The following is a 115,343-nucleotide window of genomic DNA, read 5'->3' as shown; positions in this document are numbered from 1 at the left end:
TAAAACGTATTGAATTAAAAAAAGAAAACAGCAGTAATTTTCCAAGAGAAGACTTTTTGATACAAGCAGCTAAATGAAATGGCAAATCGTCTTGCGAATGCATTTAAAGCATGCGGCTATAAAAATGGGGATATCATAGCTGTATTGATGATTGTCGGATGTACATAGTTCATTTTCGGTAAAAAATAGCTTGAATAGGATTTCAAAAAAATCTTCTATTTAAATTGAAGAAATGGGGATGTATAAATTGAAATGGATTAGGGATATGAAAATCGCGACAAAAATAAGCATGATTGTAATAGCAATCTTACTAGTATTTTCAACGACAATCATGGTTACTATCAACCTTTTTGTAACAGATGTGATTAAAGAGATTGCCATTAAGACGGTTACTAAAGACTTAGAGTTAGGTTACCATACATTAGATAAGAAATATCCCGGTGATTGGGAAATCAAAGAGGGTTTGCTATATAAAGGAGATACACTCGTTAATAATAATTATGCAATAGTAGATGAAATCGCATCCATTACTAAAGGAACGTCAACGATATTTCAAGGAGATACACGGGTTACAACAAACGTCAAACTACCAAACGGTGAACGGGCTGTAAACACCCAAGCTTCTGCCGCCGTTGTTAAGTCTGTACTACAAGATGGTAGAAACTTCTACGGCGAGGCGGATGTTGCAGGTCAATTAACGCAAACTGCCTATCAGCCTATTAAAGCAAATGACGGTACAATCATCGGCATGTGGTATCTCGGTGAATCGACAGCTTTTATTGACGAAACGATTGCTTCTATCCGCAATCTCTTGCTTGCAGTATTAGCAATTGGGATTATTGTATCAGTCCTGATTGTCATCTTATTCACCAATAGAATTAAAAACCAATTAAGTGACATCGGAGCTACATTAGAAAAGGCCGGGGCAGGAGACTTTACAGGTTCGGTACATGTGCGTGGAAGAGATGAAATAGGCTTATTAGCGTCTAATTTTAATAGTATGAGAAAAAACTTGAGAGAATTAATATTTGATGTAACGGAAGTATCAAAAAATTTAGGAAGCCATAGCGATGAACTTGCACGGTCTGCAATTGAAGTCGGTCAAGGGACTGAGCAAGTTTCTGCTACTATGCAGGAATTGGCAAGCGGAGCAGAAACTCAAGCCCATCATACAAGTGAACTTTCTTCTGCCATGAATACATTTATAACGAAGATAGATGGTGCAAACTCCGAAGGACAAGCTATCCAACGATCGACGAAATCCGTTATAGATATGACAAGCGAAGGCTCGCTCTTAATTGAATCTTCTACAAAGCAAATGGGAATAATCGCTGACATTGTTAGTGAAGCAGTACAAAAAGTAGATGGACTTGATCGACAATCCCAAAGAATATCCGAATTGGTTGTCGTAATCAAGGGCATTGCTGAACAGACAAATTTATTAGCGCTAAATGCAGCAATAGAAGCAGCTCGAGCTGGGGAACAAGGTAAAGGTTTTGCTGTAGTTGCAGATGAAGTAAGAAAACTCGCTGAGCAATCTTCTGTGTCTGTAACTACTATTACAGAAATCGTCCAAGGTATTCAAAATGAATCCCGCGCCGTAGCTATGTCGTTAAGAGATAGTTATACAGAGGTACAAGAAGGTACTAGTAAAATCCAAGCTACAGACAAGACCTTCGAAAAAATTAGCAATGCTGTGGAGGGGATGGTAAAAAATATTACGGAAGTGTCAATGACCCTTTCAGAAATAGCAGAAAATAGTTATCGGATGGGTGATTCCATACAGGATATTGCCGCCATCTCTCAACAATCAGCAGCTGGAATCGAAGAGACATCCGCATCTACCGAACAAACAAGTGCATCCATGGAAAATGTCTCTTCAAGTTCTATTGAACTTGCAAAATTAGCAGAACGACTTAATCATTTAGTTCAACAATTCAAGCTTTGAAAACTTGTTTCATTGCTACTTTTATTTTAAAATCATTACCTACAAATACTATAATTGTATAAAAATAATCCGGAATTTAAGTGGAACCGTACCAGTCTGGTTGATCTTTTTTAAAAGCTTTTATGAATTATCGCAATGAAGCAAACACCATCTGTAGCAGAATGTCACTTCTACAGATGGTGTTTGTATTTTATCTCATATTACTCCCACTTAATGTTTGATACCAGGCATCGAAGCAATTCAAAATACTTCTGAGCTGTAAGCTCTATGGGAAGGGAACTCCGCGTGATTATTTTATATGTGCTCCTTGAACTTGGTTGGCGGTTTCATTGTAAGATGAATACGAATGAACTCAGAATAGTGTACCAGCTACCCGTAACTGTAACGTTGGATTTCCCAATTGCCTCTTCGATGTCCGTGTTTCAAATGAGCAGCCCCATATTTGACAGAGTAACGACGCATTTGAAACCTTGTTTAAAGATAGCTTATACGATGAAATTTCTAAGCATGCTGTACTTGGCGATGATGATTAGAGAGGCGTTTGTTGAAGAAGGATATTCATTAAGATATGATCCCAAGACAAATCAACAGTTTCCCATTTTACCGAATGATGTGTTGAGTAAATTGAGCAAGAAATATTCTTTTCCTTTTCTAATGCGCCAAATTTTTATTATTGTGATTTTGTTAGGCTCACAGTTTTATCTGGAACACTAACGTATTTTTGGTGAATAATTCATACTGCACAGATTTTACTAACGATTAAAGTCCAATTACACTGGGAAATTGGGCTTTTTTATATGTACTTATATTGCCGAATAAACAGGTAAATCGATAAATTCATAAATAATATATTGACAACGCTTTCATCGGGGATTAAAGTTAAATTATAATAAAGAACGCCGTTCCGTAATGAGGAACAGTGAGAGGGAGGGATAATATAGTTGGTTCAGTCCGTTGATCGTGCTTTACGCATACTCGAACTGCTAAAGGAACATCCAAATGGCCAGGGAGTGACTGAGGTCGCAAATTTCTTGCAGGTCGCAAAAAGTACTGCCCACCGGCTCCTGCTCTCACTAGAAAGGCACGGATATGTTCAGAAAGTAGGTAGAGAAAGTACTTATCGCTTGGGCTTGAAATTTATTGAAATGAATTATTTTGTTGTGAAGCATTTAAATATTGTTGAGATCGCCAAACCGCTTATTGAAAAACTTAGTAAGGAAACTGGTGAAATTGTTCACTTAGTCATGCTAGATAACCAACAAGTTGTTTATATCGACAAAGTGGACAACCTATCAGCTATTCGAATTTATTCACAAGTTGGCAGAAGGGCGCCACTGTATTGCACGGCAGTTGGTAAATGCATTTTAGCTCACAGAGACGAAGAAGAGCTTTATAGCTATATAAATCAAGTTCAATTCAAAAGGTTTACTGAACACACTCTCGCTAATGGAGAGGAACTAGTTGAGGAGCTTCATGCGATTAGAACAAGAGGGTACTCTTATGATAATGAGGAGCATGAATTAGGAATCCGTTGCGTTGCGGCGCCTATTTTTGACTATAAAGGGGAGGTTCAATACGCAGTCAGCGTTACGGGTCCCCTCTATAGAATGTCTGATGATATATTGAAAAACACAATTCCTAAACTTAGGGAAACTGTTGAAGAGATTTCTACCAAAATAGGATTTTCAAAAAATATGTATAAATAAGGAGGATTTTTCGTGAAGAATTTCAAGATATTTTCCATTTTAACTGTTTTAGTTTTATTATTAGCTGCATGTGGTGGAGGCAATAAAGACGGAGATAAAGGAGCGTCAAATGCTGCTGACTTTCCTAAAAAGAAGTTTGAGTTAATAGTTCCTTACTCAGCAGGTGGCGGTACGGATACAGTTGCCCGTTCTTTTGCGGATTTAGCTAAAGATGAAATTGGCCAACCAATCGGAGTCGTTAACCGTGAAGGCGGTGGTGGTGCCGTTGGTATGCAAAATGGTGCGAATGCAAAGGCTGATGGGTATTCTTTATCAGTTGTAACAGTTGAATTACTTACATTACCCCATACCGGCTTAGCGCAATTTACATATGAAGACTTCAGATTAGTTTCTCTTTTGAACGAGGATCCAGCTGCAATCACAGTTCGTGCAGATGCTCCGTGGAATACAATTGAAGAATTTATTGAAGCCGCAAAAACACAGAAATTAAAAGTTGGTAACTCGGGAACTGGAGCGATCTGGCACCTCGCTGGAGCTGCTTTTGAAAAAGAAACGGGTACTACGTTAAATCACGTGCCATTTGAGGGAGCTGCTCCAGCAGTAACTGCTCTTTTAGGTGGGCATATTGATGCGGTTTCTGTAAGTCCTGCTGAAGTGCTCACACATGTTGAGTCTGGTGATTTTAAGGTTCTTGCTGTAATGGCAGACGAGAGAGTAGAAAAGTTGTCTGACGTTCCAACCCTTAAAGAACAAGGTGTTGATTTATCAATTGGTACATGGAGAGGTATAGCTGTACCGAAAGATACTCCTGACGATGTTGTAAAAGTGTTGGAAGATTCCTTTGCTACAACGATTCAGAGCGAAGAATTCAAGGCTACCCTTGAGAAATTAAACTTAGGCCATCGTTATGAAAACGGAGAAGGTTTCTTGAATTTAGTTAAAGAACAAGATGCATTATTTGCAGAATTAATTCCTGCAATCGGCTTATCCCCACAAAAATAAATAAAAGTTGATAAAAGGCTAACGATGTTTAGCCTTTTACCTCATTTATCGTTAACGTTACATAAATGTTCAATAGATTTCTAATTTACGTGGGATGCTCTCACACCACAAACTTTTTTATTGGAGGTGTCATCATGACTCTGGCGAATCGGATTATTGGTATAGGTTTACTTCTATTTTCCATTTACGTTTGGTTAACTGCAAACGCATTCCCACCGTCAAATTCTATCGGCCCCGGAGCTGACTTTTTCCCAAAGGTAACAGCGACTATTCTTGGCATTCTATCAGTTTTACTAGTTTTTAAAAAAGAAGAGAATGCTGGTGATATTTTCACCTTACAACGCGGGTCCATTCCTCATTTTATTGGTGGGTTCATTTCATTAATCATTTACGTTATTTTAGTTCCTATTATAGGATTTTTTATCTCAACGGTACTTGTATCATTATTCTGGATGCTTTTAATGGGGATCCGTAGATGGGTTGTCTTAGTTTCCGTGTCAATCTTACTTAGTGTAGTCGTTGTGATTCTTTTTGAATATGTCATGAACGTTCCAATTCCACACGGAGTTTTATATTAAGGAGGGATAGAAAATGGATTTACTCCTGAATGGTTTTGCCCAAGTATTTCATCCTAGTATTTTCATCTTAATAATTGCTGGAGTGATCGCGGGTATCGTCATTGGTGCCTTACCCGGTTTGACAGCAACAATGGGTGTAGCCCTCTTCTTACCGATAACATTTGGTATGGATCCGGTCGCTGGTCTATTGCTTTTAGTCGGCGTTTACTTCGGAGGTGTATATGGTGGTTCCATTGCATCGATATTGCTGAACACACCTGGAACACCAGCCTCAGCTGCAACAGCTCTTGACGGATATCCATTTACAAAACAAGGAAAAGCCGGTAAGGCACTCGGAATTGCTGTTATTGCGGCAAGTACTGGTGGATTGTTTAGTGTGTTTATGTTGATCTTTATCTCTCCACAGCTTGCACAAATCGCGTTAGATTTTAGTGCACCTGAAATGTTTGGATTGGCTATATTCGGTTTAAGTATTATCTCCAGTATTTCAGGAGGATCTGTACTAAAAGGGTTAATTTCCGGGGTCTTCGGCCTTGTCATTTGTACAGTCGGTATGGACCCAATGACAAGCTACCCGCGTTTTACATATGATAACATTTCATTATTAAATGGATTGAATTTCATTCCAGTGATGATTGGGCTATTTGCAATTTCAGAAGCACTTGTCATTATGGAAGAGCAGTTAACGGGTGGAAAGGGATTCGGAAAAATCATTGCAAGCTACGCACTTCCAACGTGGAATGAGTTAAAGAAGCTTTGGGGAACGATTCTTCGTTCAAGTGGTATCGGAACGTTCATCGGTATTGTTCCTGGTGCCGGAGCCGATATAGCAGCTTTCGTTGCTTATAATGAAGCAAAGCGCTTTGCGAAAAAAGAAGAAAAAGAGACATTTGGAAAAGGGAATCCGAAAGGGATTGCAGCTCCTGAAGCAGCAGGTAACGCGTTAACAGGTGGTGCATTTGTACCGTTATTAACGCTTGGTATTCCAGGGGATGCCGTTACCGCGATCATGTTAGGAGCTTTAGTTGTACAAGGAATTCAACCAGGACCGCAATTATTCGAAACGAGTAGCGAATTAGTTTATACACTTTTTAGTGGTATGCTAGTAGCCAACGTTTTAATGTTAATCTTTGGATTAGTGGGGATTCGCCTTTTTACAACAATCTTAAAGGTGCCTAAAAATATCATTGCGCCTGTCATCATTGTATTGTCAGTCGTTGGTGCGTTTGCAATTTCCAACAATTACTTTGATGTATTTACTATGCTTGGTGCTGGTATTATCGGTTACTTCATGAAAAAGTTTGGTTTCCCTGCGTCACCAATTGTCCTTGCACTCATCCTTGGTCCAATGGCAGAAAGTGAAATGAGACGGGCACTTGTTATGTCAGAAGGAAGCTTTATGATTTTCTTGGAAAGACCGATTGCTTTAACATTTATTATTCTGGCTATCGTTTCACTAGTAGTACCATTAATTATGGGTCAAATTAAATCTAAAAAAGCAAAAGCAATAAACGAGTAAATATTTGGAGGTCATTCGTCATGTTTCCTGAACTTGTGACAATTGGAGAAACGATGGTTGTATTAGAAGCAGCAGAAGAGGGCCCCTTGAGATATGTTCCTCGGTTTAATAAAAAGCAAGGGGGAGCAGAATCAAATGTTGCGATTGGTGTAGCACGACTCGGTCATACTTCTGGTTGGATTAGTAAAGTAGGAGATGACGAGTTTGGCAAGTACCTAGTTTCTTCTATTCGCGGAGAGGGAGTCGATACCTCTCGGGTTCTGTATGATCAGGAATACCCGACAGGACTTTATATAAAAGAAAGAGTCAATCCCGAAAAAACGCAAGTGTATTACTATCGTAGTAATTCAGCTGCCAGTCAATTGACAAAAGAAGATATCGATTGGAATTATTTAAAGGAAGCTAAAATAATCCATCTCTCAGGAATTACACCTTTCCTAAGTGATAGCTGTCTTAAAGTTACACAAGCAGTAGTAGCTTTCGCTAAAGAAAATAATATTTTTCTTTCATTTGATCCGAATCTCCGTTTCAAATTAATGTCTGATCTAGATAACGCTAAAGAAATCCTATTACAACTGGCCAAGCAATCGGATCTATTTATGCCAGGTATTGATGAGGCAGCATTTCTAATTGGTACAGACAACTATGAAGAAATTGCGGAGTATTTCTTAACCGAAGGCGTTTCCCAAATTATTATTAAAAATGGAGAAAAAGAGACTTATTATGCATCGAAAAGCGGAGAGAGCGGTACTGTTCCCAGCTTCAAAGTAGAGCATGTGGTCGATCCCATTGGTGCAGGGGATGGTTTTGCAGCAGGTGTACTAACAGGTTTACTGGAAAATAAATCATTACGGGAGTCTGTTGAAATCGGCGCAAAGGTCGGGGCAATGGTCGTTACCGTAAAAGGAGATATTGAAGGATTACCTGAAAGAACCGAGCTGGAAAACTTCCAAAAGAAAGAACTAGATGTCCTAAGATAGGAGATGATGATCGTGAAACAAGAGTTGCTTACGAAAACATTGGAATCCGGTGTCGTCGCTGTTGTCCGTAAAATTGAAGAAGAAAAAGTCATCCATGTCATCTCGGCACTTGTGGAAGGCGGTATTACTGGGATCGAGGTTACCATGGATTCCCCGAACGCACTTGAGACAATCAAAGAGGCTAAGCAGTTATTTGGAGACAAAACTGTGATCGGTGCCGGAACAGTATTGGATGGAAATGCAGCCAATATAGCCATTCAACATGGAGCAGATTTTATCTTCGCACCTACGTTAAATCACGATACAATCGCGGTTGCCAACCGTTATGGAAAAATCGCTATCCCAGGAGTATTCACCCCAACAGAAATTTTACAAGCATATGAATGGGGTGCTGACGTTGTAAAAGTATTCCCAGCCAGCGTATTAGGCAGCCAATTCTTTAAAGATGTAAGAGGGCCACTTGGCCATATCCCAATGATGCCAACCGGTGGAATCAATCTTGACAATGTCAGTGAGTATATTAAGGCAGGAGCAGTCGCTGCCGGCGTTGGCGGTTCTCTCCTTAATAAAGACTTCATTGCCAATAATGAATGGGATAAGCTTACTGACTTGGCGCGCCAGTATGTGACGAAAATAGCGGAAACTAGAAACAATTAATTGCTGTGACAGCGGGTTATAGTAATCACGGATAGTTTAATAAAAGTGACTTTGCAGTTTAAGCTGCAATTGGATGACTTCGGTATTGAGCCGGAGTCATTTTTCAAAGTTGGTCTTATATTGTACGATGCACTATTCAAATTGTTAGCTTTATAATCCGAGTCTGGCACCTACTTCTGCATACTCTATATCTTTTCTTTCTGCATTCCAATTACCCCCTGTTTGTCCGTCCCATATCGCTCCTGTTTCAACGAAACCGACAGACGCAAACAACTTCCGGGCGGTATCGTTTACCATCCAATATGATGTAGCAACTGCATCGGCTTTTCCTTGTGGAAACGACTTTATGTAATCAATAACTTTCATCATTGCTTGTTTGCCAAATCCTTTGCCTTGATGCTTTTTATCAATCATAAAGCGATTAAGTCCATAAGTAGATTTATCTCCATATTTTTCACATAAAAATGCACTTTCCGCCAGTTCGAAAAATCCAATATCGACATATCCTATGACTTCATCATTGTTGCATATAGCGAAGATCATAGGAGGTTTTTCGTCGTTGAGTATCTTTACATAGGCTTTAGCCAAACAATATATGCTGGAATCCACATTTCCTTTCTGCTCGTCTGTTATGCTTAACTTCAACACTGCCTCAAAATTATCGTGGGTAATTTTTCTTAATTCAATCATTTTTCTTCCCTACTTCCGAAAATATAAATTCGTCGCATCTGCCCGTAACGCCGTTCCCCGTCCTCCGTGCCTTAACGACACCAGTATAGTATAGAAACCCAGATGTTTCCACATGAATATTCCAAGCCCCTCTGCGGTCTGCTCGCCGCCGCCGAGGAGCTTTTCATATAGAAAGCCAAAAATACAAAGGAGGATGGCAAGTTCTCAGTGCAGGAATTGAAGCACACGGGGGTAAATCCGAATGCGATAAAAGCGATGAAAGAGGCGGGCATCGATATTTCAAATCAAATATCGGATACTATTGATTCGGAAATCCTAAATAATGCAGATTTTGTTGTTACGCTTTGTGGAGATGCAGCTGATAAGTGTCCGACGACACCCTCACATGTTAAACGCGCTCATTGGGGATTTGATGACCCTGCTAAAGCAGAAGAAACGTATGAAGAAAAGTGGGCTTTTTTCCAGAGGGTACGTGATGAAATAGGTGCTCGGATTGAACACTTCGCTAAAACTGGTGAATAACAACGGATGGTTAAATGAGCTTATGGCAATAACGTTGAAAATTTGCCCCCGCAAGCTGTTTTTTATTCAAACATAGTCAAAAACGTAGTTATTTATTATCAACGCAAGATATAAATGCTTACAAGCATTGGTATTATAGCATTTTTATGAGTAGTGGGTTCGACTCCCGCCGTCTCCATAGTAGAAATTATAGAGAACAGTAATGAAAAGAAGCATGAATTCACCGGAAGGGGGATTTGTGCTTCTTTTTTGTTAAATCATATTGGGAAATTACGTTCGCATTTCTGCTCTTGAATGATAGAATAGAGGAAGTAGCTACATGTAGCGAATGTGTGGATGGCATGGTGCTTCCCCTTTAAATGCCTGTAGGATCTACTTGGTGTGGACGAGTGTTATATAGAGACATACGAAAAAGAATATGCCAATCCAATTAGTAAGGGAGTGTGTAGATATTGAGTGAGAATTTAAAGAAAATAGTCTACTTTGACGAGACTTCTGCAGTGGATTTGCTTCAAATTGAGAGAAAAGGTAACTTTAAAAGAACAATTGAACTGGTTAATGAAGTCAGTGGTGGGGCAAATGCTGATGCTAAAGCTTCAGCTGAGGCAGGAAAACAAAGCGCTCTTAAATTACTTGTTGAAAAAGCGACAGGACTAACTGGTAATGTTCAAGCAAGCTTAGGAGCATCTGGAGGATTTCATGGGGAAAGAATCGCTAAAACAATCATAGAAAACACCCTACTGTACGATTTTTTAGACAGCGTTGAATTTAGAAAAAGAAAGCCATTATTGGATATTGTAGATGGATATAAATTATCAGTAGATAAAGAGTCAATGACCTATTACGCTATGATAGCACCGATTACTCAAATGATGGATGGTCATCAACGAATCGATGAGGTCTCCAATATAACAATGACTGTTTCAAAAATGAATGAAGGAATTAGAGGCACCAAAGGTTATTATGAATTAATTGGTGAAAAAACAGATGATACTAGAGTTTTTCGATTTAATATTGATTCGTTTAAAAACAACTATCGTATACAAGATTTAAGGAGAATGAATCTAACACTTTACTCAATCCATGTTGGGGAAACAAAGCTAACAGATTTAAAATTCGAAACTGAATTTGAGCTTAATGCGCAAAAGAATGAAATTGAGTTTAATGGGTTTCGTGGTAAGGAGCCAAAACAAGAGGATTCTGATAAAGTTATACCTGTGTTTGATGTTATCTTAGCAGGGGTGAAATAAATGGAGAAAAATGTTCTTTTTAAAGGGTCAAAGAAAGACTTTAATGATTTACTTTCTAATGAGATGGTTGAAGAATATACACCTTTTATGGAACTCGTAAGACAATATAATGAAAAGATTCGTGCTAATGATTGGGCAGCTACAAAAGAGGTAGGACAATATAATAAGGAAAAGATTGAGAACGTGGTTATTTATGCTGATGATTTCTCTTCTGTAACTAGTCATGTTATCACTAATTTTCCTAACATTATAATATTAGGACATGATATTGAAAATCTTTATATCCAAAATGCCCCGAAAAGAGTAGAGTATTCACTTCGGGTTGAATTTGAACATGTTATTGAAGATAAATCATCTAATTATTATGAGGCTTCAGCAGAGGAAATCGTAAAGCTATATGAAATTTTGAATGCCGGAGAGGTTATAGGACAAGATGATGCTAAAAAACAGACTTGTGTTGGCTTGTATAAATCAATGGTATTGAGGGAGAAGAGACCTCTTGTACTTCTTTACTATGGTCCATCTGGAGTTGGTAAAACGGCACTAGCAAAAAATATTAGTGAGTTTTATCATGGAAAGTTAACACGTATTCAATTTTCTATGATGCAGACTGATGAAGCGTATAAATATATCTTTGGGGATGAACATGGTAAACCATCGTTAGCAAGAGATCTTCTTTCTAGGGAGACTAATATTATTTTAGTGGATGAATTCGATAAGGCTACACCAGCCTTATATAATGTATTTTATCAAATGTTTGATGAGGGAGAATTTGAAGATATCAATTATAAAGTTGATGTTTCGAATTGTGTTTTTATTCTGACGTCAAATTTTATTGATGAAAAACATGTTGCCGGAGTAGTAGGATTTCCTATATTCTCAAGAATTGATACTAAAATTAAATTCACTCAATTAACAAACGATGAACTTAGGCAAGTGATCGAAAAAAACTTTTCTGGTATTTATGAAAAACTAAGTGAAAAGGATAAAATAATTATAGAAAACTCCAAGCTGAAAGAAAAATATCTTGAGTCTGTTGAGATATTTAAAAATATTAGATTACTTGACAAGTTTATTGAAAATGATGTGTTCAATATTTTGTTTGAAAGTAAATTGAGGGAGTTTAGTTAAGAGATTTTTATTTCGTGGGAGGGGCTTGGCTCCGTCAAAAACGGCAGTTAACAATAACTGGAAAAATAAACAAGATTTCATATGGCGTCAAAACCCTTGTATATCAAGGGTTTTTTTCTTTTTGTCTTTATTATCTAGTTTTATTTGTAGTCATTTATCTACATTTCAATATAGTTGGGGAACTTCTATGGTAACAAAACTCTTATTTAGTGAAGCCTTTTAATTATATTATTCTATTCATAAGAATTTAATTTTGGGATAAATGTAAATACTTGTAGTAATATTTAGGTTTATTGATATAATTTTACTGAACACTATTTTAGGCTGGGAGGGCTATGTTTGGAAGCAAAGAGTGTATCGGAATATTTAACTTATATAAATACATTATTTGAAACAGAAAGTATAGAAAAGTTATGGTATAGAGGACAGGGAAAATTAAATGTTCGTTATAAATTACTACCATCAATTTATAGGAGTTCAACGACTAATAATGTAGAGTATGATTTATTTCAAAGATTTAAAGCCAAGGCAGTTCCATTTTTAAAATACAAGCCGGCAACTGAGTGGGATTGGTTATTTTTAATGCAACATTATGGGGTACCAACACGCTTACTTGATTGGACTGAAGATGCTTTAATTGCTTTAGCTTTTGCTGTAGAAAAACGTAAAACCGAAGACGCGAATGAGGAGGATGCATGTGTCTGGATTTTGAATCCATTTAAATTAAATCAACAGTTTAATGCATTTGAAGATTATCAATTTATACCAAATATTGAAGAACAATTGATAGTCGATAATTTTAAAATGTTACCTGCAAGGGAGATGACTATTGGAAGGCCGATGCATAGATTAGAACATCCTATAGCTGTTATAGGTTCAATGAATAGCGATAGAATAATAGCTCAAAAGGGTGTTTTTACTTTATTTCCTCAGCCTTTTAACAATGTAACATCACTTGAAGAAAGTAAGAATAACGAAGAATTTTTATATAAGATTGTTATAAAAAAAGAACATATAGATATTATAAAGCAAGAACTAATTAGATTTGGAATTACTGAAAATAGTCTTTATCCAAGTATGGATTCAATAGCTTTAGAAATTAATCGAGATTTGGGATAAGGAGGGGTTGTTAATGTTTTACACAAAAAAAGTAAGTACATCTATTTACGAATGGTATGTAAAGGATAAACAGCAACAGATAGATTTTAACCCGTCATATCAAAGAGTAAGTGGTCTCTGGTCAGAACAAAGTAAACAACTCTTGATTGATAGTATTTTTAATATGTATGACCTTCCTAAATTCTATATTGCTTATTTTTTCTCTAAAGGTAATGTGCTTAACAATAAAGAATACTTATACGCAATAATTGATGGAAAACAAAGGTTTCATGCTATATTTGAATTTTTAGATGATGCTTTTCCAACGAGTAAGGAGTTTGTTTTATACGATTATCCAGATTTCAACGTAAGTAATAAAAAATATTCTCAAATAACTTTCGAATATCCTGAACTTAAAAGTTTTTTTGAGAATTATATGCTAGATATCGTCTTAGTAGAAACAGATGAGAAAGATAGAATAGAAGAACTTTTTTTACGTTTAAACGAAGGAAAGCATCTAACTAACGCAGAAAAAAGATATGCTATTAATGGATTTTTGAATAACGAAATTAAACAAATTATAGGGAAAAATGAGTTTTTCGACAAACTTGAATTTAGGGATAAGAGGTTTGATTATTATGATTTAGCTCTTAAATTATTTCTAATATTCGAAAATAAATTCGAGCCGATTGCTTTGAATAAAAGTAATTTGGATAATTTAGTGAATGATTTTAAAGAGCAGACGAGTGACCTAGCGAATTTAGTTGAATTGTATGATTTAAAATTGAAAGAGTTCAGTAATTTACTTGAAGGTACAAAAGGACTTCTAAATACAAAGACAAATATACCAATTTATTATCTTTTTTTCTTCAATAATACAAATGTTTCCTTAGGGAAAGCAAAAGATTTTTTGTATAAATTTGAAGAATTGCGAAAGATAAATCGGATTGAGAAAGAAGATTCTGCGAAAAATGAAGTTCTGCTTGAGTATGATAGACTCAATCAACAAGGAACTACAAGCAAAGAATCTTTAGAAAATAGGTTAAAAATTATTGAAGCGAGCTATCTGTTATATTTAAACGATGAATTAGATTCGGATTTGAATTTTAAATTAGAATTAAATATTGATATTGACTAGAACAATATATTGGTTGCTTTAGAATCAGCAATTATAACTAAACCAGTTGTAGAAGTGATTAGAAAGAACCATCCCTTAATTATTCATTGTCCAATGACGGGATGGGGCATCCGCTGTTCGGGAAGCTGAATAAACGCGACGTTCCGATAAATGCGCTACTTGTTACTCTCGGATTTGCACTTCTTTCCTTGCTTACTAGTTTCATTGCGGAGACCACACTCTTTGTCGTTCTTCTATCAGTCAGTGGAATCGGGGGGACGATCACGTAGATGGCTATCGCGATCTCCCAATATCGTTTCCGGAAGCAGTATGTGTAAGATGGAGGAAAGCCTGAAGATCTGAAGTTCCGGGTTCGTCTGTTTCCATTCGTACCGATCCTTTGTATCGCCATTTGTGCATCGTTATTCGTTATCGCCGCAGTCGATCCGACGCAGCGGGTGTCACTGGCTTTAGGGTTCGGTTTTATCGGGTTGTGTTATTTGTATTATTATTTGAGGTATACGCGAAAGAGGAATACTGTTCTTTCTCAGTAAGAAGGAAAGGGATATTCGAATGGGACAGTTTCAGAATTAAATCTAATAAATGCTTCTCCAAAACGCTCCGGCATTGGGAATACCTCCCTTAGCGCCGGAGCGAGTTCAAATTAATACACTATATCAGAAAGAAATAAGTGCTACTTTATTATTTTCAAGACTTTTTTAAATTCCTTCGCATCAGCCGTTTCCAACAATTCATATATCGCCATTTCAACGCTTGTGCCTAGAATGCCAAGTCCTTTCATCTTCTCAAATCCAAGTTGTTTATTTGCCAGCGTGCGGGAAGATACGGCGTCTTCAACAACTTGCACCTCAAAGTTCGATTCTTTTAGATCGGCAGCCGTTTGGTAGACGCATATATGCGTTTCGATGCCCGCAATTAGGATTTGCTGTCTTTGTGTTGATCGGAGCGCGTTCATGAATGCCTCTGTTTTACATGCGCTAAATGTCATTTTAGGTATCGGCGCAAGTCCTTCTAATTGATCCGCAACTTCTTCTACAGTCGGTCCCAATCCTTCTGGATACTGTTCGAGCCAAATAATCGGAACATCCAAAATCCGCAAGCAGCTGATCAGCTTCCTCAAATTATCGATTAACCCCTCACTGTCATGTACAATCCTAGCCAGTTTCCCTTGAACATCCACTAATACAAAAACCGTTTGATCTTTTGTGAACATCTGAAATTCCAGCCCCCTTTATTAATTTAAGTATAATTGTTTGATTGTTCTCTATTTAATCATATCATGTTTCATCATTATATTCTTTAGCCCAAGCGATTCTTGTACGTTAAGGACAATAAAACCCTTCCACTGGCAGCATGAAAATGTCCTTGAAATACATCTAATCAACCAGCTTGTCCAACACTCCCTTGTAGTACCCTGGTAAATTACGAACGACCTTCTTCTTTGTTGCCATAACTGTGATCATCAATGCGCGATACGCAAACTCCTCAAACTCATGATGATCTTCTTTCTTGATACGATATTTACTTCATCCAAGTTGTGTTTTATATCAAATTATGTAGAATATTAAGTAATGTAAGGGATTACATTTTTTCTGTTCAAATGATAGACTAGCATTATGCCATTTTTATTTTTTAAATCATAGGAGGAATAACATGAAGAAAAAACTAACATTGGTCTCAGGTATTGCTCTTGCCTTGATGCTTGCAGCATGTAATTCGGATGGGAAAACTGAGACATCAAAAGAAACAGACGCTACAGGATTGGATACAAACATTGTCACAATTGCAACTGGGGGCGCAAGTGGTCCTTATAATATCATTGCAACGACGCTCGCAGACAAATATACAAGTTTGTATGATGTCAATTCAAGAACCCAAACAACAGGTGCTTCTGTTGAAAACATTAACTTAATGGAACAAGGTAAAGTTGAAATGGCTTTTGTGATGAGTGATGCTTTGTCACAAGCGATTAATGGAGAAGTGAGCTTCTCTGCACCTGCCAAAAATGTATCTCAAATAGCGACTTTGTATCCGAACGTTGTACAGATCATTGCAAAGAAAGGTTCAGGCATTGAAACGATCGAGGATTTGAAAGGTAAACGCGTTGCTGTCGGGGACCAAAACTCAGGTGTTGAAATCAATGCACGAAACCTCCTGAATGGTCATGGCATTACATATGATGACTTGAAGGTGGATTACTTAGGGTATGCAGAAGCCTCGGACGGACTTTCAGCAGGAACGATTGATGCAGCGTTTCTAACAAGTGGTCTTCCAAACGCTTCTGTACTGGAATTATCTGAAACAGTTGGCGTTGACCTTGTTACAATTACCCCTGAAAATGTAGAAGAAATTGCTAAAGATCATCCGTACTTTATTTCATATGAAATTCCAGCAGGAACATACGGAAACGAAGAAGCTCTCATGACAGCTGCTGTGCCAAATGCACTCATTGTACGTACGGATATGAGTGACGATGACGTCTATAACTTAACGAAAGCATTCTTTGAAAATCTGCCTACTTTGCAAAACTCTCATCAGGCTGCGAAAGAAATTACCTTGGAATTGGCACAAGAAAGTCTAATTGCGCCGCTTCATCCGGGTGCAAAACGTTACTATGATGAGCAAAAGAAATAAGAGAATAATAATGGGGGGAGGGGGAGTCCTCGCCCTCCTTTTCTTATCAACTTTAGTCCGTTTTTCAGTTATTTCTTTTGATATGAATGGAGATTTATATTGGACATTTGAGGATGAATTTCAATTGAAGTGGATTCACTCAGTTGAAAAAGAAGAGTGGATAGAAAACTATGAAATAAAAGAAGGTAATCTTCTTCTTTCCACAACGTATTTCAAAACATTTGGAGCAGGTGTTCCAAGCTCAGGTAAACTTGTGGAACATAAAAACGGATATGTTGGGATGGAGATTGACATGGTTTATCCAATTCTTCATTTAGCTGTTTCTGAAAATGTGAAAAGTACGCTCGTCTTGAATGATCGAAGTATTCCGCTTTATGAGCTTGTGGATGATTATGAGACAGTCATCATATCAATTGAACCATATTCCGTCTGGGAATTACTAACAAAGGGGGAACACCTATGACAGAAAAACAAAAAAAACCTCTAGTTGTAGAGGAGATATCTGAACAAGAAATTCAAGCTGTTTTAGAAAAATATGATACAGATTCAACCGTTCGAAAACCAAAAGCAAAAAAATTGGTGATCATGATTGCGGTTTTAGGAATCATGTATTCGTTATTCCATTTATACACAACCTTCAATCCGCTCCCGACGCTCCTGCAACGTTCGGTTCACTTGCTCTTTGCAATGGGTTTTGTGTTTCTTCTGTATCCGGCGTATAAAAAACAAAAAAGAGACCGGATTCCGTTTTATGACTGGATTTTATTTTTCTTATGTATCGTTTCATGTGGATATTTATTCGTGGAATACCAAGCCCTAATGACCGAAAGAGGCGGAATTCCGAATACGATGGATATCTTTATGTCGATTCTAACTGTTTTATTAGTTCTAGAAACAGCAAGACGTGTAACAGGATGGATTTTGCCGTTATTGGCACTTGTTTTCTTATCTTATCCATTCTTTAGTCACCAAAGTTGGCTTCCGAGAATTATGATGACACGCCAGTTTGATTTGGGCGATATTTTTGGACAAATGTACTTAAAAACGGAAGGTCTTTTCTCAACTGCTATCGGAGCGTCTGTTCAATTTATTTTCTTATTTATTTTGTTCGGAGCATTCTTATCAAAGTCAGGTATGGGACAATTCTTTAATGATTTAGCATTAGCGCTTGCAGGACATAAACAGGGTGGACCCGCAAAAGTAGCCGTTATCTCCAGTGCATTTATGGGAAGTATTAATGGTTCAGCAGTTGCAAACGTGGTTGGAACAGGTGCATTTACCATTCCGCTCATGAAAAGAATTGGCTATGATAAAAACTTTGCTGGAGCCGTTGAAGCGAGTTCTTCTATCGGTGGACAAATTCTGCCTCCAGTCATGGGAGCTGCTGCCTTCATTATGGCTGAGACAACGGGGATCAGTTATACAACGATTGCGATTGCTGCAGCCATTCCAGCTCTTTTATTCTTCTTAGGCGTATTAATGCAAGTTCATTTTAGAGCAGGTCGTTCTAATTTGAAAGGAATTCCAAAACCAGACCTTCCGCGTGTGAAAGAAGTGTTAAAAGAAGGCGGGCACTTGATGATTCCGCTTGTAGGCCTTGTTTACTTGCTTGGTTCAGGGATGCCTGTTGCACATGCTGCGTTTTGGACCATTGTCATGACGGTTGTCGTTGCAGGTCTTCGAAAAAACACACGCATGTCGATTAAAGACATTTTGTTTGCACTTGAAGACGGTACAAGACAATCCATCTCAACAGTTATCGCTTGTGGACTCGTCGGGATCATCATTGGCGTTGTAAACTTAACAAGTTTCGGTTCAACGCTTACATCTGCTATTATGACATTGGGTGCAGGAAGTTTGGCATTAACACTTATACTAACGATGTTTGCGTCCATTGTGCTTGGAATGGGTTTACCGTCCATCCCTGCTTACATCATCACAGCAACAATGGTTGCACCAGCTTTGGCTGAGTTTGGAATTCATATTTTGATTGCACATATGTTTGTCTTCTATTTTGGTATTTTTGCAAACATTACGCCGCCTGTGGCACTTGCTTCTTTTGCCGCGTCAGGACTTTCAGGCGGAAGTCCGATGGTAACATCGATGATGTCGGTAAGACTTGCTTTAGCAGGGTTCATTGTACCGTTTATATTCGTCTATGAACCAGCATTGATGATGATTGACCCTAGTGGACTTCCAATGAATGCCACAAGCTTCCCATTTGCATCGGTAGGAGCCATTTTAGCAGTTGCCTTCTCTTCAACCCTCGGAGTGATTGGGCTTGGTGCTGCTGTTGAAGGGTACTTCTCATCAGAGCTTAATATCCTTACTCGAATTGTTTTAGGAATTGGAGCGATTTTGCTTATTATTCCTGAGCCGATTACTGATATCACGGGGACGATAATTGTTCTCGGTATCTTCGGAGTTAACTACTGGCAAGCAAAAAAGAAATCAATAGCCATTGTTTAAAAAAGACGCCAAGTGGCGTCTTTTTTTATTTTAGATTTCTAGGTGAAAAATACAAAACCGTTTCCAATCATTAAAGCAAGATGATTGGAGACGGCTTTTTCTTGAACTGGAAGTAGAAGTACATGCATCATGTACGGGCAGTTACGTTTCTGTTTAATCCCGTTTGGTATGATAAATTAGTTGAACAACACCTGAAGAGAAAGATCTTGTGGCAATCAATTCTAAATCAAGCTGTTTTTTAATGTCAGTAAACAATGCCTTTCCTTCTCCTAAAACAACTGAACTTCACCTGCCGTCGGTTATAAAACCTATCAAGCAACCCGAACATCGTCGTCTATCCACGGCCACTCGGTCCCGCAAAAGCGACCATTAAACCAGGTTGCGCTTCATGATTGTATTGGCCGTTCATGCGTCGCTCTTCAAGCAGAAAAGGTTAGAAAAGCCACAGAAGTACATGTCCTTTCTAACCTTTTTCACATTCGTTATTTAGCGTCTACAATACCTTTTAGTGTGCTTAATTGCTCAACTGCTTTTTGAAGTGCTTCCGCATTTTGGATAAGTGCCAATCGGACATAACCTGCACCTTCAGAACCGAAGATACTCCCTGGCACCATGACGACACCGCATTGATCGATTGCTTTGAAGACAAATTCCTTATCATCCATGTCAAACGGATATTTTGCCCAAACGAACATGCCGCCCTTTGAAGGCGTTGCAGTCCAACCAATCTCGGCTAAACCATTCATTAACACATGATGGCGTTCCGAAAAAACGTTCCGCAGACGATCCGTAATCTCCTCTGCATGATCGAGCGCTGTTGCAGCCGCTTCTTGTATCGGTCCAAACGTCCCATAATCCAAATTCGATTTTAACTCTTTAAAGATACGAATAATCTCGGCGTTACCGACTAGATAAGCAATTCGTGCACCTGCAAGGCTGAAACTTTTGGATAGGGAATTGATTTCCACTCCGACTTCCATTGCCCCTGGCGTCGACAGGAAACTTGTCGGAGAATCGCCAGTGAAATAATACTCCGAATACGCCGCGTCATGGAGAACAATAACATTATATTTCTTGGCAAACGCAACAACTTTATCAAAAAACTGTACGTCTGGCAAAGCTGGAACCGGATTTCCCGGCAAATTCAAAATGATCATCTTTGCCTGTTGTGCAACATCTTCTGGAATTTCATCCAAATTGGGCAAGAAGCCGTTTTCTGCACGCAATGGCATTTCGTACGGCACCGCACCCGCCAGTTTGATGCCCGCTTCGTATGCGACATAGGCGGGATTCGTTGTCAGCACGATATCCCCTTCATTGCAAAAGGCTAACGGAAGATGAACGAGTCCTTCCTGGGAACCCATTGTTTGTAGGACTTCCGTTACCGGATCTAGCTTGATGCCGGAGCGTCTTTTATAATAATTGGCGACAGCTTCATGGAACCGTTTTGTGCCGCCAAGTGTATAGCCGTATGTATTTGCTTGAGCGCTTTGTTCCGATAGTACACGTCTCACTTTTTCGTCCGGCGGAAGATCCGGGCTCCCAAGACTTAAATCGATCAGTTCAGTGCCAGTCGCTTTTTTAGCCGCGGCTGCTGCTTTCAAGTCTGCAAAAATAGCGGGTTCAAAAATGGACATTTTTAACGAAGGTTCGATCTTCAATGGAAAGCACTCCTTGTTTGTGGAAAATTAATTTTAAAGAGTATTTTATCACAAACTAAGTATCACTTGCAAAGAGGCGTTTGTTGAAAAAAGTATTCATTAAGATATGATTCCAAAACAAATCAACGGTTACCCATTTTACCGAATGATGTGTTGAGTAAATTGAGCAAGAACTATTCTTTTTCCTTTTGGGAAAAAGTTGATGATACGCAAAGTGTAGTGAGATTTTGTACGAGCTGGGCTACAAAAAAGGAACATGTTGAAAAACTGATTGAGGATATTAGGAATATATAAAAGTTAAAAAGTTGGAGATTAGGTCAGATTCGATCTGCCTAAAGCTCCAACTTTTTTTATTTTTATCACATATGATGAATTGTCAATATTCCCTGCACACAGGTATTTTTATAATCAATCAAAAGTTAATGTACTATTGATCGCAACTTCTTCATTTCTACAACACCTTTATCAACAGACGTCTCTATGTATCCGACGATTTGATCAAAGGTAAAAACAAGAAGTTTCTCGTTTAAAACGTGGTCTTCATCATACTCCATATCCCCAATGACAGAAGGTAGGAATTCCATTACTTCCTTGGAGGATACTTCTTCTAAATCTGTGACGGTTGGAATATGGGAAAGACTATTTTTCAGCTCGTCCTTAAGCTCATAGTACTCCAGCAATTTTCCGTTAAGCAGCTGAAAGTCATTATGATAGCGTTTGAATAAGTCATGATCAGCCTCCATTCTGTTCTTAAGCCATGGAAGGTAAAAGCCCTTAAGCCAAATGTTATCTGCTATTAAATGTGTAAAGTAGCCTAATACATAAAGATTTTCAGCTTCCTCTTGGTATTTCTCCCAGAAAGCCATATAATCAACGTATCTTGAATAGTCTTGCAAGTCTCCCGCAAAGAAGTGGGATGTATCCTTGGATGAAACGGCGTCAGGAGCTACACCACCAATCAGAAAGGGAACCTTATCTTCTATCGACAGCTTCTCCGCTATTTTATGTGCAATGATTACATGCATAATTCTTGAACCCATAGTGATCCTCCTATTATCGTGAATTTTTCGAATTAATGCTAAATGTCCTGGCAATTTCTATCGTAAACTACTAATATGAATCTGTAAAATTGATGTATTGCCCATACGCGAATTTTACTTCCATAGGGCAATACATCTAAACCAATGCCTCAATTAGGAGTGATCAGCATTGTCCGAATCAAATAAAGGGGAAAGTAAATTTCCTGTAAGTATCATTGTTGCATTGGTTACTGCTATAAGTCTTTTAGGAGATTCAATGCTATATATTGCATTGCCTTTATATTGGAAAGAGGCAGGTCTTGACTCCATTTGGCAGGTTGGTGTGCTTCTATCAATTAACCGTTTTATCCGATTGCCTTTTAACCCGCTTGTCGGATGGCTTTATAATAAGATTTCCCTTAAGACTGGGTTAGTGATCGCAATCATATTAGGTAGTCTCACGACATTAGGATACGGATTGTTGAACGGGTTTATTGCCTGGATCATTTTACGCAGTGCTTGGGGAATTGCTTGGTCGTTTTTCAGAATCGGAGGTCTATCCATTGTGGCCTTTGATACAGAAAAGGCCAATAGGGGCAAAGCAATTGGTCTTTACAATGGATTATATCGATTAGGCAGCTTAGTTGGTATGTTAGTAGGTGGACTGCTCGTCCCAATTATAGGATTAAGTACCGTTTCGATTATTTTTGGTTGTCTTACTCTGTTAGGACTACCTATAATTTTATTGTATGTTAATACAAATTCCTTGATGGATAAGGAGCAGGATAACAAGGCTCTTATTGTCAAAGAACGATTTGTTAGCAGACTTAAACAGGGCAGAGGAATGATCATTTTTACTGGTTTCTGTATCGCTCTGCTTATTCAAGGGGTTTTCACCTCAACACTAAGTTCTTTAATTGAGCATAACCATGGAGAAAGTGTCGTATTATTTGGGGCTGTGATGAGTGTTACTTTCCTTACTGGAATTATTTTATCGGCACGATGGATATGGGAACCGTTTTTAGGAGCACGTTTTGGGATTTGGTCTGATGGAGCCAAAGGAAGAGTGCCTCTACTAGTTCTATCATTACTATTTGCAGGGTTGACGTTTGGAATAATTTCTAATGAACTTCCACTCGTTGTTATGATTTTCATTACTTTCTTAGTGATGGTTGCAGCTACATCACTTACAACCATTGTTGATGCAATTGCTTTGGACGTTTCCAAAAACACAAATGTCGTTTCATTCCTTACCACTTATACAATAGCGCAAGATCTTGGTGCATCTATAGGTCCTTTTATTAGTTTCATGATTTTTGGTTTAGCAAACGGATTCAACTACGTTTACTGGGGTGGAGCAAGTATATTTTTGTTCCTAGCAATCCTTTGGTCAATCAGCTATAGAAGAGAAAGAAGATTAATTTTACATACATTATAAAGAAATTTCTATAAGATTATAAATTCGTAAATTAAATGCACTGTTGGCTATTATTTGATAATATTGTAGGTATTGAAGGAAAATTAATATAAAACACATTAGACATTTTGTTTATGCTCTATATAGGTAGATTGCCATCTATTTTTACAGCAATTCTATTTTTAATCTTTGGCCATTCAAAATAGGGAGTGAAAGTATTGAAAGCTATTCACGTAGAATATTCACCGAACATTAACGGTGTTGTACAAATTCCAGGCTCCAAAAATAGCTCATTGGCTCTACTTGCGGCGGCTTGTCTTTCCGATGAAACAGTAACCTTTCAAGGAATACCAAATATAGCAGATTTCCGCGTTATTTGTGAAATGGGCGAAGAAGTTGGTTTGAAGATTAGACGTCAACTATCTGGGGATGTTTTCATTGATCCGAGAATGATATCCTCTACCGATTTCGATCCTAAGAAGTCTTCTTCTTTTAGGACTGCTTATTACTTTATAGGTGCACTACTTGCGAAATATGGAAAAGTATCAGTAGGGTATCCTGGTGGCGATGATTTTGTCAGTCGGCCAATGGATCAGCACATTAAGGCGTTAGAAATGATGGGTGCTACATTTACATATCATAAAGATTACTATGAGGTAGAGACAAAAGGATTACATGGTTCAACTATTTATTTTGATACGATCACTTCTGGTGCAACGATAAATGCAATGTTAGCAGCAGTAAGGGCTAAGGGTAAGACGGTTCTGCTGAATGCTGCGCGTGACCCTGAGGTTATCGATACAGCAATTTTTCTAAAAACAATTGGTGCAAACATAAGTGGTGCTGGAACAGACACGATTCGTATTACAGGAGTAGATCAGTTAAGTGGAGGAACGCATCGTGTAATTCCAGATCGGTTGATAGCTGGTTCATTCTTAATTGCAGCTGGTGTAGCCGGGGGGAGTGTAACGGTGACAGATGTGATCCCGGAGCATCTAGGATCCTGTATTGCGAAGCTCGAAGAAATTGGAGTGGAGATAGATGTACAGGATAACTCGATTACTGCAAGTTCAACAGGAAAGCTTGCTGCCTCCCGTATTCGAACAGGCATGTATCCAGGCTTTGCAACAGACTTACAGCAACCGATGACCACCTTATTTACTCAAGCTTCAGGGAAAAGTATTGTAGCGGAAAAGATTTATCCGAATCGTTTTCAACATGTCGGTCAACTGAGAAAAATGGGAGCGGACATTCGCGTACGGTCGGGAGTTGCCTTTGTTAAAGGAAAAAGCAATTTAATGGGTACGATCGTTTCTGCTTCAGATATTCGTGCTGGTATTTCATTGATTCTTGCAGGCATGGCTGCAGAAGGCACTACTTCCATTACAGGCGTTGAACATATTGAACGTGGTTACGAAGATGTCGTAAAAGCTTTTCGATCCTTAGGAGTTCGGATTAGAAAAGAAGATATAAACAATAGATTTGATAACCAGTTTTATGAAATTCAAAAGCGATGCGTAAAGTAATGGATAAAGTCTTGTAAACAAAATTCAATTCACAATAGAAAACGATAAAAACCGGTTCCAATCATTAAGGAAGATGATTAGAGCCGGTTTTTATGCTCGAACCTCGGGGTAAATGAGTGGCCGATTGGAGAGGTAAACCTGCGAATCCAATTACTCTGGAACAGCCCGACTATAAGCGATAAATTAGAATGGGAGGACTTACAATGATGAAATACGAAATTCCTAAGCTTTTAAAAGAACATGAAAACCTAATTAAAGGCACTTTTAGGTATAGTAATGAGATCAGTTTTAAGCGTGAAGAAACAAAACCTTGGGATAGTAAATTAGGGGGATGTCCATATTTGGAAGACAGTAAGGATTATCCAACCGATGAAGATGGAAAACCTATGTTGTTTTTAGCGCAAATTAATCTGGCAGACCTTGAAAATATAGTTGAATTACCGGAAAAGGGATTACTGCAATTTTTTGTTGCAAACGATGATCTGTATGGATTGGAAGACCCTGTTCTAGTAAGATACATTGAAATTTATGAAGAAAATGAAGAACGTTTAGTAAAGAAACATCCTTATGAAAATGAAGAATATAGCATGAATCTTCCTTTTTCACACAGCGGAAAAATGTATTTTACATCAAGGGAGATGCCTATGTCTTCTTCATTAGATCTATTTCGAGAAACTTTTGCGAATAAGCTATCAGAAGTAGAATATGAGAAACTGAGCGATGATTGCTATAGTTGTGATAGCAGAATTGGCGGTTATCCCTATTTTGTTCAGAATGACGATATCGGTTTTGGTGATGACGAATTTCTTCTATTGCAACTGGATATCGATGAGAAATGCGGCATTATGTTTGGGGATTCGGGGAATTGTGTTTTCTCTATTCCAAAAGACGCTTTGAAAAATAGGGATTTTTCAAAAGTAGTGTATGATTGGCAATGTTGCTAGTGAGATACCAGTTGGATTATACAGTTTGTCGATCCAGGTGGGGAGGTCATTAAGATTCGAGCCGACGGAATCTGTCTTGGATGTCTAGGCAGAAATTGAACGTATCTTGCCCCTTCCAACTTTAGCTTGATTAGTAAATATGGATACTAGAAAAGCCAATCATGTACGTGTTTGATTGGCTTCTTGTTGTTTGGAGAATTTACCTAAAGTGTTGCTGAAACCTGTCCATCCGTCTTATACCTTTCTTTTAGAGTACACAAGTAAACCTACTAGAAGTACGGTTTGTCCAAAGAAAGCGATGGCATCCCAAAAAGCAGATGAGGTCGTAGGCGAGAGTAAATTACTAAAAACTTGTGAATACGCATAATAAGCTTGCGGTAGAAAGTAAAAGATAAAGAGACTAAGCGTTACTAAAATCCCAACGATATAAAATATGCTGTACATACGAATAATTCTTTGCTCACCATCAAACGTTTCCGCCTCACTGATATCACTTCTTAAAAACGGCAGCCATTTACTTAAATACTGCTTCCCACTTTCCATCAAGTTATAGGCTCCTGTACTATTTTCAATGAAATAATAGATATCTGTTTTCATGAAAAAACAGCATTGGTATAACGTTTTTATGAAAATATCAAAAACGACTATGCCTAAAATGCCTATTAAAATGGCATTCGCTTCTGGAAGTAGGAGCAGAATCGTAAGTGCGATGACCACAATTGCTTGTTCAAAGGACATTCCCGCAAAATAGAGGATATTCCTTTGCCGCTGCGCCAATTTCCAAGCTGACGTTAAGTCCGTTTCAAAAACGACAAATATCAGCCTGTTCCCAATCCCTAATTTGGCCGGTAAATCATAAGATCTAATCGCCAAAATATGCCCGAACTCATGAATGATGATAAGTACAAGGGAAATTAGCATGTAAGTGATGATATTGAGCATCATCGAATCGAATAAAAATATATCTTGGTAATGGGGGAATAATCCAGGATTCATTACGAAAATTGATATATTGATCAATAATAAAATAAGATAAATCTTATTCGTAACCCGATTGAAAAAGAAACGTCCGACAGAAGAGGGGATCCATGTAAAACTACCGGAACCTTGACTCTCCTTTTTTTGAGGCAGTTTTTCTCCATCTACCTCTTGAACTAGCCCTAATTCGATAAGTTGTCCGCCAAATTCAATTATATCTACGTTTTCATTCGGATATTTTTCCCGCAGCTCTATTTCAATTTCACCTAATGTTTGGCCGTTATTTATCCTTTCAATCGCATCTATACAAATCACGGGCATCTCAAAAAAATCACCAGAGACAGGTTCTTCTACGATATAATTCTTCTTATCTTTTTGTATGGATAAAGGATAAAGTGTGAATTGTGATTGTAATGTTACTTTCAAATCCTGCCACCGCCCTTTAAAAGTGAAAATAGGATGCTATCGTGATAGCATCCCATTTTTTGCATTCCTTAACCTTTTGGAACTAAGAAACACCACCAGCATGTTACTTTAACTTTTTTAAGTTTACGGATTTTCATGTTTGTGCACCTCCCTTGGTGTATGATCTTTTGCGTATTGCTTAGAGATTGTAATCCAATCTGGATACACTTGTTTAAAAACCTCCACCAACTCAGGGTCGAACTGGGAGCCTTTTCCTTCTAGTATTCGTTTATATGCTTCTTCAAAAGGAAGCGCGGGTCGATAGGACCTTGTGGAAGTCATCGCATCGAAAGCATCTGCAACAGCTGTAATTCTAGCAACAAGGGGTGTTTCTTCACCTGCAAGTCCATCTGGATAGCCCTTGCCATCCCATCTTTCATGGTGATGATAAACGACGGCAAGATTATCAGCAATTTCTTCTACATCTTCAATTGCTTTTGCTCCTACAACAGGATGGGTTTTAATAACTTCATATTCTTCATCTGTTAGTTTACCGTGTTTCGCCAAAATCGAATCAGGGATATTTACTTTACCGATGTCATGCAATAGACATGCATAATAAAAAGAATTTAATTCGGATTCTTTTACCTTTCCCGTTGCTTTCGCAAGACTCATCGCGTATTCCGCCACACGCTCACTATGTCCGCGCGTATAGGGGTCCTTTAACTCTAATGTGGCAATAACTCCTTTAACCATTCCGGCTAATTGCTCGTCATAGGAAATTGTTAATGCCTTCACGTAACTTAGGATTCGATGTAAGAGAATATAAGAAATACCTCCGAATATGATGACAATAATAATTGGAAAAAATATGACAGGATCTTGTATGAATACTCCTACCAATATGTATTTTAGGAGTAATCCCCATGCAACTAGATAGAAAAATCGTTTATTAATAAAAATCGGCGCAAACAATATAATAACTACCTCTACGAGGTTACCACTTGAATACGAATCTGCACTTCCAAAGTAATAATAAATATCAGTGACAAGGTTCGTAACTAAATAAGTAATGACGATAATATATTTTACCTTTTCAGGATTTCCCTTTTTAAAGAAATAGATGGTTACAGGGATAAGACAGATGATGATCAAATGTTTAATGAAACTTAAAAAATACCATATTGTATCTGGTAAAGCTTCCGCTATCCATGGGAATAAAGGAAATATCTTATAATAAAAAATGTCGTATAAAAAAAATACAATATAAAATAACCACATAAATAAAACAGTAGCTCTTTTTTCTTCTCGTAATAAAGATGTATTCTTCATTTTTCTACCACACTTGTGATGAATGGGATGTCTATATGTAAATGTTTCATAGATTACTAGCTTCCTTCGCAATAGATTTTTACTTCTACATTCTTTTATCGACAAATAATATTAAAACTAAAGCGTTTTGCCCATCTTCAGTAGAGGAAATAGCCGATAGATACTATTATAGCAGGTTTCACAGGCTCAATCTTAACATAAATGACATTTCTTTTACCATTTGCTTCTGATACTATTATTCTAGTAAAAAGGTGACTAGCTGACTGCACAGGGGGAGACATCATGTTAAAAAAGATAGTTGCGAGTTTCTTGATTTTATCTTTATTTCTTATTAATTTTAGTAGTATCACAATGGCACAATCAAAGTATTATATCAGTACGCCGAAACAGCAATATACATATGAGAAGATGACAAAGGATATCCAACAGCTAGCAAAGGATTACCCGGAGCTGGTGGAATATAAATCTCTTGGCAAGACTGCGTACGGCAGAGATATTTGGGCTATGAAAATGGGTAAAGGTGATTCGACCCTATTAGTTACAAACTCTCACCATGCTAGAGAGTGGATATCTACGATTTTGACAATGCATATGGTGTACAAATACGCAGCGTCTTATCAAAACAATCAATCCATACAAGGATACAATGTGAAGGAAGTTCTAGATCATACGACGATTTGGTTCATTCCGATGGTGCATCCGGACGGTGTTACGTTGCAGCAAAAAGGGTTAAACGCTTTTCCGAAAGAAGCCCATAAGCAATTAATTAAAATGAACAATGGCAGCAAGGATTTTAAGCGTTGGAAAGCAAATGCCCAAGGGGTCGACCCGAACCGAAATTATGATGTCGATTGGGGTAGGATCCATAACAATTCCGTAAATCCATCTTGGCGAAATCATAAAGGTTCCAAACCTGGCCAAATTGCTGAAGTAAAAGCGGTTATGAAATTAGTGGATGAAGTAAATCCGGAGATGCTCTTGGACTACCATTCGTCAGGCGAAGTTTTGTATTGGGATTATAAGATCGATTACAAAACGAAACAGCGTGATCGAGTGATCGCAAATAAAATTGCGAGCATGACAGGATACACATTGATGTTTGCTCAAAATAAAGCGACTGGCGCATCAACAGATTGGTTTATACATAAGTTTGGAAAGCCTGCACTGACACCAGAGCTCGGTAAGTTCGCAGGACAGACAAACGTTCCTTTAAGTGCATTTGATCGAATTTGGAAGCAAAATGAAGCCGTGCCAATGTACGCCGCATCGGAAAGCTATCAACTATGGCTAAATAAGCAAAAGCTTGTTTATTTAAGTGATGTACGAGTTGATTTATTACAAAAGACTCCTTTATATACCAAACCCCTCAAATCAGCAAATCAAACATTGAATCCACAAAGAGTTTCGGTCGTTGGAGAAAAGGCTGATTGGTACCTCATTAAAACGGCCGCAGGAAATATGTGGATTAAAAAAGACAATACGAAGGAATATACGGTCCAAGGCTTTGTCGATTACAAAGAAGGGGAATACTGGTCAAAACCTATTTTATGGTCAGTAGATAGAGGGTTGATGTCAGGGGATGTCGTCAATAACCGAAGATATTTAAAACCTCGGGATACTTTAACGGAAGCGCATTTATTGGCGATGTTATTCCCATATGCAAAACCGGATGAACTAGCGAATACGACCCCACAATCGAATCATTGGGCTTCTGTCCCTTATCAATTAGCAGCAAAATATGATTTTCCTGTAGAAGGAAGTCTTGAAAATATGAAAAAGGCGAATCAACCGATCACAAGGGGAAAAATGGCGCAACTATTAGCTTCCTTCCATTTTAATGATCCAACGATTAGCTTAGAAGAATCTGTGCAATTCATGTATGACGCAAATATCTCGAATGGATATGATGCTTCGAATAAGACGTTTGAAAACTTCGGCGTGGACGAGCTTTTAAAACGTAGTCATATTTCAACATTCTTCATGAAGTATGATGAGTTTTTACAAAATGAAGCTCTTCTTGACAGATCGAATGATACCGAAGATTCCAGTGGTGAATAATAAGTAAAAGAATCTAGAAGTGAAAAGCTTGGCTGCATTAAAAACTGGGAGTTGAGAGTTGCAAATGAGAGAGGACCATTCCAAATTAGGGAGGTCCTCCTTTTTCACCTAACTTTTTGTTTTCTCATCTATTGCATTACTACCCACTTTCTGGTTACCATGAGTCGATACAAACTGTTTAATGAAATTGTTCACCGCCACGGACGCCTTTGTAGGAAGCTGATGTTTGACGTCTCCTATGAGGATGTACTCGTTTACCGGGAGCTTTTCGTGTAATAAATTGGCATAGTGATGAAACGCCTTATTTTTTTCTCCATACATCAACAAAACAGGAAATTTAATTTGATCTAATCGATCTGTACAGTTATAGTGCAAACTGTATCGATAGTATTGCTCTATATTTTGGGCTTTTCCTTTTTTTGCGTTGATATATAAGTCTTTAAACAATTGTCCAGTATTGGAGTTAGTAAAGGAAACAGATAAAGCAAGAGCTTTATGTGCCTTCCATTTGGCTAGCTTTACCCCTAAAATAATTCTATTTTTTAGTGATGGATCATTTACTTCTGACATAGCTCCTATAAGAATGCCTCCTAAAGAGCGCTTAGGGTAGGTCAGCAAAAACTCAAGGGCAATGGAACCTCCTGTTGAGTAGCCGCATATGAAAGCTTTATCTATTTCTAAATGATCCAATAGTTGTTTGATATCATGTGAAATTAGGGAATAAGTCAATGCCATTTCTGAAAAAGAGCTGTTTCCATGGCCCCGAATGTCAAAGACAATAGTTTTGAAGTGTCTTGATAATTCATTCACTTGGTAAATAAAATTCTTGCTTGTGAGTAAGGGAGGATGGATAAACACGATAGGTATCCCTTTACCTTGTACGTGATAATATATGTCTACCCCTTCTAAATTTACAATTGGCAACGTATTACACCACCGATAGTAGAGAGTTATTTTTTGCGATTTTTTTTGTCCCAGATTCTCCTTACGTAAAATTGATCCTGTTTTACCTTCACTTCGTAGACATCCGGGTAAGATAATCCTGTCCATTCTTTAAGTCCTTTTAGGCCATCAAGTTGCACCAATAATAGCCCCATCGTATTGCGATGAGTAACCAGTACGGTGCCGTCGCTTGCTTGTTCAAGCACTTCCATTCCTCTTTTAGCTACTTCACGGCTAGATTCTCCCCCTACCATGTTCAGATCCTTGTCCCGAACAGATTGCAGCTTTGCAATGCCTGACTAGATATACAGTTTTATACATTAGTTTCTCTCCTAATTTCCTTTATTCCAACGTTATTATTTTTTTATTGCTCGTATGTTTTTACGGGGAAATCCCCAAGTTCAGACCACTGTGCATGTGAATTTGTCAGCCTATCATAGCCGATTTTTGATGTGACTAAGCCATTAATGGTTCCTTTGGTAATCTCTCCTTAGTCAATTAAATCTATACCTATTCCCTCTGTGCTTGATGATTAGCATTTCTCCAAGTTCGAACGGATTATTATCGATTAAGCAATGTCATTTCGATGCTACCTAACATATGATATAGCACGGGTGTGAAAAGGCGTAATTTTGCATGCGTTCTGAAGAATGGGAAGACAACTCCGAAGCTCTCCTAGCTCTAGTTAGATTTTCTATAAGAAAGTTTTGGGAAATATTTGTTTCTTGGATGCCATCGCAAAAAAGCAATTTCGAGCTTTCTTGACCAGGTGGATTTTTTTATTTGTTTATGAGAAAGGAAATAATATCTATTTTGTGTAAATTCTATTCTTCATGCAACCGAAGGAGGAATTGAATTTAGTTAAAGAGGTCTCTTATAGATTGACTGTTGAACAGGAGAATACTCAATAAGTTATGTCCAGAGGAAGTCCGAAATCGTTTAGGGAACAAATTGCGTGAGTTTGCATGAAGGAATCAAGACTATAAAGTTTTATCGTCTAGATTTATTGAATGGGAGAGGAGATTATACAATGAAAGAAAGAACCATACCATATGCTTTGCCTTTAATAGGAGATGAGGAAATTAAAGAAGTCATAGATACAATTAAGTCGAACTGGTTGAGTAAAGGCCCGAAAACAGTACAGTTTGAGGAAGAATTTGCTCGTTATGTTGGTGCGAATTATGCAGTAGGGGTGAACTCATGTACAGCGGGGCTTCATCTTGCTCAGTTAGCCGTTGGAATAGGTCAAGGTGATGAGGTCATTACGACACCATACACGTTCGCGGCTACTGTAAATACAATCTTACATACAGGAGCAACACCTGTTTTGGTGGATATTGATTATGAAACCATGAATATAGATCCAACTAAGATAGAAGAAAAGATTACAACAAAGACAAAAGCAATCATTCCGGTCCATTTTGCTGGTTATCCTTGTGATATGAAAGGGATAAAGGAAATTGCAGATAAGTATAATCTCTACGTTATAGAAGACGCAGCCCATGCAGTATATACGAAATATCATGAAACCATGATTGGTAACGTCGGCGATATTACATGCTTTAGCTTCTATGCTACAAAGAACCTTGTCACGGGTGAGGGGGGTATGATAACGACCAATGATCGTGAAATTGCGGAACGTATCCGAATGATGAGCCTTCATGGCATGAGTAAAAATGCATGGAATCGTTACAGCGATAAAGGATCTTGGTATTACGAAATAGAAGACGCTGGGTATAAGTACAATATGACTGATATTCAAGCAGCCTTCGGTATTGTTCAGTTGAATAAGTTACAAGAATTTCAAGAGAAAAGGGCAGAGTATGCTCATATTTATAACCAAGCATTTAGAGGAATAGAGGGTATTACTATTCCGTATTCTGATGAGATACATCGACATGCCTGGCATTTGTATGTAATACGAATTGATCAGGATAAGTTTACAATCGACAGAGCGCAATTTATCGAAGAACTAGGTAAACGTGGCGTTGGGGTAAGTGTGCATTTTATACCGATTCCAGTACACCCCTATTATAAAAAACTAGGCTATGATATAAAACATTTTCCGCAATCTGAAAAAGCTTATAATGGAGCTATTTCTCTCCCACTATATCCTCGCATGTCTAACGAAGATGTCCAATACGTTGTTGAAGTTGTGAAAGATGTCTCCAACAAATTTAGACGTTAAGAATTTTGTCGAAAAGCCATTTAACGATTTGTTAAAGAGAATGTTCGATTTTCTAGTTTCGTTTATTTTTATAATTATTCTGTTTCCGCTCTTTGTTATCATAGCGGTATTAATCAAGAAGGACTCAGATGGCCCTATTCTATTTAAACAGGTCAGAGTTGGAAAAAATGATACCCTGTTTGAAATCTACAAATTCAGAACGATGGTTGTTGATGCTGAAAAAATTGGAAAACAAATTACTGTTGGAAAGGATAGTCGGATAACAAGAAGCGGTGACTTCTTGAGGAGATATAAGTTAGACGAACTACCTCAGTTATTCAATGTGTTAAAAGGAGAAATGAGTTTTGTGGGTCCGCGCCCAGAAGTCCCGAAATATACAAGGCTTTACAATGAAGAACAAAGGAATGTCTTAAAAGTTAGGCCAGGAATCACAGATTATGCATCAATTAAATATAGAAGAGAAAACGAACTATTGGCCCGAAGTGATAATCCTGAAGAAACTTATATAAAGGAAGTTATGCAAGATAAGTTACAGATTAACTTAGAATATATCAATAAACGATCCATTTTCGAAGATATAAGGATAATGTTTCTAACGATAATAAAAATCTTGAATTGACATGAATTTATTTTTAATAGATGTATAAGGACTATGAAAATGTATCCCCCATCAGTATAGATGGGGGAGTAAGCCTGAAAAAATTGATTTGTGGAGATTATAAAAGTGACTGATAAACCGAAAATATTGCAAGTTTGTGCAGTGGACTTTTCAGTTAGAACTTTATTGATTCCATTGATAAAAAAGTCCATGGAGAATAATTATGAAGTTCATACAGTCTGTACAGATACCGGAGGATTTAAGGAATTAGAATCACAGGGGTTCACAATGTTTGATATTAATATTGATAGAAAAATCAAACTGACGTCTAATGTAAAGTCCATCATTCAGCTGTACAAGCTAATGCGAAAAGAAAAATATGACATTGTGCATGTGCATACGCCTATAGCTTCTCTATTAGCGAGGATAGCTGCAAAACTAGCACGTGTACCTACTATTATATATACAGCACATGGGTTTTATTTTCATGAGGAGATGCCACAAAAGAAATACAGATTTTATTATACAATCGAAAAAAATGCTGCTAAATTTTTGACAGATTACTTATTACTTCAAAGTAAAGAAGACTATAACTTGGCAGTCGCTAATAACTTCTTAAGAAATGATAGGATCATTCATTTAAGCAACGGTGTAGAGATTTGGAAGAAATTTAATCCTCAATTGATTAGTGAAGAACAGTCTTTGCGTCTTAAAAAAGAATTAAACCTGCTTGATAATAGCTTTGTTTTTACCTTTGTTGGAAGGTTAGTTGAGGAAAAAGGTATATTTGAACTGATGACTGCTTTTACTGATATTAAAGAGAAATATCCTGAAGCCGAATTAGTTATAATCGGTGAAACAATTGAGAGTGAAAGGGATCAAGAAGCAAAAATTAGACTAATTGAAATGCTGAAATATCCCGGTGTAAAGCACTTGGGTTTCAGAACTGACATTCCAGAATTACTCCATATTTCTAATGTATTTGTATTGCCTTCACATCGGGAGGGGTTACCAAGATCCATTATCGAAGCAATGGCAATGGAGAAAGCAATAATCGCAACCAATATAAGAGGTTGTCGTGAAGAAGTTTTCCCTGGAGAGAATGGGATTTTAGTGGAAAAAGCCAACGTGGAAGACCTCTGCATGGCCATGGAAAAGTTGGTTTCTAATAGACATCTTGCAAAGTCATATGGAGTAAAAAGCAGACAGTTGGTTGAAGAATTATTCGATGAAGAAAAAGTATTAAATAAACAAATTGATTTATTTGATTTTATTACTATGAAAAAGCTTAATTAATGCTAGTGATGAAGGATATCTCAAATTGCATAGAATAAAGAGGACCATCCCTTGGGGGAGGTCCTCTTTTTTACCTAACTCTTTGTTTCCTCATCCACTGCGTTGCGACCCACTTTTCACCAGCAATAACAGGTGCTCCGCCATGTAATGTTAAATCGTTTAAAGCTTGATCGTTATAGAAGTACTCGAAGTAAACGGCCATTCCTTTTTTAGGTGATACTGATAAATTCAATTCAGGGAAATACGTTTCTCCGCCTTCTTCGACATCATTTAAGTACATAACGAGCGTACTAATTCGATTATTGTCTGCTACTTTAAAGAAATCATGATGCGCTTTGTACTGTTGACCCGGTGTATACTGAAGGATTTGCAGACCTTCTCCGTGTTCAATCGGTATATTCATAATCGTGGAAACTCTCTTTTCAACTCTCGCAACAATTTCGTTTTCACTGTCTTCAATAAACGTACTACTACTTGTTCTCAGTTCATGTACTTCGCGTGTCGTTCCAATTTTTGAACGTTTTAATCTGTCCTTAGACAATCTAATCAGCTCATCGCACTCTTCGTTACTTAACACATTTCCTAAAACGACGATTAAGGGCTCCTCGAATCTGGCAACTATGTCAATCTCTCGATCTGTCAAAATTTTATTTCCGACATGATTGAATATCGTTTGCTCTATATTTTCCGTTATCAACTTCAAACACCTCTTAAACTATTTAGATTTTAAAACAATCCGTTTTTGCGTCATGAGTTTACGTGTTTTAACGGTCTTCTTATACTTGAGGGAGTTCTTGCCCACTTTCTTTTGGAATTAAATTCAATTTATTTTATCATATTATTTTATATATCTCAATTATGGGAATCTTAACAAAGGTATTCTTATGAAAATATCGTTGCTGAACGAGGACGATAGGCGAGGAATCATTCAGGGGTGTTTTATACAATTTTTAAAGGGGAAGCATACAGAATGAAGGAAATTGGAGGTGAGTCCATGAATACAAAATACACAGAAACCCTTAAGGTGATTTTAGAATGTCTCGAGGCATGTAATACTTGCTTCGATGCATGCTTGAAAGAAGAAGACGTTAAGATGATGGCTGAATGTATACGATTGGACCGTGAATGTGCAGACAGTTGTGCATTTGCTGTACAGGCGATCACTCGTAACAGCCCATTCACTAATCAGATTTTAGAACTTTGTGCAGCTGTTTGTGAAAGATGTGCGGAAGAGTGTGCGAAACATGAGGCGGATCATTGCCAACGCTGTGCGGAATCTTGCAGAAAATGTGCCGAAGTATGCCGTTAAGCGGTTGCTTAACAAAAGGGGAGCCAATCATATTACTTCGATTGGCTCCCCGTTTTATTGATCCTTCCTTAATCCAATTCCTTCTCCATAACTTCCTTCACCAATCGGCGCACTTCATCCGTCGTTTTCGTATTCATCAATTCGTTTCTTAATTCAGCGGCGCCTCTGAATCCGCGAATATAGATTTTGAAAAAGCGGAGAAGTGGTTTGAATGGACGTGGTTCCTCTTCTGTTGAATATTTATCATGTAGATCCAATTGCAACAGTAATAAATCGAGATACTCTTTCACGCTATGCTCTCTCGATTCTTTCTCAAAAGCGAACGGGTTAGAGAAAACACCGCGGCCAATCATGACGCCATCAACGCCGTATTGTTCCACTAATTTCATTCCCGTTGTGCGGTCAGGAATATCGCCGTTAATCGTTAACAACGTGTTTGGAGCAATTTCATCCCGCAGTTTTTTGATTTCGGGGATCAGTTCCCAATGGGCAGCTACTTTGCTCATTTCTTTTCTTGTACGAAGATGAATGGACAGGTTGGCAATGTCTTGCTCCAAGACATATCGTAACCAATCGCGCCACTCGTCCACTTCGACGTAGCCTAGTCTCGTTTTAACACTGACTGGCAATCCACCGGCTTTTGCGGCTTGGATGATTTCAGCTGCGACTTCAGGGCGCCGTATTAATCCCGCACCTTTTCCGTTGGCCGCCACGTTTTGGACCGGGCATCCCATGTTTAGATCGATGCCTTTAAACCCGAGTTTTTTCATATCGATGCTCATTTGTTTAAAATACTCAGGTTTATCGCCCCAAATATGCGCAACAATTGGTTGCTCATCTTCTGTGAACATTAAACGGCCGCGCACACTTTCTCTTCCGTTAGGATGGCAATAACTTTCCGTATTTGTAAATTCCGTAAAGAATACGTCGGGTCTTGCTGCTTCACTGATGACGTGACGAAATACAACGTCAGTGACGTCTTCCATTGGTGCTAATATAAAAAACGGCTTCGGTAGATCCAGCCAAAAATTATGTTCGTTACTCATTTGATGTCCTCCTCATGCAATAGAACGACAATTCCCATTGCAAAATCCTTAACTCGTCCTATAGGTATTTCCCCAATATAGGACCCGTAAGCAATTTTACTCCATTTGGAATGTGAATGCACGGTCTTCCGTAAATTCTCCGTCCCGATACGTCCGTTCTACGAAAGTGATGTTGTTTTCTTGATCGATAAGCAGGACGGTCGAGGAGCGGGTGCCGTACCCTTCTGATTTAATGAAGAGAGAAGAGAGTACCCGTTCCAATTGTTCGCCCACTCCTGTATTCGGTAGTTGTTCGTCCGGAAACGGTTCGACGTTTAGCAGTACATTGAATAGTTCGTCAGGCTGGATGACACGGTTTTGTTCAACGAGTTTTCGGACATCCGCTTTCCCTTTTTCGACTTTCGGCCATGGTGTATCGAGAAAATGGTTGGACAGCCCATGTGTCCCCGTTGAAATTTTCTTCACTTCATTTTCGACATTCGAGTAGTAGAACAACTCATCCGCGGTACCGGCGATTACATTGAAACCGGCATAATCCGAACGTTTTTGTTGTAACAATGTCAGAAATTCTACGGCTGTCATTTCGGACTCAAGGAAATCGGTCACGATTTCACCACGTGATCGCGCGTCTTTTTTCTGTTCGGTAGCATCTCGGTAATTGGTCAGTGCGGCAAAACGACCGTTTTTCGTAATACCGAGCCATGTCCCTTTTTGGGATAAATCCCTGCCTGCCAACAGACCGGGTTTATCCTCCCAAAAGTGAGCCGGGGCAGTTGGGCGCTCATAAAACTCGTCCCGATTTGCTGCCACGATCAATCGGTAAATTGGATGGTCTTGAAAATGAAAATTGATCAAACACATGACAACATCACTTCTCCTTTCCCAAAGTATACATCGTTATTTAGGTTTCGGACTACAGTCAATGAATGGATACTTCATTCCGCAGGGATAAAAGGTCTGTTCGGGCTAAATATATTAGCCTTTTTTTCAATAAAATCTATTAAAAGTAATTCAATTAACCAAGCACTTCCTTCGAAACTGCATACTTTACAGTATTACGTTTAAAGGAGGTGACTATAGTGGTTCGGATACTTGATTACCAAGCTGTACAACCCATTCGTAGGTTTACTCCAAGTAGACCCATTACGATTCCTCGTTCGCCATTAAGGGTTTCATTGGCAACTATTCGTGTAAGGATTCCCAGTGGTGCACCTAGAAATCGTGTAGAATTAATCGCGACAGTAGGAGTGCGTGGTGTTACAGGCGTCTCCCAAATTTTGTTTAGGATCTTCCGCGACGGTAGAGAAATTTTCAATACCCAAGTAGGAATAGAATCTGATCCTGAATCAGAAGTAAATTATGTAGAGACATTCCAAGCAATAGATTTTAATGTTGGACAAGGTACCCATGTATATCAAGTAACTGCTCAAAATTTAACTAGTGGGACAGAAGCCGCTGTTGTAGGCCCTGTATCCTTTAGTGGCTTAGCAATTGCTGAATCATAATGGGTGATTGAGAATTGCTATGGAGTGCTTGGCCATATAAGTAGGCCAAGCACTCTTTTCTATTTTTTGAAGAGAGTTGAAGTCAATCCACTAAAAAAGCACCTTCATTATTTGATACAAGTATCCCCCGTGTTCAAAGTGAATAGCCCTGCGCTCAAAGCGAGTCATCCCACGCTCAAAGCGAGTCGTCTCGCGCTCAAAGTGAGTTATCCAGCGCTGAAAGCAATCCGCCCCTCGACCAAATCGAGTCATACAAAGAGGTGGTGCATGTTTTATTATACATTGGCGATGTGGGCTCACCCATATGTAAATAATAGTTACAACGCTACTCCATGTCTTTGAAATTATAATATGGTATACTCCTTATTAGATATTTACTAATTTTCAATTATATCGGTCTGGAACAAACGGTATGTTTGAATAAACACTGGTTTGAATCGCAAAGGAGGGCCAAATGGAAAAGTATTATTGGGATACGAAGATTGAATACCTAAAAAGAACGAGGGACTTATATTACAATGATGATTATATTGAATTTTTGGTTAAATATGTTTGGAAACTATCAAAACCTGTTCATATAATTGACTTTGGTTGCGGATATGGATATTTAGGACTGAAATTATTACCTCTTTTGCCGGCAGGTTCTAAATATACTGGTGTTGATAAAGGAAGACAATTGATTAGTGAGGCGAAAGAGCTTTATCATAACACTCCATATGAAACGGAATTCATCTTGACTGACACTGATACGAATGAAATTGAGTTAGAGAGAAAATATGATATAGCTGTTAGCCACGCCTTTCTTTTACATGTGTCCGATCCCAAAAGAATGCTTCAAAAAATGGTTACCTCAGTTATCGACGGAGGAAAAATAATTTGCTTTGAACCACATTGGATTTCAGGTATGTCATCATACTACATTGATGGGTACGACCAATCACAACTTGTTCAACTTGGTAGTCTTCAAAAATTATATGAAGAAGGTGCAAAGCGGACTGGGAAAGATGGAAATATTGGTGTTAAAATACCTCAGTATCTTTCCGAGTTAGGTGTGAAGAACATTGAGTGCAGAGGCAGCGACAAAGTAAACTTTCTAAATCCCTACGTCAACATAGAGGATAACGAAAGACTGTATAATTCATTAAAAGAAGAGGGGGTAGGTGAAGAACCTGCAAGAAAAGAATCGTATATAAAAGATTTGATAATACGTGGGCTTACATTGGAAGAAGCACAAAAACAGTATGAGTCTGTATTTCTATTCTCACAAGTGTTTAACATAAATTCCTCTTTAGCCTGGGCACCTAGTATGAAGATTACTTTTGGAGATGTAAAAAAATAGTATTACCCATGGAAAATCAAAAGCCTAATTCCTCACTGATAAGAATGAGGAATTAGGCTTTCTTTTAGAATAACGAAATACAATTATTGACATCGTTAGTAGAACAATGATGTTATACTAGTTATACAAACTTTACTAATTTTCAGGTAGAAGGAATTAAAACTCAAAAGGAGTTATGGAATTGAAAAATTGGTTGTATAGGACTGGTAAAGTAAAGGTAAAAACATACGATAGATTCTTTAAAGCCTTTTCAATTCCTGTTCAGTAATTATTATACGGCTCCTAGATAAATTTGTTTATGATATGCCAACCGTTGTCGGTGGGATAGCTGCTGGATGCCTGGTTGTAATGCTTTTTAGAGTGATTGATAAGATGCAATTTCTTGAAAAAGAACTTAGTAATAAAACAAGTTCCATTTTAGACTTACTGGCGTTATTTAGTATTGTTTTAGCCTTTTATTTATTTGAGATATAAACATTGGCCAAAATAAAAAAAATGGAGGGTTGAAATGAGAGTAGAATGTAAAAGTAAACACTTTGAACTTCAACGTCTCGAAGACGGTATTTATGCGGCTATTGCAAAGGACGGCGGCGGTGCTGTAGGGAACGCGGGTTTCATAGATTTAGGAGATCAGACTATTATATTTGATACGTTTAATACTCAACAGGCTGCTGCGGATTTAAAAAAGTGTGCAGAAGAGTTAACTGGCCATGAAGTGAGCTGGGCAATAAACAGTCACTATCACGGTGACCATATTAGGGGCAATCAAGTATTTGCCTCGTGCCAGATTCTTTCCAGTGATACTACTTATTCGAATATAAAAGAATTGCAGCCTACACGGATTGAGAGTCAGAAAGACGATATGAAAGGATTAGCAAAGTATATCAGCACACTAGAAACAACCCTCCAAGAAACAAATGATAAAAAACTTGAAGTTCAAATCAGTTTCTTAAAGGAAATTGAAAGTTCATTACCTACTCTTAGCTTAACTTTACCAACAGTTACATTTCAGGATATGTACACATTTAAGGGATCGAAGCGTTCGGCAGTGTTATTTACAAAAGGTGGGGGACATACACCGTGTGATGCTTTTCTTTACATGCCGGATGATCAAGTGATTTTCATGGGGGATTTGCTTTTTGTTAATACCCATCCCTCCATCTTTGAAGACTCTGATGTGGACAACTGGATAAATATCCTTCAAGAGTTGCTAACGTGGGATATTAATGTTGCTATTCCTGGACACGGTCCAGTAGGAACAAAAAATGATCTGCTTACTATTATTCGGTACATGAATAATTTGAAACAAACAATTGCTCAAGGTGGGGATCATGATCAAATTAAAATACCTGAGCCATATCAAGGGTGGGCACTTCCTGAATTATTTCAAAGAAATCTTAAACAATTACAGCAATCCTAATAGGATTCAAACGGGCCACTTAGAAAAGTTTTAGGAGAAGGGGAAAATGAGAATGAAAAGCTGGTCAGGTTCAGCGGGTGTTTGTATCAATGAAAAAAATGAAATTTTAATGGTTAAAGGTTTTGAGTCAGAGGGATGGGCAGTACCTTCAGGTGGTATTGAAGAAGGCGAAAGTCCAAAGGAATGTTGCGTTAGGGAATTTAAAGAAGAAACCGGATATGACGTGAAAGTCATCGAACAATTAAGAGTAAAAGAAACAACCATTAAAGGGATTCAGGTAAAAACATATTATTTTAGGGTAGAAAAAATTGGCGAAAGTAGCGGTATCAATGATCCTGATGAAATCATTACCGAAGCTGATTGGAAGTCTTTATCTGAAGTAATAACCATTACCCATGCCTATCCTGAGGATTTATGTTTTTTACTGGAGCAACTTGAACTGTTGAGATATCAATGATTGCAATAACTTCTGCCCTATAGGGAGGAAAGAGAGGGGCGTTTATGACATTAAACTATAAAGAGACATTTGACCGTGTTTCTATCTATTTTTTAGCAATGCTAATTTCTCCCGTACTCTTTGGAGTTTTCATGGCACTATATTCGATTATTTTTTTTTAAGACTCCCGGAGTATTGGGCCAACGGTCTTGGTAGTCGGTCTTTACTCGTTTCCCTTCTTTGCATTCGGAGCATTTCCTGTATCATTGTACATCGATTTTTCTATCCGAACTAAAAACTCACCGAATTGGGCAAAGGTACTTATTTATGCGGGTTCCGGCAGCTTAGCGGGACTTATTGGGAGCATTGTTTTATATGATCTTTTTTCAATTATCTTTATGATGATGTTTGATATGTTCGGTGGACTCATTCATTTTTCAGTGGTTGTACTATTGAAAAAAGTGATTAAGTAGTCGTGTTACTGCAACTTATCGGGACACATGACAGGTTTTAATTAAAATAAGGAATGGAGTAAAAATGGAGAGGGGGAATAATAAATGGAAGTAAAGCTTGAACAATATATTATAGCATTACTCGTCATATCTTTCGTATTTTTCATTCTTGTGGCATCATGGCTAAAGACAGATGAGGCTTATCGAGATTTGCTTTTTACTATTGCAATGGTTCACTTTGTTATGTCAAAACTAATAACTATTAAAAAAGAAATAGAAATAGAAAAAGAAGTAGAATAGCTTCAACACTTCTAACCATGGTTGTATATTCTTTAGTAAGGTTTTTTAAATTTTTATTTGTTAGGTGGTGCAATGATTGGGAACTCTACTTGAACTTTTAGGCTCACTAGGTACAATCCTTTTTTCATTTACAAAGGATGTAACAGAAGAAGAAATAGAGAAAAATATAAAATCGCTTAAAGAATACGAGTGGTTTCAAAATTACTTTATTGATGATAAATATGAACAACTAATTAAGGAAGATAAAGATGTTCGTTATGTCATAGGAAAATTAAACGTTGAAAAAATGAAAAATAACGCTGGATATCATAAAAAATATCAAAAGAAAATACATAAAGTGTTACTTGGAAATTCATTATGACTCTTACAGATGTCGTATAATCTATCGATTGGTGAGCAGTAAGTCTTAAGCATTTTACTGTAAAAAGTATTTTCGAAGGGGAATCCCGCTATGAACAAATGGCTTTTTGGCTTTTTAGTCGTATTGACGACATCTTTAATGGGATCTGCTTTTGCAGTCGGAAAGATTGGATTGGCTTACGCTACACCGATCATGCTTGTAGCACTCCGATTTCTCATCGCAGGGGTTATTATGGCGATACTTGTAAAATGTTTAAGATTCGCACATCCAAAACAGATGGCGGACTGGCTGAAAATAGCGCTGATTGGTTTTTTTCAAACGGCAGCTGTCATGGGATGTATCTTCGTCAGTTTACGCACGATTACTGCGGGACAATCGTCTATTTTAACGTTTATGAACCCGCTTTTGGTTGTTATCTTTGGAACAGTTTTCATGAAAATGACGTATAGTTGGCGGCAATGGGTCGGTGTTATTTTAGGTTTTGTCGGCGTAATTGTTACGCTTGGTGCACAGATGGACTTACAAATTGGAACACTTTTTGGTTTCCTGTCAGCCATTTCGTGGGCTGTCGGAACACTACTCATTAAAAAGTGGGGCGCTCAAATCAATACTTGGGTATTAACGGCTTATCAGATGTTGTTTGGTGGTCTGATTCTGTTCGTTGGAAGTTTTCTATTGGAAAATCCCTCGTTTCAAATGAACAAACAATCGATCACAATTTTATTATGGTTAGCCCTAATGGCTTCCATTGTGCAATTTGCAGTCTGGTTTTACCTTTTACAAAAAGGCGAGCCCGGCAAAACAAGCGCATTCTTGTTTCTAGCTCCATTTTTCGGTGTTCTGTCTGGTTGGTTACTCTTGGATGAAATGATCGTGTGGAATGTAACACTTGGTGGTGTTTGTATATTCATTGGCATATTCATGGTAAATTGGACGGCTAAAATAACGTAGATTAACCTATCTGAGATTGCCTCTATAGTGCTCGTCGGACTTGTCTATATATTAAAACGTAAAAGCAGACTTCTAAAATAGGAGGATAGGGCAATGGTTAAAACAGTAACTTTTTCATTCAGCAGTGCCGAGTATGAAGGGACTGAGGCGACAGAAACATTTACTTTTGAAAAGTTAGGAATTGATGAGAATATGGATGAAAAAGCATTGCGAAAAGAAATGGAACGACTTTTCGAGGTTTGGGTTTGGCATAAACTTAATATTTCCTACAGTGTAGTATGGGATGGTTAGGATACCTTCTAGTAAAGGAGAGGTGCTGTTATGTATATTAGTCTATCGGTTGAAAAATTTCAAAACGCTAAAAGATATTTAATGAATTATGGAAGGGATTTGGAGCAGGAATTGTTTCGCTATTATTTCGAAGGTGGAGATGCTCAACCCGTCATTGATTTATTAGAAAAATACCAAGGGGATAATGGAGGCTTTTGCAACATGGGTGAGGGACATGCTGTTATTCCAAACGGCATGGATACTTGTATGGCATTTCAATATCTTAGTGAAGTGGGGGCTTCAGCAAACAATGAAATCGTTCAACAAGGAATTACATACATAATCGACTCTTATGATTGGGAACTAAAATGTTGGCATGGTAGACCTCATCAAAAAAGTACGGGGTGGAGAGATAATCCTTGTTCTGAACTATTAGGATACTTATATGAGTATCGTGAATTGGTTCCCGATGATTTCTTACATATCGTTACGGAACATGCCACATCTTCTTTCAGTACCATTCACACAACGGAAGAATCACGCCAATTTTACTTTTTAGAAGCACTTTGTTTACTCCGTCTAGCAAATCGAATTGATGAGCCGTTTAAGTCTTCTATTCTACAACAATTATATAGGGATATTGAAGAAATCATTGAGACTGATTCTACTAAATGGTCAACCATCTATTGTGCTAAACCTTATTTTTTTGCTCCATCACCAGACAGTCTAATGTGCGTTCCCATTAAAAATCACGTGTTACGAAGTTTAGAAAATGAAATAAAAACGCAATCGGAAGATGGACATTTTATTTTAAACTGGAATTGCGAAGATGATGGGGCAAAAGTTTGGAAAAGCATTTGGACAATGGATGTACTAAAAACCCTGCATCATCATGGAATGATTGAAAGAGCAGCTATATAAATAGTTGCTCTACGGGCAGCGTATGAGGGGGAGTCAGGATGAAGTTTTTTAAACAATATGGTTTGTTATTGGGGGGTCTGGGCTTTTCCAATTTAGGAAATTGGATTTATCTAATCGCATTGAACTTAGCAGTTTGGCATTTAACGCATTCACCTGCAGCCGTGGCGGGAATTTATATTGCAGGTCCGATTGCTCGTATAATTAGTAACTTTTTTGCCGGTTCTATCATTGATCGCTATGATAAAAAACGGCTGATGGTGTATAGCGATATTGTTCGGGGAGTCATTGTTTGCATCATGCCTTTTTTAACATCGATATGGCTCATCTATAGTTTCATCTTCCTTACAAATGTTGCAAGGAGCTTCTTCGGTCCGAGTAGCACATATGTCATTACAAAGCTCGTAAAAGACGAAGATAAACTAAGATTTAATGCATTGAACAGTACGTTAAGCTCTGGTTCTTTTATGATTGGCCCGGCACTTGCCGGAGGAATTATTGCAATAAGTAATACAAGTGTTGCGATGTGGGTGAACGGATTGACGTTCTTTGTCTGTGCATGGGCGATTGCCTCATTACCGAAAATCGAGAATGAAGTAACGGAAAAAAGTAGTCGTTTGACATTCCGTGTTATCCGTGATGATTTTTCACAAGTATGGTCCTATATACGAAAAAAGCCGAAATTACTCACTTTTTTTGTTGTGTATATGATTGCTTTGATGGTCGCCTTTGCACTTGATTCTCAAGAGATGACCTTTTTAAAAAGTGTGTTACATACAACTGATACGACATATGGAATCGTTGTAAGCGTTGCTGGACTTGGTGCAATTGTAGGTGGATTATGTGCGACAGCAATGGTTAATAAACTATCGATACAAACGTATATTGGAGCAGGCTTTTCTTTGACCATGCTAAGCTATTTACTCTTTTATGCCTCGAGTGTTTTATGGTTTGCCATTATAAGCTTTATAACACTCGGGTTTTTTATGGCATTTAGTAATACGGGATACGCAACGATGTACCAACAAACGATCCCTCCTAGTCTGATGGGACGCTTTGGTAGCTCGCTAGATCTTCTGCAAAGCGTAGCACAAATCACTTTGACATTCGTCTTGGGCACCCTTGCCGAGTGGTTTTCATTACAATTGGTTGCAGGCATTTTTTCATTGTTTGCTCTACTGTTAGCTATATATTTATATATCTATTTAGTGCCCCATACTAAACAGTTTTCTATGGAGGTAGTAAATGAAAACTAATGGAACTTCCGTACCTCCAAGGAATAGAGCAAGATTTTCATCATTTCAGGTCAAGGAACTGGGCCTATTTAGTAATAGGCAAGTTAGCTGAAAAATGGATTTTATTTTTAATTAGAAGAATACAAAAGAAGAGGTTTGTTTGTGTAAATGATTCTTCATTCATTAAAAAAAGGAGTAATACACTACATGAAATCTGAAAATTGTAAATTTAGTGTTGTGAAAGCGGATAAAGTGGATTTTGACGTGAGGAAACAAATGTCTGAGATTTTTTCGGAAGGATTCTCACAATGGCTCGTTTTTTTCTCAAAGGATAAAAATAAAATAGCAAAAGCTTTTGCTCATATGTTTGTTTTGAATCAATTTTATGTAGCAATAGTTAACAATAAAATTGCTGGAATGACAGCATGTACAGATGGTGTCGATAGATCGGTTCGATTAAATAAAAAGGAATTAAGGAAGCATCTAGGATTTTTTAAGGGAAGCATGGCATGGATCTTTCTAAAGAAGGAATTTGAGGCACCCTTTGAAGAATTCCCTCCAAATACAGGGTCGATTGAGTTTGTTGGAACGGCTTTAGAGTTTAGAGGACAGGGTGCTGCATCTCAAATCATAAAGCATATCATTGAAAACACTCCGTACAGCGATTATATCATTGAAGAGGTTGCGGATACGAATACTTCGGCAATGAATTTATATAACAAATTGGGATTTGAAGAGTACAAAAGAAAGCCTGTTTCAGAAATCAGTGCCAAGAAAATTGGAATCAATAATTTTTTGTCTTTAAAATTAGTGAAAAAATAACAATAGAAGATTATCAAGTGAAAAAATAATATATTCGTTTCTAGATACTTACCATCGGGCGTATTTTTACGTAATCGTAATATATCTTAATTTGTTCATTAACTGGTGGTAATTGATAACAAATGCTATTCCTGAATTGGACCAAATTATGGAATAAAACGTATGTCAAAACACATAAGGAGTGCTATTTTATGATTAGAAAATTTGACACTGTGTGTTTGAAGGTTAGCGATGCCGAAAAAACAAGTAAATGGTACAAAGAGATAATTACGAATCAAAACTATCCGTGGAAGGGATTCGTTTCAAAAATATTTTTTTTGAAAAAACCGAAAAATGACTTGAGGTTGGAGTCAACTTCAATGGTATGTTAAGTTCATGGAAAAACTTTATTCTATACAAGAGGTTTCGCAGTTCCTTGGAATGACGAAGGATACGCTTCGTTATTATGACCGAATAGGGATCGTCTCTCCGTCCCGAGAAGACAATCAGTATCGCAGGTATTCGAAAGACGACCTCATCGATTTGATGAATATTCAAATCATGCGGTATGCAGACTTTTCTCTTGACGAAATCAGGGGGAAGTTTAGATTCCACAAGATGGAAGGTATTGACCCTGATTACTGCGAAGAGGTTGCAGCGTTTCTCGATGCCAAGAACGCAGAAACACGCAAAAAGATTGCTCATCTGGAAAAGGTCAGTCGGCTACTCGATGTCGCGGTCGAAACGCTAAGGGACTTTACTAACGAAAGTGACCAACGTCTGACAGAGATTGCCCGCGAGATTTACATGGATCTCCAAAAGAAGGAAACAGAAATTTCGAAGGAAGGTTGTGGTGAACATCAAGGTTAGGAATTATTATTATCTGATTGCAGGCGTTCTTGCGTTACTGTTTGCCGTCACGCACGCTTGGAACGGGCAAACCGTTGTGTTGCCGATGCTCGACATTGAGGAGATGTCCGTAAGTACCCGGACAGTCTTCACTTATGTCTGGCACATCATCACGGTGGAAAATCTGGTCTTCGGCATTGCTTTCATTTTAATGTCAGTCCAAACCGAGCGATCAAAGACTAGGTTTGCGGCATGGTTGATTGCCGCAATTCTAATCGTCCGACTGATGATTATTCTTGGTATAACGGCATTTGTTGACATATCAGGCCTTATGGATACGCTTATAGATTCAATTGCCATCGTAATCTATGTTGCCCTCATCATACTTGGCACAAGAATGAAAGGTAAACCAGAAATTGTAAAGGAAAAGCTAGTGAGCATGTAATTGTCTAGTGAGAAGTGATTTAAAAAAACTCAGAATAATATCTGAGTCAACAGTAAAAATTAATATTTCCCAAGTAGTGCCTTGAAACCTTTATAGATAAGGAACAAGGAGAAAATTAAGATAGCTACAACAGCGATTATGTCAGTGATTGGCTCTAAAACATATAAAAAAGTAAGTGACAAGGGAACCTTTAGTAATGCAAATCCAGCTACTATACCAGCCAACATGATAAGAATCAATCGATCCATTCAGTTATCCCTCCTTTCCTTCAGTATATGAACAAGTTTCAAGCGAAGCAGGGTTGGCGTTTAGTTCATTCAACAAAAAAAATAAGATAATGCAACGAAAAACAGAATTAAAAAGGAGATTGCCATGGACACATTAACGATTCGTGAACTCCACTCCCAAAACGAAATTCTTGAAGCTTTCCCAGTTATGCAACAGTTACGTACCCATCTTGACGAGAAAGCTTATCTCGAGTTGGTGACGGAGGCGAAAGAGAAGGACATGTATCGATTATTCGCTTTGTATGATCAAGGTGAAATCGTTGCCGTGACTGGATTTAAACCAATGATAACGCTGTACTATGGGCGTTTTGTTTGGGTATGTGATTTAGTCACGGATCAAAACAAGCGATCAAACGGATATGGGGAAAAGCTTCTTTCATACGTGCATGAGTGGGCCAAGGAAAATGGCTATGACAGTGTCGCCTTATCATCGGGATTACAGCGAACGGATGCTCATCGATTTTATGAGGATAAAATGGAATATGACAAAGTAAGTTATGTATTTAAAAAAATAATATGAATTCGTTACTGACTAAAAGGCAATTTGGGAAATGAAAATCGGAGGAGCAAATTGAAACTTTCCAAAGACAGATGATTGTCTGTCTTTTTTTTGTGTTCAATTTTTAAACGGAACTGTGCATACCTGTTCCTTTAACTATGACATAAGTCTCTAACACTTACTTTTTTACTGTATAGTTAAGAGATATTATCGTGTTTTGAAATAAAAATAACCGTTTGTCACTCTAGATTGACCGAATGTCTAACATCTATTTACTGTCTGGAAAAAGCATTTTACAGTAAAGAAAGGAGAGAGCAATGAAAATAGAAGTCAAAATTGATGCGGCCTATAAAGAACCTAAAGTCATCATTATTACCGATAAAATAACCGATGAAGTAAAAAGCATGATGAAAAGGATATCAGAAAATCAAAAACTAACCGTGTTTTCCGAGGGAGAAGCAGCCATTGTTGGAGTGGATGATATTATTCGAATTTATTCGGAAAGTAAAAAGGTCTATGTGCAAACGAATCATGACACGTATTCCATCCGAATGCGACTCTATGAGTTGGAAGAGAAATTATCATCGAACCAATTTATTCGGATTTCTCAATCGGAAATTATTAACCGTGATTACATTGTTAGTATGGATATAAACCTCGCTGGAACAATCGGTGTTTTGCTGAAGGGCAATATTAAAACATTCGTATCGCGTCGGTTTGTAACAAAAATTAAAAAACAGTTGGGAATTTGAGGTGGTAATTATGCTGAAAAGGGTTTTAGGTCGAATGGGTACAGGATTTATTATTGGTGTCTTTTTAGGACAAGTCACACAGCTGATCATTTCTTTCTTTTTAGGAAACGGTGAGTTTATGCCAGTATCAGATCAATTCGGTGAGTTATTTGAAACGAAGTTGGCAGCTGTACTAACGCAATTCTTTTTAACAGGGTTGATTGGTCTTGTACTAGCCCTAGGCTCCTTCATTTTTGAAATAGGGCGTTGGGGATTGTTGAAACAGTATATGACCCACTTTTTCACAACAGGCGCAGTGTGGCTAACTGTCGTTTTATTGTGCTGGATGCCAGTTACCTCTATGGGCCTCTTCATTTTACTAGCTAATTTCGTAGGAGCTTACGGTCTAACGTACTGGATTCAACTATTAATCTCGAGAAAGGATATTGAACAAATTAATGCAGTCCTACAAACAAAGGAGACAGGAGGTAGTTAAAATGACAATTGAAGTAAGGAATCTCACAAAAGCATACAAAGATAAGGTGGTTGTGGACGATTTATCGTTGCAAATACAAAATGGTGAATTCTTTGCTTTACTCGGTTCCAATGGGGCGGGAAAAACAACGACTATCAAAATGTTTTCATGCTTGTCAGCCCCGACTCGTGGAGATGCATTTTTATCGGAAGATAGTATTGTATCGGCAAGGGAAGCGGTCAAGCAAAAGATTAATGTGTCACCCCAGGAAACCGCAGTAGCGCCGAACTTAACTGTGCAGGAAAACCTAGAATTCATTGCTAGGATTTATGGAAGTGGAAAAGAACAGGCGAGAAATATGGCGCTTGAGATAATGGCGGAATTTAGTTTATTGGATAAGGCCAAAACCAAGGCAAAGACATTGTCAGGTGGCTGGCAGCGCAGATTAAGCATTGCCATGGCGCTCATTTCAAACCCAGAAATTTTATTCTTAGATGAGCCAACACTGGGGTTAGACGTTCGTGCACGCCGTAGTCTGTGGAAAGTGTTAGAGGATTTGAAAGGGAAGGTTACTGTTGTGTTGACAACCCACTACTTGGATGAGGCAGAAGCTTTAGCGGATCGCATCGGTATTATGCACCAAGGGAGATTGCAAGCAATAGGGACTGTTAATGAATTAAAGGAACAATATGATATGGAAAGTCTTGAAGATATTTTCTTAGCATTAACAGAGGAGGGAGTCCAATGAGATTTGTAGCATTTGCCTCAAGAAACCAGAAGGAAATAGTACGTGACCCATTAACCATCATGTTTGGGGTTGGGCTGCCTGTTGTCATTATGTGGTTATTCACGATGATGCAAAAAAATATGCCAATGGAGCTTTATAAAATTGAAAATCTTACACCTGGCGTCATTGTGTTTAGTTTTGCATTTTTAACCCTATTTTCAGGGATGCTAATTGGAAAAGATAAGGGAAGTTCATTTTTAATGCGTATATTTGTTTCCCCGTTAAAACCGTCCGATTACATAATTGGTTATACGATTCCACTGATCTTCATTGCGATTATGCAAATTGTGGTTTGTTTTATTGCGGCTTATTTTCTTGAATTAAAACTTGATTGGAATGTGATTGTAGCAATAGGTGTACTTTTAGTGAATGCACTTCTGTACATCGGATTCGGATTAATGCTCGGAACATTTTTTACCGACAAACAGGTAGGCGGCATATTTGCCTTGTTCGTTAATATCGCAACCTGGTTAAGTGGAACCTGGTTTACAGTAGACATGATTGGTGGAGTTTTTGAGAAAGTTGCGAGTGTACTTCCATTTGTCCATGCTGTGGATGCAACAAGATTCGCGCTACAGGGGGAATACAGTGAGATTTGGGTTCCCTTACTATGGGTAGTTGGATATACGATTGTTTTATATTTGATTGCAATTGTTGGGTTTAGGAAGAAAATGAGTGACTGAACCTCAATAAGTGGGCTGTAATCTATTGCTCTTTCTTTTATCTTATCGTCTTCAGCGAACCCCCAAGACTTCCAACGAGACTTCTTATAGCTATACAGTGATCTCCTGAGTGTCCGAATATGTAATTAGTTGACTTCTTCACTATATCCCTCAAAAGGGATTTTTTTATTGAAGAAATTGTAATGTTAGTACTTGCCAATTGCTATAAAAACGAATAATATATAAAAGTAATCAAAAAATGTTCGTATTTTGGGGAGGATATCTCTGTGTTTAAATTAAAAGAAAACAATACAACTGTAAAAACGGAAGTCCTTGCAGGGTTCACGACGTTTTTTACAATGGTCTATATTGTCATTGTCAATCCAATCATTTTAAAAGACGCAGGTGTGCCGTTCGATCAGGTGTTTACGGCTACGATCATTGCAACTGTGCTTGGAACGTTATGGATGGCACTTGCCGCTAATTATCCGATTGCCATTGCTCCTGGGATGGGTATGAATGCGTATTTTGCTTATTCGGTCGTTGGAACAAATGGAATTACGTATGAAACAGCGTTCTCGGCTGTTTTCGTTGCGGGTCTTATTTTTGTTATTTTGTCTTTGACATCTTTCCGGAAAGTGTTGATTGAAGCCATTCCGGATAACTTAAAGCATGGAATTACAGCAGGGATTGGTTTATTTATCGCATTCATCGGGATGAGACAAGCTGGCATGATCGTCTCCCATCCATCGAATTTAGTTGCGCTCGGTGATCTTCATTCACCAACTGTGCTTTTTGCATTGCTTGGTCTTACTGTCACGCTAATTTTAATGGCGTTACGAGTGCATGGGGCATTGTTCCTTGGCATGATCGTCACAGCCGTCGTTGCCTTTTTCACGGGGCATCTATCCTTTGACCAAGGTTTCGTTCAAATGCCATCGCTTCCGGAAGGACTCATTGTGTCCAATCCGTTTACTGCCCTTACGGATGTATGGCAACATATGTTGTTCCCGGTTGTCTTTTCATTCCTCATGGTGACGATTTTTGATACGACTGGAACGATGATTGGAGTTGCGCAGCAAGCCGGCTTAATGAAAGATAATAAAATGCCACGGGCACGCCAAGCACTACTCGCAGATTCAGTTGCAGCTACGGCTGGCTCGATGTTCGGAACAACTCCGACGAGTGCATATATCGAATCATCAGCAGGTGTAGCAGCAGGGGGAAGAACTGGGCTTACGACGGTCACGGTCGCCATTCTTTTCATTGTCGCAGCGTTTTTCGGACCGCTTGTCAGTGCGGTTTCAGGCTTATCATCGATCACTGCACCAGCTTTGATTATCGTCGGCAGTTTAATGATGGGGGCCATTGCCAAAATCAAATGGGATGAAATTGACGAAGCCTTTCCCGCATTTTTAATCATCTTAAGCATGCCGCTCACTTCAAGTATCGCAACGGGGATAGCGCTAGGATTCATCTCGTATCCGATCTTGAAGGTCGTTACGGGAAAATGGCGTGCTGTCCATCCACTTGTCTATGTGTTTGCAGTTCTATTCTTTTATCAATTGGCATTTTTGCCGCATTAACATGAAGCTATGATAAGAGCAACTCTCATTTCAAATGGGAGTTGCTCTTTTTGACATCCATTCATGTAAAAAAATAGGCATTTTACTTGCTATTCATCAACCATCACGTTACACTTAGAGTATAACGTGATGGTTTGAGGTGATAATATGGGACTGAGAAACTAAAAATTAGCGATCTTGCTACTAGAGCAGGCGTAACGAAACGTACGATCGATCACTATACAAATGTAGGTCTACTTGTAATGGAACGTTCCCCATCTAATTATCGGTTATATCCTGTAGATATGATTAAGCGTGTTCATTGGATAGAAGAGCAAAAAAGGTCCGGTATGTCCTTATCGGAAATAGCCAAATTAATAGGTACTGAAAAGATAGAAAGTAAACCATATGAAGAAATAGACATTCATGAAATTCGGCTGCAAATGCAAAAACTAGAAAATGATGTGTCCAAAATGATGGAGACTTTAAGTGAACAAGAAAAACAAAGTCTAAAACAAAAAGTAACACCGGAAAGTGTTACTTTGATGCAAGCTTTAATACTACTCTTACAATAAGGAGGTGGGTGTTCTACTTTTGTAGAACAGACTATTGTCAACCCCCATATATTTAATTATATTTGCTTTACTCATTGCTTTAACAGCATTCTTCGTCGCAACGGAATTCGCTATTGTGAAAGTCCGTTCATCTCGAATTGATCAACTTGTTGCAGAAGGAAAAGCGGGATCACTTGCGGCTAAACATGTCACAACCCATTTAGATGAATACTTATCCGCCTGCCAACTTGGAATCACAGTAACCGCATTAGGGATTGGTATGGTAGGAGAGCCTACCTTTGAGTTTATTTTACATCCCTTGTTTGAAACGATAGGGATTCCGACGGACTATATCCAATGGTTCACAATCGGCGGAGCGTTTATCATCGCCACATTCTTGCATGTTGTTGTAGGAGAACTTGCGCCGAAGACAGTAGCCATTCAAAAGGCGGAAGCTATAACGTTGGCATTTTCAAAACCACTTCAAATCTTCTATAAGATTTTATATCCATTCATTTGGACATTAAATGGTTCTTCTCGTTTATTGCTCAAATTATTCGGTATTAAAGCAGCATCAGAAAATGAAATGTCCCATACCGAGGAAGAGCTTCGATTATTACTTTCTGAAAGCTTTAAATCAGGTGAGATCAATCGAAACGAGTTACAATACGTAAACAATGTCTTTGAGTTTGACGACAGAATTGCACGTGAAATCATGGTACCCCGTACCGATATTATCGGCTTTGAAGTAAATGCTTCTTTTCAAGAAGTACTTACAACAATATCAGAAGAGCAATATACAAGATATCCAATCTTTGAGGATGACCGAGATAATATGATCGGTTTCTTGAACATCAAAGATTTCTTAACACAAGGCATGACCAATCGTGTCCAGCCTGACACATTTAAATTGTCCGATTATATAAACCCAATCATTCAAACGATCGACATGGTACCCATTCAGGATTTACTGCAAAAAATGCAAAAAGAACGCATTCACATTGCGATTTTATTAGATGAATATGGCGGTACAAGTGGTATGGTCACGGTTGAAGATATTCTAGAAGAGCTTGTTGGGGAAATACGTGACGAATTCGATGCTGAAGAAATCCCAGAAATTCGTAAAATCAATGAAGATCACTTTATTATCGATACAAAAGTATTGCTTGAAGATGTAGAAAAGCTCTTATCCGTCGATTTCAACATAGACGGAATCGATACAGTAGGTGGTTGGTATTATACCCAGGATGCAGAACTAGATTTGTCCAAAACAATCAACCATCAGGGATATAAGTTCTCTGTCCATCTAAAAGACGGTCAACAAATTCAGTATATTGAAGTGAAAAAAACAGAATCCATAAAGAGTGAAGAGATAGTGGTAGCATAACATCTTCTGTACAGAGCGCAAACAACAAAAAAGTTTGCGCTTTTTTTCATGTATCGGCGAGTAATTGGAAAATGTTACAATTAAAAACACGTCGGCATAGTGAATTGATAAAAAAGGAGGGAACTTATGAAACCAGGTGAATTGATATATTTTCTTCTTATTGGAGTTATAGTACTGGCTGTAATTCTAGTGATTTGGCTTGTGCTTAGAAAAAGGAAAAAATGGGCGGTTGTTTTATCAAGCGTGCTTGTTATTGGTTATGCAGGATACTTTTTTTATTATCCTACATTACAAGTGAACACGCATGCGGAGCGATATGAACAAGTCGTTAATTATTTGGCGGAAAACTATCCAGATAAAGAGTTTACAATATCACCGAAAGATTATGAAGAAGGCTATACGGTTGGCACTTTTCAAGTGAATAATATTGAAACACCAATGATTGGTGTGATCCTTCGTGTTGATAAGGAAGGACAAGTGACGCAAACCGCTACTTGGGAAAACAGGGGATATCCAAAACAGCAAGAACTCTGGAGAGAAATCGAATTTACTTACGGGGGATACACATTAGATAAAGAAAAAGTGGAAATTGCGAAACAAGATGAATGGATTGATGGTGAGCTAACGGCATTTGCATTGACGATTGATGACATGCCGGCCATTGCGTTATTTAGTTACTCGAATGAAGGATATGGTTTATTGGAATTACAACAAGGAGCGCGTGAAGAATTTGTTTTTATTGAAAAACGCAGCTATATATTTATCTATATTGATGAACGCTATCAAGGAGAGATACTTACGTTTCAATTGAAAAACGGTGAAGACTACACGGTGAATGCTGACCAGAATAAAGGGAAATTAATTGTAGAGAGAAATAACTTCATTTATAAATAGGGGGCATTTCAGGTAGTTTCTTTGAATAATTAGAGCCTTTACGGGAAATTGCGTTTCAATGGGAAGCGACGCTGAGAAAAATGGAGGGGCTGTAGACTTTGAGTTATGCACTTGTTTTATTTTCATTATTGGTTTCGTCCATTCTATCTATTCTCGTATTAAAAAAGACAAACCATAAATTATTGAGCATGTTATCAGCCCTCTGTGTAAACATGGTGATTTTACTTACTGCATCGTGGATTTCTTACAGTATGAATGAGGAAGCACAAATTTTTGGAACTGGTTACTCAGATCTATATCTATTGACCTTTTCCATTCCAATAATCACTTGGATAAACTTTTTGATACTTCAATTTGTAAAAAACAAAAAAACGGGCGCGATTAATAAAAATGAAAAATGAAAGTCGACTGCTGATGTCGGCTTTCATTTTTTATTTATCTCGAACGAGTAGAATTGGGACTACTCGGATGTACGCTAATTCACATGCCAGTTCAATGATCGTTTGTGTGACGATTACCGCGGCTACCAATGTGCTTATCTCGTCTGGTAGAGCTATTGCAAGTGGAAGAACGACAAGTGAATTGCGCGTCGATCCACTAAAGACGAGGGCACGGCTCGCTCCGACATCAAGAGCGAACCACTTAGCGATGAAACGTGAAATGATTGGCATGATGATCATAAATGCAAGATAGATTGGAATGACTTTTAAAATTAGGTCCATAAAGACAGATAGTTTGCCGATCTGAGAGGCTACGACAACAAAAAGCGTAAGTGCCATGAATGGAACGGGCAGCCATGCCGAGATATTTACGATTCTGTTGCCGATAGACGCTTTTCGTGCAAGTAGCTGTATGGCAATCGCGATGACAAGCGGTATAACAATGAGACCGAAAAATGCCTCAAAGAAAGGACCTGGTTCTACTATACCTGTTGCTTTCTCGCCCATAAACAACCATAAATAAAGAGGCAAGAGAAGCATTTGCGAAATGAAAAGAAGTGGTGTGGAAAAAAGGACAATCTTTTCATTGCCACGGCCAAGCGCTGTAAAAACAATGACATAGTCAATACAAGGGGTCAATAAAACCAAATACACCCCGAGTAGCAACGGTGGATGGTCCTGCAGCAAGGTTGTTAAAAGCCATACGACAATTGGAACTGCTATGTAATTAACAATCAATAACCCAACGATATAGCGGCGGTTTGCAAATGCTTTTTTAAAAGCTACAAATGGAATCTGTGAAAACATACTGTACATTAAAATTGCAATCACAATAGAAATCGATCCATCTAATCGTCCTGCAAAATCAGGAGCTAGTAAGCCAAATCCAGACGCAATCAGTAAAACAATGACATATAGCCAAACTTGATTATTTTCCAGTTTTTCTCGAGTAAACATGAAAGTTGATTCCCTTCTTTTCTACATGATCCCATAGGGGGGTGCAGTTTCAGTACACGTGCACCCTAACTAACTATAAGCATTGGAAAATGAGAAATCAAAGATTCTAGTTATGATATCGGTACTAATGACACGGGTTAGCCGCAACTCCCATTCGCTATCGATAAGGAATATTACCATGCTCTATTTACATAAAATAAATTTAGATTGAACGACTCTAATTAATTTGATTTTAATAAATGGCGATTACATTGGAGAGTGGAATATGGGTGCTATTACTGGTAAAGAATATATTAAACGATTAAATCAATTGAATAACGAAATTTGGTACGACGGTGAAAAAATTGTAGGGCCGCTCTCTGAACATCCAGCCTTTAAGGGGCTCATTCAGTCAAAAGCGGCCCTTTATGATTTGCAACATGACCCAAAAATAAAAGATGAGATGACCTTTATTTCCCCAGTTTCAGGAGAAACGATTGGCCTTTCTTATTTACAACCTAAAACAAAAGAGGACTTAATAAGAAGAAGAAAGATGACTGAACATTGGGCTCGATATTCAGGGGGGATTATGGGAAGAAGCCCAGATTATTTAAATACGGTTTTGACGAGCTTTGCATCTTCAGTAACCTATTTGAAAAATAAAGAAAATTGCTTTCCGCATAACCTACAAACATTTTATGAATATGCCAGGGAAAATGACTTGTCCTTCACGCATACCTTTATTTCACCGCAAGTGAATCGTTCTCAAGTCTACATTGAAAACAGCGTCGAGCCAATTGCTGCAAAAGTCATTGGTAAAAATGATGAAGGAATTATCATTAAAGGTGCCCGCCTTCTTGCTACGCAAGGTGGTTTAACAGATGAAGTTTTAGTATTTAGTGTTGGTAAACTTCTATTTAATGAAGATGAAGCTTTTGCTTTTTCGATCCCTTCTAACACGAAAGGAATTAAGTTTATTTGTAGGGATACATTCATCGGAGGTCCATCTTCTTTTAATCATCCATTAAGCTCTAGGTTCGAAGAAATGGATTCGATCGTTGTCTTTGACAATGTATTAGTACCTTGGAATAGGGTGTTTTATTACAACAATGTGGAGGTATCTGAAGAATTTCCAATGGAAAGCCCGTTCCTTCCCTTTGCGAAGCACCAAGTATTAGTTAGACAAATTGTGAAAACAGAGTTCGTTTTAGGGATTGCTGAACTTCTTATCGAAACGATTAATATTAGTGGGTATCAACATATCCAAGAAAAGTTGTCAGAAATCATCATTGGTCTTGAAACGATGAAAGCCTTGCTGGAAAAAGCGGAAAATAACGCGAAGTTAGATGAGTGGGGATATATGCGGCCAGAAATTTATCCACTTCTAGTTGCTGGTAACATTTTCCCTAAAATCTATCCTCGTTTCACAGAAATTATCCAGCTTATCGGAGCGAGTGGAATGATTACATTGCCAACCGAAAAAGCTTTTCATTCTTCTATTAGAAAGGACTTAGATTCTTATCTTAAAGGAGCAACGAAGACCGCAGAGGAACGAGTGAAAATATTTCGTTTAGCGTGGGATCTAACAATGAGTTCCTTTGGAACAAGGCAAACCCAATATGAGCGATACTTTTTTGGCGACCCCATTCGATTAGCAAGCGATTTATATAAGAAATATCCAAAAGATGAATATGTAAAAGCTATTCGTAATTTCTTAAATCTAAACTGATGCCGCTTGTGGAAAAACCAACAGCCTAATTCCTCGCAAAAAGACAGAGGAATTAGGCATTACCATTTTCAGTTCTTACTCATCCTTTACATCGGTAAATCTTTACATCATCGCTATCGTCAACTGTTGCCAATAAAATGTCTGAAGCTTGCACATTATAATGTGTGAATTTAGTTTGCAACCACTTCATATCTTTGCCTACACTCTTCAATGAATCCATATCAATTTTCCCTTCTTTGACGATTACTATTGGAAAGGAAAATGGGTTTGTAGTGAGTTGCAAATCTTTAGGCGTTACTGGTAGATGCTGAGGGGAAAGGAAAAAGGAAATGGTTCCGTCTGGTTCCCATAATGCCAATGCTACTTTCTGAATATCTTTAATTTGTTCCTTACGTAGTTCTGATAATAAATGATCGATTGTAATTCTCGCTTTTTTTAGGTTCGGTAAAATCAATTCCCCATTCTTAATGAGTGGGTAGGGCGACGGTTCCATCAATTTGCGTAAATTTCCCCATTTTAACGTTGCATAAACTGTAGTGATGTAAAGAATGATTAATACTGCTGTCGAAATCAACGCACCTTTCATTCCCAGCTTTTCATCAGATAGGGGATGGGCTAAAGTGTTTCCGATAATCAGGGCAATGGTTAAGTCGATCAACCGTAACTGGGAAATAGAACGTTCCCCCATCAACTTTGTTGCAAATAATAAAAAGAAAAAGCCTATAATAGCACGCAACACCCATTGGATTGCTGTCAATGTTTCTTGTCCATAGAAAAAAGCCATTATTACTCACATCCTATAAGTACCGTTCGTATTTCTCTGTAGTATGTGACTGTAAATGGTAATGATACTTCATAAAATCGGGCGGTCTTTCTCCGGTTTCGAAATAGAAAAAGAGCCTAAAAGGCATAGCAAACTATGCAAATTTTAGGCTCGTTTTTCTTTTTTGTTAATCACACGTTACTCATCGACAATTGGATTAGGGGTATCCCGTTTTTTTCAATTGTATTATTTGTTCCAATAGGCTTTTGCTTCTTCCTCAAGTACTTTTAATCTTTTGTAGTAATCGGGAAATTCGTTCAGGTGAGCCAGTGCGATTTTCCCAGTAATAAGAGGGTTATCATCAGTGACATTTGTTTGGTTTGATTGTCTTCCGTGTTCAAGCTCAATGTTTACGCCCATCCAAAATTCGTTTAAATCAAACTTACTCTCTCTAAAATCAATGCCTAAAAGTAAAGCAATTGCAGCTGCTTCTTCTTTTGAAAAGGAGGATCTCACAACGTTTGAATTACTTGCTGGATGATCATTTGTATACCTAATTGGATTTGCATTTATTTCAAATGGAATGCTCTTTTCATGATTGAATGGACGAAAATAACCAAGAGTGTTTGCATGGTTGACTCCGGTAGGGGTGTAGGCATTGTAAGAATGTATTGGGAATTTAGGGTAATAAGGATGATGTTGGATGATTGGACCATGATACATTCTTTTCATTCCTTTCTCAACTTGTGAATTATCATATGTGTTAGGCAAAGGGAATGTTCGATACAAACGGAGGAAGATAGATTAGAGGTTTTTAATACAAACTTACTTTTCTAGTTGATTCACATCTCAAATTTCCTTTTGTAATGTGCAAGAGCAAGTAAAGGGAAGATATACTGATAGCTATGATAGTGGATATAAAATCCTCCTCCCATTCCTTGGCCAACAGGATACGAATCGGTCCAATCGGGTTGTTTGGAAGCTTCGAGTAAATAGGCGATTCCTTTATTGATTTCTGGTGTTATTTGATCCGAGGCTGCAATGAGTGCATCAAGCGCCCAAGCTGTTTGGGTACTATTGCTTGAACCGAGTGGGACATACGCATTTGCAAGGTCGCTTTTGCATGATTCTCCCCATCCACCGTCTGCGTTTTGTATCGAATGCAGCCAGTTCACCGCTTTTTGAATGGATGGATGTTGGCTACTTACACCCGATGCGGCAAGGCCGGTAATCGCTGCCCATGTTCCATAAATGTAGCAAATTCCCCATCGACCATACCATGAGCCATCCTTTTCTTGATGATGTAAAAGCCAGTCAATTCCGCGTTTGATTGTCTGATGATGTTTCGGTAAGTTCGTGTAGTTACCTAAAAATTCTAGCGTTCTACCTGTTAAGTCGGAACTGCTCGAATCCGTGAGTAAAAATCTTCCTCCTTCAATCGGAAGTAAGTGCACGATTGCTTTGTTTACATTTTTTTCGAAAGAAGCCCATCCGCCATCGCTATTTTGCATGGACAAAACCCATTGAACGCCTTTGTTCCAAGCTTGATGGAAATGGGGGTCTGTGCCGACCAGACGCGAAATGGCTCGTAGAGAAGCGGTTGTATCATCTATATCCGGGATGAATGTGTCGATATCCGAAAATCCCCATCCTCCAGGAATCACACCGGGATTATGAAGCGCCCAATCCCCATACGTAGTTTGTTGACGTCCAGCTAAGTAGCGATTTGCTTTTTGTACTACAGGATCAGTTGATAAGACTCCAGCTTTTTGAAGCGTAAAACTTATCAAGTTCGTATTCCAAACGGTTGCGGTTGTATATTGCATATGGATATGGCCTTGAATTGTGCTCTTCATCGATTGCAATCCACGGATTGCCTTTATTATTAGCGGATCCCTGTTGGAATGGCCAAGAGCGAGTAAAGCGAAAATCATAAGGAATGTCGAACTAAAATAACTGCAAAGGGTTCCATCCGGCTCGATGCGAGTGAGCATATATTGTTTTGCCCGATTCATTGCTAACTCATGGATCGTATGGGGGAGTCCTGGGAGACTTTTAAAACTGTGCTCAAATAGTGAAATCAACTGTTGTATGTCATGAAGGTTAAAGAATCCATCCGTTTTTGAGGATGAATAAAGATCGGACAAGGATGGACTTCGTTTCGTAGTTTTAACGAATTTTTTATCTGCCACAATCATGATGGGTGCGAGATTTGATCTTCCGTAAACAGATATATCATAAAAGTTGATTGGAAACTGGAGAGGTAAGAGGAGCATTTCTACAGGTAATGGGAAATAGGGCGGCCACTCATATTGCCCAGTAAGCGCGAGCATAATCTTCGTGAACAGAAGTGATTTCTCAATCCCGCCATTCGCTAAAATAAACTCTTTTGCTGCAAGTAATCGAGGGTCATCTTTGCTGACATAACCGGAATACAAAAGGGAATAATAGGCCTCCACTGTAGAGCTTACGTTCCCGTTCTCTTCATCATGAAAAAGTTTCCACGCACCATTCGGATCCTGCCTACTCAAAATTCGTGTCGTTAATTCCCGAATTACTTCTTCCTCATTCATTTCCAATGTCCGTAATAAAATAATCATGTATGCATCAGTAGAAATACCACTTTCAAACGGGTACTCCCATGATCCATTAGGCGTCTGATCATTTCTTAACTGTTGTATTAACCGGTTCATTTCATGCTCTACACGTAACTTCAACGATTTGTCATCTCCTTTCATATATGTATACAGCTTTTCATAATCCTATATGAAGAAGGATTTTAACGGAGGTGAACCGTGCTTAATATTTTTAGGGTGCTAGTCGGAAAATCGCGCATTCCGAAGCAGTTACTTTCCATAAAAGCTGGTTTACGAAACTATGATCATGCTTCTCGTCCAGTAGAAGAAGATTTGTCCAGAGAAGACAAGCAGCTCCTACAATCCATCCGGTTAAAAACAAATCAATTGAATGTGAATAATGTGACACGAACAAAGGCGTATCTTGATTTCTATCAGTCTCAGCCGGAAATCCATTGGGCATTTCTCGGTCATATGGTTTCAAGAAATGGCGGGTGGAATATGACGGATTTAAGAGGAGAGTTCCTTTCTGTACTCATGAATGAGCAAACAAAAGAGGATTTTTTTGCATTTTTAGAACGTGGCAACTGGCTGATCTTTCAGGATGCCTATCCGCAGTTTTTAGTCTATGAGGAAAGTGTCAAGCGAAATCAAAATCTGTTTTATTTATTGCCGTATTTTCATGTTTCGATATTTATGGAAGTCATTTGGAATCATTTTTGGGAGGAGCGGGATGCTTATCTGCTCACGGTTGCTCTCATTATTAATGAACAAAGTTATTTGGATAAAAGAATAGTGCAGAATCCTTTTTATGAGAAAAAAGTGCTTCAAACATTTGAGTTTGTTGTGCAGGATCTTCTTTCATTCAACCAAATATTGTTTCCTTACATAGAGAATGGACACCCATCAGAAAAGGCAGCTCTCACTGGACTAACGCTCCATCACTTTGGTTCTTTGCATGAACGGATTATGCTTGGAAAGCGGTTATATTTTTTGCTATATCATGATGGGAAGCTGTTCGAGAAAATTTATCGTTGGGCTGTGAACCATCCCCATACCGGTTCAAGAAAAGACTTCTGGCCAGATATTTTTAATGATATATACGGAGGGATACCCGGGAGGGCTTTCACAAGAAGGTTACAGTCTTGTCAGTTGAGAAGAGGTTCAACGAGATTGTATAGTCCTCGGCTTGAGCATGCATGGAAAAATGTTTCCCATTCCGAGGCGGAAGAAGGGGATTGGTTTGAGCACTGGCGTGTTATTGAATATTTAGTTGACATAAAACAACCGATTATTGAAAGGGGCTTTGATGAATACTGTGAAACACTTGGAAAGCTCGAGCTCGCCGCTATTGCCAAAACGGCAATCTTCACGTAACTCCTATGTGCCTACCGTTATTTTTGCTTCCTTACTAGGGACGTATGCAGAGTTATTTTTTGTCGGGAAAGGTTATTATGAATTTTCCGTTCGTCCGTTTCCTTATATATTTTCGATTAACATTCTTTTCACGCTTATCGTCCTCCCTTTGTTTACTTGGGTATTTCTATATTTGGCAAATAAAATGGTGTCGGGTTGGGAAAGGCTTGTTTTCATGATATTTCTAAGTCTCCTCGCTTCAATTGCTGAGAGAGTAGCGGTGCGTCTAGGATTGTTAGCTACTAGTGAACAATGGAGTCATTATTATTCGTTCTTTGGATATTTTCTGTTTCTTGTGCTCGTATGGATAGTATCTAGATCGGGTAAATCATAAGAGGAATCATGTAAATGCAAAAAAAGCAAACGTCTTCCTCGATGGGGAGACAGTTTGCTTTTTTCTTGTCAGTCTAATGTAGGAAATGTAATTAATATTTGCCCATTGCTATTGATTACCTCAATAATTTCATGATCGAATAGATAAGGGGTGTCATTTTCATCTTGTGGTTTGATTGTTTCATACATATTCCTTACTGATAAAACCGGGAACGTCACCGGTATGAATCGTCCCTTATGTAAGACTTTCATATTACCCATTAAAAATAATTCTTTGCTGGATGCTGCGAAACTTAAATGGCCAACTACCTTATTTCCTGATCGTAATTTAACATGTTGCAGCAAAGAAATTAGGCATAAAATGAAATCATTGATCACATCGTGAGACAGTTTTTCATAACCTTGCTCGATGAACAATGCGTTGAAGTCGTTCCGAATTTCTTTGAAAGAGAATACATTCTCGATCTTCTTCGTTTTTCCTTTACCGAGATTATTAATAATTTGCTTGCACTCATCAAAAAACTCCCTAATGTGCCCGCTATTATTTTCCCTCTGTATGACAAAGTCGCCAAGTTCTTTAATCACTTTATGGTCTTGTGCCTTTTCTTTAGCAAATAATAAAAAGCTTAAGAAATCCTTTTCGTCAAAATTCCTTTCTACAAACTTCTTGTAATAGAAGTCAAAGAGTTGTTGCTCTTTTTTATCCACTACCTTCACTCCTTATGTAGTTGTGTTTCGATGTACACATTAATTTATTTATCATACCACGGAATGATTTGTGATGAATATTATTTTCAATTCGGTAAACTACTTGCGGGTTTGAGGAATTTTAACCCGATATTAACAAGGTTAGTTGAGCAAGAAAATAAATATAATTGTAGTTTAGATAGGAAAACATTTTGAGTTCTATAAGAAAGAAATTCCGACTACAGTATGAAAGGATAACTAAAAGGAGGTTAGACAGATGAAGGCAGCGATTTATAGATCCTATGGCGCCCCTGAAGTTCTGGAGATTACAGATGTCGAATTGCCAACCTTTAAGGACGACGATAGGGTATTAATCAGAGTGCATAACGCGTCGGTCAATCAATATGACAATCTGTTTCGAAAGGGCTATTTGCCTACTAGGTTACAGAATGGTCTAACAAAACCCAAAACACTAATTCTTGGTATAGACGTTGCGGGTACTGTAGAAGCGGTCGGCAAAAATGTACAAAGGTTTAAGGTTGGAGATCGGGTCTTTGGGAGTTGTCTCGGATCACATGCTGAATTTGTTTGTCCTCACCAGAGTGGTTTATGTTTTATGCCGAAGAATGCAAGCTTTAAGGAAGCAGCGGCTATTCCATGTGCTGCTCAAACAGCGTTGCAAGCATTACGTGATATAGCCCAAGTAAAGCAAGGGCAAAAAGTTTTGGTCTATGGTGCATCAGGTGGAGTTGGACATTTTGCTGTTCAGCTTGCATCATACCTCGGGGCTGAAGTAACCGCTGTGTGCAGTACATCAAATCTGCAGTGGGTGAAAGAGCTTGGTGCACATGAGATAATTGATTATACTAAGAAAGATTTCGCAGAGAATGGAAAAAAGTACGACGTCATTCTAGATGCAGTAGGGAAACGGACTTTTTTCAGTTGCTTGCGTTCTCTCACTGAGACAGGTGTTTATATAACAGAACATGCATTTTACCCTATGTATCACCCTTTGCAATTAATGGTAAGTTCCTTGAGACGTCACAAAAAAGCAAAGATTCATCTTGCAAGACCGAATGATAAGGATTTGGATTTCTTATGTACATTAGTGGAGGAAGGGAAACTAAAACCTGTTATTGAAAAATGCTACCCATTGGATCAGATTAAAGAGGCACACAGGCATATTGATAGAGGGCGCACAAAGGGAAAAATTGTTCTGGATATTACGTCAGAGTGACTGTATCTCTATTGTTACATTTATTTCCACATGATATTCACATAAAACAACTATTTAAAATGATTATATATTAAAACGAAGTATATCCTAGCCATATTGGTAGGGTGTACTTTTTTGTTTTAACGGCATTGTTTCCATTTATAGACAAACGAATAATTAAAGTTGCACAAAGGAAACTTTTCGCATACAATGACATTACAATTAAAAGTGTTGGGGGGATAAGATGGTTGAGTATTTTTTATCACTAAGTCCAGTATACCAAGCGCTTATTGCGACTCTATTCACGTGGGGGATGACTGCGTTAGGAGCTGCATTGGTATTCACGACAAAAACAATGAATCAGAAACTAATGGACGGAATGTTAGGATTTGCGGGCGGAGTCATGATCGCCGCAAGTTTTTGGTCATTGCTTTCGCCAGCCATTGAAATGGCGGAAAGTGGTCCTATGCCATCGTGGTTTCCTGCCGCTTTTGGGTTCTTATTAGGAGGCTTATTCCTATGGGTGGCGGATAAGATCATTCCTCATTTACATCCAAGTTCTCCCATAAAAGATGCGGAGGGCATAAATCCTGAAAGAAAAAGACGCAGCACACTTCTCGTTTTTGCGATTACGTTGCATAACATACCCGAAGGGCTTGCAATTGGAGTCGCCTTCGGTGCAGTAGCAGCTGGATTTGAATCCGCCTCATTGGCAGCCGCTATCGCGTTGGCTGTTGGGATAGGAATTCAAAATTTACCTGAAGGTACGGCAGTGTCCATGCCATTGCGTAGAGACGGCATGTCTCGTCGGAAAAGTTTCTTTTACGGCCAGTTTTCAGGAATGGTGGAGCCTATTTCAGCGGTAATCGGTGTCCTTGCTGTATCGTTCATGACCCCGATCCTCCCGTTTGCGCTAAGCTTTGCAGCGGGTGCGATGATTTTCGTCGTCGTGGAAGAGGTAATTCCAGGGTCTCATGAAAACGGCAATAAAGATTTAGCATCCATTTGCTTAATGTTAGGCTTTGCTGTCATGATGATATTGGACGTAGCGTTCGGATAACAAGTAAAAAGGAACTGTCCAGAAAGTCGGTGACTTTTTGTGACAGTTCCTTTTTGTAATTAATCGCGTCCAAAGTGAGCTCCCGCGCGTCCAAAGTGAACTACTCCGCGTCCAAAGTGAGCTCCCGCGCGTCCAAAGTAAGGTGCTCCGCGCTCAAAGCAAGCCTCCACGCGCTCAAAGCAAGCCTCCACGCGCTCAAAGTAAGCCGCCCCGCGCTCAAAGTGATCCCCCTCGCGCTCAAAGTCAACCGCTCCGCGCTCAAAGCCATCCGCTCCATGCGCTCCAATCCATCCTCAATCCATCAATTCGGCTCGACATGGACATGGACGTCATAGACGCCGTGGTCAAGGATCATAATTTGTTCGACTTGTGTTGCGATATTATGGGCTTCTGTAATCGTGAGTGTCGAATTGACGAGGATGACGACATCAATCACTTCATTATTCCCGTAGTACCTGCCTTTAATGGCTTTAATCCCTTTAACGCCTTTCACTTTTCCGATGACGTTTTGATAAAGGCTGATTTTTTCTACATCAAACCCATCTGAAAGCTGATGGGAAGCTTGTTTGAAAATATCCCATGCTGTTTTACAAATTAATAATCCAACGATGAGTGCTGTAAGCGTATCAAGCCAAGGCATGCCTAGTTGTGAACCGAATATTCCTACCGCAGCCCCGATACTGACCCAAGCATCCGAAATATTATCTTTTGCAGCTGCCATAACGGCTGTGCTATTTATTTGAGTGGCGATTTTTTTATTGTAACGATAAACAAAATACATCACAATTGCCGAGAAAATGCCGACATACCCAGCCCCGATGTGAGGGGATTCTTTTCCGCTTTCAAACATTGAGGAAATTGCATCATTTAACACTTGGATCCCAACCGCCAACATAATGAATGAAGCTACCATAGAAGCAATTGTTTCACTTTTCCAATGGCCATAGCCGTGATCCTTGTCAGGTGGTCTGCGGGAAAGTCGCAGACCGACAAGAACAGCGATCGATGCAATAATATCGGTTGTATTGTTTAGACCATCTGCCTTCAGTGCAGCAGAGTCACTCAAATACCCGATCACTAATTTTAAGATAGAGAGAAGAATGTAAGCAATGATACTGATCATTGCTCCACGCTCTCCTAATTTAAGATCATTATATTTCTCGTTATCCACGTTTTAGCCTCCATATGAGTCATCGTTCCCCGATTGACAATATTTATTAACTCCGCGTATCTTGCCTAAAGTTTTCCCTGAAGCAACAAAAACCCTCGACTGCATCCAGTCGAGGGTTAGGGATTTTTTGAAATAAAGTATATGTCATATGTATGTTGTAACATCTGTATCACTCTTTAGTATTTTGGCGTCTACCCACGATAACATGGATTGCTGAAATAAACAAGTTTTGGCAACCGATTAATCGGTGTCGCCCATAAGTAACGATTTTTCAATTATACGGTCTCAAAATATGAATAGTATGACTTAATTATACAGGGGGTAAGTAATACTAAATAAAATCCGTACAACTGTGGCAGATATTGTAATCACTGAATATGATAAATACAGAGACTTGAAATAAGGAGCCATCTACGTCTATTGAAGTAGGCAAAGCATTAAGCTACTCTAGAACTTTTTTAGCAATAAAACGGCCTTGAATTACAAAGCGTGTCAGGGGTATCGGGACAATCCGCTGTAAAGGGGAGTATTATGCCTGTTGAAGAAACGATCAGTCTACATGATTTGATTAAAGTATTAAGAAAGCGGTTCGTATTCATTATCAGTACGGCCCTATTCGCAGTGATTATAACTGGAATCGTCAGCTACTATTTCTTAACGCCTATTTACCAAGCGTCAACACAAATACTCATTAATCAGAAACAGACAGAACAATTCCAAGTTAGTACACAGGCCATTCAGACAAATATTCAACTCATCAATACATATACAGTCATTATCAAAAGCCCGGCAATTCTTACGAAAGTAATTGAAAATCTGGACTTGGATACAACACCGGCTGATCTTGAAAAAATGATAAAGGTTGAAACTACACAAGACTCCCAAGTTGTTAATATAAGTGTTGACGATCCGGATCATCATCGTTCTGTCGATATAGCCAATATGATCGTAGAAGTTCTCCAAGAGGAAATCCAACTATTAATGAACGTGAATAATGTTTACATCCTTTCGCCGGCGGTCTATCTCGAGAATCCATTTCCGGAAAAGCCAGATCCGTTGCTTAATATGACAATCGCGGCTGTCAGTGGATTGATGATTGGAGTCGGAATGGCATTCCTTCTAAATTATTTAGATATGACCGTTAAAACAGAGCAGGATATTGAAGAAATATTAGGATTTCCAGTGATTGGGATTGTAAGTCCGATTTCAGAAGGGAATGGCATTAAATTAAAAGGGTTATTAGGCCGTAGACGGAGAAAGGGACAGAAGGATGGCTAAGAAGACAAAGAAGAAAAGTCGGATAGCGGCACGTAAACTTGTTACGAGAGATGATCCTAAGACGATTGTTTTAGAGCAATTCCGTATGATTCGAGAGAATATTAACTTTCTGAGGCCGGATAAGAAGTTAAAGACCCTCCTTTTCACTTCCGCTTCTGCTGGGGAAGGTAAGTCGACATTGGCAGCAAACGTCGCCATCGTTTTCGCACAAACTGGGAAGAGAGTACTTCTAGTCGATGCGGATATGAGAAAACCTACGACACATTATACGTTTAGAACGCCAATTTCGCCTGGCCTATCCCATTTATTAACAAGACAAAGAGGTTTGGATGAGGTAATTAAAAGAACCCAAATTAAAGGGCTAGAACTCGTTACTTGTGGAACGATGCCTATAAACCCCGCCGAGCTCCTCGGTTCAAAAGTAATGGATGATATCATCACTGAAATGAAATCCAGGTTTGACATTATCATCATCGACGCACCTCCAATTCTTTTAGTTGCTGACGCCCAAATTCTTTCAAATAAATGTGATGGAACCATTCTAGTCGTCAGTTCTGGAAAAACTGAGAAAAACGAAGTTAAAAAGGCCAAAGGGTTATTAGAAACATCTAAGGCAAATGTCTTAGGAGTCATTTTGAACAACTATAAACTTGAAAAAGACCATTACTATTACGACTATAAAGGTGCTATAGAATAGTATGCTTCAATCTTTACTCTGTTATCGCTAGGAAGGGGAGACAAATGATCGACATGCACAGCCACATCCTGTTTGGTGTGGACGATGGACCGAAAACGATAGAGGATACAATACGTATTGTCGAAAAAGCAGCGAAACAAGGAATAAAGGACATGATTGCAACACCACATGCTTTCAGTCCTCATTATCATGTGCCAAAAGAAGAAATTGAAGGTCAAATTCGACTGCTTACAGATTGCTTGCAGGCAGGGGGCTATCCAATTAATCTTCACACCGGACAGGAAGTGCGGCTTCATGAACAGGTCCTAGAAAAAATTATAAAAAATGAAGCGATGACACTTGCTGGATCTCGTTATCTACTACTCGAACTGCCTTCCCAATCCATTCCTCTTTATACAGTAAGTGCAATACAATCGATGCTCGAAAATGGAGTCATACCAATTATAGCCCACCCCGAACGAAACAGAGCCATTGCTGAAAAACCCGCTCGACTCGAACAATTAATTCGACATGGTGCGTTTGCACAGGTGAATGCAGGAAGCCTTTCGGGTCATTTCGGGAAAAGTGTTCAAAGACTTTCCATTCAACTTGTCGAAGCGAATCTAATTCATACATATGGATCGGATGTTCATGATACTAAAACGAGACCATTATTGTTCAGAGAAGGACTTGGCTTTCTAGAAAAAAAGAAAAAAAACGACAGTATTGACATCCTGTTAGAGAACAACAAACGTATTTTAACAGACGAGCCATTCATCATTCTAGACCCGGAAATGCCAGTGACAAAAAAATGGTGGAAACCTATGAACTAACACCCGGTTACTTTCAAGTCTAGTGAGTATTCTGGAAAGGAGACTAAAATTTACAGATGTCATTTGAGGGCGTCGATAAATTATTACATAATCGAGGCAATAATTGGGGTAGGAAGGAGCGGGGCCCTCGTGTTAATGAGGATGAGAATGAGAACGAGCATACTAGCAATTGTCGATTCCCTTATTGTCCTATTTTCAATCTATGTCGGGTACTTCATCTTATATCCATTCATCAATGTATTCACAAACAAAATGCTCTTCATAAGTGTCGTCACCATTCAAATTGCGCATCACTTCTTCGCGTGGAAGTATGGACTCTATAGGAAAGCGTGGTCCTATGCGTCGACGGGGGAATTGAATTCGATCTTCAAGGCAGTCACATTGACCATTACAATTGCCTTGGTTGTCCAAACTGTTCTTTTGCATGAAGTATCTTATAGGGCACTCATACTCACATGGATGCTACATATACTTTTAATCGGCGGATCGAGATTATCGATTCGAATGATGCACGACATGATCAACCGAAGAAAGAATATCGAGACAACTCGCATAATGATTGTCGGAGCAGGCCAGGCAGGGACAATGATAGCTCGTCAAGTCCTTCAGAATCCTAAATCAGGAATGAAGCCCGTCCTCTTCGTTGACGATAACCATTCTAAAAGTGGATTAGAGATTTATGGAGTGAAAGTCGTCAGCGGTACAATGGATATTCCAAAGCTCGTAAAAGAATATGATGTTGAAAAGATTGTCATCGCTATTCCATCCCTCTCAAAACAGGATATGTTGGAACTATCAAAACTCTGTATTGATACCGGTGTGAAGACAATGACAATCCCGCGGATCGAGGACTTGATGACTGGGAAAGTTTCCGTCACAGACATGCGTGACGTGAAAATAGAAGATCTCCTCGGTAGAGAAGAAGTTGAGCTTAACTTGAAAGCAATTGAAGAAAAGCTTTCTAATAAGATAATCCTCGTCACTGGCGCGGGAGGGTCAATCGGATCAGAAATCTGCCGGCAAGTGAGCAAATTTAAGCCGAAAAGCATCATACTAATCGGGCATGGTGAAAACTCGGTTTACAACATAGATATGGAATTAAGAAATAGCGTGGAAGCTCATACAAAAATTATCCCAGTTATCGCGGATATTAAAGACCGTATGAGGATTTTTGAAATAGTTAGTGAGTTCAAGCCAGATGTCATCTATCATGCAGCAGCATACAAACATGTCCCGTTAATGGAAGCAAATCCAACAGAAGCCGTCAAAAATAACATATTTGGTACAAAAAATATCGTTGAAGCTGCAGACACATTTAACGTCTCCTATTTTGTCATGGTCTCTACCGACAAAGCGGTCAACCCTACGAATATCATGGGCGCATCTAAACGGTTCGCTGAGATCATTGTGCAGAACCTTGCGAAGGAAAGTAAAACAAAGTTTGCTGCAGTGCGTTTTGGCAATGTGCTAGGGTCTCGCGGCAGTGTCGTCCCACTGTTTAGAGAGCAGATTAAACAAGGAGGCCCCATTACAGTCACAGATCCTGAGATGACAAGATATTTTATGACAATACCCGAAGCTTCTCAACTTGTTATACAGGCTGGAACGCTTGCGATGGAGGGGGAAGTGTTTGTACTCGACATGGGCGAACCGGTTAAAATAGTCGATCTAGCGAAAAACTTAATTAAACTATCGGGGTATCGTGAAGACGAAATCGGGATTGTTTATACTGGAATTCGTCCAGGCGAAAAACTTTTTGAAGAGCTCTTGAATGAAGATGAAATTCAAAATGAACAAATTTTCCCTAAGATTTATGTAGGAAAGTCAACACCCATTAGCAAGAAGGAAATGAACAAAGTGCTTGAAAAACTCTTGGATATTCCAGTAGATGATATGAAGAAGACGTTAATTGACTTAGCTAACCGTAAAACGTCTGAAACATAAAAGAAAATATCTTGAATGAGTCAGCATAAAGGCCTCATACAGAGTTTAGATTATTATCATTCGATTATACGAGGGAGATAATAATGAATTCAAACAAATTGATTCCCATCCTTCTTGGCATCGCATTAAGCTCAACAACCTTTACGAAAATAAGGTTTATCGGCCCGATTGGAATAGGGGAACTGTTATTACTCCTTACGGCGATATTCATCATCATTCAACTAACCTACAACCAAAAACTATATATATGTGAAAAAAGTGTTAAACTAGTTTTTCTTTTATACTCCTTTATATTATTGGCTTTCATTTCTAATTTGTTCGGGGCATTCAATGGAACAATTGAAATAATAAACTTTAGGGATACCGTTGCGCTTTTAATTCCTATTGCGTTAATACTCCTCGTCGTACATTTACCCGATTATCAAAACGTATTGAAAAAAACAGCTTATCATTTTTATTTTTTCTCACATGCCTATATTTATTTTTGCTTAATCTACTTATTAGTGATCCACAACTTCTTATATATCGATTTCTTTTTTTATTACTCCACAAGATTTAGTGGACTTTCACTGAACCCCAACCAATTAGCATTATTGACCCTCATCCTACCCATCATCACTTTATATTTGATGAGCAAAAAAAGAATATCAAAATATCTAGGCATTCTCAATATAGTAGCAGTTGTCTGGATCGGCATAAAAATAGAAAGTGATGCACTCCTTTTAACTTGGACTCTCTCACTTTTTATATATAGTTATGTCATTTTCTTCAAAAGACTAAAATTTGAAAAACATGTAAAGGTAATTGTAAATATCTTCGTGCTTTCATTTCTAGTAAGCATGTTGAAAATAGCCCTAGATTTCTTTAAAAGTGTTTCAAATTCATTTGATGAAGTAAGTAATCAATCATCGATTCGATATGTATTATGGGAAAACGGATTAAAAGCCTTCACAAAATCCCCTTTAATTGGAAATGGAACAAAATCACAATCTGGAATATCCTCTCCTTTCGAAGGAGATGAAGCACATAATACATTAATTGATTTAATTTCAATGTTAGGTCTTTTTGGATTACTAGTTATTCTATTACTATTCTTATGGGCAATTGTTAATTCCAGAAAGAATATATATTGTCTTATTTTATTGCTCCAACTACTAATTTTCTCCAATTTCCATAATGTGATAAGGCAACCGATTATTTGGTTTGTACTATTCATTCTACTATTAATTGATCATCAGCAGAAAACGACTCCATCTAAAATCGTAAACAAAATCGGCTAAAGCTAATTCTATTTGCATAGGGAGGGATGGGTTGCAGAATGTGTGATTTTACGGGTATTTTAAATAAACCAAGTGCTGAAGTACATTTTCATCACAATGATCTGCAAAGTCCTCTGGCACTTGAGGGGAATTCTAAAAAAATTGCTTATAACGGTAAACTATACAATACTCAAGAGCTAAAAAAGAAATTAGAAAAAAATAACCATCAATTTCAAACCAATTCGGATTCAGAGATAATCCTTAAACTATATGAAGAATACGCTGAAGACTTTATTCAATATTTGCATGGGACGTTCGCGATTGCAATCTGGGATGAAACGAACAAGGAACTAGTCATGATCAGAGATCGAGTCGGTAAAAAACCATACTATTATTCTAATGGGCTTGATCAGTTACTATTTGGAACAGAACTGAAAAAAATAGTAGCACAAAACGGTATGTTGCAAAAAATTAATTTCGAAGCGGTAGAAAATTTTTTGCGTTTCTATTATATCCCGCAGCCGATGACAATATTTGAGAATGTCTATCAATTAATGCCTGGGCATATGATCAAATATTCTTTGGAAAACGATATGTTAACAATAAAAAAGTATTGGGATATAAATCAGGATGTTACCGAAAAAGATGTATCCTATCCATCCCTTCAACAAAGATTAAGAGAGACTTTAACAAGCTCTGTCCGAGAACGTATGGGTAGCGAAGAATCGGCTGGTGCTTTTTTAAGCGGAGGCATTGATTCGAGTATTGTTGTAGGTCTGTTGGCTGAACAGTCAACAAATCCTGTAAATACTTTTACGATTGGATATAAAGATCATAAACAATATGATGAGTCAGTATTAGCAAAGACAGTTTCAAAACTGCATAATACGATTCATCATGAACTATTTATCGAATTTGACGATTTACATGAAGTCATCGAAACCATCATTGGAAAAATGGAAGAGCCGTTTGCCGATTCTTCCGCTATTCCAACTTACTATGTTTCGCGATTAACTAAAAATCATACCTCTGTCGCCTTGAGCGGTGATGGAGGGGATGAATTATTTGCTGGATATAAAAAATACACAAGTGTCTATTATCAACAAATGTACTCAAAAATACCAAAGATGATTAAAGAGAAGCTAATTGAAGCTCCTTTACATTTGATTCCGGAAGACAAAAGAAATCCATTTACCTCATTTGCTACGAAAGCAAAAAAGTTTATGAGAAGTGCTAATACTGAAACTTTTCAAATGCATGTTAAGTTGATGGAATCTTACGACCATGACCAGATTTCTCGATTAGTCAAAAATAAATCATTAAATAGGTTTAATGTAGATGAACAGTTGTTTCACTACTTCCATTATTTAAATACGAATGAGCCTGTGAATCGGATGATGTATACAGACTTCAAATTCGCTTTACCCAATGACATGTTAGTTAAGACCGACCGGATGAGCAAAATAAATGGGTTAGAAATAAGATCACCTTTTCTTGATCATAAAGTAGTGGAATTAGCGTATGAAATTCCTTTGAAATATAAAATGCGTAGAACTCAAGGGAAAATCATATTGAAAGAGACGTTTTCAGACTTACTCCCCAAAGACATACTCACTGCCAAAAAGAGGGGATTTGAGATCCCTTTGAATGAATGGTTCAAGAATGAACTAAAAGAGTTAGTAGCTTCCTCTTTGTCGAAAGAAAAAGTAGAACAGGCAAACCTCGTTCATTTCCATATCGTTGAAATCATCATTGAAGAGCATATGAAAGGTAAAAAAAATCACGCAAACCTTATATGGAGTCTAATTGTTTTGCACAAATGGTATGAAAACTTCCTTAGACATGTTGAGGGAGGAGAAAAATGAAAGTATTAATTACAGGTTCTTCAGGTTTTATTGGCTTTCATTTATCAAAAAAATTATTGTCAATGGGTTATGAAGTGATAGGTTTCGACGACATGAACGATTATTATGAAACTACGTTAAAGGAAGCTCGTTTAGAAAAGCTAAAACCCTATAAGCGTTTTACATTTTACCGTGCCGATTTAGTAGACCGAAAGAAAGTTGAATCAGTATTTCAAGAAAATCAAATCGATATCGTCGTAAATTTAGCAGCACAAGCAGGCGTGAGATATAGCCTTGAGAATCCTTATGTCTATATCGATTCGAATATTGTCGGCTTTATCAATGTGTTGGAAATGTGTCGTCAACATCATGTAAAGCAATTGATCTATGCATCGTCCAGCTCGGTATACGGTGCAAATACAACATTACCGTTCTCCGTACACGATACGGTGGATCATCCTTTAAGTTTATATGCGGCGACGAAGAAAGCGAACGAACTGATGGCACATACGTATAGCAGCCTTTACAATTTACCGACGACGGGTCTTCGTTTCTTTACCGTATACGGGCCATGGGGGCGTCCAGATATGGCTCTCTTCAAGTTTACGAAAAATATTATCGAAGGACAGCCGATCGATATTTTTAACAATGGAAAAATGATGCGAGACTTCACATATGTCGATGACATTGTTGAATCGATTTCTCGGCTTATTGATAAACCTGCTGAGCCTAATCCGAATTGGTCTGGAGAAAATCCGGATCCTGGCACGAGCTATGCTCCTTACAAAGTTTACAATATCGGGAATAGTAGCCCAGTGTATTTGATGGACTTCATTTCTGCGATTGAAGAAAAACTAGGAAAAGTAGCGGTAAAGAACTTTATGCCAATGCAGGAGGGAGACGTTCCCGCCACTTATGCGAATGTCGATGACTTGTTTCAGGAGGTCGGTTTTAAACCAAAAACATCCATTAAAGATGGTGTCGACAAATTCGTCGACTGGTATTTGGAGTATTATCAAATAAAGTTGTGAAAGGGTCTGTGATGAATAGAAAAATAGCTGTTATCGGCTTAGGATATGTAGGGTTACCTGTGGCAGTTGCTTTTGGGAAAAAATATCCGGTAATCGGCTTTGATATTAACGAACATCGAATTTCCACATTACAGAATGGCGTCGATTATACAAATGAAGTAGAGATGAATGATTTAAGGGAAGCACAGATTGACTTCACGTTTGATCGTGAAAAATTGAAGGAATCAGACTTTCTGATCGTGTCTGTCCCTACACCGATCAATGCACATAATCAGCCAGATTTATCACCATTACTACATGCTTCCGAGACAGTCGGTAAAAGTCTTCAAGAGGGAGCAATTGTTGTTTTCGAATCTACCGTTTACCCAGGTGTTACAGAGGAAGAGTGCATACCTATATTAGAAAAACATTCAGGCTTGAAATCAGGTGTCGATTTTTTCGTCGGCTATTCTCCAGAACGGATTAATCCTGGTGATAAAGAACATACATTTACGAAAATCACAAAAGTAGTATCAGGTCAAACGCCCGAGGTTTTGGAAATTATTGCGGAAGTGTATAGCGATGTAGTCGAAGCCGGTGTCTACAAAGCGAGCTCAATTCGTGTTGCTGAAGCCGCAAAAGTAATTGAAAACACGCAAAGGGATGTCAATATTGCACTCATGAATGAATTGGCCTTGATTTTTGATCGTCTTGGGATTGATACGGCAGAAGTATTGGAAGCAGCAGGTACTAAATGGAATTTCCTTAAATTCTCGCCAGGGTTAGTGGGTGGTCATTGTATCGGAGTAGATCCTTACTACTTAACCCATAAAGCACAGACTGTCGGACACCATCCGGAAGTAATCTTGGCCGGTCGCCGAATAAATGACGGGATCGGACGTTATATTGCAAGAGCATTAGTAAAGAAGTTGATAAAGCTCAATTTGCCTGTACAAGGAGCAAGGGTAACTGTACTTGGATTGACGTTTAAAGAGAATGTCCCAGATCTTCGAAACTCTAAAGTAATAGACGTAATTCGGGAGCTGCAGGAATATGGAGTGGAAGTGCAAATAGCCGATCCACATGCAGATGTTAATGAGGCATTTCGTGAATATCAAGTCACATTGATATCTTTCGAGAAACTAATGCCAGCAGATGCTGTCGTCTTAGCGGTACCTCATGCGGAGTATGTGATTACAGGATGGTCCCAGTTTGATCGGTTATTAAAACATGGTAAAGGAATCGTTATGGATATTAAGAGTGTGCTAGATAAGGTGAGTAAGCCAGAACAGATTCATTTATGGAGATTATAGAAATGACTATGGTGGTATTGGTCAAATTGATTAGAAAAAAGATTTGACGTCCTCCATTCACACCCCCCCAGTTGCCAGTCTCGTTGCTTGAGTGTCAGCACGATTGGCCTAATGTACCAGTAAGCTTTTGTACTGCCCACGGATTCTACTTCCACGAAAATACAAAACTAATGCCCTATTAAAAAAACAGTAGGGATGCGATTCCGTCGAATCCCTACTGACAAAGTAATGCAGGAACAGCTGTCAGGAAAAAGCATCCCGAGTATTTATTGACGTTAGCATATTTTAAAATCACATAAGGTATTACCAATATAAAAAATAGGTGAAAAAATGCCGACTCCGATGTCGTTAAAAAGCAAAACAATCATAGGTGTTTTTTGGAGTTTCATGGATTTAATGGCGAACCATGGCATACAATTTGGTGTACAGATTATTCTTGCTAGGCTACTGCTTCCCGAGCATTTTGGACTTATTGGGATGATTTTAGTATTAATAGCCGTTTCCAACGCAATTGTAGATAGTGGATTTTCCCAAGCGTTAATACGAGATCAACATACAACACAAGAAGACTATTCAACTGTTTTTTATTTCAACCTTTTTATTTCATTGGTATTGTATGGTCTATTATTTAGTACGGCTAATATGATTAGTGTATTTTTCGAAGAGCCGCAACTGACAAATATTATTCGAGTGATTTCCTTAGTCCTGATCATCAATTCATTAGCAATTATCCAAAAAGCAATGCTTGTGAAGAAAGTTGATTTTAAAACATTAACAAAGGTAAGTTTTATTGCTGTTATTACTTCTGGAAGTCTCACAATATTTTTGGCAATGTCAGGATTTGGCGTTTGGAGTCTCGTTATTAATATGATCGCTCTGCAATCCGTTCAGACGGGATTACTTTGGTACTTTAATAAATGGATACCTTCTTTGACATTCAAAGTTCAATCATTTAAAAAATTTTATAGTTTTGGATACAAGTTATTAATATCAGGACTTATTGATACTTTTTTTTATTATAGTTACTTCGTTATTATTGGAAGAATGTATCATATAAATCAACTTGGTTATTATACAAAAGCTGTTAATATGAAAGACCTTGCCTCATTTGCTATCGTTTCGACTGTACAGCGTGTAACATATCCAGTTCTTAGCAGCATTCAACAAGAAAAAGAACGTCTGAAATATGGATTTAAGTCCGTTATTAAGATTTCGGCATTTATTAATTTTCCTTTAATGGTTGGTTTAGCAGCAGTTGCAAAGCCGCTGTTTATTGTAGTATTCGGTGAGAAATGGATACCTTCAGTTACCTATTTTCAATTATTATGTTTCGCGGGTATGCTCTATCCACTTCACTCTATCAATCTAAATGTTCTTCAAGTGAAGGGCAGATCAGACTTAATTTTGCTATTAGAAATCATCAAAAAGAGTTTGTTGGCAATTATGATTATACTTTCTATATTGCTTGGGTTCGGCATTATCGGTTTAATCTGGACGGCAGTTATTAATTCATTTGTTTCTTTTTTATTAAATTCGTACTTTTCAGCGAGAGAAATTGAGTATTCATCAATAGAACAAATAAAAGATCTACTACCTAGTTTTTTAATCTCTTTTTGTATGGGGATTGTAGTATTTCTAGTTGGAAACATGATAGATGGTAATCACCTACTGCAACTTATTAGTCAAATAACTATAGGAATTGCCATTTATATAATTATTAGCAAGATAGTAAGAGTTCAAGAGTTGAATACCCTGTATCAGATGGCTCTACCAATAGTAAATAGGATTAAGAATTTTAGGGGGCCAAGTTGATATGAAGGAATTAAAAATTAGTATGACATTCATGCTATTTAAAGGAGGAGATTATGGATCTTACACGGATTACATCACTGGCTCAACTTGAACAATACCGGGATGATTGGTCGCTCATATTGGAGGAAAATCAGAATACAAATCCGTTTATAGAGTTTGTCTGGGTTTATGAATGGTGGAAGCATTTTGGCGATGAATATGATATGGAGATTATTCTCGTAAAACAGAATGATAGGCCTGTTGGATTTGTACCTTTCATTTACAAAAGACGATGGTTTAGTCATCTATATACGTTTATGGCTCGCGGTCACGCAAATTATATGGATTTTGTTGTATACAATCATTTGTTACAGGAAGTTATCGAATTTGTATTTGATGAAATGATCAAAGAGAATAGAAATGCCGTGTTCTACTTATATGGATTACTTGAAAGTAGTCAAACACCAAGAGCTATCGAAGATTATTTACAGCAACGAAAATACGGTTTTACTATTCACCGAGTAGTCACCCCATACATTAATTTAAATGATATAAAGCTTGGCAAACACACGGATAAAAGGAAGAAGCTATATCAGCAAAATAAAAGAGAAAAGCGGTTACGAGAGAATGGAGAAGTAAGGTTTTCGCGGAGCGGACAAGAAGAAATGGAAACGGTCTTTCAACTCCATGACAAACGATGGAAGAAAAAGAGAGACACGAGCGGATTTACAAATGACAAAGATAAAGAATTTTACCGAAGTCTTGTCGGAATTCAGGAAGGTCCGATGCAAACGGAACTCGATGCACTTTACATTAATGACACGATGATTGCTTTCCATTACGGATTCAATTGTCGGGGAAGAGTCCTTTCGTATGTATTAGGCTTTGATGATAATTTTGAACCATTTGGTCCCGGAAGAATACTCGAAAGGGAAAAGATCTTGCAATGCAAAATTGATGCGATTGAAGCATTTGATTTTAGTATCGGTTATGAACCATATAAATTTGCATTGAATACAAATGTAGATTACACAAGAAAAATGATTTTTTCATCTACTGCAATGACCGCAAAAATTACACGGTCCTTATTATCAATGAAGGAATCATTGATCGATCGATTGAAGAAGAATTATAAATTTGTCTTGTTCATCCGAATTACAATCGGCAAGATTCTTTTTGTTTTCCGTAATTTATTCAACAAAACAGAGTCAAATGGTGCAAGGAGAGAAATACGAGCACTTTTAACTCGTTTAAAAAAATTCTTATATGAAAAAGAACGATATATTGTTTATCGAATCGAGAACAAAGAGGTTCCTGTATTAGATAACGCTGAAGACTTTATCGAATTGACGATCAACGATGCGATGAGTCATCCAGCTATTTCTCAAAAACATTTAAAGGAAATTTGCGAGAAAATGTATCGAGGATATAAGGGGTATTATCCGGCAGGAAATCTAACATTCGAAAATATTTTTTGGATGAATGACAAGGTACTCCGAATTGGCCCTATTTCCTATAGTGAACGTCTGGGAAGAAAAGCCATTCATTTTAAGAATTGGCATGAAGGGAACTTGGAGGCTGCATGCTACTTTGTCAAGAAGAACAGCAAAGCGAAAACAGTATTTGTAACTGTAAAAGATAAATCGGAGAAGGATGCTGGTGTACTCGAAACTGTAGGATTTTCCATTTATAAACAAATCTATAAACGAACTTTTTTGGGAAATGAAAAGTATGAAATCATAGAATGAAAAAGTAGTAGGAAGATCCATACTATTGAAAGGAGGAAATCATGGAGCTTACACGAATTACATCACTGGATCAACTTGATCAGTACCGTGATGATTGGTCTCTCATATTGGAGGAAAATCATAATACAAATCCGTTTATCGAATTTGTCTGGGTTTATGAATGGTTGAAGCATGTTGGCGATGAATACGATATGGAAATTATGCTCGTCAAACAAGATGGTAGGCCAATTGGATTTATTCCTTTCATTCACAAAAAACGGTGGTTTTGTCATACGTATACTTTTATGGCTTTCGGTCACGCAAATTATATGGATTTTGTTGTATATAATTATTTGTTAGATGATGTGATCGAATTCGTATTTGATGAAATGATTAAAGTAAGAAGGAATGTTGTTTTTTACTTGCATGGGTTACTTGAAAGTGGAAAAACCCCAAAAAGTTTAGAACTTTATTTACAGAAACGGAAATTTGTTTTTTCAAGTCATCGGGTTGTTACCCCGTATATTAATTTAAAAGATGTAATAATTGAAGAATATATGAATAAAAGAAAGAGACTGCATGGGCTTGACAGAAGGGAAAAGCGGTTACGGAAGAATGGAAATGTGAAATTTTTAAGGGTCGGACCAGAAGAAATGGAATTAGTCTTTCAACTCCGTGATAAACTGTGGAAGAAAAAGAGGGACACAAGCGGATTTTCAAAAGACAAGGAAAAAGCATTTTACCTGAGTCTTGCGGGTGTTCGGAATGGCCCGATGCAAACTGAACTCGATGCACTTTACATTAATGACACGATGATCGCTTTCCATTACGGGTTCAGATGTCGAGGGAGATTGCTTGTATATGTGTTGGCCTATGATCTTGACTTTGAAATATTCGGCCCGGGTAGAATACTTGAAAAGGAAAAGATACTGCAATGTAAAACAGATAATATTAATATATTTGATTTTAGTATTGGTTATGAACCTTATAAATTCGAGTGGAATACAGACGAAGACTATACAAGAAAAATGATTTTTTCATCGAATACTAGTAAGGCCAATGGTATTCGAAGATTTTTAACGCTGAAGGAATCATTGATTGAGAGAATGAAGAGAAATTATAGTTTTGTACTGTTTATTCGAAATACGATTGGGAAACTGCTGTTTATTTTTAGGAATCTATTCCGTAAGGCGGAGTCAAAAGCTATAAAGGAAGAAATAATGGCATATTTGACTAGTGTTAAAGAGTATGTATTCGAAAGAAAACGATACATTGTATATAAATTAGATGGAAAAGAGATTTTGAATTTATCCGGTTCCAAGAGCTTTATTGAATTATCGATTAACGATGCAATAAATAGTTTCGATATAGCTAATAACCATATGAAGGAAATTTGTAGAAAAATATACGGCGGATTCAAAGGGTTTTATCCAGCGGGAATTCTGTCGTTCGAAAATATATTTTGGATAAACGAAAAGATGCTACGGATCGATCATATAGCCTATCATGAGGACTTTCGGGGAAAATGTGTATATATCGATAACTGGAATAACGTTACCTTGAGAGACATATGCACATTCGTACAGCAACACTGTAAAGCGAAAACAATCTATGTAACGATAAAGGGAAATTCTAAAAAAGATATTGCTGCATTGAAGGAACTAGGATTTACGTTTAGCAAACAAATCGTTAAAAGAACGTATTTTGGTGTTAGTAAATACTATGTTACAGAGTGAAGAGTTGGGGGCAAGTAGCTTATGATTGCGATTGATAGAAAATTAATGAACATAAAGATCAAAACATATTATTTAGCGACAGAGGATATCCGAAAAGGCGATGTGAAAGCCCACCTAATTGGCTACGCACATTCTTTGATTCCGAAAAGTTCGCTTAGGAGCTTTGAAACTATACAAATAGATTTACGGAAAGATGAAAATGAATTACTGATGGAAATGAATAAAACGACTCGGCGGCAAATTAAAAGTGCACTGGAAAGAGGATTTACACATGTAATAGTAGACAATCCAACAGATCAGGAATTGATGGACTTTCAAGAATTTTATAATCGTTTTGCAAAAGATAAACGCACACATATGTTTAATTCATACCACATGCAGACAATGAAGCTACTTCGTGACCAAAATGCGCTTATGCTTACGTACATGAAAGATAAAGATAATAATATTCTCTGCTATCGTATTTACATGACAGATGGTATTGTCGTATTGAATTTGTATTCCGCATCCCATTTCCGAATTGTAGATGATCGAGAGTTAAAGAGAATTATGAGCCAGGCAAATCGACTCCTAATATGGAAGAGTTTACTGTGGTATAAAGAAAAGGGGCAACTAGTATACGATATGGGTGGTTTAACAGACGATGAAAATATCCGGAAATTCAAATTAGGTTTCGGTGGAAAAATTGTTCAAGCTTACTCAGGATATGAATCAAAATCGATGATTGGAAACATAATTATGAAGGTTCGAGATTTGAAACTGAAACTATTGAAGGGAATAGTATGAGCAAACAAGGCGCATTTGTCATTTCGCTTGATTTTGAGTTGAATTGGGGCGTACATGATGTTGTTTCAGTAGAACAATATAAAGAAAATCTATTAGGTGTTCGTGAAGCAATACCGCGAATGCTTGAATTATTTCACCGCTTCGATATTCATGCCACTTGGGCAACCGTTGGAATGCTCTATTGTGAAAATAAAAAAGAGTTATTAGATAGCCTCCCCTCCCTCCAGCCAAACTATGAAAACAGTAACTTTTCCCCCTATAAAAAACTGAAAAATATTGGAGAAAATGAATTGAATGATCCATTTCATTATGCAAAATCTTTGATAAAGATAATTGAGACATATTCGAATCAGGAAATGGCAACCCATACATTTTCGCACTATTATTGTTTAGAAGAAGGACAAAATGAAAAAAGTTTTGAGGCCGATTTACAAGCTGCAATGAGAATTGCAAATTCAAACGGTCATGTCGTTAAGTCGCTGGCGTTTCCAAGAAACCAGACGAATCAAAGTTATTTACAAGTTTGTAAAAAGTACGGGATTCAATGTTTTAGAGGAAATGAACGAAGTTGGCTATATCGGGCAAGTCGTTTCCATAGCGAAGGGATCATGAAAAGAGCGCTTCGATTATTGGATAGTTATTTGAATATTAGCGGACATAATACGTATCCGATTTCTGAAGTTGAAATAGAACCGATCGTAAACTTGCCTTCCAGCCGATTTTTAAGGCCTTACATGGCCAAGTTGAAAATCCTGGAACCAATGCGTTTAAGAAGAATTAAAAAAAGCATAACGCATGCCGCTCGGAAAGGTGAGGTGTTTCATCTTTGGTGGCATCCTCATAATTTCGGAAAAGACATCGACGAAAACATTCAGTTTTTGACTGAGATCCTCCAGTTAGTGTCAAAATTGAGGAGTGAATACGGTTTTGAGAGCCTTAGTATGGCAGAAGCCTCGGACATAGTATTGAAGATGAATAGATGTCATCCACATGAAAAACCTCCATCCTAAATTAAATTGGATGGAGGTTTACGAATTTTTATATTATTATGAATGCATAAGTAGTTACTAAGTTAGGAGAGGAAAAGGATGGATAAAATAGTCAGAGAAATAGCCAATTGGATTAACTCAACAAAAAAAAGAATCGTCATTGGAATTTCAGGACACGGGGCTGCAGGAAAGACTACATTTGCCCGTAAGTTACTACATGTGCTAGACAACGTAAATTATATGAATACGGATCCATATATTGTGAGTTCACATGTACGGAAGAATACCATGATTGAATATACATACCAAAATGAAGTACATCATTACAAGATGACTGCTTGTCATCCAACGGCACATCATTTGCCTTCATTAGAAAGAGATGTCCGGATGGTGAGGGACGGTCATAACTTGTATACGATTAATGCTCATTTTGCTGCGAGTGAATTGGTCTCTTCTGATAATAGAGTGACCGTCGTGGAAGGAATGTGCGTAGCTTTTATTGACCCGGCTCTATTTGATTTGAAAATATATCTTTATACAGACGATGAGACCGAATTGGTAAGGAGGCTGGACCGCGATGTGACGGAAAGAGGCACCGATATCAATTATTTAAGACAGTCCCATGAAGAAAGGCGGATCCAATACAAATTGTTTATGCATCAGTACAGTGAGAATTTTGACGTGATCCTCAACACTTCAAATGGAGAAATTCTGGTGGAGAAATGTACAATCGGAGTTAAAAATGAATCCTAAAAAAAATGGAGTAAAAGTGATTTTTTTTGATGCTGGTGGTGTCCTTTTTGATACTCCAATAAAAGGTGATGACCGAGTAAGGTCTCTACTGATCGAAAAAGGATATGGTAGATCACAGATTGACGCTGCGCTTAGGAAGGTTAAATCGATTAAATTGCCCTTCATAACAAACTGGAACGAGGAAGAACGATACTATAGAAGATATTATGGCGTAATTGCTGAAGGGATTGGACAGAAAGACGTAACAGACGAATTATTTACCTCTACTCATTATGCTGGCCATTGCGAGCTTTTTCCAGAAGTGCAAGACGTACTTATGAACGTAAGTAAAGAATATAGACTGGCCGTCATTTCAAATGCAATGCCAAGTATGGACTCGATATTTGATCGACTCGGAATTCGTAACTATTTTGACACGATTATACTTTCTGCCTTTGTAGGAGAAGAGAAACCAAGTGAAGCCATTTATCAGATTGCGCTAAATGAAACACAAACATTAGGTGAAGACTGTTTATTTATTGATGATAAAAATGAGAACGTAGAAGGAGCACGTCGGGTCGGCATAAAAGGACTACACTTGGATCGAAATAAGCAGAATTTAGCGGAATTACTTCGAGCAAATCATTTACTAACAAACGAATTCTAACAAAACTAAAAACGCTTGTTTTTTTTATAACAAACCGGTTTGATGGACTGAGTTAAGTTAGGGGCAAAAACTTGTATAAAGGATTCTAGTTAATACGGTGGATTACCAATAGGGAAAGAGATAAAGGGGAACACTAAAATGGTAAAGCGATTAGGCTTTACATGAACAGAGCCAAGGGCAAGCTGGTCTCTAGAATGTGTTAAAGAAGATTTTATTGATATTGTTCATTCAGTATTAAGTGAAGAAGTACCAAGATATTATAGCAAGCCCGAATGGAAGGGGTACTGGAGTTTTCCTATCTTGGATCCGATGAATAATACAATAGAAATTACATGTACTGAAAGGAATATTCATGAATAATAAACGAGGTTTACTCTAAAAGTAACAGTCTAAAGACCGACTCAACGGAGTCGGTCTTTTCATTGTTGTCTTAAAAACAAGTAAACTGTTCAATCCGATTCAAGTCAATTCCAGTAAACATCCATCTTCGCCCACTTGAGCTCCAACGGTATCCCGCTACAGAAGTGCGTCCTACGAATGTAGGGTAGAACCAGAAGCCCCGCCGTCTCGATGTCCAAATAAACGTATTTCTAAACAGGCATCCTCTTATGGCTCCTGGATCAACCGCAAAAGCCTGAACGCTTGGATACTGTGGGGTGAAGCTTGGTGGCGGGGAAGTTGGTGCTTGTTGCCCGCCTGGCCCAGGGAATCCTCCTCCCGGAAATCCAGGTCCACCTGGCCCAGGGAATCCGCCCCCTGGAAATCCAGGTCTGCCTTGCGCAACTAGTTCGTCTGGCAATTCAGGCGGGTCTTGCTCAGGTAATCCGTCTTGGAATCCAGTTCGGCCCTGCATCGGGAATCCGCCTTGGAATCCAGGTCCGCCTTGCCCAGGGAATCCAGGTCCGCCTTGGCTAGGGAATCCACCTTGGAATCCAGGGGTGCCTTGCGGGAATCCGCCATGAAATTCAGGCCCGTCTTGCATCGGGAATCCGCCTTGGGATCCAGGTGCGCCTTGCATCGGGAATCCGCCTTGAGATCCAGGTGCGCCTTGCATCGGGAATCCGCCTTGGGATCCAGGTGCGCCTTGCATCGGGAATCCGCCTTGGGATCCAGGTGCGCCTTGCATCGGGAATCCGCCTTGCATCGGGAATCCGCCTTGCATCGGGAATCCGCCTTGCATCGGGAATCCGCCTTGCATCGGGAATCCGCCTTGCATCGGGAACCCGCCTTGCATCGGGAACCCGCCTTGCATCGGGAACCCGCCTTGCATCGGGAACCCGCCTTGCATCGGGAATCCGCCTTGCATCGGAGGTCCACCTTGCATCGGGAATCCGCCTTGCGCTAGGAATCCATCTTCAAGTCCTGGCCCGCCATGTCCCGGAAATAATTCTGGAGACGCAATTGGCTGCATTCCGTACATATGGCTACCCTGCCAATCCATATCATGAGGCATCGCCATGGCGGTCATCATGTCATAATTCTGCATGCCACCAGGCATCCATCCTTCCATTCCCCCTTGCATTCCTTGCCCTTCACCTGTGTACCCTTGTAATTCTTGCCCCTCTCCTGTATACCCTTCAGGCAATTGTGGGTACCACTGTTCGTCGGTGTGTTGATTTATATTCGTCATCTTTTCTCTCCCTTCAAGCGATTCCTCCTATCTATATGTAACAATCAAAGAATTGGGTTGGACTCTTGGGTATAAAAACTTTTTTTTCGTTTGCGAGTCTAATGTATAGTGGGGGAATGGGGGGTGGGGAATTGACAGGGATAGAACTTGTCGAAAAGGCAATACGCGGTGATGATCAGGCATTTTTACAGCTGATGTCCGAAAACAAAGAAGCACTCTATCGAACAGCGCTCGCTTATTTGAAAAATGAAGAAGATGCTTTGGAGGCGATGCAGGAAGTGACCGTGCGTGCATATGAGAAAATAAAAACATTACGTATGCCAGAATATGCGAAGACGTGGCTCATCCGTATCATGATGAACCATTGCTATGACGTGTTACGTAAAAAGAAACGGTACGTTCTTGATGAGCGTATTGGTGAATGGAAAGGCATAAGTGATGATTTTACTTATTTGGAAGTAGAAGAGGCCCTCCGCCATTTATCCGAAAAAGATCGTCAATTGGTTTACTTGAAATACTTACATGATTTAAAAATTAAAGATATCGCTGACATGACTTCAACGCCTGAAGGAACTGTGAAAACGAGATTGTATAAAGCGGTTAAAACATTACGAACATTTTTCGAAGGGAAGGGGGAGAAGGGGCATGTTTGAGGAAGAACAAAAGTTGAAGAAATGGAAAGAAGAAATTGAGAGTAAGACAATGCCGGAAGAACGGTTGGAACATGCGATAAATAAGGGCTTTGAGCAAGCAAAAATAAAAATGCAAAAGCGTCGTACTTATAAACAAGGCATCTGGTCCATCGTTGTCGCAGCAATTTTGATCCTATCGTTCGTGACGTCTATACGGGTTTCCCCAGCTTTTGCAAATGCAATTGCATCCATTCCAGGGATGGAGCGGATAGTCGAAATGATTCAAGACAATAAAGGGCTTCAGCTGGCGATTGAAAATGATCATTACCAGCCAATTGACGTCACAGATGAGACAGAAAATGTAAAAGTGACGTTGAAAGGTATTATTACAGATGAAACGAGTCTTGTAGCATTCCATACAGTAACATTCAAAGAGAAAAACCATCCGGATTTTATCGTAAACTATCGAATATTGGATACCGATGGGAATGACTTGTCGAAGAAAGTATCATACTCAAACAATTGGGGCCACGAAACCGAAACGGAGTCCATGAACACATTGGAAATTGAACTTAATGCACCTATACCAAGAGAACCATTGGTATTAGAAGTTCAAATTGGAGATGATATTGACACTCACGAGGTGAAGAAAAGTATTAGCCTGCCATTCCAAGTTCAACTCCAGCCTGTGAAAAAGGAACAATATGAGATAAATGAGAAAGTGACAGTTGACGGGCAATCAATCATGATAAAAAATATTACGGTCGGTCCATTAAAAACAGCAGTTGAAGTCGAGTGTGCCCCGGAAAATACAAAGGAGATTTTTGGTTTCGAGGACCTTCGTATAGTAGATGCAAAAGGGGAAGTATGGACTTCAATTAAAAATGGAATATATGCAAGGTACACAGAGGATCCAAATAGAAAGATTTATTTCTTGCAAAGCAACTATTTCAAAGAGTCGGATGAGCTTTATTTGAAATTCAACAAGCTAATGGCATTGGATAAAGAAGAGGCTACCTTAGTCATCAATACGGAAACCGAAGAAATTGTAGAGCAGCCAAAGGATCAACGATTCAGTGATTTGAAGATGCGCGGTCTCTTTATGGACATCAAGTTAAAAGGTGAAAAAGACTATTATCACGATCCTTTTTCAACTTTTTACGATGCTGAAGGGAAAGAACTTCAAAGTAAATGGGGTTCCTTTTATCAGAGCGATGACGAAATAAATAACTTTGGTCTTGAACTACCGAATGTAGAGTTTACAAATCCATTGCATTTCCCATTGCATGCATACCCTTCCTATATAAAAGGGAATGTTAAAATTAAGATTAAATAAGAAAGGATCCATGGCGCTTGTTTAACCGCCATGGTTTTTTTATTGCATTATCACACTAAAACAACAGCACATTACTATAGAACAAATTTTCGTAAAAATCACCAAAATCCTATTTGCATCGTGTACGATGAAAAGTAGGAAAGCGAATTCATGTTGCCGAAAGGGTGGTTTGGATGATTGAATTAACTGGATATACTCTTACACTCGAACAGATGGAATTAATTTTATATAAGGGAAAAAAAGTCGTGTTGAATGCGGATGCATTGGAACGTGTGAAAAAAAGCAGGGAAGCTGTCAATCGTATTGTTGAAAACGACAAGACTGTGTATGGTATCAATACTGGTTTCGGTAAATTCAGCGATGTGAAAATCGATGAAAAGGATACGAAGGCGCTGCAACTGCATCTTATCCGTTCCCATGCATGTGGCGTCGGAGAACCATTTACAGAAAGAGTTTCTCGAGCTATGGTCGTTCTACGGTTGAACGCACTTCTCAAAGGCTTTTCAGGAATCCGTGTCGAAGTGCTTGAACGTTTTGCATTCATGGTGAATAACGGAATTCACCCAGTCATTCCGCAGCAAGGATCGCTTGGGGCTTCCGGAGACTTAGCGCCACTTTCCCATTTGGCGCTAGTGCTCGTAGGGGAAGGGTACGTTTGGCGGGATGGCGGCCATATTCCGGCTAAGCAAGTATGGGAGGAATTCGGCTTGGAACCGATTGTCCTTGAGGCGAAAGAAGGGCTAGCTTTAATTAACGGCACGCAAGCAATGACTGCTCAAGGCGTCGTCAATTATTTAGAGGCAGAAAAACTTGCTTACGACAGTGAATGGATTGCTGCCATGACAATGGAGGCATTGCATGGAATTACAGATGCTTTTCATCCAGCCATCCATGAGGCACGTGGCTACAAAGAGCAAGAGGATGTCGCTTTCAGGATGTTAAATTGGCTTGAAGATAGCCAATTGACGACGAAACAAGGGGAGATGCGAGTTCAGGATGCCTATTCGATTCGTTGTATCCCGCAGGTCCACGGGGCAAGCTGGCAAGTACTGTCTTATGTGAAAGAAAAATTGGAGATTGAATTGAATGCGGCAACGGATAACCCACTTATTTTTGAAGATGGAGAGGTTGTTGTGTCCGGCGGGAATTTCCACGGACAACCAATTGCATTTGCGATGGACTTCTTAAAAATTGGCATCGCTGAGCTTGCCAATATATCGGAACGACGGATTGAACGGCTCGTGAATCCTCAATTGAATGAAGGATTACCGCCATTCCTCAGTTCACAGCCGGGATTGCAATCCGGCGCCATGATTTTGCAATACTCGGCAGCAAGCCTTGTCTCGGAGAATAAAACATTGGCGCATCCCGCATCGGTCGATTCGATTCCTTCTTCAGGCAATCAGGAAGACCATGTATCGATGGGAACGATCGGTGCGAGGCATGCACAGCAAATCATTGCAAATGCAAGAAAAGTCCTTGCTATCGAGGCATTATGCGCGATGACGGGCTGCAAATTCCGCGGCACTGAAAAAATGGCACCGAAAACAAGAGAGCAACTGGAAGGATTACGGCAAATCGTAAAACCAATTGAAGAAGACAGGATCTTCGGACCGGATATTGAGAGGATTGCCGATTATTTAAATAAAAAATGAATGGAGACTGCCGCAGAAGGTGAGTAGAAGGATTGCTGGATCTGCGGCGGCTTTTTATTTCCGATGAAAGTAGGTTTGCGCGTATAAAGTGAGAGTTTCCGCGCCTGAAGCATGTCGTTCCGCGCCCGAAGTGAGAGGGACCGCACCTGAAGCATGTCGTCGCGCCCGAAGTGAGAGTTTCTGCGCCTGAAGCATGTCGTCGCGCGCCCGAAGTGAGAGTTTCCGCGCCTGAAGCATGTCGTCGCGCGCTCGAAGTGAGAGTTTCCGCGCCTGAAGCATGTCGTCGCACGCCCGAAGTGAGAGTTTCCGCGCCTGAAGCATGTCGTCGCGCGCCCGAAGTGAGAGGTTCCGCGCCCAAAGTAGGTCGTCTTGCGCCCAAAGCAAGCTTCTCTTTCATCGTTACCATTATAAAATCATTTTCTTTTTTCCCGTTTCTGTCATTCTTGTCAATTGAACGATATGTGATGCCGGATTTTCAATCTCGCACAGCTTATCAGCAAGCATTTCTGCACCAAGCATGCTGTAGACAGTGCCGTTTCCTCCGTAACCTAATAGATAATAATGTTTCTTTCTATTTGGATGCTCTCCGATGAATGGCAAATTGTCGATAGATTCCCCGAATGTTGCACAATATGCGTAATCGACTTCTAATTCCAAGTCAGGGAAGAGATTTTTGAAACTATTTCGCAATTCGTTTCCACGCATCTTAATCCAACGATCCGTAATTTCCATTTTCCCTTTATCTTCATCCAATCCGCCTATGATAATGCGCCTGTCAGCGGTCGTTCTCATATAGAGGTAAGGACGTTTTGTTTCCCAAATAAGAGCATCATTATACCAAGCGGGCAATTCCTTCAATGGCTCTGTCACTATAACGTAAGACCGATTCATATCCGCACCGATCCGTTTGCCTATTGGCAATGTTTCATATCCTGTCGTGAAGATGATATTTTTTGTCATCATATCTCCAGAGGAAGTTAAGATTGTTAGTTTATCTCCAGCATCATTCACATCTACCATTTCCGTGTATTCAAACAGATGGGCACCCATTGCTTCGGCAAGATTAAATATACCGTTTACAAAAATATAAGGATTAACTTCCGCGTCCCTATGAGTCACAATAGCACAAGGTCGATCGATGCCTGCTTTGTTCAATAAAGTCTCCCTATCCCAAAAGATACAAGGAAAATCATACTTTACTAATGTACGATATTCTCTTTCAAGTCGTTCGGCATCTTGCCCGTCACTGGCATAATAAATACTATCTCTGAAAATGAAATGTGGATCGACAGGCAGGCGATCAGCAACTTCCTTTATTTTTTCCACTGATATTTTGCAGCTTCGGTAAAAATTCACAGCATCTTTCTCGCCGATTTGTTCAATCAATTCATGAAGCATGATATCATTAGAGTATTGCAGAAGACCTGTATTGGCAGATGTACTTCCTGAGGCAAAACGTCTTTTATCCAAAATGGCTATCTGATATCCACGATCTAAAAGAGATAGCGCAGTCAGGGCACCTGACATGCCTCCTCCGACAATCACTGCGTCATAGCAATCTGCTATTTTGGCAGGTTTATTTCTATGAGGCGCTTTATAAGTAGTAGGCCAATACAATGAACCTTTATGTAATTCCATGACAATGACCCCCTTAAATTTCTATACCCACTCAATAAGCTTTGGAAAAGTAAATTAATATATTTAGGAGATGATAGCAATGACTGGTCTTCAGAAACCACATATTGTACTTGTTGACGGCATGGCATTATTATTCAGATCGTTTTTTGCAACGTCCGCAATGGGACATTACTTCCCCAATGATGAAGGAGTCCCGACAAATGGGGTTCAAGGGTTTGCTCGCCATGCAATGACTGCGGCTTCGATTTTCAATCCTACGCATATGGCTGTTTGTTGGGATATGGGGGCGCATACTTTTAGGAACGAGCTGTTTGACGGATATAAAGCGAACCGCCCGGAACCTGCGCCCGAACTCGTACCGCAGTTCGATATGACGCGCGAACTGTCTGAACTCATTGGTTGGAAGAATTACGGAATTCCTGGAATGGAAGCAGACGATTTGATCGGTTCGCTCGTCTGTGAATGGGAGGGCAAGGCAGATATAACGGTTGTGACAGGGGATAAGGACCTTTTACAATTACTGCGTCCTGGCGTACAAATCGCTTTCATGAAAAAAGGATATAACGTATACGATATTTATACAGAAGATCGTTTTGTTGAAGAATATGAGATTGCACCGGAACGTTTTGTCGAGGTAAAAGCATTCACGGGAGATACAAGTGACGGATATCCCGGTGTAAAGGGTATTGGCCCGAAAACCGCTTTAAAACTCGTGAAGGAATACGGAACGGTTGAAAACGTCATCGAGTCATTGGCTGAATTAGCCCCTGGGATGAGGAAGAAAATCGAAGCGGATATGGATATGTTGCTTCTATCAAAAAAACTGGCACAAATCCATTGCGAGCTTGAGTTCAATGAGCCGCTCGATCAGCTGAGTCTTCCAGATTTCTCAAATGGGTTAAAGGAGCAGTTGGAGGAGAAGGGCTATTCAATGGTCATTCGTCAGATGAATTCTTTATTCCCAGAGTTGATTGCGTAATTTGAAGTTTTATGCGCGTTTGTAGACATTTATGCGTAGTTTCAAGGTTTTATGCGCTTCTAGAAACGTTTATGCGTAATTTTACTGTTTTATGCGTATCTGTCCGTGTTTATGCGCAATTGTACGTAATTATGCGTATTTCATAAGTAAAAACCACTGCCAAGAGTTATTCGGCAGTGGTTTTTGCTATTTTAACAAATGATACAATGGGGCGGTTTGGTTCATAGGCGATTTCGAGGATTCGGCTTTCACGGTTCCGACCACCGTTGTCATGGATGAGCAAGATCAGTCCGATGTCGCTTTCCTTATAGCCAATAACCGGCACCCAATGATAATCAAAAGCGAATGTACCGAACCAACGAAAGGAGAACCATTTATCAAACTTCGCTGCAACGGGTCGTCCTTCATCGATTTCGGACTTCACATCTTCGACTCCACATTTTTCAACCGTCCATCCGGGACCAAGCAATTTGCGAAGATTACGGATGAAGCGCCATTTAAAAAGGCCGATCCGAGTTCCGCCGAGCAGTCGGTAAAGATTATTCACGTTCGTGCCGGAATCACTTCGATGATGTCGAAGGATCGTGAAGGCAGTTACCGGGCCACAGGCGGAAGGCTGGAAACGTTTATCGATCTCGGCGTCATATTGTGACTTGCCTAAAAAACCGTCGACTTGTTTCATGGGCCGATTCCTCCACTACTTCATTAAAATGTTTCGTTCTTTTCTTTCAGCAGGACTTTGAGAGCTGTCCTGAAATTGACATAAGACTCAAATTCCATTTGAACACCTGCTGCAACAATCTTTCTAACGACGAGTGGATTGAAGCCTACGGAAATCGGACGTACGTCCATTAGCTTCAACGTATTGTTCAGCATCTGGAGTTCAAGCGCGAGCGAATTGAAATCATCTTGGTCTTTTCCATGAAAATCGGCTGCTGTAAAATCGAAGATAACGGAATTCACTTCCCGATAATTGTCAATATGCTCCAATACGATTGTGCGGATCAGTTCAAACCGCTCCGCCCCCGTATATCCTACAATCGGTACGAGGATTGTATCTTTAACAATTGATGAGATGATGGGAACTGAAGTTTTTTTGATCGTTTGTTCGAGCTCGGCAATTCTTTCTTTATATTTAACTATTTCCTTTTCATAATCCATGTCGTACCTCCAAAGTATGTACTATTCTTCCATTATACGATAAACATTGGAAAAGAGAAAAGTTAGCTAAAATAGAAATAGGAGAGCCCTAAAGAGCCCTCCTACTTGGTGATCATTCTGTAACAGTATCAAGGAAATCGGTCACTTGATCCGGAGTTTTTGCATTGGCGCTATGTAAGTGCGCTTTCTTTTCTCCATTTTGGAAAATGAGCAGGCTTGGAATTCCCATTACTTCATATTTCTCCGCAATTTCAGGCAATACGTCACGATCTACGTCATACCATGTATACGTATCATACTTTTCGACAATCGGATCGATGAACATATCCATTCGTGTGCAGTCAGGGCACCAGCCTGCTTGGAATTTGATAAGCGATTTGTCGTCGCTATTGATGACCTTATTGAATTCTTCAACTGTAGTAATTGATTTCATCTTTAACACTCTCCTTTACTAAGTAGTGTACCTCCTTTTGCTGAAGGAACATAATAAAATGCCCATAACAAAAATAGGAATTAGATACATTTCAATATTGCGAAAAAGAAGAGAATGATTTAAACTGATAGATATAGATACCGTTTCTATTTTTTTTGCTCATAAAATGAATGAGTGTTCATTCAAAAGAAAAAGGGAGGCTTCGCAAACGTGGCATATCAAATAAAGAAAGCGGCAGTATTAGGCTCGGGAGTAATGGGATCTGGCATTGCAGCCCATCTCGCCAATATCGGAATACCTGTCCTTCTGCTGGACATCGTTCCGAATAAGCTGACAGATCAGGAAGAAGCGAAAGGGCTGGCATTGTCGGATCCTCAAGTCCGCAATCGATTTGCGTCGACAGCTTTGGAAAAACTTTTGAAGCAGAAACCGGCTCCGTTAACTTCAAAAGACAATCTATCACTCATAGATGTAGGTAATTTCGAGGATGATTTAGATAGATTGAAAGATGTTGATTGGATTATTGAAGTTGTCATCGAAAACTTGGACATTAAAAGAAGCTTATATGAAAAAATCGATGCAGTTCGAAAACCCGGTACAATCATTAGCTCCAACACGTCTGGAATTAGTATCGAAGCAATGGCTGAAGGGCGTTCTGAAGACTTCCAAAAGCATTTCCTTGGAACCCACTTCTTCAATCCACCTCGTTATTTAAAATTGCTAGAAGTGATACCAACTAAAATGACAGATCCAGCTGTTCTTTCATTTATGCTGAAATTCGGAGAGGATCGTTTAGGGAAAGGTGTCGTCGTTGCAAAAGACACACCGAACTTCATTGCCAATCGAATAGGAACTTACGGCCTTCTCGTAACGCTACGTGAAATGGAGAAAAGGGGTTATTCGATCGGTGAAGTCGACTCCGTGACAGGAACTCTCATCGGGCGGCCGAAATCTGCTACTTTTCGTACGTTGGATGTCGTCGGGCTTGACACATTCATGCATGTGGCGAAAACCGCGTATGACAAGACGGAAGGCGAAGAGCAGAAAGTTTTCGAACTTCCTCCGTTTATGCAGAAAATGATCGATAACGGGTGGTTAGGTGCAAAATCGAAACAAGGATTCTACTTGAAGAAAGATAGAGACATCCTTGAATTGGATTTAGAGACGTTCGAATACGTACCGACGAAAAAAATGAAAACGCCTTCAATTGAAATGGCGAAGCAGCAAAAAGGCCTTGCGAACAAAGTGAAGACACTCGTTTACGCGAACGACCGGACAGGGGAAATCCTTTGGAATATCCTCTCGCCGACACTACGTTATTCGGCTGAATTGACAGGAGTTATCGCGGATGATATTTATGCGATCGACAACGCGATGAAATGGGGCTTCGGCTGGCAGCAAGGACCTTTTGAAGTTTGGGATGCGATCGGAGTTGCCAAATCTGTTGAGAAGATGAAAGAGGAGAACGTGGAAATTCCTGCTTGCGTGGAAACGATGCTGGAGAACGGGTTCGAATCATTTTACAAAGAAGAGAATGGCGATCTCTATTTCTATGACGGAGAAGGATATACGCCAGTCACAAGTAATGAAAAAGTGATCGATCTGAAGCTTTACAAAAAGAAGCACGGTGTCATTAAGAAGAACTCCGGCGCTAGCTTGATTGATCTTGGAGACGGCATTGCCCTATTGGAATTTCATTCTCAATCGAATGCAATCGGATTGGATATTATCCAAATGATCAACTTCGCGATTGATGAAGTAGAAAAGAATTATAAAGGTCTTGTCATCGGAAACCAAGGAAAGAATTTTTGCGTCGGTGCAAACCTCGGCATGATCTTAATGGAAGCCCAGGACGACAATATATTTGAACTCGATTATACAATTCGAGCTTTCCAAAACGCGATGATGAAAATCAAATATAGCACGAAACCTGTCGTAGCGGCGCCATTCCAAATGACGCTTGGCGGGGGAGCGGAAGTATGCTTGCCAGCTGCCCATATTCAAGCCTCTATGGAAACGTATATCGGTCTAGTCGAAGTAGGTGTCGGCTTAATTCCTGGAGGGGCTGGTAACGTCAACCTGTATACGAAGCATTTGAAAGGCTTGCCGAACGGAGTTCAAGTTGATTATCAATTTATTGCCAATAAAGTATTCGAAACGATTGCTATGGCGAAAGTGTCGACGTCCGCTGAAGAGGCGAGAGAGAACAACTTCCTCAACTTTGCAGATGGTATTTCCGTCAACCCGGATCACTTGATCTACGACGCGAAGCAGGCGGCACTTGCATTGTACGAAGCCGGCTATACACCTCCGAAAAAAGAGAAGATTCCGGTCACAGGAGACTCAGGGTATGCCACGATGCTTCTCGGAGCGGAAGGCATGTACCTGTCGGGCTATATTAGTGACCATGACTTGAAAATAGCAAAAAAGCTAGCCTATGTTTTATCGGGCGGAAAAGTGCCTTATGGGACACTAGTCGACGAACAATACATGTTGGATCTTGAACGTGAAGCGTTCATAAGTCTTATTCAGGAACCGAAATCACAGCAACGGATGCAGCATATGCTTCTGAAAGGGAAGCCGCTGCGAAACTGATCTGCATATTTTGCAAAAGGAGGAAGCGGAATGCGTGAAGCAGTAATTGTAGCAGGTGCAAGGACGCCGGTCGGAAAAGCGGGCCGAGGAAGTCTGGCAACTGTACGCCCGGATGATCTGGGTGCTTTAACTATTAAAGAAACGTTGAAACGTGCAAACGGATATGATGGACCGATAGATGACTTAATCATAGGATGTGCGATGCCAGAAGCGGAGCAAGGCATGAACGTTGCACGAAATATCGGGGCACTTGCGGGATTGCCCGACACAACACCAGCCATCACGATCAACCGATTTTGTTCATCAGGTCTTCAATCGATCGCTTATGCGGCTGAGCGCATCATGCTCGGTCATGCCGAAGCGGTAATCGCTGGCGGCGTCGAGTCAATGAGTATGGTGCCGATGATGGGGAATACGATCAGACCGAACTTCAAATTGGCTGAAACGGCTCCCCAATACTATATGGGAATGGGCCATACCGCTGAGCAAGTAGCAATGAAATACGGCGTCAGCCGGGAAGACCAAGACGCATTTGCAGTACGTTCCCATGAAAAAGCAGCTGCGGCAATTGCGGAAGGGAAATTTGTGGACGAAATCGTTCCAGTCGAAGTTGTGAAGCGATTTGTGGATGAAACCGGCAAGTATCAAGAAAAGACAGTCCTCTTTGAAATGGATGAAGGCGTTCGCCACGGCACTTCAATGGAAATATTGGCAAAACTACGCCCAGCTTTCTCAGTGAAAGGCTCCGTCACTGCAGGAAATGCGTCCCAAACATCCGACGGCGCAGCATCCGTTCTCGTCATGGATCGTGAAATCGCGGAAGGCCAAGGCTTGAAGCCGATTGCGAAATTCCGTTCATTCGCAGTAGGCGGCGTACCGCCGGAAGTAATGGGAATCGGACCGATCGAAGCCGTTCCGAAAGCATTGAAACTAGCGGGCCTTTCCATCGATGACATTGATCTTTGGGAGCTCAATGAAGCATTCGCCTCCCAATCATTGCAAGTCATCCGCCACTTAGGTCTAGACATAGATAAAGTAAACGTCAACGGCGGCGCAATCGCATTAGGCCACCCGCTCGGCGCAACAGGCTCCGTCCTGACACTAAAATTACTGAACGAATTAAAACGCCAAGGCAAACAATTCGGCGTCGTCACCATGTGCATAGGCGGCGGAATGGGCGCAGCTGGTGTGTTTGAAATGTTGTAAGAAATGCTTTATGAGCAATTAGGGGCTATTATGCGCGTCTACGAAGATTTATGAGCATATCTCGAGGATTATGCGTCTTTGAAACAACTTATGCGTAGTTCCGGAGAGTTATGCGCAATTGGAACCGTTTATGCGTGTTTGCAGCGAAATATGAGTTTTTGAAGCTGACATTGAGGATTGAAGCGGAGGGCGGCGACTCCTGCGAACGCCGTTACGAAGAACGGCGTTTGCGAGTAAAAGCGAAGCGTTACGAGCAGGATGTGGCTGCGGAATGAGGCTGCCTTAATTTCTGCGAAAAGCGCAGAAATACGGCAAATCGAACCCTTCGCTGTTCGATTGGAAAGCGTCCGCCCGTAGTGAAAATCCGTTATAAAGGAAAATCTATTAGTTAATTTCAAGGGAGGAATTATAATGGGAGAAACAACAACAAAGGATTTCATTCGCGGAGGCGCATTCCTCATCGAGGATATTGACGCATCCCGTGTATTTACACCGGAAGACTTTTCAAACGAACAAAAAATGATTGCGAAAACGACAGAGGACTATGTGAAAAACGAAGTCCTGCCAGTCGTTGAAAAATTGGAAAACCACGAATTCGAACACTCTGTCAAACTATTAAAATCAGCAGGGGACCTTGGCCTTCTCGGCGCAGACGTACCCGAAGAATACGACGGCCTCGGCCTCGATAAGATTTCATCCGCATTGATTGCAGAAAAAATGTCAGTTGCCGGTGGCTTCTCCATTACACACGGAGCACACGTCGGAATCGGGACATTGCCAATCGTCCTCTTCGGAAACGAAGAACAAAAGAAAAAGTACTTGCCGAACTCCGTATCAGGCGAAAAAATTTCTGCGTATGCATTGACAGAACCAGGCTCCGGATCCGACGCACTCGGTGCCAAAACTACTGCGAAGTTGAATGAAGCAGGAACTCACTATGTGTTAAACGGTGAAAAGCAATGGATCACGAACGCAGGATTCGCAGATGTATTCGTCGTCTATGCAAAAGTGGATGGCGATAAATTCACAGCATTCATCGTTGAAAGGGATTTCCCTGGCGTCTCTGTCGGAGCGGAAGAGAAGAAGATGGGTATTAAATCGTCTTCCACTCGTACATTGATTCTCGAAGATGCTCAAGTCCCAGTTGAAAACCTATTAGGTGAGATCGGCAGAGGCCATATTATTGCCTTTAACATTCTGAACATCGGTCGCTATAAATTAGGGGTCGGCACAATAGGCGGTTCCAAACGCACGCTTGAATTGGCGATTACGTATGCAAATCAGCGCCAGCAATTCAAAACGCCGATTTCTTCCTTCAACTTGACGAAAGAAAAGCTTGCGACAATGGCTTCGAAACTCTATGCAACGGAAAGTCTAATCTATCGGACAGTAGGCTATTTCGAAGAACGCAACAGCCAAATGACACCTGAACAGCAAAAAGACGGTAAAGCGGTGGCAGCTTCCATTGCGGAATACGCGATTGAGTGCTCGATCAATAAAGTCGTAGGTTCCGAAGTTCTTGACTACATCGCTGATGAAGCAGTTCAATTGCACGGTGGCTACGGATTCATGCAGGAGTACGAAGTGGAGCGCATTTACCGTGACTCCCGCATTAACCGTATTTTCGAAGGAACAAACGAAATTAACCGTTTGATCGTACCAGGCACATTCTTGAAAAAAGCGATGAAAGGTGAACTTCCTTTGCTTGAGAAGGCGCAAGGCCTTCAGGAAGAGCTTCTCATGATGATGCCAGAAGAAATCGGTGACGAAGCGCTTGCACAAGAAAAAGTGCTTGTCAAAAATGCGAAGAAAATCGGCTTGCTTGTAGCAGGTATGGCCGCTCAGCGATTCGGCACGAAGCTGGAGTCCGAGCAGGAAGTGCTTGTAAACATCGCTGATATCGCTAATAACATTTTTGCCATGGAGTCAGCTGTTCTTCGGACGGAAAAAGCGATTGCGAAAAACGGGGAAGAGAAAGAGCAACAAAAGATTCTATATACAGAAATCTTCTGCCAGGAGGCGTTCGAAGCGATCGAAAAAGATGCGAAAGAGACACTCCTAGCATCCGTCGAAGGGGATAACCAACGAATGATGCTTTCTGCACTACGCAAACTAACACGTTCGAATCCATATAACATCATCGCGAAAAAACGCGAAGCTTCGCAAAAATTGATTGAAGCAGAAAAATACGTTGTCTAATTAAAATTTCAGGGAAAAACCGATAAATAGTGATTTCCTTCAGCCTGATTGAAAACGCTTGTCAGCCTAGGCGCGAAGTGGAGCGAAGACGCGAATAGAACTTAAGTTCATGAGCGGACGAGCGACACAAGCAACAACGGATGCGAGCGTTTGTCAACAGGCTGAGCCGTCCGGGATATTTTTATCTTGGACGGCTTCTCTGTTATACTTGGGTAAATGGAGGTGTTGCAACTTGGCAATCGCTTATTACGGTTATCCGAAATGCGGGACTTGCAGGAAAGCAAAAAAATGGTTGGAAAACAAAGGCTTGGAATTTGAGGACAATAACATTGTTGAGCATCCACCGACAAAAGAGGAGCTCCAACAAATGATTGAAAAATCAGGGCTTGATATTAAAAAGTTCTTCAATGTAAGCGGAATGAAATATCGCGAATTGAACTTGAAGGACAAACTACCTGACATGACGGATGAAGAAAAAATTGAATTGCTTGCTACAGATGGCATGCTCATAAAAAGACCGATTGTGACAGACGGCTCAAAAGTGACAGTAGGCTTCAAGGAAGAGCAGTTTGAAGAAGTATGGGGTGCCTAATATCATCCTTGTCTTTGGTCTTGAATTATGTCAAAATTGAAGTGAAATCAATAAAATATGTATTCTTAACTGGAGGGTTTATGGGATGAGCACACCTAAAGACTTGCGTTATTCTGAAGAACATGAGTGGGTAAAGGACGAAAGTGGAAAGTATCGTATTGGAATTACGGAATTTGCACAATCTGAACTTGGCGATATCGTTTTCGTTGAACTTCCACAAGTTGGAGATGAAGTGAAAGTAAACGAGCCATTCGGAAGTGTTGAATCAGTTAAAACTGTTTCTGAATTATACGCTCCGATTAGCGGTAAAGTAGTCGAAGTGAACGAGGAATTGGAAGACAGCCCTGAATTGGTGAATGAATCTCCATATGAAGGTGCTTGGATGATCGTTGTAGAAGCATCAGACGAATCAGAACTTGATGCTCTTATGTCAGCTGAAGACTACGACAAAATGACTGTCGGCGAGTAATACTTTGTTCGTGGCGCCTGGATAATCGACTCCGGCGCTTTTTTCAATGAATCAAGGAGGCTTCGTTATGGAATGTCGCAAAGTCCTCATTGTCGAAGGTGGATCAGACCGAAAACGGGTGCAGAAGGTGCTTGCAGAACCGGTTGAGGTCATTTGCACGAATGGGACAATCAGTCCGTATCACATCGAAGAGATGCTTATGCCGTATGAGGAATGCGAGATTTTCGTTTTTCTCGATGCCGATAAATCCGGGGAGAAGATCCGGGCTTTATTCAAAAGGTATTTTCCGGAAGCAATCCACCTTTATACAGAAAGGGCATACCGCCAAGTTGAAACGACTCCTTACCGTGTGCTTGCAGCTATCCTACTATCCGAAAATTTTGAAGTACATCCCGAATTTTTACTTTGAAGGTGATGAATAGTGACCCATATCGAAAACTGGACACGTGATAACTGGGAATCGAGCAAAAACAATTTTCCAAAATCGGTATTTTATTTATATACGCCGTTATGCGGCACTTGTGCAGTTGCTTCTAAAATGATGGACGTCATTGCAGCGATGAAACCCGATCTGCCGATTGGAAAGGCGGATTTGAATTATATGGAAGATCTCGCTGTCGATTATGAAATTGAAAGTGTCCCTTGCCTATTGATACAGAAGGAAGGGGAAGTCGTTCATAAAATCTATGCCTTCCAATCCATTCCGTATCTTCTTGAGAAAATAGGTTGACAGTCATTCGTGACCATGATATAAGTATATCTATTAACTTTAACTGAATATGTCGCTCTTATTAAGAGAGGTGGAGGGAAGTGCCCTATGAAGCCCGGCAACCGTCACGAAAGTGAAATGGTGCCAAGTCACACAAAGCGGATGCTTTGAGAGATGAGAGATCGGATTGACGTTTATTTGGATAAAACGTTCTAGCCTTTCTGCTTCTCGGCAGAAAGGCTATTATTTTGGACAGAATAGTTGTAGAGGTGATAAGAATGATCCAATTGAAAGACGTCAAAAAAAGGTTTGGTCGTAGGAACGGTGAAATTCTGGCGGTCAATGGTGTTTCCCTTACAATTGAAGAGGGAGAAATCTTCGGCATCATCGGCTATAGTGGTGCCGGGAAAAGTACATTGATACGCCTATTGAATGGCCTTGAAACTCCAACGACGGGAACAATCACAATAGGAAGCCGTGAAATATCGGCATTTACGGGCAAAGAGTTACGGGAAGCTAGACAAAAGATAAGCATGATTTTTCAACACTTCAACTTGCTCTGGTCCCGAACTGTTAAACAAAATATAGCATTTCCACTTGAAATTGCTGGTGTAAAAAAAGCCGAACGCGAACGGAAAGTGGCGGAACTGATTGAGCTCGTCGGACTGAGTGGAAGAGAAAACGCCTATCCATCCGAGCTTTCCGGAGGTCAAAAGCAACGTGTCGGTATTGCCCGTGCGTTGGCGAACGATCCGGAAGTGCTTCTGTGCGATGAGGCGACTTCCGCACTTGACCCGGAAACGACAGATTCGATCCTAGATCTTTTGACAAGCATTAATGAACGACTCGGGTTGACGATTGTCCTCATTACACATGAAATGCATGTAATCCGAAAGATCTGTCATCGTGTGGCGGTCATGGAAGCCGGTAAGGTTGTGGAAATGGGTCCTGTACTTGACGTATTCCAATCGCCTCAAGAGCCGATTACGAAGCGATTTGTTTCGCAAGTGACGGAACCGGCAGGAACTGAACAAGTACTTGCCCATATTCCGGGCGGCACACTCGTCAAACTCATCTTTGTAGGGGAGCATGCAGAGCATCCTGTATTGGCGAGCTTAATTCGTAAATTCGAAATTGACGTAAGCATCGTCCAAGGGAATATATCCCACACGAAAGGCGGCGCTTATGGCACGCTCATTTTACAGCTAGTCGGTGATGATAGTATTATTCATAAGGCAATCGACTATCTCCATGAACAAGGTGTACAGACGGAGGTGATTGGCAATGAGTGAAACGCTATTTCCACACGTCAAATGGGACAATATGTGGGAGGCGACGATCGAAACGTTGTATATGACGGGGGTTTCCACGATTTACACGTTCATCTTCGGAATCATTCTCGGTGTCATCCTTTTCCTGTCTAGTCCAGGCCAGCTTTGGAAAAATCAATTCATCTACGGAATCACAGGGGCATTCGTAAATATTTTCCGGTCGATCCCTTTCATAATTTTAATCATTTTACTCATCCCATTCACAACTCTTCTCGTGGGGACAATCCGTGGTCCCGAAGCAGCTATTCCGGCTCTTGTCATCGGTGCTGCACCGTTTTATGCTCGCATGGTTATGATCGGCTTACGGGAAATTGACAAAGGTGTCATTGAAGCTGCGAGATCGATGGGGGCAAAAACGAGTACGATCATCTTTAAAGTATTACTGCCCGAATCAATGCCCGCCCTTATTTCGGGTATTACAGTAACGGCTATCGCGCTCGTCGGTTATACTGCGATGGCAGGCGTTATCGGTGCTGGTGGGCTAGGAAACCTCGCTTATTACGAAGGCTTCCAGCGGAGTCGTTCGGATGTAATGATCGTCGCTACTGTTATTATCTTGATTATCGTATTTGCAATACAAATCATTGGCGATTTTGCAGTGAAGAAATTGGACAAACGATAATTCCGTTAATTTACAGGAGATTTCCTGTTAATTATAAAAAACAACTAAGATAGGAGAGAAATATAATGAAGAAGGTTTTATCTGCATTATTACTAACGGTTCTCGTGCTTGCATTGGCAGCATGTGGAACGAAAGATAAAGATGAGGGTACAGGCAACAATGCTACGGGGAATAATGGGGAGCTGACGAAACTCGTAGTTGGTGCTTCCAATACACCGCATGCCGTCATTTTGGAAGAAGTGAAGCCATTGTTGAAGGAAAAAGGTGTCGACTTGGAGATCGAAACATACCAGGACTATATCCTGCCGAACAAGGATTTGGAGTCAGGTCTATTGGATGCGAACTATTTCCAAACCATCCCTTACTTGGAAAGTCAAATGGCTGATTTTGGCTACGATTTTGTCAATGCGGGCGGAATCCATATCGAACCGATGGGTGTTTATTCGAAGAAATATAAATCATTAGATGAATTGCCGGACGGTGCGACGATCCTTATGAGCAACTCGGTTTCGGATCATGGCCGTGTGCTTGAAATGCTTGAAAAAGAAGGATTGATCACACTTGATGAAAGTGTTGATAAAGTGAAAGCGGAACTCTCTGATATTGTGGACAATCCGAAAAACCTAAAATTTGAACCGGATTACGAAGCAGCATTGCTTCCAACTCTTTACAATAATAATGAAGGCGATGCTGTTTTGATCAATTCTAACTATGCGATTGATGCTGGTTTGAACCCGCTTGAAGATTCAATTGCTATCGAAGAAAGTGATTCTCCTTACGTAAACGTTATAGCGGTTCGTTCTGGAGATGAAAACAGCGATGCGATCAAAGCGCTTGTAGAAGTGCTGACATCCGATGAAATTCAAGAATTTATCTTGAAGGAATGGAGCGGCTCAGTCGTTCCTGTAAAATAATAAAAAATACGAACTGCCTGCATCTATTTTGAATGCAGGCAGTTTTTTTTCTTAATTTCTATATTAGTATTCCCATTTATTCTTCTCTGTGGTAAGGTTGGAATGTTATTTTTACAGACATTTGTACATCTGAGGAGGACACATCATGAAGTTTAAATTAGGTCTCATATGGCGAATCATTATCGCCATAGGGTTAGCTGTGGGAATCGGTCTGTTGCTCCCGCAAATACATGAAGGTTTTGCACATGGATTCACCCGGTTGGCTGCGACATTTAATATGCTATTCGGAGGTTTTCTGAACTTCGTTGTACCGTTTATCATCATTGCATTTATCGCACCTGGAATAGCGAAACTCGGGAGTGGTTCGGGAAAGCTGTTAGGATTGGCGACGGGACTTGCTTACGCCTCCACGCTTGCAGCCGGAATTTTGGCTTATGTCGCCGCAACGACACTCTTACCGAATATCATTGGCGGAATCGGTTCTGCTTCTGTTGAAGATGGAGGGAAATCCCCTGCCGAAACGCTTTTTCAACTTGACATGATACCGGTCATGGACGTCATGGCGGCATTGCTTCTAGCTTTCATTTTCGGGATCGGAATGGCCTCCATCAAAAGCAAAACAATGCTTTCATTTTTTGAAGAGCTGCACACGCTCATTGAAAAAGTTATTTCATTCGTCATCATTCCACTGTTGCCATTTCATATTTTCGGCATCTTTCTGAACATGACCTATAGCGGGCAAGTGGCGAAAGTCTTATCCGTCTTCTCACTCGTTTTCATCATGGTCATCGTGTTGCATTTCGTTATGTTGGTCTTGCAATATACGGTAGCAGGGACTTTGTCGAAGAAGAATCCGTTCATGTTGATGAAAACCATGGCCCCTGCATACATGACAGCAATCGGAACACAATCTTCGGCGGCTACGATTCCTGTAACATTACGGCAAGCGAAAAAGACTGGGACATCGGATCGAGTGACCGATTTCACGATTCCGCTCTTTGCAACAATCCACTTATCCGGAAGCACGATCACTTTAGTGTCCTGTTCAATTGGCGTCATGCTCATGAACGACATGCCGATCAGCTTCTCCAGTTATTTGCCGTTCATCCTCATGTTAGGCGTAACAATGATTGCTGCGCCCGGGGTTCCTGGCGGAGCAGTAATGGCTGCAGTCGGTCTTCTAAGTACTATGCTAGGGTTTGACGAGTCAATGGTTGCCTTGATGATTGCACTATATATGGCTCAAGACAGCTTTGGCACAGCCACAAACGTCACCGGAGACGGAGCACTCGCCATGATCGTCGACCGCTTCACTCCAAAAGTAAAAGGCGTAGAAACGAAGTAAATCAAAGGGTAGAAGGTGGAAAGGAACAATTCCCGCCTTCTACTTTTTGTATTTTGTTAAAGCTATATTAATTGATTCTCATTCACAGCAGGATAATTGAAAATGGGTACCCTTGCAAATTATATGATAAAACATTGAAATACTCGTATATTCCCCATAAATTGATAATCATCTCCAATGATTTGCAACAACGTGCCGAATGCGCTAAAATTAGAATGATACTAATTAGAGAATGGATTACCCCGTTCATCTTTATCATATTGGAGGTATTGGAATGGCAACTTTGGAAATCAAAGACCTTCACGTCGAAATTGAAGGTAAAGAAATATTAAAAGGCGTCAACCTAACAATTAATACAGGTGAGATCCATGCGATCATGGGACCTAACGGAACAGGTAAATCGACGCTTGCATCCGCAATTATGGGTCACCCGAAATATGAAGTCACTTCAGGGTCTGTCACGCTTGACGGCGAAGACGTGCTCGAAATGGAAGTGGATGAGCGTGCAAAAGCTGGTCTATTCCTAGCGATGCAATACCCAAGTGAAATCACTGGTGTAACGAACGCTGACTTCATGCGTTCAGCAGTGAACGCGCGCCGTGAAGAAGGCGATGAAATTTCCCTTATGAAATTCATCCGTGAATTGGACAGCAAAATGGAAGTCCTTGAAATGGATCAAGATATGGCAACACGTTATTTGAACGAAGGCTTCTCCGGCGGAGAGAAGAAACGTAACGAAATCCTTCAATTGATGATGTTGAAGCCGAAATTTGCAGTACTTGACGAAATCGACTCAGGACTTGATATCGACGCTTTGAAAATCGTTTCCAAAGGGATCAATGAAATGCGCGGAGATGGTTTCGGATGCTTGATCATCACTCACTACCAACGCCTACTGAACTACATCACTCCTGACTTCGTACACGTAATGATGCAAGGCAGAGTGGTTAAATCAGGTGGAGCGGAGCTTGCGAAACAACTTGAAGAGAGCGGTTATGATTGGATTAAAGAAGAATTAGGAATCGAAGACGAAACAGTTGGACAAGAAGCTTAAGAAAGGGGACGATTCAAAATGACGGTTGAAACAAAAATGGCATTGACCGAACAGGACGTCCGCTCTTTTTCCGCAAATATGAATGAAGCCGATTGGATGGCAGAATTCCGCGCAGATGCGTTAGCGAAAGTGGAACAGCTTCCTATGCCAACACCAGATAAAACAAAAATCGATAAATGGAACTTTGTCGAATTCCCTGCGCATGCAGTGGAAAGCACGACATTTTCAACGCTAGCAGACTTGCCTGCAGAAGCGAAGGAATTGGTCGGCGACGATCAAAAGAACATTTACGTTCAGCATAATAATACACCTGCATTCACTTCCCTTTCAGCTGATCTGAAAGCGAAAGGTGTTATTTTGACTGATATTTTCACTGCAACACGCGAACATTCCGATCTATTGAAAAAGTATTTCATGACGGACGGCGTGAAAGTGGATGAACATAAACTCACTGCGCTTCACGCGGCTCTTTTAAATGGCGGCGTATTCGTATACGTACCAAAAGATGTCGTTGTGGAAGAACCGCTTCAAGTGTTGTTTTTACACGATGATGCACAGGCATCCCTTTTCAATCATGTCATCGTTGTAGCAGATGCGAACAGCTCTGTGACATATGTAGAAAACTACTTGTCAACAGTCGAAGAGGCTGCTGGCCAGGCGAATATCATTGCAGAAGTGTTTGCAAGCGATAATGCGAAAATCGTCTACGGAGCAGTGGACGTCCTAGCCAAAGGATTCACGACGTATGTCAACCGCCGAGGCGTGACTGGAGTGAACGCTCGAATCGAATGGGCGCTTGGCTTGATGAACGACAGCGATACAATTTCGGAAAACATCACTCACCTCGTCGGAAACGGCTCTTCAAGTGATTTGAAGACGGTTGTTGTCGGCCGAGGCGATCAAAAGCAAAACTTCACTTCCGAAATCGTCCATTGGGGACTCGATACAGATGGTTTCATCCTTAAGCATGGAGTTATGAAGGAGTCTGCTTCTTCCATCTTTAACGGTATCGGCAGAATTGCCAAAGGTGCTACGAGATCGAACGCAGTCCAAGAATCCCGAGTATTGATGCTAAGTGAAAAAGCGCGCGGAGATGCAAACCCAATCCTATTGATCGATGAAGATGATGTAACAGCGGGACACGCAGCATCCGTAGGCCGTGTAGATCCGCTTCAATTGTTCTACTTGATGAGCCGTGGGATTTCGAAGAAGGAAGCAGAACGCCTTGTCATCCATGGTTTCCTCGCACCGGTAGTTAGCAAATTGCCGATCGAAGGCGTCAAGAAGCAATTGACGGAGGTTATTGAAAGGAAAGTGCGCTAATGCTCAGCAAAGAGATCCGCAACCATTTCCCGATACTTGACCAGGAGATTAACGGGCACCCGCTCGTTTATTTAGATAGCGCCGCGACTTCCCAAAAGCCGCGGCAAGTCATTGACGCAATTAGTAACTATTACTTGCACGATAACTCGAACGTTCACCGTGGTGTTCATACGTTAGGGAACAGGGCTACGGATCTTTATGAAGGGGCCCGTGAAAAAGTTCGTAAGTTCATTAACGCGAAATCGACGCAGGAAGTCATTTTCACTCGCGGAACGACGACAGCCCTCAATACGGTAGCTCAAAGTTACGGACGCGCAAATATTGGCGAAGGCGATGAAATCGTCATTACCCATATGGAACACCATTCCAACATTATTCCGTGGCAGCAATTGGCGAAGGAAAAAGGTGCAGTCCTGAAGTATATCGTCTTAGAAGAAGATGGCACTGTGTCCCTTGATAAAGTTCGTGAAGCAGTTACCGACCGAACAAAAATCGTCTCGATGATGTATGTATCTAACGTACTCGGTACGATGAATCCGATTAAAGAAGTGACAGAGATTGCTCATGCTCATGGCGCCGTCATGGTCGTCGATGGTGCGCAGGCAGCCCCTCACTTGAAATTAGATGTTCAACACTTGGATTGCGATTTTCTCGCTTTTTCAGGTCATAAAATGTGCGGCCCTACGGGGATTGGTGTCCTTTATGGAAAAAAAGATTTATTGAATGAAATGGAGCCGGTGGAATTCGGTGGCGAAATGATTGATTTCGTCGGTCTGTACGATTCTACGTGGAAAGAGCTTCCGTGGAAATTCGAAGGAGGCACGCCAATCATTGCAGGTGCAATCGGCTTGGCTGCTGCGATTGATTTCTTGGAAGAAATCGGTTTGGATCAAATCGAACGGCATGAACATGAGCTTGCAGGTTATGCTATGGAGAAAATGTCATCGATTGACGGCCTCGCAATTTATGGACCGCGTGATCCTGATAAGCGTGCCGGCATCGTGACATTCAATTTGGACAATGTCCATCCACATGATCTTGCCACGGTACTAGATATGAACGGAATCGCAGTACGGGCAGGTCACCATTGCGCGCAGCCGCTTATGAAATGGCTTGAATGTTCAGCGACAGCCCGTGCAAGCTTCTATGTATACAACACGGAAGAAGAAGTTGACCGACTCGTAGAAGGACTCCGTATCGCAAAGGAGTATTTCCAATAATGCCAACAAATAATTTAGACCAGCTATATCGTTCAGTCATCATGGATCATTACAAGAATCCAAGGAATAAAGGTGTACTGGAAGAAAACAATGTCACAATTGACATGAATAATCCTACGTGCGGGGATGTCATCCATTTAACGCTTAAAGTGGAGGATGGCATTGTACGCGATGCGAAGTTTGAAGGGGAAGGATGTTCAATTTCCATGGCATCGGCCTCGATGATGACGCAGATCGTCAAAAATAAAGACCTGGACACAGCTGTGAAGTATGCCCATCTGTTTTCGGATATGATGCTCGGTAAAGAAATCGATGATTCTGTCGATCTCGGTGATATCGAAGCCCTTTCCGGCGTAGCCAAATTCCCTGCACGCATCAAATGCGCAACACTCGCATGGAAAGCGTTGGAAAAAGGTGTCGGAACAGAATCTATACAATGATCCCGAAAAATTGCCCGCAAGCAAGAATAAATTGCGGGCAATTCGGGCAAGGCAAGACAAATGAAAGAACGGAGGAATAATGATGGCAAAAAAAATGCCTGAAATTGGCGATTACAAATATGGTTTCCATGATAAGGACGTATCTGTTTTCCGTTCGGAACGTGGGTTGACACGTGAAATTGTTGAAGAAATCTCGAAAATGAAAGAAGAGCCACAATGGATGCTAGATTACCGTCTAAAATCCCTTGAAATCTTCTATAGCAAACCAATGCCTCAATGGGGCGGAGATTTGAATTCCCTGAACTTCGATGAAATCACATATTACGTGAAACCTTCCGAAGCGACAGAGCGTTCATGGGACGAAGTGCCGGAAGAAATTAAACGCACATTCGATAAACTAGGGATTCCGGAAGCAGAGCAAAAGTACCTTGCTGGTGTTTCTGCGCAGTACGAATCCGAGGTTGTCTACCACAATATGAAAGAAGAGCTTGAAGACTTAGGAATCGTCTTTAAGGATACTGACTCAGCACTACGTGAAAACGAAGAACTGTTCAAAAAGTATTGGGGAACGGTCATTCCAAACACAGACAACAAGTTCGCAGCGTTGAACTCTGCAGTTTGGTCCGGAGGTTCGTTCATCTACGTACCACCTGGCGTGAAAGTGGAAACTCCACTCCAAGCCTACTTCCGTATCAACTCAGAAAACATGGGACAATTCGAGCGTACATTGATCGTCGTAGACGAAGGCGCAAGCGTCCACTACGTAGAAGGATGTACAGCACCTGTTTACACAACGAACTCTCTTCACAGTGCGGTCGTTGAAATCATCATTAAAAAAGATGCATACTGCCGTTACACAACGATTCAAAACTGGGCAAACAACGTTTATAACCTTGTTACAAAACGTGCAGTTTGTGAAGCAAACGCAACGATGGAATGGATCGACGGCAACATTGGTTCGAAGCTTACGATGAAATACCCTGCATGTATCCTGAAAGGTGAGGGTGCACGTGGTATGACATTGTCCATCGCTTTAGCTGGTAAAGGACAACACCAAGATGCAGGCGCAAAAATGATGCACTTGGCACCAAATACGTCTTCTACAATCGTTTCTAAATCGATTTCCCAACATGGCGGTAAAGTAACATACCGTGGAATTGTCCACTTCGGCCGCCGTGCAGACGGTGCACGTGCGAACATCGAATGTGACACACTCATCATGGATGACTTGTCTACTTCGGATACAATTCCATACAATGAAATTCTGAACGACAACATTTCACTTGAGCACGAAGCAAAAGTTTCCAAAGTATCTGAGGAGCAGCTCTTCTACTTGATGAGCCGTGGTATCCCTGAGCTTGAAGCGACAGAAATGATTGTCATGGGCTTCATCGAGCCATTCACGAAAGAATTGCCAATGGAATACGCAGTCGAAATGAACCGCCTTATCAAGTTCGAGATGGAAGGTTCAATCGGATAATAAAGAAACACATCAAAACCGCCTCATTGCAGGCGGTTTTTTCATATAGAATATCCGAATATAGCAATTCGCCCGAATCGAGTCATCTCGCGCCCGAAGTGAGTTGTCCCGCGCCCGAATCGAGCCATTCCGCGCCCGAAGCGAGCCATCCCACGCTCGAAGTGAGCCATCCCGCGCCCGAAGCGGGTACCGTCAAGAAGTATGTGTAAAGCACAATCGCCGACAACTCAGCGGATTTTACATGGAGTGGCGGACATGTTAGCCTTGGCAGGCAAGGCCAGCATAATTGTTAGCTGGTGCCATG

At 39.6% G+C, this 115,343-nt stretch carries 112 protein-coding genes, 3 pseudogenes and 1 riboswitch; of the genes and pseudogenes, 90 read left to right on the top strand and 25 right to left on the bottom strand.

Translation table 11 applies throughout. The annotated features are described in order from the left end of the window. Positions 1–247 precede the first annotated feature (247 nt). The 8 genes from MHZ92_RS15565 to MHZ92_RS15530 all read left to right on the top strand — a co-directional run bounded on the left by MHZ92_RS15565 (position 248) and on the right by MHZ92_RS15530 (position 8,390). Positions 248–1,948 (top strand): methyl-accepting chemotaxis protein, encoded by a 1,701-nt coding sequence (locus tag MHZ92_RS15565; RefSeq protein ID WP_239432639.1) that lies wholly within the window; start codon positions 248–250, stop codon positions 1,946–1,948. 336 nt (positions 1,949–2,284) lie between these two features. After that, the gene (locus MHZ92_RS15560) at positions 2,285–2,662 is read left to right on the top strand and encodes a hypothetical protein (RefSeq protein ID WP_239432638.1); all 378 of its coding nucleotides are present in this window, start codon (positions 2,285–2,287) and stop codon (positions 2,660–2,662) included. A 227-nt stretch (positions 2,663–2,889) separates the two neighbouring features. Then, on the top strand, positions 2,890–3,654 hold the full coding sequence (locus MHZ92_RS15555) for an IclR family transcriptional regulator (RefSeq protein WP_239432637.1): 765 nt from the start codon (positions 2,890–2,892) through the stop codon (positions 3,652–3,654). A 12-nt stretch (positions 3,655–3,666) separates the two neighbouring features. Next, positions 3,667–4,656, top strand: a complete 990-nt coding sequence (locus tag MHZ92_RS15550; protein WP_239432636.1) for a tripartite tricarboxylate transporter substrate binding protein — start codon at positions 3,667–3,669, stop codon at positions 4,654–4,656. Positions 4,657–4,790: 134 nt separating this feature from the next. After that, positions 4,791–5,234: a tripartite tricarboxylate transporter TctB family protein gene (locus MHZ92_RS15545; RefSeq protein WP_239432635.1), complete on the top strand. Its 444-nt coding sequence runs from the start codon at positions 4,791–4,793 to the stop codon at positions 5,232–5,234. Between the two features lie 13 nt (positions 5,235–5,247). After that, positions 5,248–6,753 (top strand): tripartite tricarboxylate transporter permease, encoded by a 1,506-nt coding sequence (locus MHZ92_RS15540; RefSeq protein ID WP_239432634.1) that lies wholly within the window; start codon positions 5,248–5,250, stop codon positions 6,751–6,753. 20 nt (positions 6,754–6,773) lie between these two features. After that, positions 6,774–7,733: a sugar kinase gene (locus tag MHZ92_RS15535; protein WP_239432633.1), complete on the top strand. Its 960-nt coding sequence runs from the start codon at positions 6,774–6,776 to the stop codon at positions 7,731–7,733. Positions 7,734–7,739: 6 nt separating this feature from the next. Further along, a complete protein-coding gene (locus tag MHZ92_RS15530) occupies positions 7,740–8,390 on the top strand; it encodes a bifunctional 4-hydroxy-2-oxoglutarate aldolase/2-dehydro-3-deoxy-phosphogluconate aldolase (protein WP_239432632.1) in 651 nt (216 codons plus the stop codon). Positions 8,391–8,540: 150 nt separating this feature from the next. Here MHZ92_RS15530 and MHZ92_RS15525 read toward each other — a convergent pair whose 3' ends face one another. Then, positions 8,541–9,080 carry a GNAT family N-acetyltransferase gene (locus MHZ92_RS15525; RefSeq protein WP_239432631.1) on the bottom strand — a complete coding sequence of 180 codons (540 nt, stop codon included), beginning with the start codon at positions 9,078–9,080 and terminating at the stop codon, positions 8,541–8,543. A gap of 188 nt (positions 9,081–9,268) precedes the next feature. On the opposite strand from MHZ92_RS15525, the pseudogene MHZ92_RS15520 reads away from it, so the two are divergent. The 6 genes and pseudogenes from MHZ92_RS15520 to MHZ92_RS15495 form a co-directional block, all read left to right on the top strand. Next, positions 9,269–9,602: pseudogene (locus tag MHZ92_RS15520) on the top strand (arsenate reductase/protein-tyrosine-phosphatase family protein); the annotation flags it as partial. A 452-nt stretch (positions 9,603–10,054) separates the two neighbouring features. Continuing rightward, complete coding sequence (locus MHZ92_RS15515; protein ID WP_239432630.1) at positions 10,055–10,852, top strand: DUF6414 family protein; 798 nt, start codon at positions 10,055–10,057, stop codon at positions 10,850–10,852. Continuing rightward, positions 10,853–11,983 (top strand): AAA family ATPase, encoded by a 1,131-nt coding sequence (locus MHZ92_RS15510; RefSeq protein WP_239432629.1) that lies wholly within the window; start codon positions 10,853–10,855, stop codon positions 11,981–11,983. 339 nt (positions 11,984–12,322) lie between these two features. After that, positions 12,323–13,102, top strand: a complete 780-nt coding sequence (locus tag MHZ92_RS15505) for an FRG domain-containing protein (RefSeq protein WP_239432628.1) — start codon at positions 12,323–12,325, stop codon at positions 13,100–13,102. A 13-nt stretch (positions 13,103–13,115) separates the two neighbouring features. Beyond that, on the top strand, positions 13,116–14,219 hold the full coding sequence (locus MHZ92_RS15500; RefSeq protein ID WP_239432627.1) for a DUF262 domain-containing protein: 1,104 nt from the start codon (positions 13,116–13,118) through the stop codon (positions 14,217–14,219). An 86-nt stretch (positions 14,220–14,305) separates the two neighbouring features. Beyond that, entirely contained in the window at positions 14,306–14,488 is a 183-nt protein-coding gene (locus MHZ92_RS15495) for a hypothetical protein (protein WP_239432626.1), read from the top strand. A 404-nt stretch (positions 14,489–14,892) separates the two neighbouring features. Here MHZ92_RS15495 and MHZ92_RS15490 read toward each other — a convergent pair whose 3' ends face one another. Further along, positions 14,893–15,432, bottom strand: coding sequence for a hydrolase (locus MHZ92_RS15490; RefSeq protein ID WP_239432625.1), 540 nt, complete (start codon positions 15,430–15,432; stop codon positions 14,893–14,895). 440 nt (positions 15,433–15,872) lie between these two features. On the opposite strand from MHZ92_RS15490, the gene MHZ92_RS15485 reads away from it, so the two are divergent. The 3 genes from MHZ92_RS15485 (at position 15,873) to MHZ92_RS15475 (ending at position 19,322) form a co-directional block, all read left to right on the top strand. Then, positions 15,873–16,853 carry a TAXI family TRAP transporter solute-binding subunit gene (locus tag MHZ92_RS15485; RefSeq protein WP_239432624.1) on the top strand — a complete coding sequence of 327 codons (981 nt, stop codon included), beginning with the start codon at positions 15,873–15,875 and terminating at the stop codon, positions 16,851–16,853. 124 nt (positions 16,854–16,977) lie between these two features. Then, the gene (locus MHZ92_RS15480; protein WP_239432623.1) at positions 16,978–17,316 is read left to right on the top strand and encodes a DUF1850 domain-containing protein; all 339 of its coding nucleotides are present in this window, start codon (positions 16,978–16,980) and stop codon (positions 17,314–17,316) included. Further along, complete coding sequence (locus tag MHZ92_RS15475; protein WP_239432622.1) at positions 17,313–19,322, top strand: TRAP transporter permease; 2,010 nt, start codon at positions 17,313–17,315, stop codon at positions 19,320–19,322. Before MHZ92_RS15480 ends, MHZ92_RS15475 begins: the two co-directional genes overlap by 4 nt. A 153-nt stretch (positions 19,323–19,475) precedes the next feature. On the opposite strand, the pseudogene MHZ92_RS15470 reads toward MHZ92_RS15475, so the two are convergent. Next, positions 19,476–19,601 (bottom strand): annotated as a pseudogene (locus MHZ92_RS15470) (dihydrofolate reductase family protein); the annotation flags it as partial. 203 nt (positions 19,602–19,804) lie between these two features. Then, positions 19,805–20,983, bottom strand: coding sequence for an aminotransferase class I/II-fold pyridoxal phosphate-dependent enzyme (locus MHZ92_RS15465; RefSeq protein ID WP_239432621.1), 1,179 nt, complete (start codon positions 20,981–20,983; stop codon positions 19,805–19,807). Between the two features lie 105 nt (positions 20,984–21,088). Between MHZ92_RS15465 and MHZ92_RS15460 the strand changes: the two are divergent. Further along, positions 21,089–21,277 (top strand): annotated as a pseudogene (locus MHZ92_RS15460) (low specificity L-threonine aldolase); the annotation flags it as partial. Between the two features lie 125 nt (positions 21,278–21,402). Here the strand turns inward: MHZ92_RS15460 and MHZ92_RS15455 are convergent. Continuing rightward, positions 21,403–22,023, bottom strand: coding sequence for a hydrolase (locus tag MHZ92_RS15455; protein ID WP_239432620.1), 621 nt, complete (start codon positions 22,021–22,023; stop codon positions 21,403–21,405). A 169-nt stretch (positions 22,024–22,192) separates the two neighbouring features. Here MHZ92_RS15455 and MHZ92_RS15450 point away from each other — a divergent pair, with 169 nt between their 5' ends. The 3 genes from MHZ92_RS15450 (at position 22,193) to MHZ92_RS15440 (ending at position 25,889) form a co-directional block, all read left to right on the top strand. Continuing rightward, complete coding sequence (locus tag MHZ92_RS15450) at positions 22,193–23,440, top strand: MFS transporter (RefSeq protein ID WP_239432619.1); 1,248 nt, start codon at positions 22,193–22,195, stop codon at positions 23,438–23,440. 197 nt (positions 23,441–23,637) lie between these two features. Continuing rightward, a complete protein-coding gene (gene murA / locus MHZ92_RS15445; protein ID WP_239432618.1) occupies positions 23,638–24,945 on the top strand; it encodes a UDP-N-acetylglucosamine 1-carboxyvinyltransferase in 1,308 nt (435 codons plus the stop codon). 203 nt (positions 24,946–25,148) lie between these two features. After that, positions 25,149–25,889 (top strand): YwqG family protein, encoded by a 741-nt coding sequence (locus MHZ92_RS15440; RefSeq protein ID WP_239432617.1) that lies wholly within the window; start codon positions 25,149–25,151, stop codon positions 25,887–25,889. A gap of 234 nt (positions 25,890–26,123) precedes the next feature. Here the strand turns inward: MHZ92_RS15440 and MHZ92_RS15435 are convergent, their stop codons facing one another. Then, positions 26,124–27,293: a peptidase gene (locus tag MHZ92_RS15435; protein ID WP_239432616.1), complete on the bottom strand. Its 1,170-nt coding sequence runs from the start codon at positions 27,291–27,293 to the stop codon at positions 26,124–26,126. 123 nt (positions 27,294–27,416) lie between these two features. After that, positions 27,417–28,604, bottom strand: a complete 1,188-nt coding sequence (locus MHZ92_RS15430; RefSeq protein WP_239432615.1) for an HD-GYP domain-containing protein — start codon at positions 28,602–28,604, stop codon at positions 27,417–27,419. A gap of 282 nt (positions 28,605–28,886) precedes the next feature. Here MHZ92_RS15430 and MHZ92_RS15425 point away from each other — a divergent pair, with 282 nt between their 5' ends. Continuing rightward, entirely contained in the window at positions 28,887–30,662 is a 1,776-nt protein-coding gene (locus tag MHZ92_RS15425; RefSeq protein ID WP_239432614.1) for a M14 family zinc carboxypeptidase, read from the top strand. 108 nt (positions 30,663–30,770) lie between these two features. Here the strand turns inward: MHZ92_RS15425 and MHZ92_RS15420 are convergent, their stop codons facing one another. Both MHZ92_RS15420 and MHZ92_RS15415 read right to left on the bottom strand, forming a co-directional pair. After that, positions 30,771–31,586 carry an alpha/beta fold hydrolase gene (locus tag MHZ92_RS15420; protein WP_239432613.1) on the bottom strand — a complete coding sequence of 272 codons (816 nt, stop codon included), beginning with the start codon at positions 31,584–31,586 and terminating at the stop codon, positions 30,771–30,773. A 26-nt stretch (positions 31,587–31,612) separates the two neighbouring features. Next, complete coding sequence (locus MHZ92_RS15415; RefSeq protein WP_239432612.1) at positions 31,613–31,816, bottom strand: hypothetical protein; 204 nt, start codon at positions 31,814–31,816, stop codon at positions 31,613–31,615. An 818-nt stretch (positions 31,817–32,634) separates the two neighbouring features. Here MHZ92_RS15415 and MHZ92_RS15410 point away from each other — a divergent pair. The 3 genes from MHZ92_RS15410 to MHZ92_RS15400 all read left to right on the top strand — a co-directional run bounded on the left by MHZ92_RS15410 (position 32,635) and on the right by MHZ92_RS15400 (position 35,686). Then, a complete protein-coding gene (locus tag MHZ92_RS15410; protein ID WP_239432611.1) occupies positions 32,635–33,792 on the top strand; it encodes a DegT/DnrJ/EryC1/StrS family aminotransferase in 1,158 nt (385 codons plus the stop codon). Further along, complete coding sequence (locus MHZ92_RS15405) at positions 33,767–34,411, top strand: sugar transferase (RefSeq protein WP_239432610.1); 645 nt, start codon at positions 33,767–33,769, stop codon at positions 34,409–34,411. Before MHZ92_RS15410 ends, MHZ92_RS15405 begins: the two co-directional genes overlap by 26 nt. Positions 34,412–34,516: 105 nt before the next feature. Beyond that, positions 34,517–35,686, top strand: coding sequence for a glycosyltransferase family 4 protein (locus MHZ92_RS15400; RefSeq protein ID WP_239432609.1), 1,170 nt, complete (start codon positions 34,517–34,519; stop codon positions 35,684–35,686). A gap of 70 nt (positions 35,687–35,756) precedes the next feature. On the opposite strand, the gene MHZ92_RS15395 is transcribed toward MHZ92_RS15400, so the two are convergent. Further along, positions 35,757–36,383 (bottom strand): 2OG-Fe(II) oxygenase, encoded by a 627-nt coding sequence (locus MHZ92_RS15395; RefSeq protein ID WP_239432608.1) that lies wholly within the window; start codon positions 36,381–36,383, stop codon positions 35,757–35,759. A gap of 297 nt (positions 36,384–36,680) precedes the next feature. Between MHZ92_RS15395 and MHZ92_RS15390 the strand changes: the two genes are divergently transcribed. Next, positions 36,681–36,995 carry a four-helix bundle copper-binding protein gene (locus MHZ92_RS15390; protein WP_239432607.1) on the top strand — a complete coding sequence of 105 codons (315 nt, stop codon included), beginning with the start codon at positions 36,681–36,683 and terminating at the stop codon, positions 36,993–36,995. A 68-nt stretch (positions 36,996–37,063) separates the two neighbouring features. Here the strand turns inward: MHZ92_RS15390 and MHZ92_RS15385 are convergent, their stop codons facing one another. Both MHZ92_RS15385 and MHZ92_RS15380 read right to left on the bottom strand, forming a co-directional pair. Then, positions 37,064–38,041 carry a tRNA dihydrouridine synthase gene (locus tag MHZ92_RS15385; RefSeq protein WP_239432606.1) on the bottom strand — a complete coding sequence of 326 codons (978 nt, stop codon included), beginning with the start codon at positions 38,039–38,041 and terminating at the stop codon, positions 37,064–37,066. Positions 38,042–38,137: 96 nt separating this feature from the next. Further along, a complete protein-coding gene (locus MHZ92_RS15380) occupies positions 38,138–38,902 on the bottom strand; it encodes an NRDE family protein (RefSeq protein WP_239432605.1) in 765 nt (254 codons plus the stop codon). A gap of 218 nt (positions 38,903–39,120) precedes the next feature. Between MHZ92_RS15380 and MHZ92_RS15375 the strand changes: the two genes are divergently transcribed. The 14 genes from MHZ92_RS15375 (at position 39,121) to MHZ92_RS15310 (ending at position 49,323) form a co-directional block, all read left to right on the top strand. Beyond that, complete coding sequence (locus MHZ92_RS15375) at positions 39,121–39,546, top strand: exosporium protein C (RefSeq protein WP_239432604.1); 426 nt, start codon at positions 39,121–39,123, stop codon at positions 39,544–39,546. Between the two features lie 454 nt (positions 39,547–40,000). Continuing rightward, complete coding sequence (locus MHZ92_RS15370) at positions 40,001–40,885, top strand: class I SAM-dependent methyltransferase (RefSeq protein WP_239432603.1); 885 nt, start codon at positions 40,001–40,003, stop codon at positions 40,883–40,885. A gap of 303 nt (positions 40,886–41,188) precedes the next feature. Then, positions 41,189–41,359, top strand: a complete 171-nt coding sequence (locus MHZ92_RS15365; RefSeq protein WP_239432602.1) for a hypothetical protein — start codon at positions 41,189–41,191, stop codon at positions 41,357–41,359. 34 nt (positions 41,360–41,393) lie between these two features. Continuing rightward, positions 41,394–42,305 carry an MBL fold metallo-hydrolase gene (locus MHZ92_RS15360; protein ID WP_239432601.1) on the top strand — a complete coding sequence of 304 codons (912 nt, stop codon included), beginning with the start codon at positions 41,394–41,396 and terminating at the stop codon, positions 42,303–42,305. 52 nt (positions 42,306–42,357) lie between these two features. Beyond that, positions 42,358–42,762, top strand: a complete 405-nt coding sequence (locus MHZ92_RS15355) for an NUDIX hydrolase (protein WP_239432600.1) — start codon at positions 42,358–42,360, stop codon at positions 42,760–42,762. Positions 42,763–43,298: 536 nt separating this feature from the next. Beyond that, complete coding sequence (locus tag MHZ92_RS15350; RefSeq protein WP_239432599.1) at positions 43,299–43,493, top strand: hypothetical protein; 195 nt, start codon at positions 43,299–43,301, stop codon at positions 43,491–43,493. A 76-nt stretch (positions 43,494–43,569) separates the two neighbouring features. Then, complete coding sequence (locus MHZ92_RS15345) at positions 43,570–43,854, top strand: hypothetical protein (protein WP_239432598.1); 285 nt, start codon at positions 43,570–43,572, stop codon at positions 43,852–43,854. Between the two features lie 90 nt (positions 43,855–43,944). After that, positions 43,945–44,805, top strand: coding sequence for a DMT family transporter (locus MHZ92_RS15340; RefSeq protein WP_239432597.1), 861 nt, complete (start codon positions 43,945–43,947; stop codon positions 44,803–44,805). A 93-nt stretch (positions 44,806–44,898) separates the two neighbouring features. Further along, the gene (locus tag MHZ92_RS15335) at positions 44,899–45,096 is read left to right on the top strand and encodes a hypothetical protein (protein WP_239432596.1); all 198 of its coding nucleotides are present in this window, start codon (positions 44,899–44,901) and stop codon (positions 45,094–45,096) included. A 30-nt stretch (positions 45,097–45,126) separates the two neighbouring features. Beyond that, on the top strand, positions 45,127–45,996 hold the full coding sequence (locus MHZ92_RS15330; RefSeq protein ID WP_239432595.1) for a hypothetical protein: 870 nt from the start codon (positions 45,127–45,129) through the stop codon (positions 45,994–45,996). Between the two features lie 38 nt (positions 45,997–46,034). Beyond that, entirely contained in the window at positions 46,035–47,249 is a 1,215-nt protein-coding gene (locus tag MHZ92_RS15325; RefSeq protein WP_239432594.1) for an MFS transporter, read from the top strand. Between the two features lie 186 nt (positions 47,250–47,435). Further along, the gene (locus MHZ92_RS15320; protein WP_239432593.1) at positions 47,436–48,050 is read left to right on the top strand and encodes a GNAT family N-acetyltransferase; all 615 of its coding nucleotides are present in this window, start codon (positions 47,436–47,438) and stop codon (positions 48,048–48,050) included. Positions 48,051–48,425: 375 nt separating this feature from the next. Further along, positions 48,426–48,899, top strand: coding sequence for a MerR family transcriptional regulator (locus MHZ92_RS15315; protein WP_239432592.1), 474 nt, complete (start codon positions 48,426–48,428; stop codon positions 48,897–48,899). Next, positions 48,880–49,323: a hypothetical protein gene (locus MHZ92_RS15310; protein ID WP_239432591.1), complete on the top strand. Its 444-nt coding sequence runs from the start codon at positions 48,880–48,882 to the stop codon at positions 49,321–49,323. Before MHZ92_RS15315 ends, MHZ92_RS15310 begins: the two co-directional genes overlap by 20 nt. Before the next feature lie 59 nt (positions 49,324–49,382). Here MHZ92_RS15310 and MHZ92_RS15305 read toward each other — a convergent pair whose 3' ends face one another. After that, positions 49,383–49,571, bottom strand: a complete 189-nt coding sequence (locus MHZ92_RS15305; protein ID WP_239432590.1) for a hypothetical protein — start codon at positions 49,569–49,571, stop codon at positions 49,383–49,385. Between the two features lie 124 nt (positions 49,572–49,695). On the opposite strand from MHZ92_RS15305, the gene MHZ92_RS15300 reads away from it, so the two are divergent. The 9 genes from MHZ92_RS15300 to MHZ92_RS15260 all read left to right on the top strand — a co-directional run bounded on the left by MHZ92_RS15300 (position 49,696) and on the right by MHZ92_RS15260 (position 57,164). Continuing rightward, complete coding sequence (locus MHZ92_RS15300) at positions 49,696–50,130, top strand: GNAT family N-acetyltransferase (protein ID WP_239432589.1); 435 nt, start codon at positions 49,696–49,698, stop codon at positions 50,128–50,130. 296 nt (positions 50,131–50,426) lie between these two features. Next, positions 50,427–50,861, top strand: coding sequence for a LytTR family DNA-binding domain-containing protein (locus MHZ92_RS15295; RefSeq protein WP_239432588.1), 435 nt, complete (start codon positions 50,427–50,429; stop codon positions 50,859–50,861). A 10-nt stretch (positions 50,862–50,871) separates the two neighbouring features. Further along, positions 50,872–51,336 carry a DUF3021 domain-containing protein gene (locus MHZ92_RS15290; protein WP_239432587.1) on the top strand — a complete coding sequence of 155 codons (465 nt, stop codon included), beginning with the start codon at positions 50,872–50,874 and terminating at the stop codon, positions 51,334–51,336. A gap of 1 nt (position 51,337) precedes the next feature. Next, complete coding sequence (locus MHZ92_RS15285) at positions 51,338–52,063, top strand: ABC transporter ATP-binding protein (RefSeq protein ID WP_239432586.1); 726 nt, start codon at positions 51,338–51,340, stop codon at positions 52,061–52,063. Then, the gene (locus tag MHZ92_RS15280; RefSeq protein ID WP_239432585.1) at positions 52,060–52,785 is read left to right on the top strand and encodes an ABC transporter permease; all 726 of its coding nucleotides are present in this window, start codon (positions 52,060–52,062) and stop codon (positions 52,783–52,785) included. The genes MHZ92_RS15285 and MHZ92_RS15280 overlap by 4 nt, the downstream gene beginning before the upstream one ends. Positions 52,786–53,051: 266 nt before the next feature. Further along, a complete protein-coding gene (locus MHZ92_RS15275) occupies positions 53,052–54,350 on the top strand; it encodes an NCS2 family permease (protein ID WP_239432584.1) in 1,299 nt (432 codons plus the stop codon). Between the two features lie 167 nt (positions 54,351–54,517). After that, positions 54,518–54,904 (top strand): MerR family transcriptional regulator, encoded by a 387-nt coding sequence (locus tag MHZ92_RS15270; RefSeq protein WP_370644764.1) that lies wholly within the window; start codon positions 54,518–54,520, stop codon positions 54,902–54,904. A gap of 34 nt (positions 54,905–54,938) precedes the next feature. Next, positions 54,939–56,270: a hemolysin family protein gene (locus MHZ92_RS15265; protein WP_239432583.1), complete on the top strand. Its 1,332-nt coding sequence runs from the start codon at positions 54,939–54,941 to the stop codon at positions 56,268–56,270. 126 nt (positions 56,271–56,396) lie between these two features. Then, a complete protein-coding gene (locus MHZ92_RS15260; RefSeq protein WP_239432582.1) occupies positions 56,397–57,164 on the top strand; it encodes a hypothetical protein in 768 nt (255 codons plus the stop codon). 431 nt (positions 57,165–57,595) lie between these two features. Here the strand turns inward: MHZ92_RS15260 and MHZ92_RS15255 are convergent, their stop codons facing one another. Next, positions 57,596–58,561 (bottom strand): arsenic resistance protein, encoded by a 966-nt coding sequence (locus tag MHZ92_RS15255; RefSeq protein ID WP_239432581.1) that lies wholly within the window; start codon positions 58,559–58,561, stop codon positions 57,596–57,598. Between the two features lie 265 nt (positions 58,562–58,826). On the opposite strand from MHZ92_RS15255, the gene hpaB reads away from it, so the two are divergent. Further along, the gene (gene hpaB / locus MHZ92_RS15250) at positions 58,827–60,269 is read left to right on the top strand and encodes a 4-hydroxyphenylacetate 3-monooxygenase, oxygenase component (protein WP_239432580.1); all 1,443 of its coding nucleotides are present in this window, start codon (positions 58,827–58,829) and stop codon (positions 60,267–60,269) included. Between the two features lie 79 nt (positions 60,270–60,348). Here hpaB and MHZ92_RS15245 read toward each other — a convergent pair whose 3' ends face one another. The 3 genes from MHZ92_RS15245 to shc all read right to left on the bottom strand — a co-directional run bounded on the left by MHZ92_RS15245 (position 60,349) and on the right by shc (position 63,725). Next, a complete protein-coding gene (locus tag MHZ92_RS15245) occupies positions 60,349–61,053 on the bottom strand; it encodes a DUF421 domain-containing protein (protein ID WP_239432579.1) in 705 nt (234 codons plus the stop codon). Positions 61,054–61,278: 225 nt separating this feature from the next. After that, complete coding sequence (locus MHZ92_RS15240) at positions 61,279–61,764, bottom strand: DUF5661 family protein (protein WP_239432578.1); 486 nt, start codon at positions 61,762–61,764, stop codon at positions 61,279–61,281. A gap of 110 nt (positions 61,765–61,874) precedes the next feature. Continuing rightward, positions 61,875–63,725 carry a squalene--hopene cyclase gene (gene shc, locus MHZ92_RS15235; protein WP_239432732.1) on the bottom strand — a complete coding sequence of 617 codons (1,851 nt, stop codon included), beginning with the start codon at positions 63,723–63,725 and terminating at the stop codon, positions 61,875–61,877. 120 nt (positions 63,726–63,845) lie between these two features. On the opposite strand from shc, the gene MHZ92_RS15230 reads away from it, so the two are divergent. After that, positions 63,846–64,985 carry a DUF2515 domain-containing protein gene (locus MHZ92_RS15230; protein WP_370644761.1) on the top strand — a complete coding sequence of 380 codons (1,140 nt, stop codon included), beginning with the start codon at positions 63,846–63,848 and terminating at the stop codon, positions 64,983–64,985. Next, entirely contained in the window at positions 64,918–65,358 is a 441-nt protein-coding gene (locus MHZ92_RS15225) for a CBO0543 family protein (RefSeq protein WP_239432577.1), read from the top strand. The genes MHZ92_RS15230 and MHZ92_RS15225 overlap by 68 nt, the downstream gene beginning before the upstream one ends. A 68-nt stretch (positions 65,359–65,426) precedes the next feature. On the opposite strand, the gene MHZ92_RS15220 is transcribed toward MHZ92_RS15225, so the two are convergent. Beyond that, complete coding sequence (locus tag MHZ92_RS15220; protein ID WP_239432576.1) at positions 65,427–66,065, bottom strand: hypothetical protein; 639 nt, start codon at positions 66,063–66,065, stop codon at positions 65,427–65,429. Positions 66,066–66,321: 256 nt separating this feature from the next. Between MHZ92_RS15220 and MHZ92_RS15215 the strand changes: the two genes are divergently transcribed. Then, positions 66,322–67,281 carry an NAD(P)-dependent alcohol dehydrogenase gene (locus MHZ92_RS15215; RefSeq protein WP_239432575.1) on the top strand — a complete coding sequence of 320 codons (960 nt, stop codon included), beginning with the start codon at positions 66,322–66,324 and terminating at the stop codon, positions 67,279–67,281. Positions 67,282–67,504: 223 nt separating this feature from the next. Next, positions 67,505–68,320 (top strand): ZIP family metal transporter, encoded by an 816-nt coding sequence (locus MHZ92_RS15210; RefSeq protein ID WP_239432574.1) that lies wholly within the window; start codon positions 67,505–67,507, stop codon positions 68,318–68,320. Positions 68,321–68,621: 301 nt separating this feature from the next. Here the strand turns inward: MHZ92_RS15210 and MHZ92_RS15205 are convergent, their stop codons facing one another. Then, positions 68,622–69,491, bottom strand: a complete 870-nt coding sequence (locus MHZ92_RS15205) for a cation diffusion facilitator family transporter (RefSeq protein ID WP_370644760.1) — start codon at positions 69,489–69,491, stop codon at positions 68,622–68,624. A 531-nt stretch (positions 69,492–70,022) separates the two neighbouring features. Between MHZ92_RS15205 and MHZ92_RS15200 the strand changes: the two genes are divergently transcribed. The 15 genes from MHZ92_RS15200 (at position 70,023) to MHZ92_RS15130 (ending at position 88,076) form a co-directional block, all read left to right on the top strand. Beyond that, positions 70,023–70,769, top strand: coding sequence for a YveK family protein (locus MHZ92_RS15200; RefSeq protein WP_239432573.1), 747 nt, complete (start codon positions 70,023–70,025; stop codon positions 70,767–70,769). Then, positions 70,762–71,466 carry a CpsD/CapB family tyrosine-protein kinase gene (locus tag MHZ92_RS15195; RefSeq protein WP_304649654.1) on the top strand — a complete coding sequence of 235 codons (705 nt, stop codon included), beginning with the start codon at positions 70,762–70,764 and terminating at the stop codon, positions 71,464–71,466. Before MHZ92_RS15200 ends, MHZ92_RS15195 begins: the two co-directional genes overlap by 8 nt. Positions 71,467–71,510: 44 nt before the next feature. Continuing rightward, positions 71,511–72,278, top strand: coding sequence for a tyrosine-protein phosphatase (locus MHZ92_RS15190; RefSeq protein ID WP_239432572.1), 768 nt, complete (start codon positions 71,511–71,513; stop codon positions 72,276–72,278). 135 nt (positions 72,279–72,413) lie between these two features. Further along, on the top strand, positions 72,414–74,222 hold the full coding sequence (locus MHZ92_RS15185) for a polysaccharide biosynthesis protein (RefSeq protein WP_239432571.1): 1,809 nt from the start codon (positions 72,414–72,416) through the stop codon (positions 74,220–74,222). Positions 74,223–74,851: 629 nt separating this feature from the next. Continuing rightward, positions 74,852–75,502 (top strand): O-antigen ligase family protein, encoded by a 651-nt coding sequence (locus MHZ92_RS15180; RefSeq protein ID WP_239432570.1) that lies wholly within the window; start codon positions 74,852–74,854, stop codon positions 75,500–75,502. 38 nt (positions 75,503–75,540) lie between these two features. Beyond that, positions 75,541–77,346 carry an asparagine synthase (glutamine-hydrolyzing) gene (gene asnB, locus MHZ92_RS15175; protein ID WP_239432569.1) on the top strand — a complete coding sequence of 602 codons (1,806 nt, stop codon included), beginning with the start codon at positions 75,541–75,543 and terminating at the stop codon, positions 77,344–77,346. Then, on the top strand, positions 77,343–78,356 hold the full coding sequence (locus MHZ92_RS15170) for an NAD-dependent epimerase (protein ID WP_239432568.1): 1,014 nt from the start codon (positions 77,343–77,345) through the stop codon (positions 78,354–78,356). Before asnB ends, MHZ92_RS15170 begins: the two co-directional genes overlap by 4 nt. Before the next feature lie 11 nt (positions 78,357–78,367). Then, positions 78,368–79,648, top strand: a complete 1,281-nt coding sequence (locus MHZ92_RS15165) for a nucleotide sugar dehydrogenase (RefSeq protein WP_239432567.1) — start codon at positions 78,368–78,370, stop codon at positions 79,646–79,648. 330 nt (positions 79,649–79,978) lie between these two features. After that, positions 79,979–81,460: a lipopolysaccharide biosynthesis protein gene (locus tag MHZ92_RS15160; RefSeq protein WP_239432566.1), complete on the top strand. Its 1,482-nt coding sequence runs from the start codon at positions 79,979–79,981 to the stop codon at positions 81,458–81,460. Between the two features lie 53 nt (positions 81,461–81,513). Beyond that, positions 81,514–83,187: a GNAT family N-acetyltransferase gene (locus MHZ92_RS15155; RefSeq protein ID WP_239432565.1), complete on the top strand. Its 1,674-nt coding sequence runs from the start codon at positions 81,514–81,516 to the stop codon at positions 83,185–83,187. 41 nt (positions 83,188–83,228) lie between these two features. After that, positions 83,229–84,902 (top strand): GNAT family N-acetyltransferase, encoded by a 1,674-nt coding sequence (locus MHZ92_RS15150; RefSeq protein ID WP_239432564.1) that lies wholly within the window; start codon positions 83,229–83,231, stop codon positions 84,900–84,902. 21 nt (positions 84,903–84,923) lie between these two features. After that, positions 84,924–85,688 (top strand): hypothetical protein, encoded by a 765-nt coding sequence (locus tag MHZ92_RS15145; protein ID WP_239432563.1) that lies wholly within the window; start codon positions 84,924–84,926, stop codon positions 85,686–85,688. Then, positions 85,685–86,698 carry a polysaccharide deacetylase family protein gene (locus MHZ92_RS15140; protein ID WP_239432562.1) on the top strand — a complete coding sequence of 338 codons (1,014 nt, stop codon included), beginning with the start codon at positions 85,685–85,687 and terminating at the stop codon, positions 86,696–86,698. The genes MHZ92_RS15145 and MHZ92_RS15140 overlap by 4 nt, the downstream gene beginning before the upstream one ends. 78 nt (positions 86,699–86,776) lie before the next feature. After that, positions 86,777–87,430 (top strand): uridine kinase family protein, encoded by a 654-nt coding sequence (locus MHZ92_RS15135; protein ID WP_239432561.1) that lies wholly within the window; start codon positions 86,777–86,779, stop codon positions 87,428–87,430. After that, positions 87,420–88,076, top strand: a complete 657-nt coding sequence (locus MHZ92_RS15130; RefSeq protein WP_239432560.1) for an HAD family hydrolase — start codon at positions 87,420–87,422, stop codon at positions 88,074–88,076. The genes MHZ92_RS15135 and MHZ92_RS15130 overlap by 11 nt, the downstream gene beginning before the upstream one ends. A gap of 430 nt (positions 88,077–88,506) precedes the next feature. Here the strand turns inward: MHZ92_RS15130 and MHZ92_RS21645 are convergent, their stop codons facing one another. Further along, positions 88,507–89,706, bottom strand: coding sequence for a hypothetical protein (locus tag MHZ92_RS21645; RefSeq protein ID WP_370644758.1), 1,200 nt, complete (start codon positions 89,704–89,706; stop codon positions 88,507–88,509). Positions 89,707–89,837: 131 nt separating this feature from the next. Between MHZ92_RS21645 and MHZ92_RS15120 the strand changes: the two genes are divergently transcribed. The 3 genes from MHZ92_RS15120 (at position 89,838) to hutH (ending at position 93,329) form a co-directional block, all read left to right on the top strand. Continuing rightward, complete coding sequence (locus tag MHZ92_RS15120) at positions 89,838–90,359, top strand: sigma-70 family RNA polymerase sigma factor (RefSeq protein ID WP_239432559.1); 522 nt, start codon at positions 89,838–89,840, stop codon at positions 90,357–90,359. Then, positions 90,352–91,674 (top strand): DUF4179 domain-containing protein, encoded by a 1,323-nt coding sequence (locus MHZ92_RS15115; RefSeq protein WP_239432558.1) that lies wholly within the window; start codon positions 90,352–90,354, stop codon positions 91,672–91,674. The genes MHZ92_RS15120 and MHZ92_RS15115 overlap by 8 nt, the downstream gene beginning before the upstream one ends. A 173-nt stretch (positions 91,675–91,847) precedes the next feature. Further along, positions 91,848–93,329 (top strand): histidine ammonia-lyase, encoded by a 1,482-nt coding sequence (gene hutH / locus MHZ92_RS15110; protein ID WP_239432557.1) that lies wholly within the window; start codon positions 91,848–91,850, stop codon positions 93,327–93,329. A 405-nt stretch (positions 93,330–93,734) separates the two neighbouring features. Here the strand turns inward: hutH and MHZ92_RS15105 are convergent, their stop codons facing one another. Next, positions 93,735–94,967: an NAD(P)/FAD-dependent oxidoreductase gene (locus MHZ92_RS15105; protein WP_239432556.1), complete on the bottom strand. Its 1,233-nt coding sequence runs from the start codon at positions 94,965–94,967 to the stop codon at positions 93,735–93,737. A gap of 79 nt (positions 94,968–95,046) precedes the next feature. Between MHZ92_RS15105 and MHZ92_RS15100 the strand changes: the two genes are divergently transcribed. Continuing rightward, on the top strand, positions 95,047–95,946 hold the full coding sequence (locus MHZ92_RS15100; protein WP_239432555.1) for a 5'-3' exonuclease: 900 nt from the start codon (positions 95,047–95,049) through the stop codon (positions 95,944–95,946). Between the two features lie 166 nt (positions 95,947–96,112). On the opposite strand, the gene MHZ92_RS15095 is transcribed toward MHZ92_RS15100, so the two are convergent. The 3 genes from MHZ92_RS15095 to MHZ92_RS15085 form a co-directional block, all read right to left on the bottom strand. Further along, positions 96,113–96,628, bottom strand: coding sequence for a hypothetical protein (locus MHZ92_RS15095; protein ID WP_239432554.1), 516 nt, complete (start codon positions 96,626–96,628; stop codon positions 96,113–96,115). A gap of 23 nt (positions 96,629–96,651) precedes the next feature. Next, positions 96,652–97,107 carry an STAS domain-containing protein gene (locus tag MHZ92_RS15090; RefSeq protein WP_239432553.1) on the bottom strand — a complete coding sequence of 152 codons (456 nt, stop codon included), beginning with the start codon at positions 97,105–97,107 and terminating at the stop codon, positions 96,652–96,654. A 112-nt stretch (positions 97,108–97,219) separates the two neighbouring features. After that, positions 97,220–97,540, bottom strand: coding sequence for a thioredoxin family protein (locus tag MHZ92_RS15085; RefSeq protein WP_239432552.1), 321 nt, complete (start codon positions 97,538–97,540; stop codon positions 97,220–97,222). 210 nt (positions 97,541–97,750) lie between these two features. Here MHZ92_RS15085 and MHZ92_RS15080 point away from each other — a divergent pair, with 210 nt between their 5' ends. The 17 genes from MHZ92_RS15080 (at position 97,751) to sufB (ending at position 115,039) form a co-directional block, all read left to right on the top strand. After that, positions 97,751–100,135, top strand: a complete 2,385-nt coding sequence (locus tag MHZ92_RS15080; protein ID WP_239432551.1) for a 3-hydroxyacyl-CoA dehydrogenase/enoyl-CoA hydratase family protein — start codon at positions 97,751–97,753, stop codon at positions 100,133–100,135. 30 nt (positions 100,136–100,165) lie between these two features. After that, complete coding sequence (locus tag MHZ92_RS15075; protein ID WP_239432550.1) at positions 100,166–101,341, top strand: acetyl-CoA C-acetyltransferase; 1,176 nt, start codon at positions 100,166–100,168, stop codon at positions 101,339–101,341. 134 nt (positions 101,342–101,475) lie between these two features. Beyond that, positions 101,476–101,616: a hypothetical protein gene (locus MHZ92_RS15070; protein WP_239432549.1), complete on the top strand. Its 141-nt coding sequence runs from the start codon at positions 101,476–101,478 to the stop codon at positions 101,614–101,616. A gap of 136 nt (positions 101,617–101,752) precedes the next feature. Beyond that, a complete protein-coding gene (locus MHZ92_RS15065) occupies positions 101,753–103,540 on the top strand; it encodes an acyl-CoA dehydrogenase family protein (RefSeq protein ID WP_239432548.1) in 1,788 nt (595 codons plus the stop codon). A 232-nt stretch (positions 103,541–103,772) separates the two neighbouring features. Then, positions 103,773–104,132: an arsenate reductase family protein gene (locus tag MHZ92_RS15060; RefSeq protein WP_239432547.1), complete on the top strand. Its 360-nt coding sequence runs from the start codon at positions 103,773–103,775 to the stop codon at positions 104,130–104,132. 85 nt (positions 104,133–104,217) lie between these two features. Then, on the top strand, positions 104,218–104,601 hold the full coding sequence (gene gcvH, locus MHZ92_RS15055; RefSeq protein ID WP_239432546.1) for a glycine cleavage system protein GcvH: 384 nt from the start codon (positions 104,218–104,220) through the stop codon (positions 104,599–104,601). Positions 104,602–104,668: 67 nt separating this feature from the next. Next, positions 104,669–105,010, top strand: coding sequence for a toprim domain-containing protein (locus tag MHZ92_RS15050; protein WP_239432545.1), 342 nt, complete (start codon positions 104,669–104,671; stop codon positions 105,008–105,010). 12 nt (positions 105,011–105,022) lie between these two features. Next, positions 105,023–105,331 (top strand): thioredoxin family protein, encoded by a 309-nt coding sequence (locus MHZ92_RS15045; RefSeq protein WP_370644757.1) that lies wholly within the window; start codon positions 105,023–105,025, stop codon positions 105,329–105,331. Positions 105,332–105,386: 55 nt separating this feature from the next. Further along, a riboswitch (SAM riboswitch) is annotated at positions 105,387–105,491 on the top strand. A 97-nt stretch (positions 105,492–105,588) separates the two neighbouring features. Next, positions 105,589–106,602: a methionine ABC transporter ATP-binding protein gene (locus MHZ92_RS15040; RefSeq protein WP_239432544.1), complete on the top strand. Its 1,014-nt coding sequence runs from the start codon at positions 105,589–105,591 to the stop codon at positions 106,600–106,602. Further along, positions 106,595–107,263, top strand: a complete 669-nt coding sequence (locus MHZ92_RS15035; protein WP_239432543.1) for a methionine ABC transporter permease — start codon at positions 106,595–106,597, stop codon at positions 107,261–107,263. The genes MHZ92_RS15040 and MHZ92_RS15035 overlap by 8 nt, the downstream gene beginning before the upstream one ends. Before the next feature lie 65 nt (positions 107,264–107,328). Continuing rightward, positions 107,329–108,177, top strand: a complete 849-nt coding sequence (locus MHZ92_RS15030; RefSeq protein WP_239432542.1) for a MetQ/NlpA family ABC transporter substrate-binding protein — start codon at positions 107,329–107,331, stop codon at positions 108,175–108,177. 145 nt (positions 108,178–108,322) lie between these two features. Beyond that, a complete protein-coding gene (locus tag MHZ92_RS15025; RefSeq protein WP_239432541.1) occupies positions 108,323–109,522 on the top strand; it encodes a dicarboxylate/amino acid:cation symporter in 1,200 nt (399 codons plus the stop codon). A gap of 274 nt (positions 109,523–109,796) precedes the next feature. Then, positions 109,797–110,576 carry a Fe-S cluster assembly ATPase SufC gene (gene sufC / locus MHZ92_RS15020; RefSeq protein WP_239432540.1) on the top strand — a complete coding sequence of 260 codons (780 nt, stop codon included), beginning with the start codon at positions 109,797–109,799 and terminating at the stop codon, positions 110,574–110,576. An 18-nt stretch (positions 110,577–110,594) separates the two neighbouring features. Next, positions 110,595–111,899 (top strand): Fe-S cluster assembly protein SufD, encoded by a 1,305-nt coding sequence (gene sufD / locus MHZ92_RS15015; protein ID WP_239432539.1) that lies wholly within the window; start codon positions 110,595–110,597, stop codon positions 111,897–111,899. Next, positions 111,899–113,119, top strand: a complete 1,221-nt coding sequence (locus MHZ92_RS15010) for a cysteine desulfurase (RefSeq protein WP_239432538.1) — start codon at positions 111,899–111,901, stop codon at positions 113,117–113,119. The genes sufD and MHZ92_RS15010 overlap by 1 nt, the downstream gene beginning before the upstream one ends. Continuing rightward, the gene (gene sufU / locus MHZ92_RS15005; RefSeq protein WP_239432537.1) at positions 113,119–113,559 is read left to right on the top strand and encodes a Fe-S cluster assembly sulfur transfer protein SufU; all 441 of its coding nucleotides are present in this window, start codon (positions 113,119–113,121) and stop codon (positions 113,557–113,559) included. The genes MHZ92_RS15010 and sufU overlap by 1 nt, the downstream gene beginning before the upstream one ends. Before the next feature lie 82 nt (positions 113,560–113,641). After that, positions 113,642–115,039, top strand: coding sequence for a Fe-S cluster assembly protein SufB (gene sufB, locus MHZ92_RS15000; RefSeq protein ID WP_239432536.1), 1,398 nt, complete (start codon positions 113,642–113,644; stop codon positions 115,037–115,039). A gap of 82 nt (positions 115,040–115,121) precedes the next feature. On the opposite strand, the gene MHZ92_RS14995 is transcribed toward sufB, so the two are convergent. Continuing rightward, entirely contained in the window at positions 115,122–115,265 is a 144-nt protein-coding gene (locus MHZ92_RS14995; RefSeq protein WP_239432535.1) for a hypothetical protein, read from the bottom strand. Positions 115,266–115,343 lie beyond the last annotated feature (78 nt).

The sequence above is a fragment of the Sporosarcina sp. ACRSL genome (assembly GCF_022346605.1).
In the GTDB taxonomy this organism is placed as follows: Bacteria; Bacillota; Bacilli; order Bacillales_A; family Planococcaceae; genus Sporosarcina.
The sequence above is the reverse complement of the archived record's forward strand: the minus strand, read 5'-3'. Positions and strand labels throughout refer to the sequence as shown.

Bases quoted from the DNA above. Each gene is read 5' to 3' on its own strand.
- MHZ92_RS15560 (WP_239432638.1), top strand. From the start codon at position 2,285: ATGAATACGAATGAACTCAGAATAGTGTACCAGCTACCCGTAACTGTA.
- MHZ92_RS15545 (WP_239432635.1), top strand. From the start codon at position 4,791: ATGACTCTGGCGAATCGGATTATTGGTATAGGTTTACTTCTATTTTCC.
- MHZ92_RS15540 (WP_239432634.1), top strand. From the start codon at position 5,248: ATGGATTTACTCCTGAATGGTTTTGCCCAAGTATTTCATCCTAGTATT.
- MHZ92_RS15535 (WP_239432633.1), top strand. From the start codon at position 6,774: ATGTTTCCTGAACTTGTGACAATTGGAGAAACGATGGTTGTATTAGAA.
- MHZ92_RS15530 (WP_239432632.1), top strand. From the start codon at position 7,740: ATGATCGTGAAACAAGAGTTGCTTACGAAAACATTGGAATCCGGTGTC.
- MHZ92_RS15525 (WP_239432631.1), bottom strand. From the start codon at position 9,080: ATGATTGAATTAAGAAAAATTACCCACGATAATTTTGAGGCAGTGTTG.
- MHZ92_RS15510 (WP_239432629.1), top strand. From the start codon at position 10,853: ATGGAGAAAAATGTTCTTTTTAAAGGGTCAAAGAAAGACTTTAATGAT.
- MHZ92_RS15500 (WP_239432627.1), top strand. From the start codon at position 13,116: ATGTTTTACACAAAAAAAGTAAGTACATCTATTTACGAATGGTATGTA.
- MHZ92_RS15490 (WP_239432625.1), bottom strand. From the start codon at position 15,432: ATGTTCACAAAAGATCAAACGGTTTTTGTATTAGTGGATGTTCAAGGG.
- MHZ92_RS15485 (WP_239432624.1), top strand. From the start codon at position 15,873: ATGAAGAAAAAACTAACATTGGTCTCAGGTATTGCTCTTGCCTTGATG.
- MHZ92_RS15475 (WP_239432622.1), top strand. From the start codon at position 17,313: ATGACAGAAAAACAAAAAAAACCTCTAGTTGTAGAGGAGATATCTGAA.
- MHZ92_RS15455 (WP_239432620.1), bottom strand. From the start codon at position 22,023: ATGGGTTCAAGAATTATGCATGTAATCATTGCACATAAAATAGCGGAG.
- MHZ92_RS15440 (WP_239432617.1), top strand. From the start codon at position 25,149: ATGATGAAATACGAAATTCCTAAGCTTTTAAAAGAACATGAAAACCTA.
- MHZ92_RS15430 (WP_239432615.1), bottom strand. From the start codon at position 28,604: ATGAAGAATACATCTTTATTACGAGAAGAAAAAAGAGCTACTGTTTTA.
- MHZ92_RS15425 (WP_239432614.1), top strand. From the start codon at position 28,887: ATGTTAAAAAAGATAGTTGCGAGTTTCTTGATTTTATCTTTATTTCTT.
- MHZ92_RS15415 (WP_239432612.1), bottom strand. From the start codon at position 31,816: ATGGAAGTGCTTGAACAAGCAAGCGACGGCACCGTACTGGTTACTCAT.
- MHZ92_RS15410 (WP_239432611.1), top strand. From the start codon at position 32,635: ATGAAAGAAAGAACCATACCATATGCTTTGCCTTTAATAGGAGATGAG.
- MHZ92_RS15405 (WP_239432610.1), top strand. From the start codon at position 33,767: ATGTCTCCAACAAATTTAGACGTTAAGAATTTTGTCGAAAAGCCATTT.
- MHZ92_RS15390 (WP_239432607.1), top strand. From the start codon at position 36,681: ATGAATACAAAATACACAGAAACCCTTAAGGTGATTTTAGAATGTCTC.
- MHZ92_RS15385 (WP_239432606.1), bottom strand. From the start codon at position 38,041: ATGAGTAACGAACATAATTTTTGGCTGGATCTACCGAAGCCGTTTTTT.
- MHZ92_RS15380 (WP_239432605.1), bottom strand. From the start codon at position 38,902: ATGTGTTTGATCAATTTTCATTTTCAAGACCATCCAATTTACCGATTG.
- MHZ92_RS15370 (WP_239432603.1), top strand. From the start codon at position 40,001: ATGGAAAAGTATTATTGGGATACGAAGATTGAATACCTAAAAAGAACG.
- MHZ92_RS15365 (WP_239432602.1), top strand. From the start codon at position 41,189: ATGCCAACCGTTGTCGGTGGGATAGCTGCTGGATGCCTGGTTGTAATG.
- MHZ92_RS15360 (WP_239432601.1), top strand. From the start codon at position 41,394: ATGAGAGTAGAATGTAAAAGTAAACACTTTGAACTTCAACGTCTCGAA.
- MHZ92_RS15355 (WP_239432600.1), top strand. From the start codon at position 42,358: ATGAAAAGCTGGTCAGGTTCAGCGGGTGTTTGTATCAATGAAAAAAAT.
- MHZ92_RS15350 (WP_239432599.1), top strand. From the start codon at position 43,299: ATGGAAGTAAAGCTTGAACAATATATTATAGCATTACTCGTCATATCT.
- MHZ92_RS15340 (WP_239432597.1), top strand. From the start codon at position 43,945: ATGAACAAATGGCTTTTTGGCTTTTTAGTCGTATTGACGACATCTTTA.
- MHZ92_RS15335 (WP_239432596.1), top strand. From the start codon at position 44,899: ATGGTTAAAACAGTAACTTTTTCATTCAGCAGTGCCGAGTATGAAGGG.
- MHZ92_RS15330 (WP_239432595.1), top strand. From the start codon at position 45,127: ATGTATATTAGTCTATCGGTTGAAAAATTTCAAAACGCTAAAAGATAT.
- MHZ92_RS15325 (WP_239432594.1), top strand. From the start codon at position 46,035: ATGAAGTTTTTTAAACAATATGGTTTGTTATTGGGGGGTCTGGGCTTT.
- MHZ92_RS15320 (WP_239432593.1), top strand. From the start codon at position 47,436: ATGAAATCTGAAAATTGTAAATTTAGTGTTGTGAAAGCGGATAAAGTG.
- MHZ92_RS15315 (WP_239432592.1), top strand. From the start codon at position 48,426: ATGGAAAAACTTTATTCTATACAAGAGGTTTCGCAGTTCCTTGGAATG.
- MHZ92_RS15305 (WP_239432590.1), bottom strand. From the start codon at position 49,571: ATGGATCGATTGATTCTTATCATGTTGGCTGGTATAGTAGCTGGATTT.
- MHZ92_RS15300 (WP_239432589.1), top strand. From the start codon at position 49,696: ATGGACACATTAACGATTCGTGAACTCCACTCCCAAAACGAAATTCTT.
- MHZ92_RS15295 (WP_239432588.1), top strand. From the start codon at position 50,427: ATGAAAATAGAAGTCAAAATTGATGCGGCCTATAAAGAACCTAAAGTC.
- MHZ92_RS15290 (WP_239432587.1), top strand. From the start codon at position 50,872: ATGCTGAAAAGGGTTTTAGGTCGAATGGGTACAGGATTTATTATTGGT.
- MHZ92_RS15285 (WP_239432586.1), top strand. From the start codon at position 51,338: ATGACAATTGAAGTAAGGAATCTCACAAAAGCATACAAAGATAAGGTG.
- MHZ92_RS15280 (WP_239432585.1), top strand. From the start codon at position 52,060: ATGAGATTTGTAGCATTTGCCTCAAGAAACCAGAAGGAAATAGTACGT.
- MHZ92_RS15260 (WP_239432582.1), top strand. From the start codon at position 56,397: ATGAAACCAGGTGAATTGATATATTTTCTTCTTATTGGAGTTATAGTA.
- MHZ92_RS15255 (WP_239432581.1), bottom strand. From the start codon at position 58,561: ATGTTTACTCGAGAAAAACTGGAAAATAATCAAGTTTGGCTATATGTC.
- hpaB (WP_239432580.1), top strand. From the start codon at position 58,827: ATGGGTGCTATTACTGGTAAAGAATATATTAAACGATTAAATCAATTG.
- MHZ92_RS15245 (WP_239432579.1), bottom strand. From the start codon at position 61,053: ATGGCTTTTTTCTATGGACAAGAAACATTGACAGCAATCCAATGGGTG.
- MHZ92_RS15240 (WP_239432578.1), bottom strand. From the start codon at position 61,764: ATGAAAAGAATGTATCATGGTCCAATCATCCAACATCATCCTTATTAC.
- shc (WP_239432732.1), bottom strand. From the start codon at position 63,725: ATGAACCGGTTAATACAACAGTTAAGAAATGATCAGACGCCTAATGGA.
- MHZ92_RS15225 (WP_239432577.1), top strand. From the start codon at position 64,918: ATGAATACTGTGAAACACTTGGAAAGCTCGAGCTCGCCGCTATTGCCA.
- MHZ92_RS15215 (WP_239432575.1), top strand. From the start codon at position 66,322: ATGAAGGCAGCGATTTATAGATCCTATGGCGCCCCTGAAGTTCTGGAG.
- MHZ92_RS15210 (WP_239432574.1), top strand. From the start codon at position 67,505: ATGGTTGAGTATTTTTTATCACTAAGTCCAGTATACCAAGCGCTTATT.
- MHZ92_RS15200 (WP_239432573.1), top strand. From the start codon at position 70,023: ATGCCTGTTGAAGAAACGATCAGTCTACATGATTTGATTAAAGTATTA.
- MHZ92_RS15195 (WP_304649654.1), top strand. From the start codon at position 70,762: ATGGCTAAGAAGACAAAGAAGAAAAGTCGGATAGCGGCACGTAAACTT.
- MHZ92_RS15190 (WP_239432572.1), top strand. From the start codon at position 71,511: ATGATCGACATGCACAGCCACATCCTGTTTGGTGTGGACGATGGACCG.
- MHZ92_RS15185 (WP_239432571.1), top strand. From the start codon at position 72,414: ATGAGGATGAGAATGAGAACGAGCATACTAGCAATTGTCGATTCCCTT.
- MHZ92_RS15180 (WP_239432570.1), top strand. From the start codon at position 74,852: ATGAGCAAAAAAAGAATATCAAAATATCTAGGCATTCTCAATATAGTA.
- asnB (WP_239432569.1), top strand. From the start codon at position 75,541: ATGTGTGATTTTACGGGTATTTTAAATAAACCAAGTGCTGAAGTACAT.
- MHZ92_RS15170 (WP_239432568.1), top strand. From the start codon at position 77,343: ATGAAAGTATTAATTACAGGTTCTTCAGGTTTTATTGGCTTTCATTTA.
- MHZ92_RS15165 (WP_239432567.1), top strand. From the start codon at position 78,368: ATGAATAGAAAAATAGCTGTTATCGGCTTAGGATATGTAGGGTTACCT.
- MHZ92_RS15160 (WP_239432566.1), top strand. From the start codon at position 79,979: ATGCCGACTCCGATGTCGTTAAAAAGCAAAACAATCATAGGTGTTTTT.
- MHZ92_RS15155 (WP_239432565.1), top strand. From the start codon at position 81,514: ATGGATCTTACACGGATTACATCACTGGCTCAACTTGAACAATACCGG.
- MHZ92_RS15150 (WP_239432564.1), top strand. From the start codon at position 83,229: ATGGAGCTTACACGAATTACATCACTGGATCAACTTGATCAGTACCGT.
- MHZ92_RS15145 (WP_239432563.1), top strand. From the start codon at position 84,924: ATGATTGCGATTGATAGAAAATTAATGAACATAAAGATCAAAACATAT.
- MHZ92_RS15140 (WP_239432562.1), top strand. From the start codon at position 85,685: ATGAGCAAACAAGGCGCATTTGTCATTTCGCTTGATTTTGAGTTGAAT.
- MHZ92_RS15135 (WP_239432561.1), top strand. From the start codon at position 86,777: ATGGATAAAATAGTCAGAGAAATAGCCAATTGGATTAACTCAACAAAA.
- MHZ92_RS15130 (WP_239432560.1), top strand. From the start codon at position 87,420: ATGAATCCTAAAAAAAATGGAGTAAAAGTGATTTTTTTTGATGCTGGT.
- MHZ92_RS21645 (WP_370644758.1), bottom strand. From the start codon at position 89,706: ATGACGAATATAAATCAACACACCGACGAACAGTGGTACCCACAATTG.
- MHZ92_RS15115 (WP_239432558.1), top strand. From the start codon at position 90,352: ATGTTTGAGGAAGAACAAAAGTTGAAGAAATGGAAAGAAGAAATTGAG.
- hutH (WP_239432557.1), top strand. From the start codon at position 91,848: ATGATTGAATTAACTGGATATACTCTTACACTCGAACAGATGGAATTA.
- MHZ92_RS15105 (WP_239432556.1), bottom strand. From the start codon at position 94,967: ATGGAATTACATAAAGGTTCATTGTATTGGCCTACTACTTATAAAGCG.
- MHZ92_RS15100 (WP_239432555.1), top strand. From the start codon at position 95,047: ATGACTGGTCTTCAGAAACCACATATTGTACTTGTTGACGGCATGGCA.
- MHZ92_RS15095 (WP_239432554.1), bottom strand. From the start codon at position 96,628: ATGAAACAAGTCGACGGTTTTTTAGGCAAGTCACAATATGACGCCGAG.
- MHZ92_RS15090 (WP_239432553.1), bottom strand. From the start codon at position 97,107: ATGGATTATGAAAAGGAAATAGTTAAATATAAAGAAAGAATTGCCGAG.
- MHZ92_RS15085 (WP_239432552.1), bottom strand. From the start codon at position 97,540: ATGAAATCAATTACTACAGTTGAAGAATTCAATAAGGTCATCAATAGC.
- MHZ92_RS15075 (WP_239432550.1), top strand. From the start codon at position 100,166: ATGCGTGAAGCAGTAATTGTAGCAGGTGCAAGGACGCCGGTCGGAAAA.
- MHZ92_RS15065 (WP_239432548.1), top strand. From the start codon at position 101,753: ATGGGAGAAACAACAACAAAGGATTTCATTCGCGGAGGCGCATTCCTC.
- gcvH (WP_239432546.1), top strand. From the start codon at position 104,218: ATGAGCACACCTAAAGACTTGCGTTATTCTGAAGAACATGAGTGGGTA.
- MHZ92_RS15050 (WP_239432545.1), top strand. From the start codon at position 104,669: ATGGAATGTCGCAAAGTCCTCATTGTCGAAGGTGGATCAGACCGAAAA.
- MHZ92_RS15040 (WP_239432544.1), top strand. From the start codon at position 105,589: ATGATCCAATTGAAAGACGTCAAAAAAAGGTTTGGTCGTAGGAACGGT.
- MHZ92_RS15035 (WP_239432543.1), top strand. From the start codon at position 106,595: ATGAGTGAAACGCTATTTCCACACGTCAAATGGGACAATATGTGGGAG.
- MHZ92_RS15030 (WP_239432542.1), top strand. From the start codon at position 107,329: ATGAAGAAGGTTTTATCTGCATTATTACTAACGGTTCTCGTGCTTGCA.
- MHZ92_RS15025 (WP_239432541.1), top strand. From the start codon at position 108,323: ATGAAGTTTAAATTAGGTCTCATATGGCGAATCATTATCGCCATAGGG.
- sufC (WP_239432540.1), top strand. From the start codon at position 109,797: ATGGCAACTTTGGAAATCAAAGACCTTCACGTCGAAATTGAAGGTAAA.
- sufD (WP_239432539.1), top strand. From the start codon at position 110,595: ATGACGGTTGAAACAAAAATGGCATTGACCGAACAGGACGTCCGCTCT.
- MHZ92_RS15010 (WP_239432538.1), top strand. From the start codon at position 111,899: ATGCTCAGCAAAGAGATCCGCAACCATTTCCCGATACTTGACCAGGAG.
- sufU (WP_239432537.1), top strand. From the start codon at position 113,119: ATGCCAACAAATAATTTAGACCAGCTATATCGTTCAGTCATCATGGAT.
- sufB (WP_239432536.1), top strand. From the start codon at position 113,642: ATGGCAAAAAAAATGCCTGAAATTGGCGATTACAAATATGGTTTCCAT.